Source organism: Spirosoma flavus (genome assembly GCF_054778555.1).
Genome location: NZ_BAAGZL010000002.1, coordinates 1,672,473 through 1,787,815 on the forward strand (window position 1 = coordinate 1,672,473; position 115,343 = coordinate 1,787,815).

Annotated in this window: 71 protein-coding genes and 2 pseudogenes (2 of these 73 cut by a window edge); 31 read left to right on the top strand and 42 right to left on the bottom strand. The window is 48.6% G+C overall.

Going from position 1 to position 115,343, the window contains the following annotated elements:
* The 3 genes from ACYVF1_RS15805 to ACYVF1_RS15815 form a co-directional block, all read left to right on the top strand.
* Positions 1-95, top strand: partial view of a hypothetical protein gene (locus ACYVF1_RS15805; RefSeq protein WP_461080395.1) — the end only. It extends 172 nt beyond the left edge of the window; only the last 95 of its 267 coding nucleotides appear in the window; its start codon lies beyond the left edge, outside the window; it ends in the stop codon at positions 93-95.
* Between the two features lie 148 nt (positions 96-243).
* Positions 244-525, top strand: a complete 282-nt coding sequence (locus ACYVF1_RS15810; RefSeq protein ID WP_461080397.1) for a hypothetical protein — start codon at positions 244-246, stop codon at positions 523-525.
* A gap of 24 nt (positions 526-549) precedes the next feature.
* Positions 550-1,020, top strand: a complete 471-nt coding sequence (locus ACYVF1_RS15815; RefSeq protein ID WP_461080399.1) for a hypothetical protein — start codon at positions 550-552, stop codon at positions 1,018-1,020.
* Positions 1,021-1,237: 217 nt separating this feature from the next.
* Here ACYVF1_RS15815 and ACYVF1_RS15820 read toward each other — a convergent pair whose 3' ends face one another.
* From ACYVF1_RS15820 to ACYVF1_RS15835, 4 genes are all read right to left on the bottom strand, one after another.
* Positions 1,238-1,726, bottom strand: a complete 489-nt coding sequence (locus ACYVF1_RS15820; RefSeq protein ID WP_461080401.1) for a hypothetical protein — start codon at positions 1,724-1,726, stop codon at positions 1,238-1,240.
* Positions 1,727-1,777: 51 nt separating this feature from the next.
* The gene (locus ACYVF1_RS15825; RefSeq protein WP_461080403.1) at positions 1,778-1,990 is read right to left on the bottom strand and encodes a hypothetical protein; all 213 of its coding nucleotides are present in this window, start codon (positions 1,988-1,990) and stop codon (positions 1,778-1,780) included.
* A gap of 116 nt (positions 1,991-2,106) precedes the next feature.
* Complete coding sequence (locus ACYVF1_RS15830; protein WP_461080405.1) at positions 2,107-2,313, bottom strand: hypothetical protein; 207 nt, start codon at positions 2,311-2,313, stop codon at positions 2,107-2,109.
* Between the two features lie 170 nt (positions 2,314-2,483).
* Positions 2,484-2,633 carry a hypothetical protein gene (locus ACYVF1_RS15835; protein ID WP_461080407.1) on the bottom strand — a complete coding sequence of 50 codons (150 nt, stop codon included), beginning with the start codon at positions 2,631-2,633 and terminating at the stop codon, positions 2,484-2,486.
* Between the two features lie 230 nt (positions 2,634-2,863).
* Here ACYVF1_RS15835 and ACYVF1_RS15840 point away from each other — a divergent pair, with 230 nt between their 5' ends.
* The 4 genes from ACYVF1_RS15840 (at position 2,864) to ACYVF1_RS15855 (ending at position 7,940) form a co-directional block, all read left to right on the top strand.
* A complete protein-coding gene (locus ACYVF1_RS15840) occupies positions 2,864-3,388 on the top strand; it encodes a hypothetical protein (RefSeq protein WP_461080409.1) in 525 nt (174 codons plus the stop codon).
* A 557-nt stretch (positions 3,389-3,945) separates the two neighbouring features.
* On the top strand, positions 3,946-4,179 hold the full coding sequence (locus tag ACYVF1_RS15845) for a hypothetical protein (RefSeq protein ID WP_461080411.1): 234 nt from the start codon (positions 3,946-3,948) through the stop codon (positions 4,177-4,179).
* Positions 4,180-4,266: 87 nt separating this feature from the next.
* The gene (locus ACYVF1_RS15850; RefSeq protein WP_461080413.1) at positions 4,267-5,163 is read left to right on the top strand and encodes a bestrophin family protein; all 897 of its coding nucleotides are present in this window, start codon (positions 4,267-4,269) and stop codon (positions 5,161-5,163) included.
* A 242-nt stretch (positions 5,164-5,405) separates the two neighbouring features.
* Positions 5,406-7,940 (top strand): PAS domain-containing protein, encoded by a 2,535-nt coding sequence (locus tag ACYVF1_RS15855; RefSeq protein ID WP_461080415.1) that lies wholly within the window; start codon positions 5,406-5,408, stop codon positions 7,938-7,940.
* Between the two features lie 112 nt (positions 7,941-8,052).
* Here ACYVF1_RS15855 and ACYVF1_RS15860 read toward each other — a convergent pair whose 3' ends face one another.
* Together ACYVF1_RS15860 and ACYVF1_RS15865 are read right to left on the bottom strand one after the other, a co-directional pair.
* Positions 8,053-8,487, bottom strand: a complete 435-nt coding sequence (locus ACYVF1_RS15860; protein WP_461080417.1) for a response regulator — start codon at positions 8,485-8,487, stop codon at positions 8,053-8,055.
* Positions 8,488-8,751: 264 nt separating this feature from the next.
* Positions 8,752-9,990: a sensor histidine kinase gene (locus tag ACYVF1_RS15865; RefSeq protein ID WP_461080419.1), complete on the bottom strand. Its 1,239-nt coding sequence runs from the start codon at positions 9,988-9,990 to the stop codon at positions 8,752-8,754.
* Positions 9,991-10,353: 363 nt separating this feature from the next.
* Here ACYVF1_RS15865 and ACYVF1_RS15870 point away from each other — a divergent pair, with 363 nt between their 5' ends.
* The 5 genes and pseudogenes from ACYVF1_RS15870 to ACYVF1_RS15890 all read left to right on the top strand — a co-directional run bounded on the left by ACYVF1_RS15870 (position 10,354) and on the right by ACYVF1_RS15890 (position 13,192).
* Entirely contained in the window at positions 10,354-11,010 is a 657-nt protein-coding gene (locus tag ACYVF1_RS15870; RefSeq protein ID WP_461080421.1) for a DUF2975 domain-containing protein, read from the top strand.
* A gap of 3 nt (positions 11,011-11,013) precedes the next feature.
* Entirely contained in the window at positions 11,014-11,262 is a 249-nt protein-coding gene (locus tag ACYVF1_RS15875) for a helix-turn-helix domain-containing protein (RefSeq protein WP_461080423.1), read from the top strand.
* 96 nt (positions 11,263-11,358) lie between these two features.
* Positions 11,359-12,408: pseudogene (locus ACYVF1_RS15880) on the top strand (serine hydrolase domain-containing protein).
* Positions 12,409-12,651: 243 nt separating this feature from the next.
* Positions 12,652-12,906, top strand: a complete 255-nt coding sequence (locus ACYVF1_RS15885; protein ID WP_461080425.1) for a recombinase family protein — start codon at positions 12,652-12,654, stop codon at positions 12,904-12,906.
* On the top strand, positions 12,839-13,192 hold the full coding sequence (locus tag ACYVF1_RS15890; protein ID WP_461080427.1) for a recombinase family protein: 354 nt from the start codon (positions 12,839-12,841) through the stop codon (positions 13,190-13,192). Before ACYVF1_RS15885 ends, ACYVF1_RS15890 begins: the two co-directional genes overlap by 68 nt.
* A gap of 1,345 nt (positions 13,193-14,537) precedes the next feature.
* On the opposite strand, the gene tnpA is transcribed toward ACYVF1_RS15890, so the two are convergent.
* Positions 14,538-14,969: an IS200/IS605 family transposase gene (gene tnpA, locus ACYVF1_RS15895; protein ID WP_461080429.1), complete on the bottom strand. Its 432-nt coding sequence runs from the start codon at positions 14,967-14,969 to the stop codon at positions 14,538-14,540.
* A gap of 629 nt (positions 14,970-15,598) precedes the next feature.
* On the opposite strand from tnpA, the pseudogene ACYVF1_RS15900 reads away from it, so the two are divergent.
* Positions 15,599-16,506 (top strand): annotated as a pseudogene (locus ACYVF1_RS15900) (IS982 family transposase).
* Between the two features lie 184 nt (positions 16,507-16,690).
* Here ACYVF1_RS15900 and ACYVF1_RS15905 read toward each other — a convergent pair.
* Both ACYVF1_RS15905 and ACYVF1_RS15910 read right to left on the bottom strand, forming a co-directional pair.
* A complete protein-coding gene (locus tag ACYVF1_RS15905) occupies positions 16,691-17,026 on the bottom strand; it encodes a LytTR family transcriptional regulator DNA-binding domain-containing protein (protein ID WP_461080431.1) in 336 nt (111 codons plus the stop codon).
* 128 nt (positions 17,027-17,154) lie between these two features.
* Positions 17,155-27,066 carry a putative Ig domain-containing protein gene (locus ACYVF1_RS15910; protein ID WP_461080433.1) on the bottom strand — a complete coding sequence of 3,304 codons (9,912 nt, stop codon included), beginning with the start codon at positions 27,064-27,066 and terminating at the stop codon, positions 17,155-17,157.
* A 716-nt stretch (positions 27,067-27,782) separates the two neighbouring features.
* Here ACYVF1_RS15910 and ACYVF1_RS15915 point away from each other — a divergent pair.
* The 4 genes from ACYVF1_RS15915 to ACYVF1_RS15930 all read left to right on the top strand — a co-directional run bounded on the left by ACYVF1_RS15915 (position 27,783) and on the right by ACYVF1_RS15930 (position 31,491).
* A complete protein-coding gene (locus ACYVF1_RS15915; RefSeq protein WP_461080435.1) occupies positions 27,783-28,655 on the top strand; it encodes a c-type cytochrome in 873 nt (290 codons plus the stop codon).
* 19 nt (positions 28,656-28,674) lie between these two features.
* Positions 28,675-29,808 carry a PLP-dependent cysteine synthase family protein gene (locus tag ACYVF1_RS15920; protein ID WP_461080437.1) on the top strand — a complete coding sequence of 378 codons (1,134 nt, stop codon included), beginning with the start codon at positions 28,675-28,677 and terminating at the stop codon, positions 29,806-29,808.
* A 323-nt stretch (positions 29,809-30,131) separates the two neighbouring features.
* The gene (locus ACYVF1_RS15925; protein ID WP_461080439.1) at positions 30,132-31,145 is read left to right on the top strand and encodes a ScyD/ScyE family protein; all 1,014 of its coding nucleotides are present in this window, start codon (positions 30,132-30,134) and stop codon (positions 31,143-31,145) included.
* A 106-nt stretch (positions 31,146-31,251) separates the two neighbouring features.
* Positions 31,252-31,491 (top strand): hypothetical protein, encoded by a 240-nt coding sequence (locus tag ACYVF1_RS15930; protein ID WP_461080441.1) that lies wholly within the window; start codon positions 31,252-31,254, stop codon positions 31,489-31,491.
* 141 nt (positions 31,492-31,632) lie between these two features.
* Here ACYVF1_RS15930 and ACYVF1_RS15935 read toward each other — a convergent pair whose 3' ends face one another.
* From ACYVF1_RS15935 to ACYVF1_RS15960, 6 genes are all read right to left on the bottom strand, one after another.
* Positions 31,633-37,227: an FG-GAP-like repeat-containing protein gene (locus ACYVF1_RS15935; protein ID WP_461080443.1), complete on the bottom strand. Its 5,595-nt coding sequence runs from the start codon at positions 37,225-37,227 to the stop codon at positions 31,633-31,635.
* A 211-nt stretch (positions 37,228-37,438) separates the two neighbouring features.
* A complete protein-coding gene (locus ACYVF1_RS15940; protein ID WP_461080445.1) occupies positions 37,439-41,521 on the bottom strand; it encodes a hybrid sensor histidine kinase/response regulator transcription factor in 4,083 nt (1,360 codons plus the stop codon).
* A 546-nt stretch (positions 41,522-42,067) separates the two neighbouring features.
* On the bottom strand, positions 42,068-43,480 hold the full coding sequence (locus tag ACYVF1_RS15945; RefSeq protein ID WP_461080447.1) for a hypothetical protein: 1,413 nt from the start codon (positions 43,478-43,480) through the stop codon (positions 42,068-42,070).
* A gap of 2 nt (positions 43,481-43,482) precedes the next feature.
* A complete protein-coding gene (locus tag ACYVF1_RS15950) occupies positions 43,483-43,845 on the bottom strand; it encodes a hypothetical protein (RefSeq protein WP_461080449.1) in 363 nt (120 codons plus the stop codon).
* A gap of 96 nt (positions 43,846-43,941) precedes the next feature.
* Complete coding sequence (locus ACYVF1_RS15955; RefSeq protein WP_461080451.1) at positions 43,942-44,943, bottom strand: hypothetical protein; 1,002 nt, start codon at positions 44,941-44,943, stop codon at positions 43,942-43,944.
* A gap of 14 nt (positions 44,944-44,957) precedes the next feature.
* Positions 44,958-46,364, bottom strand: coding sequence for a tyrosine-type recombinase/integrase (locus tag ACYVF1_RS15960; RefSeq protein ID WP_461080453.1), 1,407 nt, complete (start codon positions 46,362-46,364; stop codon positions 44,958-44,960).
* A 635-nt stretch (positions 46,365-46,999) separates the two neighbouring features.
* Between ACYVF1_RS15960 and ACYVF1_RS15965 the strand changes: the two genes are divergently transcribed.
* From ACYVF1_RS15965 to ACYVF1_RS15980, 4 genes are all read left to right on the top strand, one after another.
* On the top strand, positions 47,000-47,362 hold the full coding sequence (locus tag ACYVF1_RS15965) for a hypothetical protein (protein WP_461080455.1): 363 nt from the start codon (positions 47,000-47,002) through the stop codon (positions 47,360-47,362).
* Positions 47,359-48,363, top strand: a complete 1,005-nt coding sequence (locus tag ACYVF1_RS15970) for a type II toxin-antitoxin system antitoxin SocA domain-containing protein (RefSeq protein ID WP_461080457.1) — start codon at positions 47,359-47,361, stop codon at positions 48,361-48,363. The genes ACYVF1_RS15965 and ACYVF1_RS15970 overlap by 4 nt, the downstream gene beginning before the upstream one ends.
* A 308-nt stretch (positions 48,364-48,671) precedes the next feature.
* Entirely contained in the window at positions 48,672-49,433 is a 762-nt protein-coding gene (locus ACYVF1_RS15975; protein ID WP_461080459.1) for an SMODS-associated NUDIX domain-containing protein, read from the top strand.
* A 4-nt stretch (positions 49,434-49,437) separates the two neighbouring features.
* The gene (locus ACYVF1_RS15980) at positions 49,438-51,054 is read left to right on the top strand and encodes a nucleotidyltransferase domain-containing protein (RefSeq protein ID WP_461080461.1); all 1,617 of its coding nucleotides are present in this window, start codon (positions 49,438-49,440) and stop codon (positions 51,052-51,054) included.
* Positions 51,055-51,227: 173 nt separating this feature from the next.
* On the opposite strand, the gene ACYVF1_RS15985 is transcribed toward ACYVF1_RS15980, so the two are convergent.
* The 3 genes from ACYVF1_RS15985 to ACYVF1_RS15995 form a co-directional block, all read right to left on the bottom strand.
* Positions 51,228-51,527, bottom strand: a complete 300-nt coding sequence (locus ACYVF1_RS15985) for a hypothetical protein (protein ID WP_461080463.1) — start codon at positions 51,525-51,527, stop codon at positions 51,228-51,230.
* Positions 51,528-51,691: 164 nt separating this feature from the next.
* The gene (locus tag ACYVF1_RS15990) at positions 51,692-52,306 is read right to left on the bottom strand and encodes an outer membrane beta-barrel protein (protein ID WP_461080465.1); all 615 of its coding nucleotides are present in this window, start codon (positions 52,304-52,306) and stop codon (positions 51,692-51,694) included.
* A gap of 126 nt (positions 52,307-52,432) precedes the next feature.
* Positions 52,433-53,416, bottom strand: a complete 984-nt coding sequence (locus ACYVF1_RS15995; protein ID WP_461080467.1) for a DUF3871 family protein — start codon at positions 53,414-53,416, stop codon at positions 52,433-52,435.
* 795 nt (positions 53,417-54,211) lie between these two features.
* Between ACYVF1_RS15995 and ACYVF1_RS16000 the strand changes: the two genes are divergently transcribed.
* The gene (locus ACYVF1_RS16000; RefSeq protein ID WP_461080469.1) at positions 54,212-58,453 is read left to right on the top strand and encodes a DUF7619 domain-containing protein; all 4,242 of its coding nucleotides are present in this window, start codon (positions 54,212-54,214) and stop codon (positions 58,451-58,453) included.
* A 667-nt stretch (positions 58,454-59,120) separates the two neighbouring features.
* On the opposite strand, the gene ACYVF1_RS16005 is transcribed toward ACYVF1_RS16000, so the two are convergent.
* From ACYVF1_RS16005 to ACYVF1_RS16015, 3 genes are all read right to left on the bottom strand, one after another.
* Positions 59,121-62,714: an NHL domain-containing protein gene (locus ACYVF1_RS16005; RefSeq protein WP_461080471.1), complete on the bottom strand. Its 3,594-nt coding sequence runs from the start codon at positions 62,712-62,714 to the stop codon at positions 59,121-59,123.
* Between the two features lie 198 nt (positions 62,715-62,912).
* Positions 62,913-64,676: a hypothetical protein gene (locus ACYVF1_RS16010; RefSeq protein ID WP_461080473.1), complete on the bottom strand. Its 1,764-nt coding sequence runs from the start codon at positions 64,674-64,676 to the stop codon at positions 62,913-62,915.
* 2 nt (positions 64,677-64,678) lie between these two features.
* Complete coding sequence (locus ACYVF1_RS16015) at positions 64,679-66,163, bottom strand: S8 family peptidase (RefSeq protein ID WP_461080475.1); 1,485 nt, start codon at positions 66,161-66,163, stop codon at positions 64,679-64,681.
* Positions 66,164-66,524: 361 nt separating this feature from the next.
* On the opposite strand from ACYVF1_RS16015, the gene ACYVF1_RS16020 reads away from it, so the two are divergent.
* Positions 66,525-68,390, top strand: a complete 1,866-nt coding sequence (locus ACYVF1_RS16020; protein WP_461080477.1) for a sensor histidine kinase — start codon at positions 66,525-66,527, stop codon at positions 68,388-68,390.
* On the top strand, positions 68,383-69,021 hold the full coding sequence (locus ACYVF1_RS16025) for a response regulator (protein ID WP_461080479.1): 639 nt from the start codon (positions 68,383-68,385) through the stop codon (positions 69,019-69,021). Before ACYVF1_RS16020 ends, ACYVF1_RS16025 begins: the two co-directional genes overlap by 8 nt.
* Positions 69,022-69,168: 147 nt before the next feature.
* On the opposite strand, the gene ACYVF1_RS16030 is transcribed toward ACYVF1_RS16025, so the two are convergent.
* The 3 genes from ACYVF1_RS16030 to ACYVF1_RS16040 form a co-directional block, all read right to left on the bottom strand.
* Positions 69,169-69,675, bottom strand: a complete 507-nt coding sequence (locus ACYVF1_RS16030) for a hypothetical protein (protein WP_461080481.1) — start codon at positions 69,673-69,675, stop codon at positions 69,169-69,171.
* Positions 69,676-70,320: 645 nt separating this feature from the next.
* A complete protein-coding gene (locus ACYVF1_RS16035; protein ID WP_461080483.1) occupies positions 70,321-71,745 on the bottom strand; it encodes a hypothetical protein in 1,425 nt (474 codons plus the stop codon).
* Positions 71,746-71,747: 2 nt separating this feature from the next.
* Positions 71,748-73,274: a M12 family metallo-peptidase gene (locus ACYVF1_RS16040; RefSeq protein WP_461080485.1), complete on the bottom strand. Its 1,527-nt coding sequence runs from the start codon at positions 73,272-73,274 to the stop codon at positions 71,748-71,750.
* Between the two features lie 659 nt (positions 73,275-73,933).
* Here ACYVF1_RS16040 and ACYVF1_RS16045 point away from each other — a divergent pair.
* Genes ACYVF1_RS16045 through ACYVF1_RS16055 form a run of 3 tightly spaced genes read left to right on the top strand, consistent with a single transcriptional unit; the run spans position 73,934 to position 77,631 of the window.
* Complete coding sequence (locus tag ACYVF1_RS16045) at positions 73,934-74,743, top strand: hypothetical protein (protein ID WP_461080487.1); 810 nt, start codon at positions 73,934-73,936, stop codon at positions 74,741-74,743.
* A 17-nt stretch (positions 74,744-74,760) separates the two neighbouring features.
* Positions 74,761-76,347, top strand: a complete 1,587-nt coding sequence (locus ACYVF1_RS16050) for a PKD domain-containing protein (protein WP_461080489.1) — start codon at positions 74,761-74,763, stop codon at positions 76,345-76,347.
* Positions 76,348-76,386: 39 nt separating this feature from the next.
* Entirely contained in the window at positions 76,387-77,631 is a 1,245-nt protein-coding gene (locus tag ACYVF1_RS16055) for a caspase family protein (protein WP_461080491.1), read from the top strand.
* A 1,737-nt stretch (positions 77,632-79,368) separates the two neighbouring features.
* Here the strand turns inward: ACYVF1_RS16055 and ACYVF1_RS16060 are convergent.
* From ACYVF1_RS16060 to ACYVF1_RS16090, 7 genes are all read right to left on the bottom strand, one after another.
* Positions 79,369-79,629: a hypothetical protein gene (locus ACYVF1_RS16060; RefSeq protein ID WP_461080493.1), complete on the bottom strand. Its 261-nt coding sequence runs from the start codon at positions 79,627-79,629 to the stop codon at positions 79,369-79,371.
* Positions 79,630-79,974: 345 nt separating this feature from the next.
* Positions 79,975-81,093: an AAA family ATPase gene (locus ACYVF1_RS16065; RefSeq protein WP_461080495.1), complete on the bottom strand. Its 1,119-nt coding sequence runs from the start codon at positions 81,091-81,093 to the stop codon at positions 79,975-79,977.
* The gene (locus ACYVF1_RS16070) at positions 81,083-81,388 is read right to left on the bottom strand and encodes a helix-turn-helix domain-containing protein (protein WP_461080497.1); all 306 of its coding nucleotides are present in this window, start codon (positions 81,386-81,388) and stop codon (positions 81,083-81,085) included. The genes ACYVF1_RS16065 and ACYVF1_RS16070 overlap by 11 nt, the downstream gene beginning before the upstream one ends.
* A gap of 244 nt (positions 81,389-81,632) precedes the next feature.
* Complete coding sequence (locus tag ACYVF1_RS16075; protein WP_461080499.1) at positions 81,633-82,616, bottom strand: hypothetical protein; 984 nt, start codon at positions 82,614-82,616, stop codon at positions 81,633-81,635.
* 6 nt (positions 82,617-82,622) lie between these two features.
* Complete coding sequence (locus ACYVF1_RS16080) at positions 82,623-83,834, bottom strand: tyrosine-type recombinase/integrase (RefSeq protein WP_461080501.1); 1,212 nt, start codon at positions 83,832-83,834, stop codon at positions 82,623-82,625.
* Between the two features lie 280 nt (positions 83,835-84,114).
* Complete coding sequence (locus ACYVF1_RS16085) at positions 84,115-84,780, bottom strand: hypothetical protein (protein WP_461080503.1); 666 nt, start codon at positions 84,778-84,780, stop codon at positions 84,115-84,117.
* 177 nt (positions 84,781-84,957) lie between these two features.
* Entirely contained in the window at positions 84,958-85,242 is a 285-nt protein-coding gene (locus ACYVF1_RS16090) for a hypothetical protein (RefSeq protein ID WP_461080505.1), read from the bottom strand.
* A gap of 684 nt (positions 85,243-85,926) precedes the next feature.
* Here ACYVF1_RS16090 and ACYVF1_RS16095 point away from each other — a divergent pair.
* Positions 85,927-87,345: a hypothetical protein gene (locus ACYVF1_RS16095; RefSeq protein WP_461080507.1), complete on the top strand. Its 1,419-nt coding sequence runs from the start codon at positions 85,927-85,929 to the stop codon at positions 87,343-87,345.
* Between the two features lie 38 nt (positions 87,346-87,383).
* Here the strand turns inward: ACYVF1_RS16095 and ACYVF1_RS16100 are convergent, their stop codons facing one another.
* Together ACYVF1_RS16100 and ACYVF1_RS16105 are read right to left on the bottom strand one after the other, a co-directional pair.
* Entirely contained in the window at positions 87,384-87,614 is a 231-nt protein-coding gene (locus ACYVF1_RS16100; protein WP_461080509.1) for a hypothetical protein, read from the bottom strand.
* Between the two features lie 142 nt (positions 87,615-87,756).
* Complete coding sequence (locus ACYVF1_RS16105) at positions 87,757-88,383, bottom strand: hypothetical protein (RefSeq protein WP_461080511.1); 627 nt, start codon at positions 88,381-88,383, stop codon at positions 87,757-87,759.
* Positions 88,384-88,783: 400 nt separating this feature from the next.
* Between ACYVF1_RS16105 and ACYVF1_RS16110 the strand changes: the two genes are divergently transcribed.
* A complete protein-coding gene (locus tag ACYVF1_RS16110; protein WP_461080513.1) occupies positions 88,784-90,268 on the top strand; it encodes a hypothetical protein in 1,485 nt (494 codons plus the stop codon).
* Positions 90,269-90,418: 150 nt separating this feature from the next.
* Here the strand turns inward: ACYVF1_RS16110 and ACYVF1_RS16115 are convergent, their stop codons facing one another.
* The 4 genes from ACYVF1_RS16115 to ACYVF1_RS16130 all read right to left on the bottom strand — a co-directional run bounded on the left by ACYVF1_RS16115 (position 90,419) and on the right by ACYVF1_RS16130 (position 94,419).
* Positions 90,419-92,146, bottom strand: coding sequence for a TMF family protein (locus ACYVF1_RS16115; protein WP_461080515.1), 1,728 nt, complete (start codon positions 92,144-92,146; stop codon positions 90,419-90,421).
* A 229-nt stretch (positions 92,147-92,375) separates the two neighbouring features.
* A complete protein-coding gene (locus ACYVF1_RS16120; RefSeq protein WP_461080517.1) occupies positions 92,376-92,606 on the bottom strand; it encodes a hypothetical protein in 231 nt (76 codons plus the stop codon).
* 553 nt (positions 92,607-93,159) lie between these two features.
* Positions 93,160-93,720, bottom strand: coding sequence for a GAF domain-containing protein (locus ACYVF1_RS16125; protein WP_461080519.1), 561 nt, complete (start codon positions 93,718-93,720; stop codon positions 93,160-93,162).
* 213 nt (positions 93,721-93,933) lie between these two features.
* Positions 93,934-94,419 carry a response regulator gene (locus ACYVF1_RS16130; RefSeq protein WP_461080521.1) on the bottom strand — a complete coding sequence of 162 codons (486 nt, stop codon included), beginning with the start codon at positions 94,417-94,419 and terminating at the stop codon, positions 93,934-93,936.
* A gap of 629 nt (positions 94,420-95,048) precedes the next feature.
* Between ACYVF1_RS16130 and ACYVF1_RS16135 the strand changes: the two genes are divergently transcribed.
* Entirely contained in the window at positions 95,049-102,188 is a 7,140-nt protein-coding gene (locus ACYVF1_RS16135; RefSeq protein WP_461080523.1) for an FG-GAP-like repeat-containing protein, read from the top strand.
* Between the two features lie 349 nt (positions 102,189-102,537).
* Here ACYVF1_RS16135 and ACYVF1_RS16140 read toward each other — a convergent pair whose 3' ends face one another.
* Positions 102,538-103,470, bottom strand: coding sequence for an alpha/beta hydrolase family protein (locus ACYVF1_RS16140; protein WP_461080525.1), 933 nt, complete (start codon positions 103,468-103,470; stop codon positions 102,538-102,540).
* A gap of 173 nt (positions 103,471-103,643) precedes the next feature.
* Entirely contained in the window at positions 103,644-104,213 is a 570-nt protein-coding gene (locus tag ACYVF1_RS16145) for a Crp/Fnr family transcriptional regulator (protein ID WP_461080527.1), read from the bottom strand.
* Positions 104,214-104,994: 781 nt separating this feature from the next.
* Here ACYVF1_RS16145 and ACYVF1_RS16150 point away from each other — a divergent pair.
* A complete protein-coding gene (locus ACYVF1_RS16150; RefSeq protein ID WP_461080529.1) occupies positions 104,995-105,663 on the top strand; it encodes a DinB family protein in 669 nt (222 codons plus the stop codon).
* A 132-nt stretch (positions 105,664-105,795) separates the two neighbouring features.
* On the opposite strand, the gene ACYVF1_RS16155 is transcribed toward ACYVF1_RS16150, so the two are convergent.
* The 3 genes from ACYVF1_RS16155 to ACYVF1_RS16165 form a co-directional block, all read right to left on the bottom strand.
* Positions 105,796-107,559, bottom strand: a complete 1,764-nt coding sequence (locus ACYVF1_RS16155; RefSeq protein WP_461080531.1) for an arylsulfatase — start codon at positions 107,557-107,559, stop codon at positions 105,796-105,798.
* A gap of 397 nt (positions 107,560-107,956) precedes the next feature.
* Positions 107,957-113,401, bottom strand: coding sequence for a beta strand repeat-containing protein (locus tag ACYVF1_RS16160; RefSeq protein WP_461080533.1), 5,445 nt, complete (start codon positions 113,399-113,401; stop codon positions 107,957-107,959).
* A 138-nt stretch (positions 113,402-113,539) separates the two neighbouring features.
* On the bottom strand, positions 113,540-115,343 hold the 3' end of the coding sequence (locus ACYVF1_RS16165) for an ATP-binding protein (protein WP_461080535.1). Its footprint extends 2,207 nt past the window's final position; 1,804 of the gene's 4,011 nt are visible here — the last part of the coding sequence; its start codon lies off the right edge, out of view — the gene reads right to left on this strand; the stop codon is at positions 113,540-113,542.

The following is a 115,343-nucleotide window of genomic DNA, read 5'->3' on the forward strand; positions in this document are numbered from 1 at the left end:
CGGTTAGCCAACCCCTTTTTTATCCCAACTGTTATCCTTTCCGCCATCCGGCGGGCGCTAGCTTCTTACTGGTCTGTGCTCATCCGCTGGATTAACCCGTGAATAGTACTGGTTCCGCCCGGTACCTAATACGGGATATGCCCCGTACGGTGCTGTATCTGACGGCTGAGTAGGCAGCCAAACGGCAGGACCTGATTCCCAAGTTTGGCCGATAAAGGCTACTCGTTATTTAAAAGCCTACTGATGCGTACCGATCTCAGAATTATCTTATTTGTTGGTTTTAATGAAGTAGCCTTACCTAGAGAAGCTCAAATAGGTGCTATTGATCTGGAAGGTTATGAGGTGAGCTTACTGGTCAAATCGGGTGCGGAAACCGAACTAACGTATCGTCAGTTCTACGTAGCTTTCGACCAGGCTCCAATCGACTACACGCAGGGAATCCTTCGATTACTGAAAACACTTCAGTGCCCTGACGGGGCTTCATTGGCGATGGTCTACGAAGTTTATCCTTATGACCCATCCTAAGTAGATGCTAAAACTCCCTCACGAATGCAGGTTAACGATAATCAACTGACTAATTACATAACGCAGATACATACGGCGCTAGACTCCCCCGCCTTCGACCTAAACACGTCCGAAGACGATTCCTGGAAACCGGAATTCGCTCAACTGATCACGCTGGTTCACCGTCTATTGACGCTTGCTGATCAGGCTGGTAAGCGGGTTGATTTTTGGGAAGGAGTAGGCGTAAACGGAAAGATACAGGACATTACTTCCCTGATCAATTGGCTGTATGACCGCTTACCGGCATTAACGGCGGATAAGCCCGGCCAACTGGCCAGCAACCGCCTGAATCGTTACGCTAATCGGGGTTGGGGTTATTTTGCCAACGGCTATTTTTTCACGGTTGAGTTTGATGATGAACTAGCTTTTTTCATTGATGATCAACGGGTATATCTGAACCACCATATTCGACGAGCTTTGTCTGAAGTAGAGAAGACATATCATCTTCAGCCCTAGGCAATTCTTTCACTACGTTCTTTTACAAATCAATTTAGTGGCGGGGAGCTCTACGTATTAGCGCCTAAAAGCCATTTATCCTTTGCTAAATCGGTAGTTGCCGAAAGTCGTATCACGGCTAAATGGGTCAGCTTATTGTAGCGCCTGCAGGATGAAGTCAGGTTAGTTTACGGGAAGTGGCCTGACTAGTAAGTCGGTGGCCCATTCTCAAGGTTCTTCACTCCGTGATTTCCATGTCTGCGCCATCCGCCTGTTGATAGCGTACTTCTGTTTCCACGTTTTCTATATCAATGGATTCTCCAGTTCGGATGGCCCTGTCAATCAGCTTATCTGTACGACCCACTTCATTGCCTGCCTCTGAATAATAGATAAACCGTACGGGTATCTTTGTGTAGGTATACCGCCTGGATGCATTAAAAACCGTGAACCAATGATGGGCTACTGTATCCACTTCGTTTTTTTGCCACCTGAATGTATTGATTACTAAATCTCGCTTGGCATTGGGTCTAGCGGCCAGGTTCTCGGCTGCTTTTTGCTGCGCCTGCTGAATCGTATTCTTGTTGAGATCATCTATCTGATTGACTCGCCAAATCCAGCCCAACACCGCTAAACTACCAACACCACATAAGGTTATCATAAGCCATTTTTTCATATAAGGAGTAATCAGGGAAATGTGTTGAACAAGGCTTCTCGCAGGCGTCAGCATGCAGAGGCTGTTTCCTGATTACGTCGATTAGCAAGGAGAATCAATACGGGATCAGCCGGCCACCCCCAGGATGGTATGGATGCCCGACTGAATGGTCACGTGCAGACTCTTTCCAACCCAGTCCTGAAGATCGACTCCCCCGGCTTCAGCGGTAGTTGGGCTGGTGCCTTTACCCAGCACAGGCCCCTCTAAAATGCGAAGCGGGACCCGGCAAATAAACCCGCTATTGGTCTGCGTAAACAGGTATTGGAAGATAATCGTCATGGCTGATCAGCGTAGTAGAGCCTTAGTTGCTTCTTACAGCAGGAAAGGTGTTCCAGTAAATGGTCCAATCAAAATCAGGCTTTTTGTGACAATAAAAAGCGAATTAGCTCTATGCTTCAATACGCCAGTATCTCTCTGTTGGAGCGGATGGTAAATTCATCGTCAAAGGAAACGAGCACCACACTAACATCGCGAATCCCTGGGTTTTGCTGAATGAATCGAAGTCGGGCCGTTTCCTCACTATTGTTTAGGTACGCCTTTCGAATAGGCTTCGGTGAGATCGAACTATATCCCGTAATAATGACCAGCGTGTTAGTATCCATACAAAAACGATTGGTTAAAGGAGTATACTTTTGATTGCAAAAACCCCTCACAAACGCTGTTTGGTGTGCATAAGCGAAGACAACAACCTGTGACATGGATGGAGTTATGACCGGCCATCTAAACGTGAAGATTACGAACAGGCCATAGGTAACGTATCAAATAGGCTCATTTAACTCTTTTTCGCTTTGGGCGATAAAGTTGGCGTCGTCATCTCCGATTCATTACGAGCGTATTTAGGCAGCACGGTTTGACCAGCTATTTTAGCGGGCTTGGTAGCCACTTTTTTAGTGTTTTTATTTTTCTTGTACTGATGTGCCATGAGATCGAGTTTAGGGTAGAACACGATTGATACCGAATCGCTTTATTTATTTTCAATCGCTAGTCATCAACGTAGAAGAAGCACTAGCAAACTAATTGTTCATAGGCCGCTTATTTTGACAAGTAAGAATATGGGTACTTCTAAATAACTACCTCGGCTTGCAATCATTTGTCGAATCGCGCTGTTACGTTGTTAACAGCCTTGCTGCGTGCGTGCTTACCGGCAGTCAAATGTCGTCACTGAATATGATTGACTCCTCAGACAGCATTTGGCCGAAGCCGCAATTAATGGAGCATCTGGAGCAGGTAGCCTTCCTGTTCGAATCTAAGATTTTTCTGCCTTCCATGCCCTTCACGCTTCAGAGCCAGCTTTACTGGATCGAGCTGATTAAAGGGGTCAGCGATTTGGTTCGGCAATCCGCTTTAGCGGGCAAGCGTATTTGTTTTACCGATGAGGTGAGCCAACAGAATCAACTCTGGGACATCACCGATCTGCTAGATGCGATGCGGCAGTCTGCCCATGTCGTTGGACCACTTTCACCGGCTCAACAGCACTTGACCTTTATCTCACCAGCTTTAAATCAGGTCAACGGAATTGGCTGGGGCCATTTTGCCAATGGCTTATTTTTCGCCTGTCCTCACCCAAACGAGCGTGCTTTTTACATTGGGCGGGACCGAGTTTATTTCTACCGGCATCTCATGCGCGCTTATCTGGAGGCCGGAAATCACCTGCTTTTACTAGCGGAGTTAGCCTAAGCCTGCCCATGAATTGATTATCCGTAAAGCGGGAAGGTCGATAGAGCTTAGTCATCGAATATTCATAATAGGCCTTTTAGTAAGCTGGAGGCTAAACATTGCCAGCATATAGGTGTTTAACTACTAATGGCATTACGGGATTACCTAACCCTGCCTGACTTACTGATTCATTCGTCGACGTAGCGCAATAAGCGTTTACGAATTCTCTACTCCGCTCAGTCACGTTTTGACTCCGTATTTTCCTGTACTTCCTGAGCGCATCATGCTCGACTTCCCAATCAGCCAGGATGCTTAGGCAATTAATTCTATCAGTCAGTTCATTTGACTTATACAGTGAAGAACACTAACCGCTCGAGTTGAACTATCCTATTTAGTTAGTACCATTTCTGTTCATGAGAGATTAGACACCGCAACCCGGCGTTCTCACGCTGAATGAACGCTACTGAAAAAATGCCTTTACCGTTGCCTCACAGCCACAAGCAGACGATCCTATCAGTATTCATTGATTAATCATGACCGAATCCCCTATTTCAATTCATCTTTAACTTCATAAAACGATGCGAATCAATTTCAATGAACTCTTCACGGTAACCGATGCCGTCGTCATACCCAAAGTCCTGATCAATATCATGAGTGTCATCCGGGGTGGGCCGGAATTACACCTAGAAAAAGGTACCTGGACCATCAATGGCGTTGATCCGGTTAGTTGGCAGGGTAAAGACTTACTCGTGGATATACGGACGAGTAACCAAGGAAAGGAATATTACATACGGGGCCTGGCCGTTGCCTAATCAAAAACGCGCCAACAGTTAACTAGGAAGAAGGGGAGCATAGCACGTTGTGTGGTATAAGCCGCCTGAAAACATCAATAAAATGCTATGCTGCTCAATAATAAGATTTCAATCACCTTCTTTATTCAGAATATACTTCGTCAGGCTCTGCTGATTTTCCTATATGCCAACTTAATTGTATTTCTCAAACTCTTCAGCCCCTGGGCGCCGGTTATCCCCATTTCCATAGCAGCCATACTGGGTACCTGCATTGCTTTATTGCTGGCATTCCGCACCAACCAAGCCTATGACCGATGGTGGGAAGCCCGGATTGCCTGGGGCGCAATCGTCAACGATAGCCGCAGCTTCATTCGCCAACTGCAAATGTTTCTGGCTAATGGACCTAATAAAGCGTCGCTGGTGCACACCTTTGTTGAACGCCAGTGTGCCTGGTGTTTTGTGCTGGGAGACACGCTACGGAGGCAGGACGTAACGGATCGGCTGCGTGAGTTCCTGCCATTGACTGACCAACAGCGGCTGGCAGACGCAACGAATAAGCCGAATGCGATCCTACTCGATCATGGTTTGGCCATTCGCCAGCTCTTTGAGAGTCATCAGTTAACGGATTATCAAATGGTCCAATTGAGCACCAACCTCAACAGCCTGACGGACTCAATGGGGCGATGTGAACGGATAAAGAGGACCGTTTTCCCTCGGACGTATGCCTTTAATATGCAAGTGTTTATTTACTTGTTTGCCACGATTCTTCCTTTTTGTTTAGATCCGGTTCATTATTTGCTGGACGTCCCCTTGGTAACGATCCTCTCTTCGGCCTTCATTCTGATTGAGAAAAGCGCTCTTCAACTGCAGGATCCTTTTGAGGGTAAACCCACCGACACGCCCATCACGACGATTGCCCAGACGATTGAAATTGATCTGAAGAGTATGACGGCTTATCCAAGCATTCCAGACAAACCAGTCACCAAAGACTTTTACGTCTTATAGACGTATTCTACAAAGGAGATGGTTTGTCTGTAAATTGGATTGACAAGGGATCTCTATATGGTCAGTTCAGGCAAGTTATTTTTATTCTCAAAATACCCTCGTGCTTGAGACGAGGAGCGATTTGCGTATCAATAATTCGGGCGTTTTGAGAAAACGTTATACTAGGTGTGGGATTACTTCACGATATAAATATGGAATCAATCTAACAGAAAGTAACTTTTTCTTCTTTCCAGAAGAAAGATTTGCTCAAATCGTGTTATTTCACCTGTATATCGTCCGTTACATTAGTCACTATGATTGCCGAGCCACAACCCAACGAGCAAACCAAACAACTGATTGAGCGTCTCGACGTCATCTTTGCTCTGCAAGCGGCTAACCTGGGGGTGTGGGAATACGACCCCATTACCAAACAAACCCGCTGGGATGAGCGCTGCCGAGCCCTGTATGGACTGCATCAAGCTAACACCCTCTCCTACGAACAAGCCTTTCCCTATATTCATCCCGATGATCAAAGCTTGGTCCGCGAGGCTATGGCTAGCGCATTGACTACGACTTCCGATGGGCACTACGATGTCACCTTTCGAACCGTAGGCGGGGATGACGGGCAGCTCCGCTGGGTGCGCTTTACGGGCAAAGCCGAATTTAACCCGGCGGACGAGCCATTCCGCTTGGCCGGTATCGCTCAGGATGTAACGGCTCAGCGGTTGCTAGAGCAAACCCAACAGGAAGTACTGAAACCCCTGTTTGAGCAGTCACCGGTGGCCATTGCCTTCGTGAGTGGCGATGAGTTTGTCTTTCGCTCAGCTAATCCTTTCTATTGTCAACTGGTCAACCGGTCGGCTGATCAACTCATCGGCCAGCCTCTGTTTAAAGCCCTACCCGAACTTCAGTCGCAAGGCTTCGAGGCTTTACTTCGGCAAGTAATGGCAACGGGTACCCCTTTTGTCGCCCCCGAAGTACCCGTTGACTTACTGAGGGAAGGCAAGCTCGAAACAATCTACGTCGGTCTGACTTACCAACCGCAACGCAATACCAAGGGGTATGTGAACGGTATACTGGTAGTGGCCACCGATGTCACCCCGCAGGTGCAGGCCCGCCAGCGTTTAGAGGAAACACTGGGCCAAATGCAAAGCCTGGTCGAAAGCGCTCCTTTTCCGATTGGCGTCTACACGGGCCGCCAGATGCGGATTCGTTTAGCCAACCAAGCCATTATCGACATCTATGGCAAAGGGCCGGATGTGATTGGTAAATCCTACCTTGACCTACTCCCCGAGCTTGCGGATCAGCACATATTTGAGCAGTTACTGCATGTCTATGATACGGGAATCCCCTTTGCGAGTGGTACCCAGCGGGTCAATATTGACCATCAGGGAAAGCTGGTACCTTATTACTTTAATTATAACTTTACGCCTTTGTTTAATGCCCAGGGGCACGTGTATGGTGTGATGAACACGGCGGCTGATGTAACCGAACTAGAGCTAGCTCGTCAACGCACTGAAGACACGGCTTCGGCACTGCAAAACGCGATCCAACTGGCTCAACTGGGCACTTTCAGCGTGGACCTGGCCATGAATACGGTGACGGTCTCCCCACGGGTAACCGACTGGTTTGGTCTTGACAGCTTGACCGCGGACGTAGAAACCTTCATCGCCATCATTGATGAGAGCGAACGGGACTATGTCCGAACTAACCTCTATAATACGTTATTACCGGGCTCCGATGGACGCTATGAGGTGATCAATTCGGTTACCCATGCCAAAACCGGTCAGCGACGTATCTTGCAGTCGATGGGTCGGGTCTATTTGGATGCGACTGGCCAGCCCAGCAAAATAGAAGGTACTGCCCAGGACATCACCGCCCAGCAGGAGTTGCAACAGGTTCTGGAGCAACAGGTAAGCCAGCGCACTCAAGAACTAGCTGCTGCCAGTGAAGCCTTGGCCCTGCTCAATCAAGAGCTGATGGCGAACAACCAGAAGTTAGCGACCACCAATGAAGACTTTGCGGACGCGAACCAGACCTTAGAAGTGGCTAATGTCGATCTACTTCGTTCGAATCAAAATCTGGAGCAGTTTGCCTACATTGCCTCCCACGATCTACAAGAACCGCTTCGTAAGATTCAGCAGTTTGGCGATCTGCTCCAAGGTCAGTATGGTGATGCGCTGGGGGAGGGAGCGGTCTATTTAAAGCGGATGCAGGCAGCCGCTAGTCGCATGTCGGTCCTCATCAAGGACTTACTGGCTTTTTCCCGGATTGCGACCAGCCAAGCGATTACCCACCCGGTATCGCTCCCTGAAGTTGTCCAACAAGTGTTGGAGGATTTATCAGTAGTGGTGCAAGAAAGCGGAGCCCAGATTGAGCTGGGTAAGCTGCCGACGGTTCAAGGGGATCGTTTGCAGCTGGGTCAACTCTTTCAAAACCTATTATCGAATGCTCTCAAGTTTCGGCGCACGAATGCAACCGGGCAACTCATGAGTCCTCAAATCGCCGTCCGCGCCCATCAAGTAGCCAAAGGAGAGTTACCAATTTCGGTGAAGCCCACACGAGATGTTGAGACCTATCACTTGATTGAGGTGGAAGACAACGGAATTGGCTTTGAGGCGAAGTATGTGGATCGCATTTTCCAGGTTTTCCAGCGGCTTCACGGCAAGAACGAGTTTGCGGGTACAGGCGTGGGGCTGGCGATTGTGCAAAAGGTAGTGACCAATCATGGCGGAGCGGTCACGGCCAGTGGGCAACCGAATCAGGGGGCTAGGTTCTGCATTTACTTACCTGTCTAGTTAGTTGATAACCGGCACAACTGGACTTGCAACCTTTAGCTGGACAAAGCCTGAAGGAATAGTTGCCCTCAACAGGTAAGAAGCTCCCAACCCGCATACAAGGTTGTTGACTTTATGACGCTTTGGGGGGCAATAGAGTTGTGTGGTACCAGTACTGTTTTAACGCATGAACATACGTTTTCCACTCCAGAAGTTCTTCGGGTTTGCGCGTGTAAGCCGCAGCACCCGCTTGGTAGGAGCGCTGAACGTATTGGTTTTGTAAACAATGCGATAACATGATAATTGGCACCTTCTTATTGACCCGTGCCTGTAAAAGGGGTAGCAATTCAATCCCATCAAGAGCATCCCCCAAATCAATATCGAGTAGGATCAAACTAGGCTGACCATTGCGGGGATCATCCAGAAAATAAAGGGCAGCTAAAGCCGTTGAAACGCTGAAAAACGTCGCTTCCACAAACTCTTTCCGACCAATTAAACGCAACAGATCACTGACCGATGAATCGTCATCAACCACTAATACATCAAAAGGTACATCCTGAGTTTGCATTAGTTTAGATGGTAGGATTTTAAGTTGGCTGTCACCAAATGTAACAAATTTGGTCTAGGTTATTACTAGTTCCGGTCCGGATCAGCCGTTTTTTAACAACTCATATTACCTGTGATGATTGAGGAATTAACCATTCCTCGGACATCTGGCTAATCCATGTTGATCTGGTTTGTCGCCTTCCTGCTGGTTTGTCTAACTAGATGTGAACCGGTATTGGTTACTCATTCCTGTTTTCAAGCTGTATTAATCTCATTTAATGCTTATTTAGCTGAGAGGCAGAATGACTGAAACGGTTGTCCCTACGTCTACTTCCGAGTGGATACTAATTTGCCCCGAATGATTGCGAAGCACTTTTCGGCAAATACTTAAGCCAATACCCGCCCCTCGTTGAATTTCACCTGTGGGAAGTTGAGAAAACAGATCGAATATTTTTTCGAGTTGGGATGGATTTATCCCAATACCGTCATCCCTTAACTTAATTTCAACATACTGTTTGTCAGGCGATAAATTGGGTATCAACTCTGTAGAAATCAACTCGTTGCTATCAATCGATAGCGCCAGCACCTGGTCTGGCTTTGAAAACTTAATGGCGTTTTCCACTAAATGATAAAAAAGTAGTTCTAATTGAGCGGGTATCCCTGGCACAGTAGGCATAGGCCCTAGTCGAACATCTGCCTCTTTAATATCTAACTGGGTGCGGAGCTCCGTAATGACAAGACCAAGCGTATAATCCAGGTCGGTTGGCTGAAAGGTGGTCTGATTCTTCTCTAAGTCCGAGAAACTGGTTAAATCTTTTAACAGGGCTGAAAATCGCTCGGCGCCCTGGTTAATCTTTACCGCTAATTGCCCCGCCTTTTCACGTTCATTTATCCGAATAGCCTCGACGAGCATACCACTAAAGAGCCTCAGTTTACGCAGGGGTTCTTGCAGGGTATGACTGGAAATGTGGCGATATTGTCGGTTTTCATCTTGGGAGTTGGTAAGCTGTCGGCTCAGGTTCTTCCTGGCATAATCACTCTCCTCCAGCAGGTCACTTTGTTGTAGATGCAACGAGATTAGTTCGGTGAAGGCGGCAAACAGGCCCCTAATCTTTGTACTCTCTAGCTGAGCCGGTCTAGGGTCGATGGCGCAAAGGGTGCCAAAAAATTCACCTGATTTTAGGATAATGGGGAAGGAAATATAACTCTGAAATCCATACATGGCCGGTGTGTGGTGGTTACAGAAGCGCTCATTCTGCTGGACATGCTCAATAACAACGGGTTGATGCGAATCTCGAATTTCATTGCAAATCGTGGTTTGTATTGTCAATTCAGAACCCGGCTGGAGACCAAATTGGATGTCATCGCGCACACTACAGGTAATCCAACGGTCTTCAGTGACGCGGGCCACGGCGGCAAAGCCCATACCCGTTGTTTCGCAGATGACATTTAAGAGGGTGGGAATAATGGGAATTCGCTGAATTCGCTCAATATCACGCGCTAGCTCTACTTCAGAATAAGACACCTGGACTACAGATCGACTAAGGTGAAACGAACAAATATACTAGTTGAAATTTGTTTAACGAATAAGCTGACAAGGCTACACATTGTCTATTATAAACGGACGGATAGAACCGAATCTCAATAAATGCTCCTCAAAAAGAGACGAACCATGTTTGTAGTACATATCCTTAGAGACCGGCCTCCAGCGAACATTTTGCAGGAGGTCGGTCTCTAAGGATATGTAATCAATTGTTAAAGAGTGATATTTTTTCTCAGCGGAGAATATCTATGCGTACTCAATAAATATTTCTTAATATTCGATTAATATTTATTGAATATCAATAAATATACATTCCTTTGTATCATCAATATAAGTTCGATACATATGGAAACTAACTCACCCTATTGGGTATTCCCAACCGTCAAGCGGCTGGTTACCTTGTTTTATTACCTGGTGTTGGCTGTTCTAGTCCTATTCACGGCCATAAATTGCCTAAAGTTTCTAAACGCACAAACCGGTCCATTTCTACTGGGGCAGGAGCAACCCAACTATGTATCGGTTCCGGTAGCCTGGGCACCCGCCAGCGATAAAACCATTGCCACTACTGGCCAGCCTCAATTGCGTTTAACCCCGCAAAAACAGGCAGGGCAACTCCAGGTTCCAATTCGGTCAGTACCAGGTCTGTTAATGAGCCTGATGGGACTCGTCGGCTTGGTAACAGCAGCCTGGATGTTCTTTTTACTCCGCCAAATTTTTCGCTCGGTTCAGATTCAATCCCCTTTTCAGGCGGCTATTGCCCGACGCATTACAATCATGGGTTTCCTGTTTTTAGGCCAAACCGCCGTTGAATTGCTCCTTAAACTGGCGCTGTGGTATCAGACCAGACCTTATTTCGGACAAATTCGACTTACCAACCAAGCCTCTTTGAGCGTAGATATCCAGTTGGATGGCCCCTGGTTACTGGGTTTGATTTTATTAGCCCTAGCCCAAGTTTACCGACGTGGCATCGAACTCCAACTTGAAAACGAATTAACTGTCTAACCCATGCCCATTATTGTTAACCTGGATGTGATGATAGCCAAACGCAAGATATCGCTCTCCGAATTGGCTCAGAAAGTAGACCTCACCCTGGCCAACCTTTCGATTTTGAAGACAGGCAAAGCCAAGGCGATTCGCTTTAGCACGCTGGAAGCCATTTGTCAGGCGCTGGACTGTAAGCCGGGAGACATCCTCGATTTTGAATCCGACAGCCACACCCTCTCAAAGCCGCTCGACGAACACGCGCTGCGCTGACTCCTCCAACAGTTTCCCTAGACATCCTACTTTATGGTCCATACACTGATTAACCGATGGACACCAAGTCTGTCGCTAGCCGCTTCGCTGGCAATGATGAGCTTACCTGTGGTGGCTCAATCGCCTCGTCACCCTTTACAGACAACTCTTCCGACCATCATGGATAGTGCGGCTATTCCGGCTTTATCCATTGCCCTCATTGACAATGGACAGATTAGTTGGTGTGCGGGATTTGGCGTAAAAGATAGCATCACCAAGCAGCCTGTTTCAACGACTACCATTTTTCGAGCCGCATCCTTAGGTAAGCCAGTATTCGCTTTCGCCGTCCTACAATTAAGCCAACAAGGCAAAATAGCGTTGGATACGCCCTTAGTGAAGTACGTGCCAACGGGCTATATACAGACTCAGTTTTTAAAAGGACCCATGCTGGATGATTAAATCGCCTTAATTACGGCTCGTATGATATTAAATCACACCAGCGGTTTGCCCAATTGGCGACCCGAGAAGAAGGCCATAGTTACCCTGTTTACACCCGGTAGTCGCTACAGCTATTCAGGCGAAGGCTATTATCTGCTCCAGCTAGTAGTTGAACACCTGGTCAAGTAACCCATTGAGGCCTTCATGCAACAGACGGTCTTCAAACCCTTAGTGATGAACCATTCCAGCTACGTATATCAACCAGTTGACTCGCTTTCCTATGCCCGCTCGTATGATGGGACGGGAAGGCTAGTGTCCGATGAGGTTGAAGCAGCTAATGTGGCCCATACGCTACGAACGACTGCTGGGGATTATGCCCGTTTTGTGCTAGCTGCCCTGATGCCGACAGGAGTAAATCCAACCCCGTCTACCACTTTACTAAGTTCGCCCGTGAGGACCGATATTTGTCAGCCTGGTCAAGTCTCCTGGGGGCTAGGCATTGCCGTTCAACACACCACTCATGGCGATCTCTTTTGTCAGTGGGCTAAAAGTTCCTCAGCGAGTGGGTATGTGGTCGGCTCCCCAAGCCAAAAGAAGGCAATGGTCTATTTAGTCAATATCGCTAATCAAGGCTTACGAATTGGCGAGCGTGTGGTGGCGTTAGGGATGGAGTATGCCGATCCATTATTTAGTTGTTTTGGGGTTCATCCGCACAACACCCGCCCATAAAATGGCAATGGGCTATTCGTATTGTCTGATTGCACATGCTAAAATTTATGGTTTTGTTCTTGTCGACTCAGCCCTTTCTTCTAGGTAATCTGGAGATATGCATGGGCCAAGTCAGAAGATTAGACTGATTAACTACCTATTGCTGCTAATTTTCTTCCTGAAATACTACCATGCTATTCGGATATGCACGCATATCTACCGCACCGGCGGACCGGCAAGATCAAAATCTAGCTCTTCAGCTGGATGACCTTAAAAAAGCGGGTTGTCACAAAATCTTTCAGGACCGGGGTGGCGTCCCACAAGGTATCCTCGGCCAAAATACGACCGCAACTTCAAAGGCTGCTGGAGGTACTGCGCCAAGGAGATATGATCATGGTTTGGAAATTGGATCGGCTGGGCAGGTCTTTACAAGAGCTTTTCACGCTGATCAATGACTTTCAAAGTAAAGGGCCGGGTCGCCGGTGCGATTGGTTTCCGAAGTTTGAACGATGCCAGTGATACAACCACTGCTCAAGGTCGCTTAGTTTTTAACCTATTCGCGTCACTGGCCGAGTTCGAACGAGACCTTATTCGTGAACGAACTAAAGCGGGTTTAGCTGCAGCTCGTGCCAGGGGCCGCATAGGCGGACGCCCGAAGGGTCTCACTGTTGAAGCCCAAGAGAAGGCACGAGCCGTTAAATCGATATATGCCATCAAGACCCATACGATTTTAGAGATTGGTCGTCTGTTTCATTTAAGCCGAGCAACGGTGTATCGGTATTTAGCCTGGCAAGAAGAAAAATAACTATTTGTTGATGAATGGAACTGCTTCAAAAAATGGGCGTTTGGTGAAATGGACTTGCTACCTTTTATTGGACAAAAAGCTAAGTAACACTTGAATAGAAATGTAACAAATCTAATCTCACAAATCGCTCGTGGCTGTTGCACAACTCCAAACGGACAGTATAACGATGAATTTGGTACTCGATTATCGTCGTTTTATCTTCCAAAGTATCCGAAATATTGAATGTCTACGGCCTTATTAGCCATAGACTTATTTTTTCTGGAGTTGTGCAACAGCCACGCTCCCACTTGAGACGAACAAATCATCATACATATTTAAAAAATACCTTGTTTGCTGTCGTTTCGTATTTTAGGAAGTAAAAGACGAAATATATAGATGGCCAGTTAGCTGTTAGCGGCAATTGACTTAGTCTCCGTCAACCCTCTTTATATGTATATCATAAAGTCTCACAACGCTCAATAATGCGATTTAAGATTATTTTTTTGATCAAGGTAAAGTTCTTAGAACTTAAGTAGATCGCGTCTCTTTGGGGCTGTTTCGCGCTTAAAATAGGCATAAGACCGCATGCTTATAGGAGCTTACGAAAGCGTCGTAGCTATGCCAAACAAAATAACATTTAGCTTCCTCTTGTCAGTAATCCACAAACATCGAAGTTACATCTTTCCGGAAAGCGGGTAAAAACAATCCTTTTCATCCTCAAGATTCTTAAGGGTGGGGGTAGCTAAAAAAATACAGCCAATCAGACCAGCTACAGGGGACTGTCTGGCTATACTAACCGCTGTAATAGAATAGTATTATAACCAATAATTATATATTTCTCAATACAAAGCCATTTATATTGCAAAAATCACAATAATACTTTAACTATTTTATTAAAATCATTTGATATATAACACTCTTATTTAAAATATGGCAATAGATTATGTTCCTATATTATATATACTCTCAACGCGCGCACGTAGAAAACCAACATATCATTTGATTCTGGCCGAAATCAGCCTCTTTACAGAGATTACATGCTCAGATTAGCCAAATCAGAATGTATCTTCAAGCACTTCGTATATCAAAAACTAGGGTCAAAATAAGGCCATAGAGAGGTAGTTTTTGTACTTTTTAAATATTGCATCCAGCTTGTTGACTCACTTATAGCCTGACATAGCTAGCTGGTAAACTACGGCAAAAGAACCCCTCAATCTCTTCTTCAGCAATTGATGAAGTTTCGTGACTTTGTAATTAGCTAGGCGATTTCCAGCTTGTTCTAAGGGACTGAATTGCCAGTACCCAATAATTAAACTACTATCGGCTCGAAGCCGATAGATTTATCTTCGGCTGAAGCCGACTTAAGCTACTCACTGATGGTAAACTCGTCCTCACTTTCAGCCGCATCCTGGTTCTTGATGTATTCCATAATCATTTCATCCGTGATGTTACCCGAAGTGGCTACAAAATACCCGCGCGCCCATAGATGCCGACCCCAGAACGCCTTCGACAGTTGCTGATTCTCCCCCAGCAGTTTGTAGGAACTCTTCCCCTTTAAGTACTGTGCCAACTTACTGATGGCTAAATGAGGAGGCACCGAAACAAACAGGTGGATATGATCTTTGGAGACATGGCCTCGTAATATTTCCACCTCGTGTTCCTTACAAATCCCCCGCAACAACTCGCGAACCCGTTCAGCGACCAGCCCCACTAAGACCGGTTTGCGGTATTTGGTGATCCAGACCAGATGATATTTACAATCATAGGTAGTGTGGCTGGTTTTTCGGTAGTGTTGCATACGCCTGAAGATTGGTATGCAAAACTATCAAACTAAAGTCTTCGCCTAAAGGCGAGGGATTTTCCCCCAGAGTGATACATTAAGGCAAGATTGGTCCGAAATTGTCATCTGTTTCAAGGTCATGATGAACCAACATCATTTAGGAAAACAACCAAAATATGAATGGTAGATTTCCGACAAAAGGATTTATTCGTCAATATTTAGTTAAGTATTTAGTATAGTGCAGCCGCACGAATCGTCTTTTGAATGGAGTGCTGTACATGCTCTTTCTCGTCGCTTACTCATATTAGATTAAATGACCTCACCGATGCTGCGTTAACAACGAGATGAGAGAGTTTGAGACTGTTTAGAAAAACCACGTTCGAACCAAACATGGTGAACAATTACTGAACGGTTGTATAGAACGAGAAAAAGCCCATTTTCGCGTTTTCCTTGACTATCGTCCGGAAAAGCGTCCAATTCCATTCAGGACAAGACATTCTAAAGTGACCCCAATATTATATGCTACGCCCTAATTAGTTAACGTGAATAATGGATTGAACATTCTGACTGACAAGTCTTTATAGCGCAAAAGGGCGAGAAATTGTGGATATTGTGGTGTCGAATCACTTTCCTACAACTTTCGCCCTATGCTCTCCCAAGATACGAAAGATAAGCTTATCGAGCTATTCATCTCAATTGATGATTTTTGTCTGGCCCTCAACGCCTGGCAAGCCAAGCGCCAACCTGGGCTGACTAATAATCTACCTAAACTAACCCCAGAACTGAGCCACAGCGAGCAAATGAGCATCCTGGTTTTCTATCACTACTCGGGCTACAAGTGTTTTGAATACTACTATCGCCAAGTGGTTCAAACTGAATTGGCGTCGTATTTTCCCCAGCTCATCAGCGACGAACGCTTTGTGGTCACCATCACCCGCGTGCTGCCGGTCTGTTTGTCTATCTGCAGTACTGCTGCCGCTGCCAGAGCCAGTTAACAGGCACCTATTTCATTGACTCCAAAAAGCTACCCGTTTGTGACAACCGCCGGATTCACTCGCATCGGGTCTTTGATGGGGTGGCCACTCGGGGCAAAAGCTCGACGGGCTGGTTCTTTGGGCTTAAACTGCATTTAGTAATCAATCAGTTAGGCCAACCTGTCAGTTTTTTATTGACACCAAGCAATATCGCCGATAATAATCATCAGGTCTTGCACTATCTCTTAGACCATTTACAAGGCCACTGCATTGGCGACAAAGGCTACCTGAGCGCACTCTTCGAGGAGTTTTACGAGCGAGGCTTACACCTGATCACCAAAATCAGGACTAAGATGAAGAATCAGTTACTGCCCTTGAGTCATAAACTCAAGCTGCGCAAACGGGCGTTGATTGAGTCGGTCAATGACCTGTTGATGAGTGTGTTTGACATTGACCACACGCGTCATCGTAATCCCTACTATGCCATTGCTCATGTGTTGTCGGGTTTAATTGCCTACTGTTTTTATCCTAACAAGCCCTCGGTATTTATTCCAGCAACGGGCAGCCGTTTAACGGCTTAACCCATTATTCACGTTAGTTACAGAATTAATCTTTCTGGCGTTGTGCGACAGCCACGAACATTTTATGGGAATTGAGAACCAGGGGCCCCTGGGCTTATAGGAATCGCACGCCAGGAAAATGTGGTGACTCGCCCCGCTATACCGCTGTTGGCACAGGCTGGTAAACTACCCAGTTAATCCCATATTAGACCTGTAGCTGGCGTAAGAGTTGCTTTACCTCTCGAACTCGCCGACGCGGAATAACTACCTCCTGCTGATTACCACCCACTGCCAACACTACCACCAATTGGTTAGCCTCGTTCCGGTGCCGGCCCACAATCAACTCAGGATCAGCCGCTAGCTGCTTGCTCAGTCGCACCAAATAAGGAAAGCGCTGGCAGATGGTCCCCAGCGTAATAGACGATAGGTAGTAGCCCCCGTTGTGAAAATACACATGGGTGTAGTTGCCTTCGGCCTGCGTCCAGCTCACCTGGGGCTGACTATGGGGCTGGTGGGGTTTTAAGTAGGGTGTTGGTTTCATAAACAATTGTCGCTTGTGGCGATGAATTAAGAATTTAGGAGCGAGGTTGGTTGGCTCTGTGGTGTATCCAGAGAATAGTGCTGATTTACCGGCTCTGTTCTCTGGATACACCACACATTGGCCGGGAGTTAATTGCCCCCCAGCCGTAGCCTACTGCCAGTGCCAAACAGCAACCGACCACTTGTACTATAGATCACCCGCAAGGCCTGTCCGACATAACTGGCGGGTAAATTCACCGCATGATTCAGCGTCACCGCATCACTCACCACCGGTACCCGACCACATGACCACACACTAGGATCACTCCAATCCCCCGCCTTCACACTGTACATGCTCACACAACCACTTGGCGTGACCACGCTCAGCGGAAACAGCGTCGAGACCGAACCTTCTGCTGGATCGGTGGCAATCACCGTCACACTGTAAAAAGCGCTGGCGCTGGCCGATACACTGCCCGCAATCGTAGCCGGAGCCACCAGACTCAGACCAGGGGGCAAGCCCACCGCCGACAGACTCAGGCTATTGGGTGTTTCGGCATCGGTGAAGGTGTTGGCCGGGATGGTGTAAGTAAACGCCTGACCCACCGTAGCCGACTGAGGGGGAATGGCATTATCCACCCTCGGGTTGCCATTCGCACAATCCCTCAGCCAGTTGTAGGCAAAGGTGGCCTCACCGGGCGTGCCCTGCTGACGAGCCCGAAGCTCAATGACCGGTTTGTCGGTGAACAGATTCAACTGATAAGGACCTGTATAGTCGGTAGCCCTCAGTTCATCTACTACCGACAGGCTGATGGGCTGGCCATTGGTGCCGCTGTAACTGACCATAAAGTTGATGCGTCGTTCGAAGTAGCTGATATGATTGCAGTCCAGCATGGTTACCCCGGCGATGCCAAAGCCAAAGGGCTGCACCGTCAGATCAAAGCGGGTAGCGGTTGACAAACCTTCTGGATCAGTAGCGATTACCGTGACGCTAAAAGGAGAGCCCACGGTGGTAGAGAGTGTACCGGTAATGGTGTTCGGCGAAACGAAGCTCAAGCCCGCTGGCAGCCCCAGCACCGACAGGGTAAGACCACCCGGCGTTTCGGCATCGGTGAACGTAGTAGCCGGAATGAGATAATTAAAGGGCTGACCTACCGTAGCACTCTGATTGGGAATGGCGTTAGCCAAAGCAGGCGCGCAGTTTTGATACGTTATGTTGACGCTGGCCGAAGCGGTGCATCCGTTGGCACTTGTTAACGTCACCGCGTAAGTACCAGCTAACGTAACACTGATAGAGGACGTAGTGGCTCCGGTGTTCCATCGATACGTGCCATTGCCGAGCGCGCTTACACTCACCGAAGGAGTAGTACAACTCAACGTTGCAGAGCCTGGCAAAACGCTCACAGTAGGCACCAGGATATCAGCAAAGACCGCGATCGACGTAGTGGCACTACAACCGGTTGCACCCGTCAACGTAACCGAATACGTACCGGCCGACGTAGCACTAATGACTGACGTAGTGGCCCCCGTATTCCAGCGTAGCGAACCAACGCCCACCGCACTCAGGCTCACCACCGGATTGGCGCAGGTTAACGTAACACCGGCTGGCGTTCCGATAGATGGCTCGATACGTATCGTAGGCACATTGCTGTCCTGATACACCGTCAGGCTGGTGGTGCTCGTGCAACCCGATGCGCTCACACTCACCGAATACACCCCACTCGCATTGACCACCGCCGTCCCCGAATTCGCATCCTGACTCACAATTCCCAGGTTAGATTCACCCGGTCCCCTAAATGCATACGTAACACCTCCGCCTGCCGTCAGCATCAGCGAGGTTTGGGCACAGGTGAGCGTACCACCAAAGTTGGCCGTGAGCGTAGCAGTCGGCGGAATGACCACTGCTACGTTGGTGACAGCCTTAGCTGTCTGCCCATTGCTGCTCACGGTCAACGTAAAGCTTTGCGTGCCGGAGCCCGCTGCTGTCAGATTCTGGCTGATGGCCGTAGTAGACGTAGCGCCGGTGGTCGTACTGACACCGTTAGTCAGAGTGTAGGTATAGCTGCCCGTTACGTTGCCCACTGTAGCGCTGAAGCCTAGCGAATTACCCGCGCAAATTGTGCTGACGCTGGCCGCAAAACCGGTGATGATAGGCGTGCCATCCACAATCGTTAGCGGATACGTAGTGCTATTCCCGGCACATCCATTGGCATCGGTAGCCCGTAGCGTAATGGGGAAGTTCCCCGCCTGACCGGGTGTACCGGCTAAAACGCCCGCTGGCGATAGAGTTAGCCCCGTCGGTAACGTACCACTGACCAGACTGAAGCTGTAGGGAGAACCGCCCCCCGACGCGGTGAATGTCTGGCTGAAAGGCGCATTCATGAGTCCAGTCGAGGTGGCCGGATTGGTCACCGTAATCAGGCCCGTGCTACTGGTGATGGTGGTCGTAGCCGTGGCCGGGCAGCCGTTGCTGGACGTAGCGGTCACCGAATACGTACCGGCCACACTGACCGTTCGCAGGGCTGCTGTGGAATTGTCCTCCCAACGATACGTATTGCCACCGGTGGCTGTCAGGCTCAGACTGGGCTGCGAGCAGGTCAATCTGCCCCCGTTGGGCACCTGGATAGCGGCACTGGGAAGCGCATTTACGGTTAAGCTGAAAGCCGTCGAGGTCAGACTGGTGGGAGCTGCGGGGTTGCAGCCGTCAATTACCACCAGGGCATAAAGGCCCGCATCCGTGGTTTGGAGACCCGTCAAGCTCAGCGTAGGGCTGGTCTGAGTGGCTAGTGGAGCGCCGTCTTTATACCACTGGTAGCTGGTGGACGTACCACTGAGACTACCCGTTACCTGCACATTACTACCCACGCAGACGGCCGAACCCGACGCCAGGGGCGACGTGAAGGCTAGTGGTGTGCAGGGAGTCTGATCTCCCGTCTCGTAGGCACCCATATCGATGGTGTTCTGCTGAATCCGGACATTTCCCCCCAAATCAGTAGCTGGTCCCCCTGCTGTCTGGTAGGCTCCGTTGTCGCCCGCATTGATGGCCGGCGAGCCTGCTTCTAAACGCAGGCTGGTGGGGCTGACAAAGGGCGAAGTGACCGTAGTTCGGTTATTGCCACCGTCGGTGTATCCCGTAACCGAAGCCTCCAGCAGACTGTAACGGGACGATAGGGCTACATCCCCCGTGTTACTGATGGTGCTGGCACCCCCATTGTCAAACAGCACACTGTTGGCCAGCGTTAAGCCGATAGGGCCGCCAGCCGGAGATCCACCCGGTATGGAGGTCGCATTGTAGAGAGCGCCACCCTCCCCCGCCCGGTTGCCCGAAAACGAACAGTTGGTAATAAGGGCATTGAGGACACTCGCCAATGCTGTGGCTTGCCAGATCGCAGCACCTTGCGTAGCGCTATTACTCAGAAAAGCGCAGTTGGTAATTACCAAACTCAGATTGCCTCCCTGCGAAACGTTAACGATGGCTCCGCCCCATTGAGTAGCGCTATTGCCCACAAAGAAACTATTGGTGATCACCAGACGGTTATTGAGGCTGGAGTTGGCGATGGCACCCCCGTTACCCGCCGTGTTCTGCTCGAACCGACAATTACTGATGGTCGGACTGGCCGCGCCATTCCCATTACTATAATTCAAGATGGCTCCGCCCAGGCTAGTCGAATAGTTGTTGATAAAAAACAGGTTGGTCAGGATGGGGCTACTGTTGCCTGAATTGGCCACGTTCGTCAGCCCCCCCCCGGCAGGTCCTGCGGAAGCCTCGGCCCGCCCACCGATAATGACAAAACCATCCAGTACAGTGGTGGGGGCCAGGTCTATCCCGGCAACGACCACTAAGCTATTATCCAGATTGTTACCTGGTTGGCCAATATCCCCACTCAGGGTGCTGCTGCTGGGCTGCGATGCCCCGCCGGGCCCCGGATTGGGATTGACCGAAGGACGCTGGGAGAGCGTTGTTTCGTTGCCCACAAACCCCCCGTAGAGAGCCACTCCGGAGAGCATACGAAAGGTGATGGTGCGGTCACCGGTGGGAGTAGGTTTGTAAACGCCCCCGGCCACCCAGATCTCCCTGAGATTATTCGCGCAGGCGCTGTTGACCTGAAGAGCTGACTGCAGATCGGTAAAGGCATTGGCCCAGTCCAAACCTGTGTTAGCACCCGTGGCCTGGGCGTTGACGTAAAAACGGGTGGGCACAATGGGCTGAACCGTCAGACTAACAGCGGTACTGGTCAGACTGAGTCCTCCCCCCGTGATTACTACTACGTAGCTACCCGCATCGGAGGGGTTGGCCGACGTCAGTGAGAGGGTAGCTGAGATCTGTCCCAAAACGGGGACATTGTCCTTGTACCACTGGTAAGCGGTGGGTGTACCCGAAACGCCAACGCTCACACTAACGGGGTTGCCCGCACAGGCCAACAGGCTGGCTGGAGGCTGGCTGGTGATGCTAAAGGAAGTCACATTGATTACGTAAGGAGTTCCAAAGCCTATGCAACCATTGGCATCTTTGGCCTGAATGACAGCCGTAAAACTGCCGGTCTGGGTGGGGCTTCCCGACAACTGGCCATCTGCCGATAGACTCAGACCCGGCGGCAGACTCCCGCTGGCGAAACTAAAGCTGTAAGGACGGTCCGGCGATCCGGAAACGCCCCCCGAAGCCGTGAAAGTTTGACTCACCGCCTGATTCACCACTAAAGATGTCATGGCCGGATTAACAACGACGACGGCGGAACTGGTCACCGTTGTGGTGGCCGATCTGGTGCAACCGTTCAGGGAGCCCACCACCAAATAGGTGCCCGGACTGGTAATAACCCGAGTGTTGCTGGTCGGATCACCAGCCAGAATTAGGTTCCCCGTCGTAAAGGTATAGTTGGTCGCTCCCGATGCTGTCAGGGTGACACTAGACTGGGCGCAGGTAAGCGGACCGTTATTGATTAAACTCGTACTAGGCCTCGGGTTGATTGTAACACTAACCTGACCACTCAGGTTACTGAGCGGGGCATAGCCCTGGTCATCAAGCAGCGATTCAATGGTCAAGTACAAGTAAGAGCGGGAAATATCTACCGTGTTGACCGGAATCGAGAAGGTTGACCCGCTGCCTCTACCCACTGTACCATTGCTGAGCACGATCGTCCAGTTGCCTTTGGCGTTAACGGTGCCCTCTATATTCGATTCCGCGCCATCGCAGAGCACCAGACTGGTGGTTGTAATGGCAGCGGTAGCCGTATTTTGGCTAAAGTCAATGGTGGCTATGCCATCCCGGTCCCGACTGGTTCCGGCGATACCCGGCGTTACGTTGCTGTTACTGCCAGCGGGATTCACATACGAATAGCCTCCCGTGGCTCCTCCATTAGCCGGAACCACATTATTTCCGCCATGACCACCACCATAACCTCCGCCCCCACCACCGATCGGTCTCGACGGGGATGTGTCACGTCCGCCCAAGGCCCCACCACCACCAAAACCACTACCGCCAGCCCCATCAACAATACCGTTTCTATATGTCCCGCCGGCACTTAGGGCCGTTAAGCTGGCAGCTCCACCGCCCGTGCCGCCCGGAAAGTAGCCGCTGATCCCATTACCCCCGGGCGCATCCAGGCCACCGCCACCACCCCCACCACTGAAATTACCGTCAGCGGCAATACCATTTTGTCCCCCCTCTCCACCGGTACTGGGACCAAGACCCTGGCCACCACCACCCGGCGTTATATATCTTCGCCCGCCACCGCCACCACCGCCAGCAGCCACCAGGAGTGTTTTGGTACCGCTATGGGTCAGCACCACCGCCGATCCGCCACCGCCACCACCGCCGGTACCGTTACCATCGTTCCCGCTGCCGTACTTACCACGCTGGCCAACCATCACCGTTAAGAGATCGCCACTCTCAACCGTATAAGAACCTTCAACACGGGCTCCCGTGCCGCCGATCGAATAATACCCCCCGTCTCCGCCCCGGGCCGTCAACCAGACTCGGTAAGGACCACCCGCCGGGACCGTGTAGGTGTAGAGACCAGGGGTAGTGTACGTGGCGGTCAAACTCATGTCGATCGGCTGCGTTACATTCGCTTCGTAAGGAGCACTAAGGCCCGGGCAGCCATTGGCATCTTTGGCCTGAATGATGGCTGTAAAACTGCCGATCTGAGTTGGGATTCCCGACAACTGCCCACTGGCCGATAGACTCAGACCCGGCGGCAGACTCCCGCTGGCGATACTAAAGCTACGAGGAGAAACGCCCCCCGAAGCCGTGAAAGTTTGACTCACCGCCTGACCCACCACAAAAAGCCCCGTGGCCGGATTGACAACGGTAACCGTAGCAACACTGGTCACCGTCGTGCTGGCCGAGTTCGTGCAACCGTTCGGGGAGACGCCCACCACTGAGTAAGTGCCCGGATTGGTCACGATCCGGATGTTGCTGGCTGGTGATCCAGCCAGAGGTAGGCCCCCCGTCGTAAAGGTATAAGCGGTCGCTCCCGATGCCGTCAGGGTGACACTGGGCTGGGTGCAGGTAAGCGGACCGTTATTGATCAAACTCACCGTGGGCCTCGGTTTGATTGTAGTAACAATAGCCTGACCACTCAGGTTACTGACCGGGGCAAAGCCCTGGTCATCAAGCAGCGATTCAATGGTGTACGTAGTGGGACTGGTCGGGCTGACAGGGATCGAGAAACTGGTCCCGCTGCCCGTGGTCGTTATGCCGTTAGTCAGCACCAGGGTCCAGTTGCCTGTGGCGCTAACGGTACCCTCTATGGGCGAAGGCGTGCCCAGGCAGATCTCCAGGTTGGTGGTTGTGATGGCTGCAGTAGCCGTATTTTGGCCAAAGCCAATGGTGGCTACGCCCTCCCGGCCCCGACTGGTTCCGCCGATACCTGGCGTTACGCTGGTGTTACTACCAGCGGGACTCACATACGAATAGCCTCCCGTGGCTCCACCAACCGGAGCTCCATTATCTCCGCCATGACCACCACCATAACCTCCCCCGCCACCACCGACCGGTTGCCCCGGGAGTGAGTCACCTCCACCCACGCCACCACCACCGCCAAAACCACTACCGCCAGACCCATCAGTACCACTACCATACGGCCCGCCGGAACTTGGGGCCGTTAAGCTGGCGGCTCCACCGCCCGTGCCGCCCGGATCGAAACCGCTACCCCCATTGCCACCTGGCGCATCCAGACCACCACCACCGCCACCACCACTGTAATTATAAGTCGATCGGCCACCTACGCCACCAGTACTGGGACCAAGGCCCTGGCCACCACCACCCGGCGTTATGTCTACTCGCCCGCCACCGCCACCACCGCCAGCAGCCACCAGGAGCGTTTGGGTGCCGTTATGGGTCAACACGATCGCTGATCCACCACCGCCACCGCCACCGCCCCTACTGTAGAGCCTGCCACTCTGGCCAACAATCACCGTTAAGAGATCGCCACTCTGAACAAAATAAGCCCCCTCAACACGGGACCCAGTGCCACCGTTCGACTCCCCGCCCCCGTCTCCGCCCCGGGCCGTCAACCAGACTCGGTAAGGACCACCCGCTGGGACAGTATAGGTGTAAAGACCGGGGGTAGTGTACGTGGCGGCCGGACCCGTGACGGCAGAGAGCGACACAACCGGTGCGTAGGGAACGCCAACTCCTGTACAGCCATTGGCATCTTTGGCCTGAATGACGGCCATAAAACTGCCGGTCTGAGTTGGGCTTCCCGACAACTGGCCATCAACTGACAAACTCAGACCCGGCGGCAGACTCCCACTGGCGACACTAAAGGTGTAGGGACGGCCGGGTGATCCGGCAACGCCCCCCGAAGCCGTGAAAGCTTGACTCACCGCCTGATTCACCACTAAAGATGTCATGGCCGGATTAACAACAGCGATGGAGGAACTGGTCCTGATAACGGTCGTGGTCGCCGAACCGGTGCAACTATTGGCGTTTGACACGACCACCGTAAACGTCCCCGGATCACTGACGACGCGCGTCTTGCTGGCGGGGTCACCGGCCAGCGTGGAACCACCGCCGATGAAGCTATAAGATGTAGCAGCACTACTGACTGCCGTCAGCGTCACACTGGATTGGGCACAGGTAAGTGGGCCGTTGTTGGTTAAATTCACCGCGGGCGGAGTCAACGGTAACTGGACCACCGTAGTGGTTGCTGAATTGGTACATCTATTAGACCCCATTACCACTACGGTATACTCCCCCGGAGTGCTGACGATGCGCGTGTTTCTAGACCCCAGTTCATCCAGGGTAGTACTTCCACTTATGAATGTAAAGGAGCTCGATTGATCACTGGTTGCCGTCAGCGTCACACTGGATTGGGCACAGGTAAGCGGTCCATTATTGGCTAAACTCACTGCTGGCAGGGCCTCATTCGCTTTGGTAAACGTCTGGGTGGCTGAAGCCGTGCAATTATTAATACCCGTTACCAGTACGGTATACTCCCCTGGACTTGTAACGTATCGATATGGGTCGGTTGGGTCTCCAGGAATGATTGTGTTCCCGTACATGAATGTATAGGACTTAATAGCTGGTCCGCCCCCCAAATTAGCTACTCCTAGCCGCCTGCTGGGACTGGAACAGTAAAGGATGCTACCCTCGGGAGTGAACGTATAGGGCTGTGGCGGTGCTGTCGATTGGCCGACAGTAGTAGTGGCCGAACTCACGCAGCCATTACTATCAATTCCCCGAACTGAATAGTTCCCTGGATCATGTATAACCCGAATGTTGCTGGCGGGATCGCCCGGCAAGATCGTATTCCCATTAGTGAACGTATAGGAGGTCGCCCCCGACGCAGTCAGCGTTACATCATATGGAGCACAACCAATGAGGCCATTATTGGTTAAACTAACTGTAGTACCTGGATTCGACGTGACAATAGCCTGCCCCGTCAGGTTGCTGGTCGGGGCAAAGAAGAACTGATCAGTCAGGGACGCAATAGTGTACGTGGTTGACATGACCGGGCTGACCGGAATCGAGAAGGTTGACCCACTGCCCGTACTGACTGTGCCATCGCTGAGTACCAGTGTCCAGCTTCCCGTAGCGCTAACCGTGCCCTGCAGTGTACGAAAAAGGCCCGGGCAAGTACTCATGTCGGGGCTCAGGTTTGCCCTAGCGGTGTTTTGGGGAAACGAAAGGGTCACTAAACCGTCCCTGTTCGTACCGGTACCACTGGAGCCGGGGCTTAGCGTGGTGGCACTGCCGAGGGAACTTACATAGGAGTAGCCCCCCGTGGCCGTCTCCAGTCCCGCTCCCGCTGCATTCCCTCCACCATAACCTCCGCCCCCACCACCGAAACCATGAGGAGTTAACGTATAGCCACCCACACCTCCACCTCCACCAAAACCACTACCTCCATAGCCATTTATATCAGCATAACGCTGAAACGTTCCACCGGGGCTAACAGCCGTCAAACTGGCCGCTCCCCCGCCACCGCCACCACCACCGCCTTCATAATCTGGACCACCATTACCACCTGGCCCCGTCAAACCGCCCCCGCCACCACTGCCACTTAAATAATTCGAAGTGGGCCTACCCGCCCCACCCGTACTAGCACCCAGTCCTTGCCCACCCCCGCCAGGAAGTATAACAATACTACTCTCGAATATGGGATCCTCGCGATATGACGTGGCACCGCCCCCGCCACCAGCGGCTATCAATAGCGTTCGAACCCCATTACGGGTCAACACCACCGCTGTTCCACCGCCCCCACCACCATTCGTGGGAATGACTGATCGGATGAAAGCCGATCCTCCGCTTTGGCCAACGATCATCGTTAAGATATCGCCACTTTGAACCGTGAACGTCTCGCCAGCACTCGCCCCACTGCCTCCTCCACCAGGAGGATTAATGCTCCCCCCATCGCCCCCCCGGGCGGTTACACGAATCTGGTAAGGGCCACCCGCCGGAACGGTATAGGTGTAGAGCCCAGGCGTTGAATAGATGCCGCCGGACTGGGCCAGCATGGAATGACTGACCAGCGTAAAAACCAGCCCTACGAACAGGGAGGTGGCCGAATAGACAAGTTGCTGAAGAGTGGGGCGCGTGAACTGGAAAGGTATTTTCATAAGCGTATACAATGAAAGGAGCTAGGACAAACTCAAGTCTATTGGATGCCGCACCCACGGCTTTTAGGCTGCGGGTGGAGACATCGGCCGGGCGGGGTTTCTCCTGTAAGCAAAGCAGATAACTTGGGCCGAAGACCATGTCAAAGGTAGCGGGCGGGTTCCCCTACCGACTATAACAAATGATTCATTTTCAATAAGGAATGATTCATTTTTGGCCGAAAGGAGGCACTGATGGCCGTTTCTTCACCTTTGGACGCCAACCTCACTGGGACCCACCTGGTAGTATTCCCGAAAACATTTGCTGAAATAGGCCGCCCTCTCGAATCCCACCTGACAGGCCGTCTCACTCACCGGGACACCGGCTCACCGGCCTGTTTGAGCCGGTAATTACGTAGCAGTTGGTGGGTCGTTATTTCCCTCAGCCCTTTGATTTTGCGAAACAGGATAGCCAGGCTTCGCCACCGCCATTTGTCAACTCAATCGATACGTTACTGGTCCGACGGTACGTCCTGTTCGCAATCAACCTGGGCGAGGTCGGTTTTGGCAGCGAGGCTGTCCCGCAAGGCTATGAAATCGGTCATCAATACTTGGTTTAAGCCCAAATTGAACCAATCCTTATTGCATTTGAATCATTTGTTATTGTCGGCAGGGGAACCCGCCCTCTACCTTTGACCTAGTCTTCGATCATCATTTTTTCGCATTGACACCCTCGTAACATGGTCAAAAAAATCCTAAAATGGACCGGCGTTGTGCTGGGAAGCCTGGTCCTCCTGATTCTCGTTTTTTATGGCATTGTGTACGCCAAAACCGAAGCCAGTATCAACAAAGTATATAACGTAAAGCTTCAGTCGCTAACCATCCCCGACGACTCAGCCTCGTATATCGCGGGGCGACATGTGGCCGAAATCAGGGGTTGTCTGGGCTGTCATGGCACCAATCTGGCTACCGGTGAAGTATTTGCCGATGAAAATTCGCCCATCGGCATTCTTCATGCGTCGAATATTACGAGTGGGAAAGGCGGTATTCAGTATACAGATGAGGACTGGATTCGCGCGCTACGTCATGGATTGGGGAAAGACAACAAACCGCTTTGGTTTATGCCCTCGCACGAAATCTGTGGCTTGTCGAACCAGGATATGGCCAACCTGATCTGCTACGTCAAAAAGCAGCCCCCGGCCGATAAAACGACTCCGCAAAAATCGCTGAAGCCGCTGGGACGCATTCTTACGTTTGTGGGCGAGTTCCCCTTATTGCCCGCCGAAGAAATCGATCATACTGCTACGTATGTGGACGACGTAAAACTGGCCGTCAATTCGGATTACGGAAAATACCTTGCCGTTACGTGTACGGGCTGTCACACAGAGACGTACAAAGGTGCGCCTGCCCGCTCGCCCGGACAGCCGCCCATCCCCGACATCTCCTCGACCGGAAATCTGGGCAAATGGACGCAGGAGGGCTTTGTCAAATTGTTTCACACCGGCAAAACGCCCGAAGGCCGGGAGTTGAGCAAGTACATGCCGGTCAAACTCTTTACCTATTCCGACGACGAATTAAGAGCTATTTACCTGTTTCTGCATGAGTTGAAATGAGTTAAACCGCACGACTGTCATGATAGACCTAACCTTACCGAAAACACAAGCCATGAATTCCTTTTTGCTTTATCCCCAACGATTAACGCATTTTGTGGGCAGTTTTCCATTCGCAGCAACGGCCCTGACACCCGCTGTGCAGAAAAAGTTTGAACGGCTCTGGCACTTGGTCGGCAACACGCCCATGCTCGAATTAGTCTATACGTATCAGGGACAACCCCGTTCGCTCTACGTCAAGTGTGAGCAGTATAATCTGACCGGCAGCATGAAAGACCGAATGGCGCTTCACATCTTGCATCAGGCGTATCGGCAAGGCAAGATCAGTCCGGGCGACCGAATTGTGGAAGCCACCAGTGGCAGTTCGGGGATTGCTTTTTCGGCGATAGGCCGGTCGCTGGGCCACCCCGTTACCATTATCATGCCCGCCGGGGTTAGCCAGGAACGTATCGATATCATCCGCAGCCTGGGTGCCGACGTAGTACTTTTCTCGAAAGAAGAAGGTGGTTTTCTGGGCGCGATACGTCGGGCCGAAGAGATGGCGGCCATTGATCCGAACGTTTTTCTGCCCCGTCAGTTCGCCAATAACGATAATGCCGAAGCCCACCGACTCACAACGGGTAAAGAAATCTGGCAACAGCTTCGGAGTGTGGATGTTACACTGGATGCGTTTGTGGCCGGCGTGGGTACGGGTGGTACGGTGATGGGCGTAGGGCGTTACCTTAAATCCCAGAAATCGACGATTCGGGTTCATCCACTCGAAGCGGCCGAATCACCTACGTTATCAGTGGGCTATAAAACCGGAGCGCACCGGATTCAGGGCTTTTTTGATGAATTTATTCCTGATACGTTAAAGTTGGCCGAACTGGATGACGTAGTGCAGGCCAGCGATGGCGACGCGATTCTGATGGCGCAGCAATTGGCCCACCAACTGGGGATTGCGGTGGGAATTTCGTCGGGTGCGAACCTGATCGGCGCCATCAAGTTACAACAGGAAATGGGGCCGCAAGCCCGCGTAGTAACGGTTCTTTGCGACTGCAATAAAAAATACCTGAGCACCGACCTGGTTCGCCAGGAGCCGCTCAAACCGAACTACATCTCCCCTCGAATTGAGTTTACGGATTATCGCCCAATTAGCCGTTTAGCCGTCAGCTGATCAGGTGGCTTTCAATGATTGGCCAACGTCTGGGTTTCCGGTGCTACGTATCCGGTCTATTCAATACGTCCTGGCGAACTTGTCGCTCGTTCCTGATAGAAAAGCCTTTCAACGTAGCGTTTCGGCCTGATTTGAATCATTTGTTATCGCATTTGAATCATTTGTTATTGTCTCTAGGCTCGTCTGCCCGCTACTTTTGAAACAGTCTTAGGTAGTCTGATTATCTGACTGATCAGCTCTATTCTGAGCTGGCAATAGCCAGATTATTCACGTAAGTAACGGTTTCAATAAAGCATTTTTATTTCTCCTAAATAGCTCAAGTCATGTCCTACAAATGGTCTATTTTAAGTTTTTGCCTGGTTGGCAGCCTGCTTTCAGGATGCCTGGATCACCGGATTCCCGTAACGGTTCAACTCTCAACGACTACGCTGGCCACCGGTTTAGTCGGCGTCATTGGCGTAGAGACCGATGCCAGTGGACGCGTCTTTGTCACCGAACAGGGCGCTGGCAACAACGACGGCCGTGTGTCGGAAATCACCCCCGATGGGGTAAAACATCCTGTCATTACGGGTTTATATTCCTTTAAACGCCCCGATAATGAACTGGACGCTACCGACCATCTACTGATCGTCGATGGAATCCTGTATTTTCTGAATCCCAAAGGACTTTACACGTTCAATCTCGCTTCGTACAAAACCGGCAATTCGCCAATTCCAGCGTCGAGTCTGACTCCAGAAAACATTCAGAAGTTCGTCCTTGATTATACGTTTGCCGAAGATACCGGCGAATCCCATCTCTATAACATGATTCTGGGGCCAGACGGAGCGCTTTACTTCACCGATGCAGCCGCCAACGCCATAATCCGTCGGTCAAAAACCGGCCAGTTGAGTGTGGTGACGGCCGTTCCGGGCACGGCCAATCCTAACCCGGCTGGTCCTCCTCCAGGCCCACCGTTTGTGCAGTCGGTACCCACGGGCATTATATATGATGGCAAACAGTTCGCCATCAGTACGTTGCTGGGCTTTCCGTTTCCGGCGGGTAAAGCGATGATTTACCGAATGGATTTGAATGGCAATCTCAGCCTGTTTCAGCAGACGTTCAACAGTCTGGTCGACATTGAAAACGATGGAAGCGGCAACTATCTAGTGCTTGAATTCGCTGTGTTTGGCCCAACAGGTTTTACCCCCAAAACCGGTCGCCTGTTACGGGCAAAAGGAAGCAGCAGCGACGTATTGCTCAGCAACCTCAACATGCCAACGGACTTGAAAATTGTGGATAGCCACACGGCTTACCTGACCAGCATGGGCGACGGAACCTTGTCGAAAATCACGTTCTAGCCTTTTCTACAGTGCGGATTCGTTAGCAACACTAACGAATCCGCACTGTTTCTCTCCGCTTCTATCCCTATGTTTTTACTGGATTGTCAACTCTAACCTTGCTGCCATGACTCTTCATTTTTCTGTTGCGGATTCCGATAGTCCCTGCGTTTGTTGTGCGGAACTGGAAATACTAATGGACGTACTGAATAGCTTCGTTGCTATGGGTAACGTAATTCTATCGGCTTACCTAATCGATGATGATGGTTTTCGGATGGACTTACCAGTAGCCGCTTTTGATGGTTTGCCGATAGCTAATAGCGTGCAGGGTTTGGTACAGCAATACCAGCAATTGGTATCTGTCTAAAAACGTCCAGCTTTGTAAGCGGCACAGCAGCTAGATTTGGCTGGTTAATGACCTTCCACTACGGTATGGATTAACTATAATGGGTAGCTGTACAAACCATCAAGGGGTTTTTGTACAGCTACCCATTATTGTGTTCAGGCGCTAGTTGCCACCCAATCGCAACCGACTATCCGCGCCCATCAATAAGCGCCCCCCCTGAGCATAGATCACCCGCAAGGCCTGTCCGACATAACTGGCGGGTAAATTCACCGCATGATTCAGCGTCACCGCATCGCTCACCACCGGTACCCGACCACACGACCATACGCTCCCATCACTCCAATCCCCTACTTTGACCGTATACATACTTATGCAACCACTTGGCGTGATCACGCTCAGCGGCAGCAGCGTGGATACTGAACCGCCCGCTGGATCGGTAGCAATCACCGTCACACTGTAAAAAGCACTGGCACTGGCCGATACACTGCCCGCAACCGTGGCCGGAGCCACCAGACTCAGACCAGGGGGCAAGCCCACCGCCGATAGGGTCAGACTATTGGGTGTTTCAGCATCGGTGAAGGTGTTGGCCGGAATGGTGTAGCTAAACGCCTGACCAATGGTAGCCGACTGAGGGGGGATGGCATTATCCACCCTGGGGTTGCCGTTGGCGCAATCTCTCAGCCAGTTGTAGCTGAAGGTAGCCTCACCCGGTGTGCCTTGCTGACGAGCCTTGAAGACAATCACTGGATTATCCGTGAACACGTTCAATTGATACGGCTCATTGATGGCAATGGTCCTGGCTTCATTCACCACCGAGAGGCTGATAGGCTGGCCGTTGGTGGCCTCAAAGCTGACGGTGAAGTTGATACGTCGTTCGAAGTAGCCCACATGGTTGCAGTCCAGCATCGTTATTCCCGTGATGGCGAAACTACGCTGCTGCACACTCAGCACAAAACTGGTGCTGGCCGACAAGCCCCCCGGGTCGGTGGCTACGACCGTGACACTGAAAGGTGAGCCAACGGTGGTAGAAGGCACACCGGTGATGGTGTTGGGCGCCACGAAACTCAGCCCCGCTGGCAAGCCTACCACCGACAAGCTCAAGCTGTTAGGGGTTTCGGCATCGGTAAACGTAGTGGCGGGAATGGTATAACTAAATGAATCACCGACCGTAGCGATTTGAGCAGGTATAGCGGCAGCCACTGTCGGCGCGCAGTTCTGATAGCTCACGGAGGCACTGGTAGTAGCCGAACAGCCGTTGGCACCCGTCAGGGTCAGCGAATACGAACCGGCTACACTTACCGAGATAGCGGACGTAGTGGCCCCTGTGCTCCAGCGATACGTACCATTGCCAACCGCTGACAAACTCACCGAGGACGTAGTACAGCTTAACGTAGCGCTGGCGGGACTGATGCTAACTGAAGGTGACGTTTGATCGGCACTCACGCTGGCCATCGCTGTACTGGAGCAGCCGTTAGCACCCGTCAGCGTCACCGAATACGTTCCAGCGACCGTCGCACTGATGATTTGTGTAGTAGCCCCTGTACTCCACCGATACGTTCCCGCGCCCACGGCGGATAAACTCACCGAGGACGTAGCACAGCTTAACGTAGCGCTGGCGGGCGAAATACTGACAGAAGGTGGCGTTTGGTCGGCGGTTACACTGGCCGTGGCTGTGCTAGAGCAGCCATTAGTGCCCGTCAACGTAACGGAATACGTAGCCGCCGTGCTCACTGAGATAGCGGACGTAGTGGCCCCCGTACTCCACCGATACGTGCCCACGCCCACGGCGGATAAACTCACCACTGGATTAGCGCAGCTTAACGTAGCGCTGGTGGGCGAAATGCTGACGGTGGGTGGCGTCTGATCAGCGGTTACGCTGGCCGTGGCCGTGCTGGAGCAGCCGTTGGCTCCCGTCAGTGTCACCGAATAGAGACCGCCAGCCGTCGCACTGATGGCGGACGTAGTGGCTCCTGTGCTCCACCGATACGTGCCCGTGCCCACCGCCGACAAACTCACCACTGGATTGGTGCAGGTTAACGTAGCACTGGACGGGCTGATGCTGACGGTAGGTGGATTCTGGTTGGCACTCACGCTGGTTGTGGCCGTGCTGGAGCAACCGCTGGAACTGGTTAGCGTAACGGAATAGGTAGCCGCCGAACTCACCGAGATGGCGGACGTAGTGGCCCCCGTACTCCAGCGGTATGTGCCCGTGCCCACTGCCGACAAACTTATCACCGGATTGGTGCAGGTTAACGTAGTGGCGGTCGGCGTTCCGATGCTCAGAGCGGGGCGCGCGTTGACCGTTACCGAGGTGGTAGCAGTGGCGATCTGCCCCTCGCTGCTGACCGTCAGGGTGAAGGTCTGTACCCCTGAGCCAATGGCCGTCAGGCTCTGACTAAAAGTGGAGGTAGTGGCCGTGCCGCTAGTGGGGTTACTCCCGTTCGAGAGCGTATAGCTGTAGGTGCCGCTGAGGTTGCCCACGCTGGCCACAACCGAGAAAGATTGGCCAACACAAACGGGGTTGGGACTGGCTGACAGGCCAGTGAGTGTAGGAGGAAGTGGCCTGTTGAGCCGTACACTCACATTGTCACTGCTAGTATTGGCGGTTAAGAAATCCAGATCCCCGTCCCCATCCACATCCCCAACGACCACGCTGTTAGGGGAGTCTCCCACCACAATCTCGGGGTTGATGGCCGGGGGGATGAAGTTGCCCGACCCATTGTTGAGCCGTACACTTGCCGTGTTGCCAGCACTGTTTGCCGTTATCAAGTCCAGATCCCCATCCCCGTCTACATCGCCCAACGCAACACTTAAGGGATACTCCCCCACGGCGGGATTGGGGTTGGTAGCTGGGGGGGTGAAGTTACCCGCCCCATTGTTGAGTCGCACACTCACCGTATTGCTATAATAATTGGCTGTTAACAAGTCCAGGTCGCCGTCCCCATCCACATCCCCCACCGCCACGCCCCAGGGAGAATTGTCCACGGCAGGGTTAGGGTTGGTAGCGGGGGGGGTGAAGTTGCCCGACCCATCGTTGAGCCGCACACTCGCCGTGTTGTCAGTATAATTAGCTATAAGCATATCCAGATCACCGTCTCCATCCACATCCCCTAACACCATGCTGGTGGCATTACTCCCTATCCCGGGATTAGGATTGGTGGCGGGGGGGGTAAAGTTACCCGACCCATCGTTGAACCGTACACTCACTGTGTTTCCAGCACCGTTTGCCGTTACCACGTCCAGATCCCCATCCCCATCCACATCGCCCAATGCCACACTAAAGGGACCACCCCCTACTCCAGGATTAGGGTTGGTAGTTGGTGGGGTAAAGTTGCCCGACCCATTGTTGAGCCGCACACTCACCGTATTGCTACCGGCATTCGCCGTCACAAAGTCCAGGTCACCGTCTCCATCCACATCCCCTACCGCCACGCTTAAGGGATGATCCCCTACGGCGGGATTAGGGTTGGTAGCCGGGGCGGTGTAGTTGCCTAGCCCATTGTTGAGCCGTACACTCACCGTATTGCCATAATAATTGGCCGTTAATAAGTCCAGGTCGCCGTCCCCATCTACATCTCCTACCGCCACGCTTTGGGGGCCATTGTCTACCCCAGGCTCTGGGTTGATGGCCGGAGCAGTGAAGTTGCCCCGTCCGCTGCCCCCCACTCCGGTGGTGAACCCGTACACCTGACCCCGGTTCAGCCGGGCTCCACCCGTACTCTGGATAGCCGTTGTACTGGTGACAAACACCGTCTCCCCCGGTTTAAAGTCGGTTGTTGCATTAAAGGTGAGCGTATTGCCGCTCACACTGGCGCTGCCTCCCTGCCCGTTGAGTAGCAGGCCCCCCCGCTGGGCGCTGAACACCCGCAGGCCGCTCAGGCTGGTGAGGCTCGAACTAACGGGCTGGTTAAAGATCAGGGCCACGTTGGTGGTCCGGGGCGCTGAGCGGGCATTGCGGACCGGATTGAGCCCCGTCAGGGTAATGCATTGGGTAACCGTTACCGAGGTGGTGACGGTGGTTACTTGTCCGCCACTGCTGACCGTCAGGGTGAAGGTCTGTACCCCCGAGCCACCCGCCGTCAGGCTCTGGCTAAAGGCGGAGGTGGTAGCGGAGCCGCTGATGGGGTTGCTGCCGTTCGAGAGCGTATAGCTGTAGCTGCCGCTGAGGTTGCCCACGCTGGCCACCACCGTGAGGGGTTGACCCACACAAACGGGGTTGGGGCTGGCCGACAGGTCAGTAAGGGAGGGAGGGAGGGGGCCGTTGAGCCGCACCCCCACGAAAGCGGGGTTATTATAGCTAGGTGCCACAAAGTCCAGATCCCCATCCCCATCTAAATCCCCAACGGCCACGTTCGAGAAGTCAAACCCCAAATTGGGATTAGGGTTGGTGGCGGGCGCCGTGAAAGCACCTGACCCGTCGTTGAGCCGCACACTCGCATATAAGCTGCCAGAACTAGCCGCTACAAAGTCCAGATCCCCATCCCCATCCACATCCCCTAACACCAGGCCGTAAGGAGTACTACCCACGCCCACCTCGGGGCTGGTAGGATGTGGAGCAAAGCTTGCCGACCCGTTGTTGAGCCGTACACTCACGGTGCGGCTGTTAAAATTAGTGAAGAGCATGTCCAGATCCCCATCCCCATCTATATCCCCGAACGCTATTTTGGAGGGATCCTCCCCCGCCCCAATCTCGGGGTTGATGGTGGGCGGAGTAAAACTACCCGCCCCATTATTGAGCCGTATACTTACGTTATTACTGTTACTATTAGCGGTCGCCAGGTCCAGATCGCCATCCCCATCCAAATCGCCCAGCGTTACGCCGTATGGATTAGTGCCCACGCTCACTTCGGGGCTAGTAGGGTGTGGGGTGAAGATACCTGACCCATTGTTGAGCCGCACACTCACCGTAGCGCGGTTAGTATTAGCGGTGAGCAGGTCCAGATCCCCGTCCCCATCCACATCCCCAAGCGTTACGCTCCAGGCACCACCGCCCACACTCACCTCGGGGTTGGTAGGGTGTGGGATAAAGCTTGCTGACCCGTTGTTGAGTCGTATACCCACGCTTTCGCTGTACTGATTAGCGGTGAGCAGGTCCAGATCGCCATCCCCATCCACATCGCCCAACACCACATTACGAGGAGTAGCTCCCACTTCAAAGTTGGGGTTGACGGCCGGGGCAGTGAAGCGGCCCGTTCCGTCGTTAAGCCGCACATTCACGATGGAACGGAGAGAACTAGCACAGACCAGGTCCAGATCGCCATCCCCATCCAAATCCCCAACTGCCACGTCGAAAGCACCAACCTCCACGCCCACCTCGGAGTTAGTGGCGGGTGCCGTGAAGTTGCCCTTGCCTGTGCCGCCCACCCCGGTGGTGAACCCGTACACCTGACCCCGGTTCAGCCGGGCTCCACCCGTACTCTGGATAGCCGTCGTGCTGGTAACAAACACCGTCTCCCCCGGTTTGAAGTTGGTAGCCGGATTGAAGGTGAGCGTATTGCCGCTCACACTAGCGCTGCCTCCCTGCCCATTACGCAGCAAACCGTCTCCCTGGGCGCTGAACACCCGCACTCCCCCCAGCGTGGAGGCATTGGTGCTCAGTGATTGGTTGAAGGTCAGGCCCACGTTGGTCGTTCGGGGGGCGTTCCGGGCATTGCGAACCGGATTTAGTCCAGTCAGGGTAAGAGGCTGGCCAGCGACTAGCTGAACTAATGGCCATAGGGCCAGCAATAGCCCCAGCCGGTAGTAGGTGTGTTTCATGGGAATAGACTAAATGATTGAGTAAGGCCCCGACGGAAGGCGTAACGGAGACCATCGGCCGCCAATAGAGAGACGGGGCAGAACCGGCATTTGTCCTTCCAGGACCAGGCCAAAAGTAGCGAGGACGCTCTCTGGCGACTATAACAAATGATTCAATTTTGATAACAAATGATTCAATTTCGCCCAAAAGCAGGGGTAGAAGCCGGCGTTATCAGCCTTGATCAACAAAATCGCTGGGGCTTACCTGATACAGCTCCCGAAAACATTTACTGAAGTAGGAAGGGCTCTCAAAGCCCACTTGAAAAGCAGCTTCACCCACCGAGGCCCCCGACCGAAGGAGTTGGGCAGCCTGTTTGAGCCGGTAGTTACGTAGCAGTTCGTGGGCCGTTAGCCCAGTCAGCGCTTTAACTTTACGGAACAGGGTGGCTCGGCTCATCCCCAGTTCGTCCATCAGCTGATCCAGGCCAAAACCGGTATCGCTCAGGTTGGCGTCGAACAGGCCGTACAGGCGGGCCAGAAACGGATCGGTAGTTTCTGGAATTGGCGGAGGTGAAGCCGGGTCAGGATTTCGCAGACTGGCCTGTACCCATTCGCGCTGCCGCTGTTTACCTACCAGTTGATTGCGCACCCGCAGTTGCAGTTCCGTAATCTGAAAGGGCTTGGTCAGGTAATCATCGGCGCCCAGCGAGAGCCCTGCCAGCCGATTCTCCACCGACGACTTGGCCGTCAGCAGGATGATAGGAATATGGCTGGTACGCTGGTCGGTCTTTAACTGGTTGCAGAGTGTAAAGCCGTCCATCAGGGGCATCATCACATCCGAGAGAATCAGATCGGGTAGCTGTTCCAGCGCTTTTTTAAGTCCATCCTGACCGTTAACGGCCCGCCGAACCCGGTAGTGATGAGGTAAACTGTCAATAATAAAGCGAGCCAGTTCATCATTATCTTCTACGACGAGTAAGTCGGCCGAAGGAACTGATTCGGAAGTATCCAACGGGTCGCTGTCCAGCGGATCGGCGGCAGGGACAGCCATACCCTCAGCCTTCCTGTAGGGCAGCCCGACCACGAACGTAGTGCCCTGGTTTAGCTGGCTCTCAACCGAAATCTGCCCGCCCTGCAACTGGACCAGTTCCTGCACCAGCGCTAGACCGATACCCGTTCCGGATGTAGCACCTGTATCATCGACTGAACCAGTGAGATGGAGCGACGGCCGGGATGTCCCGTCGGGGAACCGCGTATCACTGACCGACCGCGGCCGGGATGCCGTATCACCGACCTGATAAAAGCGGTTGAATATATGGGGCAGGTGCTCCGCCGGAATGCCAACGCCCGTATCGGCAACGGTGAGTCGGATACGCCCCGAAGTTTCCGTCAACGTTACGTTAATGGTACCCGCTTTGGTAAATTTCAGGGCATTGGCCGTCAGATTGTAAACGATACGTTCCAGCTTTTCGGCATCGAACCAGTAATCGCCCGTTACGTCGGAGCTAAACGTCAGGCTGAGACTTTGAGTGGTAGCTTGGTCGGTTAAGGGATTCAGCCAGTGACGAACAAATTCGGTCAGGTCCCCTCTCGACTCGTGAATGGGCATCACGCTGGCTTCCAGCTTAGACAGGTCCAGTAGTTGATTAATCAAGCTAAGGAGTTGATGGGCATTCTGTTCGATGATTTGTACTAAACGTAAACGGTTTTTGGGTTCGATACGTTGGCTCTTTAGCTGTTCAGCGGGCCCAAGGATTAGCGTGAGTGGCGTCCGAAACTCGTGGGTGATATTAGTAAAAAAGTTGTTTTTGAGCGTATCGACGGCTCGAAGCTGATCGGCTTCCTGCTGGCGGAGCTGAATGGTTTGGTTGAGTCGGATTCGATTCAGATAAATCTGGAGTAAACCCCAGGCCAGACTCAAGCCAATCAGAAAATAGAGCGCAATGGCCCACCAGGTAGCCCAGAAGGGCGGCCGGATGGTTATCGCCAGCTTACGAACGTAGCGGCTCCAACGACCTGAGGTGTTGGACGCATTGAGCATTAGTACGTAATCGCCCGGTGGCAGGTTGGTATAAATAGCCTCGGGCCGGGTCGTCTCCTTCCAGGTGTCTTCCAGACCTTGCAGGCGGTAGCGGTATCTATTTTTAGCCGGTCGATTGAATTGTAAGGCGGCAAACTGAACAGTTATATAATTCTGGTTATGGGCCAGGGTGAGTTGAGTGGTAGCCTGAATGGGTAACGTATCGAGTAATGATCGATTGGCGGACGTAGTGGTATCCGTGCCGTCGGGTGCTGGCAGATCGGGCTGAATGAATTGATTATTCACCTGGAGTTGAGTCAGTTCAACGCTGGGCTCAAAGGTATCCTGACCAATGTGCCGGGGATTGAACAGAGTGAATCCTTCCAGGCCGCCCATGAGGATGTTGCCTTCTGGAAACTGAACGTAGTGATTCCGGTTAAACTCGTCGGCCATAATGCCGTCATCCCGCGTAAAGGTCTGGGTGGTAAACGTCTTTCGGTTCATTCGGCATAACCCTTTGTTGGTACCCACCCACACATACCCGTAGCGGTCGGGCAGGGCCGAGTACACTACGTTGTTGGGCAGTCCATTGGCCTGCGTAAACCGGCGAAACCGGCCCGTTCGTTTATCAAACAGACACAAACCACTGCCAAACGTACCAATCCATAGCCGGTTGGCGTCGGCGGGATCGGCCGAGAGACAGTACAGGGTATTGCTGCTTAGGGAGGTAGTATCGCCGGGGCGGTTGACAAATTGCCGCACCTCGCCATTGTGGCGATCGAGCCGCCAGAGCCCCCCCAACTGACTGGCCAGCCAGAACGCCCCGTCATCGACCACCAGTTCCGTAATAGGACCTGTGGAAAGACTGATGGGAATCGGGTAGCGAAACCAGTTCCAGCGTTGCGTCGGCTCATCGAACCAGAACGCCGTTGTGTCATACACCGCCCAGACCCTGCCTTGGGGATCGGTGGTTATGGGGCTGGGATAGATTAAACTTCCTTCGGTGATAAGGCGAACGGGTAAGGGAAAAGGCTCGGTCCGGCCGGTTCTCCGATCCATCCGATACAAATCTGGAGTGCCTATACTGAACCAGAGACGACCAGCCCGATCGAAGGTTGAGCGAAAACTATAGTTGATTGATCCACGCAGGTTGGTCAGTACCGCCGGGGAGACAGAGGGTAGTCCCAGCGAATCGCGGGTGAGCAAATCCCGATAAAATTCATGCGCGTACCGGTATTTCTGAAAAGGGCTCGGCTGCAGGTCGTAGGTGCGGATACCCGCTCCGCTGGTGCCCATCCATAAGACATTGGTCCGATCGACGAGCAAACTCCGGCACTCCTCGTTGGGCTGGTCCCAGTAGGCTACGAGTTGGACACCCTGCTGGTCGGTAAACCGAAACAGACTACTCGCCCGACCGAAATAGAACGCTCCCTGCTGGCCGCTGGCCGTATTCCAGCCTGTTCCATTGCCTGTAGGGGGCAGTGGATAGACCCGCAACTGGCCCGTGTGGGGCTGGAGCAGCGTCAGGTAGTGATGCGAGAAGAGCATGAGCTCACCGTTCGGCCGGAGACGAACGGCGGTGATCATATCGTCCGGCAGTGACTGGGCCTGGCCGGGCTGGTGTCGGCGGTGGGTAAACCGGTGGGTGGCTTCGTCAAAGCGGTCCAGCCCCCTGTCCGTTGCCAACCAGATCGTCCCTTGGGCGTCTTCCTGCATATCAAATACGCCATTGCTGCTGATAGACGAAGCTTGCCGGGGTTGGTGATGAAACCAGTGTCCTTGCTTTTTGGCTACATCCCAGCAAAACAGGCCATAGCCAAACACCATTGACCAGAGCCGATCCTGTCGATCGATGTATATATTGCTATGCTTGGTACCGGGTTTGACCAGTCGGCGGAAAGCAGCCTGTTGCGAGACATTGGTAAAGGTTTCGGTGCGCGGATCGAAGACATCGATATCCCCCCGCTCGGAGTTGATCCAGATGCGCCCGTGCCGATCCAGTTTCAGTTGGTTGATTCCGGCAAACGAAAGAGAAGGGCGCCCGTCGGGGTCGGGTTGAAAGACCTTGAATCGCTGCCCATCGTAGCGACAGAGGCCATCGCGGGTGGCGGCCCAGATGAAGCCCTGCTTATCCTGAAGAATAGACGGCACAAAGGCTTGGGGTAATCCCTGGCGGTCGGTAATAACCTGGGGCTGGGGTAGCTGAAACGACTGCGCCCGCAGACCGCTTATTGAGGTCAGCAGGCTCAGCCAATAGACTAGAACACGTAAGAGTAACGGTATGGAGCTATTCATACCCGTTCGGCAAGCTCAGAGCACATCGTCTACCAGGACGAGTAACCCAAAAGCATCACCATTGATTGAGGAGTTGGTTGAGTAACGGATTGGAACAAAGCTACCTTTTTTTCGCTTCCCCAGGCATTTTCGTGCTTAAAAATGAGTGAGAGTACACATGTGTGTACAGCGTATATCACTATCCGTGACCCACAGGCCAAGAACCCATGATTTGCGAAGAACAGAACTTGTTCTCGATTTTAGCTATGTCACGACTCGACTCCTAGGGGGTTCTGATAAACGGATGAATCGTAAAATTTATCTTGATCAGCTCGATAGTCGTATTTCGCTTAGGCTTCTTGACTATACTTGCCATAGGCTTATTCTTTATTTTCAATGGATATTGCACAATCGGATGATTTTGAATGGGTATACAGGAAACTGTTTAGTTAAACAGGCAATTGTTGCAGTTTTCTAGCCTGGTTAATTGTAAACAAATAGACTAGTTATCAATTTGGCCAGCCAAGGAAATCGTTCACGAAAACGTCCGTTAACTGTTTTTTATTATTACTCTACAAACAATGGAAGTGACAACCGCAGGTTGCTTCCTGAATAAATCAAATCAGTGAGCGATTTTCCGTTATGGGTTAGTGCTAGCCGGGTTTTCACTGGAAGAAGGGTCTGTAAGTCGGCCAAAAAATAGTTTAGCCCACCCGCCACATTGAGTTCTTTTTTTACGCGTCGTAGATTATTCACCAACAGCAATTTGCTAGGAGTTCGCCGGTATTCTTTGTTTGGAATTATCTGCTCTTGATGAATTTTAGGCGTTCGAATTGGGTCTGCAAATAGCTCAAGGATTGGTTGCGACTTCTCCATCAGTTTATTAACAGAGGGTGGAGAGGTAAAGAAAAATCTTGTTGTATCCTTATACCGATACAAGCGGTAGATTTCCGAAATTTGCAACAATTTCAGGCGACTTGGTAGTCTTATTGTGTTCGGTAGACTTTCGATGTAGTGCCAGCGTTCTAGGCAGATTTCCAGCAAAGTTTGATAAAGGAGCGTATGCATTAGTTCCTGATAATAGTCCAATTGGTCAGCGATTCGCTGTTGGATATCCCTGGGTGATTCGGAGAGCCAGTGCCGCTGAACTAGCTCCTTGAATTCCCCTTTTTCTCGATCTTTTTGATACTCAGCTCGTTTAAACTCAGCTTGGTTGGTGTAAGCACTCCGCTTGACTTGCCAATAGTCGTAGCACCTACCTTTTAAATACAAATCGTATTCGTCGGCGCTCAAATTGGGAAGATCAATGGCTTGATATTTCCAGATGATTTTATCGAAGGCAGCTAACAACTTAGTAGCTAACATGGGGACATATTTGGGTTCTACCAAGTCTGCAAAAGTCTGAGGAGCTTGACTACCTAAATATTGCATCTTATCTGCTTTAATCTCAACCCGCAGCGCCCCCTTTATCGGCCCATAGACTTTCAATTTGTGCTGCCCGCCTATTACTTCTGCATAAGGCAATTTTTGGCTGAAACGCCGTATTGATCTGAGAGCGGGTGGGTTGTTAAGATAAGAAACAATATTGGTACATATTTTTTCTGCTTGACAGGTTGGCACCGTCGCCGAGAGTTCCAAACCATTTAGCTGAGTTAGAAAGGGATTAATTCGAAGATTTGTTACTAAATCATCTAAGGCGAATAATATCTCAAAAGGGTCCTTAGAATCCGCATTATGCCGACCGCCGTTGGCCAGTTTATTGATCGATCCTCTCACGTTAAACCAGAAAAACTCGCCATCCAGACCTCTTTGACTACGTGGCGTCCCCTGGATATGCATACCCTTATAATTAGAAGAAATTAAGGGTAGGTCTTCCCGCCAGTTGCCATGAGTCATCGAAACAGGCGCGTTGACATCGAGTTTTTGAATCAATGACTTCTCATCGAGAACAGCATTGATAGTTTCCAGGCCACAGTACATAATTAAGAGTTCTGTACTGCGTTTGGTGATAAATTATTCTTATTGGGCTTGGCTACACTGTCGCTACTAGGAGGCAAGTTGTCAGAGACTATCCCACTATCAATGTACGCTTTAATGTCACCAGGATACCAATAAAGCCTACCAAATCTTTTGGTATGTTTTATTTTTTTGGCGTTGGCATACAATGTCGGCATGGCAATCCCAAACCGGCAGGCTGCTTCCTTAGTGGTGATGGGCGTTTCTTCAAGGGGTGTACTGGCTTGCTTCGCGGCTAAACTACGGAGTATTTGTAAGGTTTCGGCCTGCTGTTCTTCAATTCTAGCGATCTTCTGCCAGATAACTAATAATGGATTTTCTTTAAACATAGCAACCTGTCGATTGATTGACAGGCCAAAGTTGATAAGAGAAGAACTGGCAATGGAGGCTGCCGATTCTTTGCCGGAAATATGCCGGTTATGGTGCTAGAACGCCTTCAAAAAAGACTCGATCTGTGTTCTATATCTATCAATTTTCAATCGCTTATTTAGGTCGGGACTTTTTTTGGCTGGGTCAGGATCGTAATCACTGAGCCCATCATTAAAGGCTGATCGGCTACCAATATTGCCGAATGTGATTTCTAAAGCTTTGTGTAAATAGGTAATTGTGCATTTGTCTACCTGCATCTTTAATATCTGTAGCTTCTCCAGTGCATAAAGCATGGGACATAAATCCTTGGATTTTTTGTTTGTGAAATGCTCTTTAAGATATGGCATTAATTTCTGTGCAAATTCATCTTTAATATATCTATCAAACCCTTCAGATTCTATTGGTTCACGATTACGTAAATTCTCATATTGCTTCAATCGTTTCTTAATTAAAACCTGACCATCGCTAATGATTTCCGTGACTTTAAAGAGGCACCTCAGGAGCTTAAGTATTTCTTCAGCACGATCTCTAAACTGAATCTGTTCTCTAATCTGTTCAGGGTTGGTTAGTGGCTTTAAAAGTTGCTCACGTTCCTCCTTAATAAATTCTTGGATTGATTTATAGCGGTCTAGATCGTTCACGAAACCGTTAAACATGTTTAATGCCAAGCCTAACTCCCACTCGGATAAAGTCTTGTTAACTTCCTGTTGAAAGCCCTGCCAAATGTATTCGTAAGCTCTTGCGATTTGTTCTGGTGGAGAGGCTATATCAAAATCATTGATGCGTTTATTATGGGGAACATCGTCAAGGTAGTATTGAATGGCTTTTCTATAATCCGGCACTTTATCATCTGTTTGCGGATAGAATGCGCCTGTTAAGTCAGGAAATAATGAATCCTTGGATTCTTGTTCATTAATATTTTCTTTGGGTTTAAAGACCCATTTTGCATTGATTAATTCGATCTTAGGCTTCGCACTGGCAGAGAATTTTACGCCGTAATACTCAGTACTTGGCCTGATGACATCAACTATCATTAAAAGGAATCTGGACAGGTTCATGAGTACCGTGATTTTTATAATGCGCTCAAGAATTCTTTTGCCTCTTCATCATCGAAGGAACCTAGATAACTCTCGGTTGTTTTCAGGTTGGTATGTCCTAAAGATTTACTTATAAAAGCTAATGGAACCATGCTTTTTAGCAGACTGGTTGCATAGCTGTGTCTGGCTGAATACGAGTTCAGGTCGCCTTCAACACCCAGCTGTTCACCAATCTTGTTCATCCATTTATTTGTAGTTTTAACCAGTTGCCGAACGACGCGCCTTTTCTGCTCTTCAGTCATGCTTACAGTGAGGAACGGGAAAATATATTCATTCCCAATTTTATTGGCTGTTCCCCAACGGTTGATAATGGCTAGAGTTTCAGGCCGTAAATGCACTACTACTGGTGTTTGGTTCTGTTTTTTACTGCGTAAGGTCTTTTGACGATTAAAGGTCAGTTTGCTTGATTTGGTATCGACACGGCTCCAGGTTATACGACAAATATCCGTTAAGTTGGCCCCATTGCAGAAATAGGAGAATAGCCATAGATCATGGCTCCGTTGCTCAGTTGTACCGGGTATGGGCTGATAGTTTTTGATCTGCTCAATAACGGCTTTAGGTAGCGCCTTCTTTATATTGGCTCCGGCTGGTATCATGTACCGGTTGCGACCAAATGGGTAAGCATCCCGACTAAGTAGTCCTGCTTCTATTGCATCATTCACAACAGCCCGAACGTGCCGCAGATAAATACCAGTGGTGGTTTGAGTGGCTCCTGTTGAGGGCTTGCCTTCTTTCTTAGCCAACTTACCATGATGTTGCATCCATTGCTCATAAGCAGCCAGGAAATTAGGCGTAAGGTGATCAAACGTCAAGATAACAGCCGGGCGAGGTTGGTTTATCCTGCGGGGAATTGGAATGTTCAGAAACTCTTTACGTTCCTCGTCCGTAAAAGAGTCTATAAATCGACGTAGGGACTTCCCAGCTAGTTCATAATTAAGTGCATTCCCAATTCGACTGACGCTACTCATGACGGCGGCTTTTGCCAGTAGCGCGGCTATCAAGTCGGTTTGTTCGACTGGTCTTTCTTGTTGTTTACCATAGTTACCGATGGCATCGGTGAAGGCATCAAACGTAAAGTGACCGCCTAACTTATCAACTACTGATTGAGCACGCTTTAAGTAACTAGTCTGTCTCTGACCTGATTCATCAATAAATTCATCTCCATAGATACGTTGCCACAACGTGCGTTTTTGTTCATCCTTTATCCGATTATCCAGCTTACTTTTATTAGCCTGTAAGAATATCCACTCGTCAGCGGTAGCTTTTTGGCCCGTTGTATATAACCTTTGTTTACGCTCATAGCAGATTAACCATTTGATCAAACCATTTCCTTCTTTAGTAGCTCGTTTGTCAAAATAAATGTTGACCGTTGCCTTACTCATACCAGTTTATGCGTTTGGTACTATATTATCGATAGACATCTACTTGCAATACAAGTTGCAATACAAATGTATATAATCAACGTATAAAACCAATAAACAGCAATAAAACCTCCCAAGGTAATTCCCTGTTTTACAGAGCATTTAACACATATTCACAACTAATTAAATAATACTCATTAAAATAATGATTACGACTACGGATCAGGAGGTTTGGGGTTCGAATCCCTACGAGTGCACAAATAATTTATTTAAGCCTCTAATTCACAACGAGTTAGAGGCTTTACTTTTTTCTCAGTAAAACATAGGTAAAACTTTTTGAATTACATTATGGAGACTAATGTATGGCCAATGCCTAGAAGTTTGTAAGTGAAATCAATGGATGATGCATTATGTTTAACTGCGCCCCATCTTAGCCTAATAGGCTCCAAAGTTTCAGGATATATCAATTCGATAAAGATCATTCCAGTCTAACAAACTCCCCATATACATCCATAACTCTTTCATAGTGCCATAACAACTTATTTTATCATATAATAGAAGAAAAAAACACTTTAAAGTTGAAAATTACCAAAAAACTTGTTATTCCAGACTACATGCCGTTAATTTGATACATACAACCAACCCATAATGATTGTATGTTAACTTATACAGCAGTAGCTCAGTTTCTTAGCCGAGTTAAAGTAAAAGCAGATCAATATGGTCTGGCTTATTTAGGTAATAACACTGAGCCAAATGAAGATCATTTTGAAAAGCTAATTCTGATCTATAAACGCGCTGTTATAATTCAGAATCTAGCTCCTGAGGACTTTACAGAGGGCCCGAAGATATGCTCTACTTTCTCTCAGTATCCTTCTCTAGTTTTTGGCAAATCAACCGTTGAAGGAGAAATCTCCATTGAGTTATCAGAAGGTATTGCAAAAGCTCCTGTATTCTGCCGAGCATTTCAATGGGCTCCTAAGCCCCTAATTTATCCATTAAAAAGAAACCTACTCGTATGAACAGCCCACTTACAGGTTCCCCGATGGTTTTACGAACCCGGCCCGAAATACGATCCTTTCGTCGCGAATCATTCGACATCATCTATCATTATTATGCTGATGCGGAAAATGATGTAGAATTTACCGATGAAGCGCTAGACCTAAAAAACCTCAATCAGGTACTGAATCAATACAGAGCTAGCCATAATATTCCCTTTCCGGACGAGATTTCCACCATTAGAACTAAATATGGATTATCAGCTAGCAAAATGGCCGAAATTTTAGGTTTAGGTATTAATAGTTATCGGCAGTACGAAGCAGGCGAAATTCCATCGGATGCTAATGCCAGATTAATTCAGTTAGCTAACGATCCTGACGAGTTTAGGAAGTTGGTTTGCATAAGTAGAGTTCTGGAGGAGCGGGAACAAACTAAATTACTGACCAAAATTGATCAATTAGTCTTTGAAGATAAGCGTGAAAAACCATCAACTTGGGTAACGGAATATCTCTTTGGTAGTTTATGGCCCAGTCAGTATACCGGCTATCGGCGACCTAATTTGGAGAAATTCGTTTATATGGCCATGTACTTTGCTGAACAAGTAAAGCCCTATAAAACGAAGATGAATAAGCTGATGTTTTATGCTGATTTCCTATGTTTTAAACGTCATCAAACATCAATTTCAGGAGCCACCTACCGAGCTATTCAATTTGGCCCTGTTCCTAACAACTATGATGCCTTGTACGCGCATGGAGTTAAGAAAAACCTTTACAAGGTTCGCTATGAAGAATCTGGGGATAAAATTGGCGAGCAATATTGCCTCGGAGACGATGTAATTTTCAACAAAGAACTATTTAGTAACGATGAGTTATCCGTCCTTGACGAAGTTGTCAAGCAGTTTAGCTCAACCTGCATCAGCGACATTGTTGAACTCAGTCATAAGGAACGTGCCTGGATTGAGAATGCAGGACAACACGGGAGGATCGATTACAAGTACGCCTTCAATTTAAACGCAATGGGATAAGTCAGATTAACAAAATAAAATAAAAAGTGCTCCCACGCTGGCCTAGGAAACCTGTGGAGCACTTTTCCACCGAAACGTTCAAAGCGAACAGAAAACCGCTTGAAGGGATTAATCTGCCCTCGACGTTCCAGAAAGTTGCCAGAGATTGGCGTTGCAAAGGTAATAGATAGTGTACTATTATTTTCAATTATTACAGCTTACCTCTATCTATTGATTCGAACTCCACTTCTCCTGCTACTTCGTCGTTTTCTGAGATTATCGTCATCTACATGAGAAGACGTATATGTTAAATTAAACGAAAAACGACTATGATTCTCGAATCAATTGGTAAGGATTTGGCCGTCAGCTTTACAGCAAACTGGCTGACAAAATTCACCGAACAAAACATACCCCCGCGCCAACTGCGCAAATTATGGGTAGCCAGCAAATTAGCCAGTAGTAAAGACATGTATCGGGTATCGATTGCGTATCTGTACCGTATCAAACTGGACGATCAATATCTTCTTATTCGTGGAAAACGTATTGATCAGTTCCAACCGGTTGGGGGTGTACGAAAATGGTATACTCCCGCCCTAGATGCACTGGAGAGCTTGGGTGTGCAGGATGATAAATGCATCCCAATTGATGATGCTAGCCGACATGATCTTCGAGTAAGAGTGCCAGCCAAAAACATGTTCAAGTTTTTAGAATGGTATAGTAAGCGAAAACATAGAGAAGTAGACCAAACCCGTGAATTTCAAGAAGAACTTGTAAAGCCCGGCCATCTGCCAGCGAATGAGTTTGCAACTCTTGATGTACGCTATCTCTATTCAGTGCCGACGTTTCATTATACTCAGTTCTATCAATGCCATGAACTGCTCTACCATGAGGTATATGAGTTGCAACCTACTCCAACCCAGGAAATAGCTCTACGCTTAATGCAACAACAAGTAAGCTCAGATTATGTGTGGGTAACGGAGGAGTTAATTCAACGTTTAGGTTATGATTCTCGGCTGAAAAGGAAACCGTTCGCCATTGGAGAACATGCTAAGCTACTAATCAACAGCACCACCAAAATCTTCACGGAATAGTATTATGGCACCAACATCAGAACAACCCAGACAGTACCAGATTAGCCAGCTTGATGATACGTTAAACCGTATTGCAGAAAGCTTGCAGTTAGACCCGACCCGGCGTCAACGTGTTGAAACTAGTTATAAGGCAGTCAGCCAATGGCTTGAAAGTGATTTACCTTTCTTCAAAAATGTCTTAATTGATATTTATCCTCAGGGATCTATGCGGATTGATACTACAGTTAAGCCTTACCAGAAAAGCGAATTCGATCTTGACTTTGTTTGCCATTTGGATTTTATAACCGGCAAACTTCATGAAGCTATTGAGGTTCTTGATGAGTTAGAGCGTAGACTACGCGAACACGAAACATATAAGACTATGGTCGAGCGTATGAACCGTTGTATTCGCCTTATATACGCCGATGATTTTTATATGGATATCCTTGTCGGATGTCAAGAGGAGGAAGCCGACAGTCAACGACTTATCGTACCAGATCGACAATTAAAAGACTGGACACCCAGTAATCCTATTGGCTATGCGAACTGGTTTGAACAGCAAGCTTGGGTTCCTCAACTAGAATGGAAATTGCTTAAGGACTCTTATGAACAACGTATGATGCTTAAGGCTGCTCAGAAATTACCTGACCCGGTACCTTATGCATTAAAACCTCCCTTGAAGCGAGCAGTACAAATCTTAAAGAGGATACGTGACGTTTATTTTTACGATAAACCTGATTTTGCCACATCAAGTATTGTATTAACTACATTAGCTGGTTACGCTTATCAAAAGCAGTTATCAATTTCTGATATAATTGACAGCTGGGCTGAATACACCTTAACCCGCATTAGGCATAATGAACGAGGCGAGCTTATTCCTTTTGAAGTACCTAACCCGGCAAATCGCGACGAGAATTTCGGTGATAAATGGGAGAAGAATCCAAAGTTGTTTTCGGAGTTTATTAAGTTCGTATCTGACATCCAACTTGCCTGGCGCACCATCATTTCAACAAATGATCAATATACTCGCGATGAACGCTTGCAGAAATTATTTGGAAGCAAACGAATAAAGCATATTCTAGCCGAGCAACACGAATGGAGTATAAAGTCTCACAAAGTTGAAACATTAAGCGGATTAATAACAGGTACATCGCTCTATACTACACCCGATGTTAAGTTAACTACCAATCCGACTTCTATTCAAAACCAGCCACACCGGTTCTACGGCGGTCAACGATACCCAGCGGGCAAAATACGTCAACGTACTTCGGTGAGTTTTTATCAAATACATTTTCTAAATCAAGCTTACGGGAAGACATTTCGGTGTCGTGTCGAAAACGGAAAACTCATTGCTGAAGGCTGGATTCAGCCCCATGAATTGTGTGGTCGTTACAAGATAAGATTGGAATATGTAGCCGGGGTAGCACCTTGGGTATACATCATTAGCCCAACTATAAAACCAAACAGTTCTATTCATATGCATTCAGATCAAAGCCTCTGTTTGCATTTTCCTAAGGATCACAATTGGACACATCGTACCCGCCTAGCAGAGATAACAATTCCCTGGATTGCGGAATGGATTGTTTGTTATGAAGTCTGGTTATTAATAGGACAGTGGATTGGCCAAGAAGCTCCTCATTGATTTAGAGATAATACTAGGTTGTTGACAATGCATTCGGTGTGCATAAATTAGCCAGTACGATCTTATGGAGCGGCTAAATATTCAAAGCAAATGACAGTCTTTTAGAAAACAGCTACAACTATATAGCGTAGCTGTTTTCTTTACGATTTTGGAATTCAAGACTCTATTCCGTATCACACCCCAGCGTTATAAACACCACTCTGTAAATCTTCCTCCAACTCCTGCTGCGTTTCTTCGATCCTTCGCTGAATGGCAGCTAGTGGTTCAGGATCTAATTCGGTATTGGCCAGCTTCTGCTTTACCTCTGGGCTTTGTTTGGTAGTTGATAATTCTAAGTTAGCCATGACTGATGCAAGAATCTGATAGCCTAGTTGAATCAGCAAGAGTAATGCTGCATACACCAGTCGGAGAAGCTGCTTCTCGGAAAGGTGGTTGTACTGTTCAATAGTACGTAAGTTGTCTAATTTTACCATAATGTGAATTTACGCATTAATCACCTGATTTCCAACTTTGTACTTGTACGGCAGTTAGTTTTGGAATTCACTAAAATTCAGGTACAAACTGTAGGATTTTAACTCAAGAAAAAGTGTAAATACCGCCGATAACTGACTACCGACGGTATATCCCTTTACCTTCACTAGAATCTTAGTGAAACTCCCACGCCAAAGCCGTACTGCCGCTTCTCGTAGAACTGATCAAGCTTGCCATTCTTTTTCACATCCGACGTTGTGTTGGCTAAGCCGATGTTATACTCCACAAAGGCTCCAATATGGTCGGTAATCAGGTAGCGAAAACCGATTGGTACGTACAGTGTTACCCCGTCATAGCTTCGATCTCCCTGAGTAACTGACGGACCAGAGCCGAAATTGCTCTCCTCTTTGCCACTGACCAAAATCTTGCCCACCGATAAGCCAATGTAAGGGTCAAATTGCTGGTAGTCTTCAGAAAGAAAATAATTCGCGTGGAAGTTGGCCCGTACCCCAATGAAAGTCGAAGTGTACTTACTGGAATAACCGTAGGTTTGGCCACTAAAGGTGTAGTAATCACTAGTCGTCTGCCAGGAATAGTAGCCCTGAAGCCCCACGCTAACAGCATCGGAAATAAAGTATTCTGCTGAAGCGGCTAAGGGTGTTCGTCCTTCATCGAAGGTGACACCGGCGTTGAAGCCAAAATGACCTTTTTGAGCGATTGAAACATGCTGAACTAAAACAAATCCAGTAAGTATTGCGAAAGAAATGATTGATTTGAACATGAGACTACGTTGTTTTAAAGGTGAAAAACAAAAACGCGTAGGTCGTCACTGGATCGCCGATTGAGCAAAACCAGGTAACGCCTACGCGCTGTAATCAAAGAATGGAATGAAGCTAGGTATCGGAGGTTACTGCAAATACCAGCTACTGCGGCCATCCTGCACAGCTGACAGTAGTGATTGGCTGAACTGAAAGGTATTTACATTTCGATCCAGAAACGTATCTACATAACTACTCTTAACGGCTCCAGTAAAGAGATTATATACGTTCCACAGGCTGATTGTACCATCTTCGCTTCGGCAGAATGATTGATCCCGGTAGTAATCCCGAGCGATAGTGTTGATCTGCGAATCACCCAGTAGTAGCGGCTCAATCTCTTTGCGCTGTGCAGGAGGCAGATATTGATACAGACGACACCGGCCAATGAGTTGAGCAAACTGGTGTTCAGTCAGGTAGTAGCGGGTCAACTCTTGCATAGCTCGTAGGTGCTGGCTGGCTCGATACTGCTGAATCAGTCGCTGTATGGCTTCGACTAACTGTCCTACTGACTTTACGCGAACATCAGCCATAAAGCCATCGGTCCATATACACAGATTCGTACATACCTTGTTCTGAAACCCAATGAAGATTTTGAAATGCTCGTCAGATCCTTTGCGGTTATGCAGGCTATCTAAGTTGTAAGCCTTCACCCCGCCAATGGTCAGAGACAGCGTGTTATCTCCAACTTGTTCTTGGATAGTTGGCACTTCGATGGCAAAAGCAGCCCGTTCGTAGTAGAGGGTTTTCTCCCACTCTGCGAGGTCCTTAGCGGCCTTATTACGGGCTGATGGTATTCTGCCTTTAATGGGGTGAGAAACGCGCACGGAAGGTTGTAAAATGGCCTCCTGAGGGAAGTAATTAAACACGGTCTGATAGGCTGCTTCGATAAAGTCAGCGTGAGAAATCAGGGGCTCGTTGTCCTTGCTATAGACGGGAATGATGTGCTGTTCGCGGATCTCATGAAGCGAAGTCGGCAAGGTGTTAGCCAGGATGAAGGCGTTTTCAGACGAGGTTTCCAGAACCGGGTTCGTGTCGAGTTCTGGCGATGGCAAATAAAGCATGGAGGTTTGCATGATTGTGATTGATTTAACTGGTTTGAGAATTGATTGAAATGAACGAGGTTGGCTGATAGTCAAAGCAGTAGCTGAGCCCATCAAGGGCTACGGATTTTGGTTTGCATGAAACGAGTTGGTTAAGTGAAACAAAAGGGCAATAGAGAAGCTGTTATCTGCGGGTGGCGCATGAAACGAATAGAGCAGAAAACAGGCAGAATGAGCCTACGGGGCTTGTAGGCTAAGTGAAGAAAATGCTACGAAAAGCCGTAGTGGTCCAGCACGATTTATTGCTAGATTTATTCGGAGCGAAAGGCAGATTTTCAGGTGGGAGGAGAAATTGTTTCTATTCGACCCCCGGGGGGGACGTCAACTGCAAAATCTGGAGTAGGGAGTCGTCATAAACGATCTACTGTCTCATCACGCATGTAATAGTTCAGAAGTATAGGGGATAATATACGGACAAAAGCTCAAGGATTAGGTGCGCTATGATGGTTCATTGTATGAATAAAGACTGGTTCGTTGAGCGAAATCCAGTATTGGTTAAGGGAAAACGGCAGTTGGTCAAGACATAACTCACCCCTTATTTATTCTAACTAACTTCCCACTCTTTATGACTTTTTTGGCTCTATGCGATTCCTTTTACTTATTTACTTAGTGACATGTCGTTTGAAAACCTGTTCTAGCTTTGTCCGACCAAATGCGATCACTCCACCTTTTTTGTTTATACTGCTCTCGTTTATAGCTGGTAACACATTTTGCTTAGCACAGACAGTTGATCGAGTTACCTACACTCCATTAGGTAATGTTAGCGATATGGCTTACAGTGATCGATATGGCCTTTTTGTTGTTGGTGAATTTGGGCAATGGGGTATTAACGCCGGAGCAGCAGCTTTATTAACTCAAACCAATGATACACCTGATAAGGACTTTCCTCGCATTTATGAAAATGTAGTCGATGCCGTTGAGGATGGTGCCAATGGATGGTATATCGCAGGGTCAACATTTACCTCCATCAATGAATACGATAGTGTGACTTATTCCTATACGGGCCTGATTCACATTCGAGCTGATAAGAGAATTGATCCCAACTTCCGGATTCGAAGTACTAGTGTAGATTGGCAGCGGAGCAGTATTCGAAAGATCGCACGCTGGCGAAATACAATCTTTGTTACAGGCTATCTAAGTTTTTTCAGTGGTCCAGCAACCGCACTGCTGGCCTTTAACGCCACAACGGGCGAACAAATCCCCATACCGATTGTCAAGACAAGTCTATCTGATAACTATTTAACCAATTGCCTGGTGTATGGTAACAGCCTGTACTTGGCAGGTACCATAACAGGCTTTAATGGCACAGCTATTGAGCGTAGTGTGCTGGCTATTGATTTGACGACCAACACGCTCAAAAATTGGGGTAGTTTTCAAAATAACTCAACGCAAAGCTGGGGAGGAAGTCAGAATATGGTAGCTAGTAATGGAAAAATGTTGATTGGCACTACTTTAAACGGGTATCGAGGAATTGCCGCTTTTGACACCCTCACGGCCACAGCCCCTATTTGGCAGGCATTTGTGAATGCAAGCATATTCTGTGCAAATGCTCAGTATATATTCTTTCCTACGTCTAATCCACCTTATGACGGTAGTTTTATTATTCGCTCCCTAGATATCAATACTGGGCAGGATAACCCAAACTGGTCATCTTCTGCCTATTCGTTCAGGCGTACCACCTGCACCCAATGCGCCACGAATGCCTTTAATATCGCCTGTACAGCTAATACGGTATATGTACAGGGAAATTTTGATAAGATCAACAATACCATTTCCCAAAAACTGGTTGCAGCTATTACGATTAGCACGAACACGTTGTCAACCTGGCATCCCAAGCCCTCTGAAGGGCTCCCTGGCTTTTATCGAATTTCGGAAAATAGCATTTTGTCGTTAGGCACTAATGGGGTGTATTATAAAACACAATCTCGCAATAAAGCCGCCCTACTTAATCCGGTTTCCGGTGAGTTGGTTCATCGTACGTTTGACTACCTACCCGTTGATAGCGATCTAACTACGGAAAATAGAGCTATCATTCGAGCGGCTGCTTTTCAAGGTGACACTGTCTGGATCGGTGGTCAGCTAGCCAACCTGTGGGGACTTTCTGCCCATTCAATACAACGTGGCGATACGCTTCTGAAAAAGCCCATGCAATTTTACTCGTTTAATTATGTGGGTTCAGTTCGGCAAGAGTTATTGACGAATCTGGTTAATAAATTAATTCCCATTGATTCAGTGGTCTACGTCGCTGGACAATTTGATAAAATAAATACAACCTATCGGCAGGCCTTGGCCGCAATCTCCCTAAAGGGGAATGTGCAATCCTTTTCGCTAACGGTAAATTCAAATCAAATCAACGACTTTAAAATAGTAGGGGATCTGATTTATCTATGCGGAGGTTTCACAACCGTAAATGGTGTTGCCCGTAAGTATTTGGCTTGCGTGAATCGGTTCACCGGTCAATTAACGAACTGGAACCCGGATCCGGATCAACCAATTACTAATATTGAGGTATCGGATCGCCATATTATCTTCTCCGCAGCCGTTTCCCGAGTGGGTTCATTTACCAACACACAAGGGGGGCGGCTGCGTAACTTTGCCATTGATATGGTTACTGGCCAGGTGGTCCGGGCCTGGGGGAATCAAGAGAGCATTTTTACGTCCGTCGTTAACGCTCAATATTTATTTACCAGTTTCAATGCCAATGCTCCCTGCGGCACAGGCACGATCGGTCTATCGTACTATGATTTGCAGTACGATAAATATGCCAGAAACTGTATCATTCGAGATCGGTTTACCGCGAGTAAGATGATCTTCGCTGGCCAGCGACTCTTCTTTCTGCCTAAAAAGATTTACTATAATGCGGCTATTGATAGCGATCAGAAATTGATGCAGGTTCGCTTTCCCGCTGGCTTTTTCAACGATGAGCTCTCCTATTTTCCGAAGCAGGGAAGCAATGGAGGAGCTACAACTACCAACTTTTATGGTTATAAACTAGGTTACGGCACAAAGGTCAGATTAACCCGTGTCGGTGAGGTTCCTATATCAGTGCCTGACTCTGCTGTTAAGTACCCGGAATCCTTTCAAGTTGAGGCACGTATCAACCTACGTGGTAAAGCAGTTGGCGATTGGAATATAGAGATTACTACGCCCTCAGGCGAACGCACTATTGTAGCAAATGGATTTAGGATAAATCAGGCTACACCACCCAAAATTCGCGTACGAATTATCTCCCCCAGAGCAATTCGTAGAGGAGCCCCCACTGCACTTCCTATAGCTATTACGAATGAAGGGGAAGAAGACGCCGAATTGGTGCCCGTTTATTTAGTTTTTCAAAACGATGTTTCTGTAAAATTACCAATTGACGTACATATAGATTCGAGTTTTGTTCGTACCGATACGTTAAATCGAATTCCAATTTCGATGCTAGGTGGAAAACCCTTCAACGGTTGGGCTAGTTGGATAGGGATTCCCCGGCTGGGTGGTGGGGAAACAGCGGAACTTCCTGTTGTTATTCGCACTGCAACTGATAATCCGGTTATAGTACAGGCATATTCGAGTCAGCCGCTAATGGGTTATGATCCAAACGATCCCTGCCGGCCCAAATCCAGAACGGAGCAATGTCAAGAGGGATTGATAGGCGGTGCTTTTGATCTGCTTGGTCTAATACCTGTTGTTGGTGAGATTACGGGATGTGCACAAGGCGTTTATGACATTTTTAAGAAAAAGTGTGGGGACAAAGATGCGTTTGATATTTATGGCTCGACGGCCGGAGCCATTTGGTCGTGTTCGGGGAAACTTCTTACCCGTAAAGCTGAAACATATGGAAAGGTGGCGGAGATAATAAGCGATTTTTTGGGGTGGGGCAGTGGCTTGAGCAATGCAGGGAAAATATACGACAATTGTTTCGAACCAGATGAAAAACATCCTGCAGAAGCTCGTATACCTGGTGTGAGTTCACAAGACCCTAATGATAAACTTGGCCCAGCTGGTGCAGGGAAAGCGCGTTACGTTGCAGCCGAAAATACCCTAAACTACACTATTCGCTTCGAAAATTATGCGTCAGCTTCGGCCGCAGCTCAATACGTTGAAGTGTTAGATACCCTTGATCAAACAAAGTTTGATTTATCCACCTTTCAGTTTGGTCATTTCAACGTAGCTGATACGAATTTTTACGCTCCACCTGGCCGAAAATACTATTTGCGTGATTGGGACTTGCGGCCTACCAAGAATTTGATCCTACGCATGGAAGCAAAGTTTAATAGCATAACGGGAATTCTTAAAGCCACTTACACAGCCCTTGATCCACAAACAATGGAGTGGACAACCGACCCTATACTAGGTTTTCTCCCTCCAAATCGCCAGGCTCCGGAAGGAGAAGGTAGCGTATTTTTCAGTATATTAACCAAAAGTAGTTTGCCACACAATACAACGATCACCAACCGTGCGGCTATTATTTTCGACTATAACGCAGCTATAAAAACTCCCTCTTGGAATAATGTAGTAGATAAAATAACACCTGTCAGTCAGGTTGCAACATTGCCAACCTCGATCCAAAGTTCCACCTTTACTGTGCAGTGGAGTGGACATGATGAAGGGGCAGGTGTTCGACTATATAATCTTTATGTAGCCACAAATAATGGTGCCTATAAACTGGCGGCCCAAAACACGATGCTATCCAGTATAACCTTTACAGGGCAACCAGATTCAACGTACCGATTTTATACGATTGCTGTTGATAGTGTTGGAAATGAAGAAGCGACTCCAGTAGTATTCGATACGCAAACCACGGTACGTTTGCCAGGCTTGATTGAATCAATTCAAAATGGGGATTGGGATTCAACAACTACTTGGTCATGTGGTTGTATTCCTGAAAGTATGTCAACCGTTACAATTGGCCATTTAGTTACAATACCATCCAACAAACAGGTTCGTATCGGAAAAGTAAAATATAAGGCTAATGGCCGAGTGAAATTTAGTGGAGGAGCTAGTTTGCGATTTAGCAGTAATTAAGAGACCCATTGTTATCAAGTGTCTGTCTGTTCACACACCCTTAATAGTTCAGGTGGACGGCCAACGGGGATCGTCAATTAACCCTACTGAATATGGCCTTTCATGGGCTGGGGAATGAGCAGATTACTGGGTATGCTATAGTTACTATTAGGGGGTATTCCGTCATCTTTACAGCCAACACGTTAACATTGTTAAGGGTAATACTTTGTGATTGTAAAATCTCCAGCACAGCAGAAACCCACCGTTATTCGAGTAATAAATGGCTACTTTTACTTGTGCTGGAGGCCCCTAGTACTACTGCTGTTTCCATAACGAAAGAAACCCGAAGGAGCTTAATTAGGTACAGGATTAGTAGATGTTTCTGTAGTGGAAAGCCTATAACTCACTCTCAATACCCAGTCACTTATCTGTCCGTCCGCTAGTTCTACTAAGGGTAATGAACGGATGGACAAGACTATAACTCATGCATTAGAACATTTCCCAGTGTTTAAATTAATGCCTAGTCAGCCACCAGGGGACATCAACTTCCAAATGAGAGGGTCGGGGTCGTTTATAAACGCCTTACTGTCTCATCACACATGTAATAGTTTGGGGAGACAGCCTCCCTATATAAATGAACAAAGCCGAATCAGAAGACTCGGCTTTGCTACTCTGTCATAGAACGACATTAATTTCCTCCTAGCCTTAACCGACTACTGTTACCAAACACCAAGCTTCCTGTTGCACCGTAGATCACCCGCAAGGCTTGTCCCTGATAGGTAGTTGGCAAGCTTACCGCATGATTGAGCGTCACTACATCAGTTATCACCGGGATACGGCCACAGGACCAAGTAGTGGGATCATTCCAGTTTCCAACCTTAACCGTAACTAATAGCCCAGTGGTGTTCGCTTGAATGGTAATAGATTGACTAGCTATACAGCCGTTAGAACTAGTCACCGTCACTGAATAAATGCCCGCCTGACTAACTACAGCCTGATTGCCCGATTGACTCACCAACCCTGGGCCGCTAAATTGATAGGTACTACCTCCCCCAGCTGTTAATGTAATGTTGGTTTGGGAGCAGGTTAATGTACCGCTAGCAGCTAGGGTAGCTATGGGGGATATTGTATTGGATTGCACCGTCGTTGAGATACTGGCCGTGCAGCCATTGGTGCCCGTAGCCGTCACTGAATACGCACCACCTACATTCACCACAGCAATGTTCCCTGACTGACTTACGATTTCCGGTCCGCTAAACTGATAACTCGTACCTCCTCCAGCTGTGAGGGTAGCACTGGTTTGGGAACAAGTTATAGTGCCACTAGCCGCCATGGTAGCTGATGGGGCAACCGTGTTAGCGATAACCGTAGTCGTAGCCACTGCAGTACACCCATTAGCGGCTGGGACGGTGACGGTGTAGGTACCTGGCTGATCGACGAGGGCTGTATTCCCTAACGTACCTATTACACCCGGTCCGGCGAAGAAGTACGTACTACCCCCACCGGCAGTGAGTATGACACGGTTCTGGGTACAGGTTATGGTACCACTGGCAGCCAGGGTGGCCGTTGGAGCCGCTGTATCCGAGAAAACAGTGATGGATTGGCTAGCCGTGCAGCCATTGGCCGCCGTAACGGTCACTGAATACGTACCGGCTGCATTAACAAGGGCGGCATTGCCTGATTGACTCACCACACCTGGACCGCTGAATAGATACGTACTACCCCCACCGGCTGTGAGGGTAACGCTAGTGCGGGCGCAGGTTAATGTACCACTGGACGCCAGCGTAGCGGTTGGGGAAATGGTGTTCGTCTCAACTGTAATAGTCTGGCTGAGAGGGCAGTCAAAGGGGGACGATGTGTATGCATTTACTGAATAGACGCCCCCTACGTTTACCACTGCCTGATTACCTGATACATTAACAATACCTGGACCTGCAAACTGGAACTGATACGAATAGCCTCCCCCCTGCCCAGCCACTAAGGTAACACTGGTCTGGGAGCAAGTGAGCGTACCACTGGCCGACAGGGCGATCGTGCCTAAAGGACGGACAAATACTTGGGCGCTAGCGGTTAGGGTATTAGTCCCATCGCTGGCCGTGACAGTGATGGTATAGGTTGTTTGCACACTTACCGTGGGAGCAAACAAGGTCGGGGTTGCTCCAGTCGCCGAAAAACCCGCAGGCTGACTGCTCCAGCTATAAGAATTGGGAGTAAAGTTAGCAGTCATGGCCGTTGGCCTAAAACTAGCACCCGAGCAGATATAAGGATAATTAATACTAATACCTAATCTGGGGAGGATTACCTTTCGGATACGATCGTTACCCTGATCGGCGATGTAGAGATTGCCCTCTCCATCCACTGCTACGCCCGTAGGATAATTTAACTGGGCAGAGATAGGCTGGCCGCCATCGCCACTATAACCCTGAGTGCCATTACCGGCCACGGTGGTAATAATACCAGCTGTGCTTACCTTGCGGATGCGGTGGTTATAATTTTCCGCAATATAGAGATTGCCATCTCCATCCACTGCTACACCCGAAGGTGACCCCAATTGGGCGGAGGTGGCTAGAACTCCGTCCCCATTATAGCCTTTAGTGCCATTACCAGCCACAGTAGTGATGACTCCCTCCGGGCTCACCTTTCGGATGCGGTGGTTAAACTCATCAGCAATGAAGAGGTTCCCACTGCCATCTACCACTACGCCTGAAGGGTGATACAACTTAGCTGAGGTGGCCGGCCCACCATCCCCACTATTACCATAAGTATTAGGAATACCGGCCACGGTGCTGATTAAACCTGATGTGTTTACCTTGAGTATGCGGTTGTTAGATTGATCGGCAATGTAAAAATCCCCACTCCTACTCAACGCCACACTCGTAGGAAAATTCAACGGAGCGTCGATAGCCTGTCCCCCCTCTCCACCATAGCCTAGAGTGCCATCACCCGCCACGGTTGCGATTACACCTGACGTGTTCACCTTTCGGATGCGCTGGTTAATCAAATCAGCGATGTATATGCTATCTCCTCCTACCGCTACGCCCGTAGGAAAATGCAACTGCGCATAGATTGCCTGACCTCCATCCCCACTATAGTCACCAGTATCCGGTCCACTACCTGTGCCGGCAATGGTAGTGATTACACCTGCTTGATTCACTTTGCGAATGCGACTGTTATATGTATCAGCGATGTAAAGATCACCACTGCCACTCACTGCCACGCCATACGGGTGACTCAAATAAGCGGAGGTAGCCGGCCCTTTATCCCCATTATAGCCAGCAGTACCATTGCCAGCCATGGTGGTAATTATACCTGCCGTATTTACCTTGCGTATGACCTGGTTATTTCGATCAGCGATATAGAGATTCCCTCCCCCATCCACCGCTACACCATGAGGATAATTCAACCGGGCAGAGGTAGCTGGTCCTCCATCCCCACCATAAGCCCCGCAAAAAAAACTAACACAGCCACTACCGGCCACGGTGGTGACCTCCCCCGACGTACTCACCTTGCGAATGCGGTGATTATCTCTGTCCGCAATATAGAGATTTCCTCCTCCATCCACCGCTACACCAATCGGTTCACCTACAAGGGCTACGGTAGTGATCTCCCCCCCCGTATTCACCTTGCGGATACAGGCGCTAAACGGATCGGCGATATAAAGATTCCCTCCTCCATCTACCGCTACGCCCGTAGGGATACGCAGTTGGGCGGAGGTAGCCAGTCCTCCGTCTCCACTGTAACCATAGGAGCCATTACCCGCCACGGTGGTGATTACACCTGCTGCATTTACTTTACGAATGCGGAAATTAGATTGATCAGCGACGTATAGGTTGCCACTCCCATCCACCGCTACGCCCCAAGGGGCACTTAACTGAGCGGAAGTAGCCATCCCCCCATCCCCACTATAGCCAGATGTGCCATTACCAGCCACAGTAGTGATTACACCTGCTGTGTTTACTTTACGAATGCGGTTGTTAGAAGCAATATAGAGATTGCCTCCCCCGTCCACCGCTACACTAATAGGGTTACCTAACTGAGCTTCGATAGCCGTTCCCCCATCCCCGCTATAGCCCGGTGTGCCATTACCCGCCACGGTGGTTATGACTCCCGACAGACCCACCTTACGAATGCGGTGGTTTTCATAGTCCGCGATATAGAGATTACCACTCCCATCCATCGCCACGCTCATAGGAGAATTCAACTGAGCAGAGGTGGCCGTGACGTTTTCGCTGCCGTTGCCTGCTACGGTGCTAATTATCTGTGCTAGGCTAATTGGAGTCATTACAGGCAACAGCAATAAACTAAGAATGATGAGTAGATACGCCGCATGTGGTCGCAGCAGTAGTTGTATATGCATACGTAAGGTGGATAGCTATCGAGCCGTAAATGATTGATCACAACTGTCATATTTAAGCTTTTCCATGTATGCATTGCATATGGAAATGCCCAATACAAGGAGAGGCTTCTTAAGAAATGCTTGTTATTTCTTCTCCAGTAGCTGCTTCATAAGGACTTTGAGTTCATCGATTTGCGCCTGCTGCTGCTGAAGTTGTTGCTGTTGCTGCTTGATGGTCTTATCTTGATCGATGCTGTACAGGGTCAGTTCTTCAATCTTCTCCAAGAGTTTCGCATCCATCTTCGCTACGTCGATGCCTTGTTTCACTACGTCTCTGGCTGAAGGTACTCCAGGCAGGTGTCGGTTCACTTTAACGTAGTGCGCTACGTCAGATAAACTCGTCAACTGATACGTATCCTCAAAGACATGATCACTCCAATCCGCGCTGTTTTTGACAGCTACTTTCACTTTCTCAGTCAAAATACCCTCCTCTACAAACAGCTTGTAACCTAGCGGGGTACGTGCTACGTTACTGCCAATGATGACTGCATCGTTTTTGGTGCTTTGCAGATACGAGCCGTTACGTTGCCATAGCGATTCAGTTATTCCTTCCCGAGCTGAGGAGTTCATGCTGGCCATTACTACGTCTCCCTGCTCATTAACCGACAGGAACTTAGTTTGATTGAGGGACGTAGCGGGCGAGGAATTGTTAAGATTGGTGAAGCGCAAACCTGATTGATTGGCTACTCCTTTCGTGATTTCAAGACTGTTGTTAGGAGCGTTGTTACCAATACCCACTTTGGAGCCGGGTGCACCTATGACCACCGCATTACTGACCGTTACGATGGTATTAACTCCAATGGCGGTAGAATTATTAACATTGGGTCCACCAGTGCCAGCACCGAAGCCGATGAACGTGTTATAATTACCCGACCCGTTTCCGGCATAGTTGGCCGCCCTTCCAATGTAGGTATTGTTCTGTCCAGTAGCGTTGCCATAGCCAGAGCCATCCCCGATGAATGTATTGCCTAAACCTGATGTAGTATTGTAGCCTGAACCATTGCCAATAAATAGATTGTATGAGCCGTTACTGCTGTATCCAGCCAACTGCCCCATAAATAGGTTGCCAATGCCAGTGGTATTACTATAACCTGTTTGGTATCCAATGAAAACATTGGCATTGGCCGTCGTGTTTTTGTAACCAGCCTCAAAGCCTTGGAATACGTTGTTACTACCTGTCGTATTTGACGCACCACTGGCTGAACCTAAAAATACGTTTTTACTACCGGTTGTATTGGTGTAGCCAGCAATTACTCCAAAAAAGGCATTCGAATTACCCTCTGAATTGAAGGCGCCTGATAAACGGCCCACGAAGGCGTTGTTGAATCCTGTCGTGTTGCTATAACCAGCACGCTGACCAAAAAATAAGTTGTTATATCCTTCGGTATTACTGTAACCTGAGTTATGGCCGACAAAGGTATTTTCAATTCCGTTCGTGTTGTTTAGACCTGAATTGACCCCTACAAATACATTTTTCTCACCGACTTTATTTTTATAACCCGCGGCAAAGCCAACGTAGGTATTTTCTGCCCCCGTTGTGTTGCCTTCTCCTGCCAAACTGCCCAAAAAGGTATTGTTGGAGGCCGTATTAAGGTAGCCAGCATTCGCCCCAAAAAAAGCGTTAAAACTACCTGTCGTGTTGGTAACACCTGCTGAAAATCCTGCAAACGTATTATACTGTGCAGTAGTATTGGTGGAGTAGCCCGCATTCACACCCATATACAAATTCTGGGCTCCGGTTGTGTGCATAACACGGTTACCGCCAAAGCTCAGCGATTGGGCTCTTGATAACAACGTAGTGGTTACGACGAAAAATAGTGTAGCGAGAGGAAGTAAAGTTGCTTTCATGGTTAGTTGTTAATGTTAAGGTTTGACGAGGTGGTGGATAGATTAAGATTACCCTGAATGTCTACGTTGTTTCTCACCTGATACGTAGCACTCGGCACCGTGATGGTATGACCTGGCATAATTACGGGATTGGTATAGATGGATGGCGCTTGGAAAGTCCAGTTGCTACCGGTCCAAGAGCCACTAGCTGTAGAGTTGACAGTGGTCGCCCATTTAACCGCTTTAAAGGCATTGATGCGCCCGGCACCTAATTGACCCACATAAGATGGGTTTTGGGCATCGATATTATCTGCTGTCGCTTTTAAGCCTGTTTGTACTTGGACAGCTGACATAGTTGGATTTGCTGATAGCATTAGTGCAGCAAGTCCTGCTACTAAAGGCGAGGCCATCGAAGTGCCGGTATAAAATTCATAATTTCCATACGGAATTGTGCTGCGGATCGTAGTTCCGGGCGCTGAAATATCAACCCAACTACCATAATTTGAATCCGTATATTTTATATCATCACGAGTTGTATTCGCAACACCCATTACATTCGTTAGAGAGGCTGGATAGCGTAGAATACTACTACCCTCATTGCCAGCAGAGGCAATGAGTATACACCCTTTAGTAACCGCGTCATTAATAGCCAATCGTTCCATTGGATCAATCGCCGGCCCTCCCCAAGACATATTGATTACTCTTGCGCCGTGCTCTGCCGCCCATGTCACTCCATCATACCCATCAGTGATCTTTAGCCCTCCATCTGGGAATGTACTCCCATTTGCAGCTTTAATAGGCATAATCTTTACATTATAGCCAATTGAAGCAATACCAGCTCTAAACCCGTTATCAGTCCTGGCTGATACGATACCGGCAACGTGTGTACCATGAGAATAAGCGGTACTGGGTGGGTTGGGATCATTATCATTGCTTCCTACGTCAAAGCCTGCTACTATATTCTCGGCTAGATCTTCATGAGACGTTTCAACGGCGTCATCCACCACCGCTACGACAATGTTGGAACTCCCCTTGGTAATATCCCAGGCCTTTGGCGCTTCTATCTTTTCTAACCAATACGGGCTATAGTAATAGCCCGTATTACCAACAGTGTAATAATAATCATTGGGCGTATGATCTAAACGCAAAATTGGAACGCGCCCTACATGTTCAACACGGGGATCCTGATTAAGCTGCTGAAGCACCTGTCCAATCTGATCCGGATCTGTTAACTGTATTTTATAAACTTTTTGGAGCTTTTTTGAGGACGGCAACGAACTGGTGGAGAAAAAGGGTTTTGTTATTTTCCGAATTTCCTTAGCACTTAGAATAGAAGTAATAAACGGTAGTTCACCAGCTGCGTTGACATTCGCAGCCGTTGCGTTCGGAATGCTGATATCATCCTTAAACTTTACATAAATCCTGTCTTTATGATACCAGGATGCGGTATCCTTTTGCGCCCACCCCACAAAGGGCAGCAGGATTAGGTACATAAACAGTAGTCTCATATAGATGCATTAAATTGGTTAGAAAAGAAGTATAAATAACTGATTTATAGAAGCTAATCCTGCAAAATTATATCTACCAAACTAGATCAACTAGGCTCATATAAAGATATTGTATCAATCCTCCAGCCAAATGAGTTAACGGTAGCTTTTTACTGTGTCAGCAGGATCATTCATCTTGATATACTTTTATCGGGAAGAGACAAGATGAATGATCTACTATCTTAATGCTTTTCGGCAAACGCCTTTTAATCAGCACAAAATTGGCACCGCACTGCCTACCTGCGCTATACCTGAAATCCGGTATTTTTCACTAGTTCAGATGCTTGTATCTTCGTGAATTACTCCAGAACGATCCGACCCGTTGAAATCCCGCTATTGCTTAGTACTACTCTTCCTAAACCTTTCGGTAAATGCCCAGACCTTGCTGTTGCCCAACCAGTTCAACTCGGCTCCGCTGGGAAACTACCTTTACGTCTACCGAGATTCTACCCGCGCCCTCACGATCAACGACATGATCAAGCGGAAGTACCCCTTTCAGAAAATCAATCAGGATATACCCACCTTTGGTTGGGATGCTGCGGGAGCGTACTGGCTGACCTTCCGCGTCATGAATACCTCAAATCAGCAACAGACTTTTTTGCTGGACGTGTATGACGGCAGACTTGAGGAATTAAGCTGTTTTATCCTGACTGATGATTCGCTGGTGTCTGCCAAAAAGCAGGATTGGTACAAACCCTTTGCCCAACGGGATTATCCGCATCGACACCATGTGTTTGAGCTTAACCTAGCCACCAATAGAACCTATCAGTATTACCTACGAATAGCTGGGAAAACCTACGAACTGCGGTTTCCGGCCTACTTTCGAAGTCAACCAGACATGCATCGTACGACATCAGCCGCCAATTTGTATCATGGAGGGGTGATTGGAGTTTTATCCCTGTTATGGCTAGCTTCCTGTTTAGTCAGTGTGTATGCCTTCAACTGGCTTTATGTGTATTACCTACTCTATATTAGTAGTCTGTTGCTGAATCACTCGTTGAATGAAGAGTTACTGTTTCAATTTTTCCCTTCGCTAATCGGCACTCAATTTGGGAAGTTAGGCTTCGTCAATGGCCCTTTGCTGATTGCTACCACTTCCTTACTTTTCGTAAAGCGATTGCTTAGTGTGGACCAGCAGTTGGCAAAATGGGTTCAACTACTGACTAGCCTTGCGGTGTCTACCAATATTGCACTGATTGTCATTCAGTTCCTGGTTCCGGTTCACTTACTTGGGGTTCCCTTCCTAAGATTGTTAGCAACCCTGGCGCTTGGCGGCTCCATTATAGCCTCTGGTACGATGCTAGTCAATGGGCTTCTCCGGAATAATGTATATGCCAAGTTTTACTTTTTCTCCCTGTTGCCATTCATCGCCATTACGGTAAATAAACTGCTCATCGAATTTGGGGTTGCCTCTTACAGTTGGGTATTTGATGATGGAATTACACGGGCCAATCTGGTTGAAGCAATGGTACTGGCTGTAGCCATTGGCTACCAGTTTCTGAGTCAGAAGAAACAAAATGAAGCGCTAGGGGCTAAAGTGGTAAAACATCAGCAGGAGTTGCTCGAGGAACAAATTAGAGCTCAGGAGTCCGAACGCCAACGTATTGCCGCCGATCTGCACGATGACGTGGGTAATACCTTAGCAGCCGCAAAAGGTAGCCTGAGTATCATCAGCAAAAAGCTCCTTATTCAGGCTGAATTTCCGGAAGTAGCCAAAGCGCAGTCGTTGATTGAAAAGGCCGGTCAGGATCTGCGTACTATTAGCCATAATCTGATGCCGATCGAGTTTGATAAGTACAAGCTCAGCGATGTAGTCAGCCAGTTGGTGGCGCGGGCTAACCAGCCGACGGCAGGCATTTCGTTTGACTTTATTCTGGCCGGTTCAGAGCACCAACTTGTTCCCGAACGCTCGCTGGTTGTGTATCGGATTATTAACGAGTTAATTAACAACATTCTTAGACATTCTGGGGCTAAAAAAGCGGTTGTACAACTGATATTTCAACCCGAAAGCCTCGTCGTTACGGTTGAAGACGATGGCCGGGGGTTTCAATGGGTAAATTCGGCCAGCGGCTCATCGGGAATTGGCCTGAAAAACGTATCTTCCCGGTCTGATTACATAGGCGCTACGCTTGATATATCCTCGGATGCATCCGGCACCTGTGTCATTGTGGAAGTACCGTATGCCTGAGCTATCCTCACCCATCCGCGTGTTGATTGTGGATGACCATAAGTTGTTTAATGATGGGCTAAAGTCGATGCTGATCCAGGAACCTGCCGTTGAGGTGATCGGCCAAGTCTACGCCAGTAAAGACACGCCCCACGCTTTAACCCGGCTGGTACCCGATATTCTGCTGATGGATTTTAATATGCCCGGTGTCAACGGGTTAGACATGACCCGGCAGTTATTACTGAGCTTTCCAAATTTGAACATTCTGATTATCAGCATGTACAATGAGCAACGTTATATTGATGAGTTTCGGCAGTATGGCGCTAAAGGATACCTCCTAAAAACGGCTGACGTCGATGAGTTAGTGGTGGCGATTCAAACGGTTGTATCCGGTAAGACCTATTTTTCCAGCAAAATCAATCGCCCAAAAGAATCGGCTCATCATGCCGATGACATCTTCCTGAAAAACCTTCGCTTAACAGCTCGCGAAATTGAAATAATCAACTATATCCGACAGGGTATGTCCAGCCAGCAAATTGCTGATACGATGCATGTAAGTTTTTATACCGTTGAAACGCATCGGCGGAATATTCATGTGAAATTAGGCGTAAAAAACGCAGTAGAACTAATTCGATTAATAGAACAAATTTGAGCCATTGCGCCTTCTGATTCTATAAGGGTGAGAAGGCAGTTTGGAAGCCCTGCGCTTTCTGATATGACTAATCAATTACCAGAAAGTTTATAGGTTGACGTCTTATCCAAGCCACTTGAATTATGTTTTATGCTGATTCACCATCCATTATTTAACAAAGGGCACCACTGCCAAATTGACGGTTTTGCCTACCTGAAGTTTTGCCAGCCGACGACGATCTAAATAATCATTATACCGCAGGGCGGCTAGTACTCCTCCTGATAACAATAAACTTGAGGTGAAGGTCGAGTTGCGTCGATTTAACCACACATCCAACACACCAACAATGACTCCAGCCCCGATGGATGGCAGGATATATTTGCCGATTCGAATCCGATTGATGGTCTGGATGGCACTCAAGGGAATCTCTTGACTGGCTTTAGCATAGCTGATCCGATAAGTAATCGTAGAATCGGTAATGGTCAGCAGCCTGCCTCGTATCAGGCGTGTATACTGGTTAGGAAGCTGATAAGAACAAATAATGCGTTGCCCTTCTCGAATATCGGCTACAGGTTGACCCGTTAAGTCGGTTAGTCTCAGTATTGGTTGAGCCTGGGCACTCACGGCTAGTAGCAGTGCCAATAGAAACCAAGCCCTTCTAATAATCCAGCGCACTAGCATAGGTTCTATTAAGTATATATTGAGATATGAAGAAGATTGTAAACGTTAAAAACTAATGGAAAGGGGCGGGGTGCGTCACTGGCTTTTTGAATAGCGGGGATGTTTCTAACTGGGTTCCATCCGTTACGCATATGCAGTCAATACGCACGGCACCGTTTGTCGTGATGCCTATTTAGTGAACCGGGATCTTCGGTAGTTCCTGAACCATCTGATATACTGAATTTCAAAGTGTCCGTCTGTCCACTATCCCTAGTATTTCTGGTGGACGGACAGTAGATAGCGTCGAATAACCTTACTCAGTGTAAGCTTTCATCGGTTATAGAATGAGCAGATTGCTCAGTATGCTATAGTTACAATGATTCAAAAATAAGGGTTTTCCGCCATCGTATGAATGCGCAATTATCACCCTCATAGGCTCCACCACAGAAGAAACCCGAGTAGCTTATTCTGGTGTATTTAGCAGCTGGTTTTACCTGTGCCGGAGATCACTAAATTCCACAGAGAGTCCATAACCTCCCTCAGTACCCATCCTCTAGCTGTCCGTCCACTTTTTTTACTAAGAGTAATAAAAGACGGACAAGGCTAAAAAGTAAGCCCAGTGGTTAGCTGGGCCGTGAAGTGTTGATTAGAAAGCGCTAACTATTTCTTCTCGATTAGCTGTTTAACCAACGCTTTAAGTTCGTCAATTTCTTTTTTGTGCTTTTCAATTTCCTGTTGTTGCTGCTGACTGATAGTCTCTTGCTTACTAGCTTTCTTTTCCTGCTCAATGCTGTACAGCGTCAACTCCTCAATCTTTTCCAGCAATTTGGCATCCATTTTGGCTGGGTCTATACCGTCCTTGGCGACCTGCTTGGCTGACGGCACGTTTGGTAAATGGCCATGCTGCTGAATATGTTGTTCGACCTGCGAAAGTGGCTTTAACTGATACGTCGGGGAGAAAACCTTATCACTCCACTCGCTAGCATGGTTGATCCGTAATCGATATTTAGCCAGTACCGTTTCTCCCTGCTCGTTTACTGTTAGGAACTGATCGGTAGTGCCCTGAAACAGGGGATTACTCAGATGGGCAAACTTAATCTTACCATTGTTGCGTAGGTTGATTGTACCTCGTACGTCAAGGGGAAATTGGGGGGAATCTGTTCCTATACCCACTGCGATACTGGTATTGGTAGGATCGCCCAGCACAATAGCATGACTAATGGCTACTTTAGCACTTGTTCCAATAGCAACTGCATTCGTTAAATTAGCTGTTTTAACGTCGGCATTGTAACCCAGTAATAAGTTATTATTACCCGTGGTATTGGTATAACCTGCTAAATAACCCAATGCAACATTCCCATTTCCAGTCGTATTGGCGTAGCCTGCTGTTTTACCCAGGAATGTGTTCTGGGAGCCTGTTGTATTGAGATGCCCTGCCTCAAAGCCAGAGTACGTATTATTAGCGCCAACGGTATTGGTGAAACCAGCTCCTGCTCCTAAAAAGGCATTATTGTTGCCCGTGGTCGTACTGCCTCCCGAAAAGTAACCCACAAATACATTATCCGATGCGGTGGTACTGGCATAGCCTGTTTTATGCCCAACGAAAACATTATTGTTACCGGTTGTATTCGTATACCCAGAGGCATTGCCAATAAAACTGTTTAAAATACCCGTCGTATTATTATAGCCAGAAGCTGTACCCATAAAGGTGTTTCCACCACCACTCGTGTTGCTGTAGCCTGCTTCGTTGCCCACAAAGGAATTTCCAGTACCATCGATATTTAACCTTCCCGCAAAATTACCCAAGAACGTATTGTTAAAACCGCTTGTGTTTTTCTCACCTGCATTCACCCCGACATACGTATTTTGAAAGCCTGTGTTAGTAGCATTTCCGGCTCCAATCCCCATAAATGTATTAAAACCACCTGACGTAATGGAGGCCCCAGCGTTCACACCCAAAAAGGTATTGGCTGTTCCAGTAAGGTGCAGGACCCTGGTTCCTGAAAAGCTTAATTGTTGGGAAAAAGCCTGAGATATTACTGAATATGCAATTACAGTAGTAAGTGTAAGTAAAGTCTTCTTCATAGTTAGTTATTGATATTAAGGTTGGAATTGGCCGTAGATAAGTTAAGAATACCGTTAATGTTGACCCCTTTTATGCTTTCGCTCGCGTTTAAGTGTATGGCATGTCCACTTCCTACAGTAACGTTTCGCATGACATTCGGTGTTAGCCCACAGGCCCAGGTTGAAGTTGTAGACCAGTTGCCAGAGGTGATGGACTCTACGATTCCGTCAGAGGTGGTAATAGGCAAACTGGCATTATCGACCAAGTTTCGAATGGCATTATGCGGTAATGTCCCAAACCCCTTGGTTAAATCAATATTGTCACAATAACTCATAATTGTTCCACCGTCTACTGGATAGGGACCGGGGTTACATGACCCTTCCACTCCAGCACAGTTGTCAATTGCTCCCCCCGGCCAACCGCACCAGTGGGTGTGATGTGAGCCGAAATTATGGCCTAGCTCATGAGCCACTGTCTGGACTTCATAGCTATAGACAGGATAGGGCCGAGCGACGTACGGGTAGATATTAACGGATACGCCGTAAGCATACGATCTGGAAGCAAGCCCCTCTACGTAGGCAACCCCGCCTGCGTCAGTGAAAAAGCGGCTCGATAATAAGTGGGCAACCTGTCCAGGAAAATTATTACCTGTGCTGTTCCAGCGGTTTCGAAACTGATTAAGTAAATTTTCCGCACTACTAGCGCTAACGTAAGGATCGGCCGTATTCCAAAGATACAACTGGTTCAACTGGGTATAAATACCCTCATTCCTGAATACGGTGCTAACCTGTTCAAAAAGAAACAAAATATCGGTAGTCAATTGATTCACATCTCCACTATAAAGTTGATACGTAGCGTAATCCGCTTCCAGATAGATGCCTATGTACTTTACACAGGTCGTGGAATTAGTGATTGGCCCGGTGAGATTTTTACCAGACGTTGGTGAAACAGCTGGCTCATCGCCAGTACCACAGTTCAGTTTGCGCTTCTGGGTTGTGACTGCATTTTCATTATAAATTGCATACTCTGTGCCAAGTGCGGATTGACGATTCCGCTTCGTTAATACCCAGCTACCGGTCGTATCAACAATTGTCCCAACAATACTGCCCTCTGTGATGGCCATGTGGACGAGCGAATTAGGACTGTTTTTAACTATTCCGTGGTAAAACTGAAGTTTGTTAACTACTTGGATAAGTGTGGAATCATTTACCGATGTGGCGATTTTAAAGTCAGGCGCTAAAAAAGAATATGGCACCAACTCGACTTCGACAAAGCCTTCAGCCGTTGGTATAGCTATTTCTAAAACCTTGGGCTTTGCTTGGAAAAGTCGTTTTAGTTCAGCTTGATTGAGCACCAGGTACTGGATACGTTTAGTCATATCCAGTGCTTTAGGGATGGCTGAAGTTGATCCGTCGGCGGTGAACAGCTTGATGTAAGTGTCTGCTTTACCAGAAGCTTTGGCCGTATTGATTATTTTGGCAAGGGGTTTGTTCTGGGCCCATCCAATAGCAGATAACAATAGGAAAAGAGAAGTAAACAGTATTCTCATAAGCGACAATTAGTTTTTACAAGTAGATATTCTTACTTAAAAGCAAGTAAGAAGTGCGTTAAGTATAGAGCCAAGAAATTAGGTAATCCTACAAATTTAAAGAGCAGATATATTATTTGACAATAACCACATAGGGGTATTTTTTCATTTTTTGATGAGGATATTATTCCCAAGCTTTCTCATGTAGCTGCTCGACTTCCAAAAGAGCGATACGTTTACCGCTTAACCAAGCCGTTTGAATTATGTATCTTCTAAATTGAGCAGCTTTTCTACAAGGGTGGCGTCATTTACTTTACGATCGGCGGGAGAATTGCCGCATTGGTTCTATCTGGCAAACAGGCAGTAAATTCATTGAGATGGTTCATGACATGGGCATCACTCAATTAGTTTGCTGGAGTTAAATGATTATTTACAGAACCAGCAAAAACACTAGAAGGCTTGGGTACCAACAAATCCCGGCATAGTTGAATTTATGGGAGAATTCAATACAAGCTGCCCGGGGGCAGACTATCAGACCCTACAGAAGAATTAGTGTTAAACCAATGAACAAAAATACTTATATTTCGGACTAATATCACCTGTGCAATAGACTGTCATACAGCACAGTCCTTACAGGATTTGAATACCATTACAATCCACATCATCCGTATAAGTACTCTATGAATAAAGGTGTACAATATCTTTTAGCTTCCGTATTTACTTTCTGGTTAAGTTTTACCGCTCAAGCGCAGGACATAATTATTCGCAAAGACGGCAGTAGCATCAAGGCTAAAGTTCTGGGGACCGACAAAACCTACATTCGCTACAAACGCTTTGACAACCCCGCTGGCCCTGATTACTTTCTGTATCAGACCGACGTACAGACTATTGAGTACGAAAAGAAGGCCGAGCCAGTACTTCCCAGCGTTATCCCCGAAACCCAGAAACAGATAGCCTCCCCAGCGACTCCCCCTGTCACTAAGCCCGAGGTACCGCCACCTGCATCGATAGCTGTACAATCAGCTACCAAACCGAGTAGCCCCGTTGCCACCGAGCTATTGGCCCTAGAAAAGAAAGCCGCTCAGTATAAAACGAAAAGCACTCTTGGTACGGTGCTCGGGGCGGGAGCCATTGTAGGCGGTATTGTTACAATTGCATTAGTGAAGAGTGCACATAACGACTACATCAGTCAGTTAGGCAATACCAATACCGCTTATACCGATTGGTACAGATCAAATTACGGCAAAGAACCGAATGGTGGTGATCTAGCCCAACCTAAAGGCTTACTGGAGTTTGGCTCACCAGGCATCTACGTAGCAGCGGCTGCTGGGGTGACAGGGGCCATTCTGGTTGTTCTGGGTCGTATCAATGCGGGTAAATACAAACAAGCGAAACGCGAACTGGAGCAACGACGCAAACAGGTTTCCATGACTCCGTTTGTATATAGCACAGCTCAATTCGCGGGTATTCAAGTAAAAATGACGTTTTAATTAGACTATCCACCGTAATGAATCGACTTCTATCCTTTTTCTTATTAATATTTCTCTTGGCCGACTGCCACATGGAAGTACCGTTGTCTCCTACGGCTGCTTTTTCTATTGCTGGGGGTAACTGTAACGCACCTTGCGAGGTGACATTCACTAGTTCCGCTCAGAATGGTACCAGTTACCTATGGGATTTTGGCGATGGACAGACGGCCTCAGGAGCAACCATCAAACATACCTTTACGACAGCGAAAACATATTCAGTCAAATTGATTGTAAAAGGAGATGGAGGCAGCAGTGGTACTACGGAAAGTGTAATCATTCAACAGCCCGCAATTCCCTCGACTGTCTGGGACAAAACCTTCGGCGGTACGAACGAAGATCGTCTCTATTGTATGTTCCCAACCCCAGATGGCGGTTTTCTAATGGGAGGCACTTCTGCTTCAACTGATGGCAACAAAACTACGCCTAATTACGGGGCAAATGACTATTGGTTAGTAAAAGTAAAAGCCAATGGCGAAATCGAATGGCAAAAAACGTATGGAGGTAACAAAAACGACCAATTGTTAACGATAATAGCAACCCCAGATGGTGGTTATCTACTGGGGGGCTACTCCTCATCTGTTGCGGGAACAGGTAATAAGGTTGCGGCTAACTATGGAGAAAGCGATTACTGGATGGTGAAAATTAATGGCTCCGGAAACTACGTCTGGGACAAATCCTTTGGGGGAAGTGGAGCCGATAATCTGACATCTGTAGCAGTGACCTCAGATGGCGGTTTTCTGCTGGCAGGCTATTCTGTCTCGAGTGAGTCAGGTAATAAATCGGCCAGTAGTTATGGGAACACTGACTATTGGATTGTAAAAGTTAATGGAAGTGGGGATAAAGCTTGGGATAAAGCCTTTGGCGGCAGTGGTGCTGACTTTGTGACGTCGATGGTGGGGACTTCAGATGGCGGTTTTCTAGTAGGTGGTCACTCTACGTCAAATGCTGGCACAGGCAATAAAACCGCAATTAATTATGGCAATACCGATTATTGGGCGCTGAAAATCAACAGCAGTGGCGATAAAATTTGGGACAAATCCTTTGGGGGAGAAAGTTATGATGAAATGGCAGCGGTGCTGGCCACTTCGGATGGTGGGGTTCTGTTGGGTGGCTATTCTATGTCAGCCACTGGTTCGGGTAATAAAGGCGATGCCAACTATGGGGGCTATGATTGTTGGGTGGTGAAAATCAACAGCGGTGGGGATAAACTATGGGATAAAACATTTGGGGGGCGTGGTCCGGACTACCTAACTTCCCTAGTCGCGACTTTGGATGGTGGTTTTATCCTAGGCTGCAACTCTTCATCGGCAGCTGGGACAGGACTTAAGACGGCTCCGTTTTACGGTGTCTCTGATTACTGGGCGGTAAAAATTAATAGCGCTGGGGGATACCTCTGGGATGAGACCTTTGGGGGGACTGACGGTGACAATATGTTTTCTATCGTGGCCACTTCGGATGGTGGTTTCCTACTGGGGGGCGAGTCTTTATCACCAGATGGTTCGGGTAATAAGACTGCCGCTTACCTAGGTGGAACATCTGACTCCTGGATAGTGAAAATTAAATGATATTCTCGAATCCTGGCATCATATAATTTTATGGCGCACATGAAAATACTTTTATCTACAACTTTATTGGCAAGTCTACTAAGCGTTTCCTGCGCTCACGCAACGTCTGTACCCGCCGACACCATCTACCTCCGCACCCGCGAGAAACAGGCTGTGCAAATCAAAGAAGTCTACCCCAACCAAATACGTTATCAACGGGTTGGTGGGAAGGCTGCAACGTTACAGACCTTGTCCCTGAAGGACGTAGCGTACATTGTGTACACCAATGGCACCAAAGACGTATTCAATGAGTTTGTAGCCCTCAAGCCGCAGATAAGTTGGGTAACGCCCTCTGAGCACCGCAATGACGAAAACCTACTGCTGAAAGCCTGCGTCCTGAACAAAGCCACGCAAATTAAGCTGGAACTCAATGGCAACGTAGTGACTGCCGAGAGCCGGGGATTTGCTCCTGTTGAGTCGTTTTGTGCGGGTGGTACGTCGTTTGTGCAACAGGTTCGGCTGCGGGAAGGCCAGAATCAGGCGGTGCTCATTGCTAGCAATGAAGCCGGTGAAATCCGCTCGGCTCCACTCTCGCTCTGGTATGAGAAAGGCGAAAAACGTCTGGCGCTGGTGATCGGTAATTCAGCCTATCCATTGGGGAATAAATTAGTGAATCCCGTCAACGATGCCACGGATATGGCAAACTCGCTCAAGAAACTGGGCTTCGACGTAATGACCTTCACCGATCTCAACCGGCAGGGACTGGTTAACGCCATCAACGAGTTTGGGCAAAAGTTACAGACAGCCAAGTATCAGGTGGGAATGTTCTATTATGCAGGCCACGGTGTGCAGTTTGAAGGCAACAACTACCTGGTACCCGTCGATGCCAAGCCTGGTAGTGCAGGTGATATTGATTTTGTCTGCGAACGAGTTGATCGGGTGCTTCGCAAGATGGATGAAGCACAAGTAGCCACCAACATTGTCGTACTGGATGCCTGTCGTAACAACCCCTTCGACCGTAGTTTCAGCCGGGGTGGTGATGATAAGGGCCTCTCTAACATGAAAGCTCCTACGGGTACGTTTATTGCCTTTGCTACTGCCCCCGGCAAAACATCGGCGGATGGTAGTGGCCGCAATGGCATCTTTACCGAATCCTTACTACGCAGAATGATTGAGCCTAATGTTACCATTGAGTCAGTCTTCAAGCGCGTCCGTAATGACGTAATGACCAAGACCAACAGCCAGCAGACTCCCTGGGATCAAAGCTCATTGACAGGCGAGGATTTTTTCTTTCTCAAGAAATAGAGCAAGTATTACCCGTTGTTTTTCTTCTGCCAGAAAGATGCAGATAGTGAGACCGGAGATTTTATTACGTATATTCTGCTATTCACGTTGCAGTCACTATAGCTCGTTTGTTAATTCCTGAACCAGATAAACACTACTACTTAATCTGGTGTCCGCTGTCCACCGTCCACCACTCCTTAGTGTATGTGGACGGACGGACAGTATTTAATGCCTGTTTTGGTACCGAAACAATAGCTGCTACCAATAATATAAGGAGTTAGAAGTGCTGTACGTGTCCCGTCACCAAATGAATAGCCTCAGTTCATGATCCAGTACTCATTAGGAATAAATACTGAGCTAAAGCTTATCGGTCTTTCACCGTAACGGCAGAAACTCATACTATTTATTTGAAGTAAAGCCAGTACGAGTTTAGCTGGTTATTCCGTGACGGATGAAGCTATAGGCTACCTCATTACCCTTCACATCAACTGTCCGTCCACTGAGTTTCCTAAGGTGATCTGGACGGACGGACAGCACAAAGTGGTATTACTTCGTCTTGGATAAGTTTATTCAGCTTCTTATTGGTCAGTACTGGTTATGGATTACTCGAGGCTAGTGAGTCTGAGTATGCTATGAATTGTAGTATAGTAAGAGCGTAATAGGTTGTTTGAAGTGATCCAGAACCGATAGTAGTACCTGAGTAGATTAGTGCAAACGTAGCTCGTATAAGCTCTGATTCACTTAACAGAGACGAATCCACTAAGTCCCATAAACCAAACTGATACATGCTGAACTAGGTTCCTGGACAAATATAATCCTAAGATAATAGGTGTAATAGGTGAATCCATAACCCTTGATAGTAGCTGGGAAAATCAATGTAGCGTAGCTCATCCGACTCTATTCCTGCGTCCAAACTATTCAGCTTATAGTAGAATTGCAAAAAAGGTCCACAGCTCGGTTTTAGGTGTCATAGCTGGTTCCTGAACCGATTATACCCCTAAAGTATCGTTATATCACAGGGTTTTACTTAATTCCTTATGTAACTCAAAACCCTATAAATATCACTAAAAACTAGCTAGGTTAATGTATAATAGCGTGTAGCACGTAACATGATCTAAGGTGTGTACTGCCTTCGTTCTGGAACAACGTGTTCAGAATCAGGTTAGCTAGTCGTGTATCTGGTAAACTACTATGCCCAGAGCCCTATACATTCACGTGTTATCGTTTCTACTTAGCTATCCACGTAACCCGAAGTCTTACCAATAGAGAGTATATATGGTTTTGAAGCCCAGTAAATACTCTTTTAACTTAGCGCAGGAGTAATCGACACAACCTATGAGTTAGGCACGTAATGGTGCTACAGATGGTTCTGGATTTTACTGGGTTTAGCTCAATTTCATGTTTCATAGTCAGCGGTTTTCTAGGCGATCTGCTAATTTTCGTATCAAGTACGCATGAAAGCAACTGTTGAGTTCTTTGAGGAATTGGTGAGCCTATGTACTCTCATAACGGAGGCCACTATACGCTATCCTAGGCGATAAAGGATATAAACGCACTGACACCTCATACCCATAACTGTAGGCCCAAGTTTTACGAAGCGAATCGTTACCCAACCAAGTCAAGAGCCTTAAGTAAGAACAGGATGATGCAGATTGGGTTCTGGATCAAAAGTTAATCAAGTTGAACTACCTTGTTCCTTTTCTGGTGATTAGTAGCCAGAATTATTCAGCATTGGGCATCAACGAAGCCTCAATATACTTATCGCTTGATATATTCTAGCCCGCTAAATAGTGGATGAGATGGGAGTTCGCCCTCAGGTGTTCGATGATAGCCACATCGAGTGCAATACCCCGCTCCTGCGCCAACGGTAAACCCTGTATGACCATTGATATAGAGTACCAGCGACTTTTTGTCACATCTAGGGCACACCCCCTTTGTCTTACTCCGTGAGGACAAATAATACGGTATTTTTGGCTTCCCTTCCATTGTTTTATGGGTTTGATCCTCGCTCTTTCTCATCACTCATTTTGGGCAAGAGTACAAAGCAAGGTTGAGTCGTGAATTGTTATTGATTTGCTAAAGCTGGTTGCTACTTTATAGAGCAAGCCCAGGTACGTCACTGCTGTTGATCGCCAAATAGCATCAGAACAATACTTGATTTTAGGCCAAAACTGTCTGTCTGTCCACACGTATAAGGTGGTTGGACAGACAGACAAGGACTTTTACCAATGAGACTTGCTCAATCATGAGGCCATACCAAAGCTGACACTGACCTAAAGAACTGACTGTTATATGCATCAGCCAATCCAATATGATAATAGGCCAAATATTTCGGTTTAGCCTATTATCCACCTTGTTTGAGGGCTAATCATCGGAGGGTCGGACCTTTACCATATCTGGGTCCGCTTCTGCGATTCTTAGCGATTTAGGCGTTAGGGGCGTTTCAACGGCAACGGATTCAGCTAATTCGGCTTGGGAACTCTCTGCTACTAAATCGGCTTCATTCACCCATTTGGCAACCGTCGATCTGCCCCCTGGTAGGCCTTCTTCAACAAGTTTGGCTACAATTTCTCGAATGCTGCTGCCTTGTTGATGTAATTCAAGTGCTAATTCTTTCGCCCGCATCCATTCAGCATTTTCCTTCCCATCCGGCTTTACCAGCTTTTTGAAGTCCACTTGTTTACCCGTGGGGCTGAACGTAAGCGTCTGACTATCGAAGTGAAGCTCAAAACTTCGCTCTTTTTCCACATCACTAGTATAATTGCCTTTGACGATACAAAAATGGCGAATGGCTGAAGCTGTTGGATCTCTTCTAAATTCTACGACCGTTCGCATTTTGCCTTCAATGCCCTGACTACCAATCAGATTATCTTTGGATGGAGGTAAGCTTTCCGTACGCTTTCCAGTATGATGCAGAAATATCACCAGGCAGTCATAGCTTTGGGCAATATTGGAATAAATTTGAAGAAATGACCGCACTCGATTCACCGCATTCATTTCACCATCATAGATGTCTGCTAATGCGTCAATAATCACGCAGTCTACCCGCTTTTTGCTCAGTTGTTTTTCAATTTTCGATTGCAAGTGTGACACATCAAAAATGAACTTAAGCTCACGATACGCACTATCTTCTATTCCCGCTACTTTTTGTTTGCCAAGGAGTGTGCTCATGGCCTTATGATTATCTTCGGTACTAATGTAGAGTACACTGCCATGGCGTACATTGAGCTCAAAACCAATAAACTCACTACGTCTAAGTACGATTGCACAGGCGAGTTGCCGAAGTAAAGCACTCTTACCGGTATCCGAACTTCCGGCTAAGGCAACTACACCCGTTTGGGGAAACACCCCTTTGAGTAGCCTAGGTACATCATTAGCTTTTAAACTTAACAATTGCTCGCCCGTATAGATGTAGTCATCAGTGTCGTTAGCTGATGAACTTGGGCTGAGAATTTCCTCTGCTGCTATTTGCTTACTTTCCATGGCTGTGCCGTTTTGCTTTTTTGGCGAAGGCTTGCTTTTGGTTCTCGTTAAGCATTTGCTGAATTGCTTCACGGGTGTAGTACACTATGCTACCAATCTGAGTGAATGGAATCACTCCTTCGTTGCGCCAATTTTGTAATGTGCGCTTGCTCACTCCAAGCAGTATAGCTGCGGTCTTATTCGTATATACAGTCCAGTCCTTATCTCGCATCAGGGCTGTATACATCTGAGCTAGTTGCTCCAGCTTCTCCTCCACAGGTATCAAATCTTCCCGTGTCAAAATATTTGTGATCATTGAATTTATATTGTTTATCCTCAACTGAGTTGTTAAGGCATCACAAATATTACAAGGAACATGAGGGCAGTAACGGAGCTACATTGTAGTGTAGATTAGTCTGTATATTCGAGTGTAGAGTGATGAGTTTAGAAAAGCACATCAAATTCTATAAATCCCCTTCTTTTACGGGATATAATGAAAAAATTAATGAGAAAGAAAAAATAGTGTGTAGATTAAACTGTAGAGTTAATGTATATTTTCGTCAAAGAGGACCTATCACAGAATCGATATGGGCTATTTTTTCAGGATTTACGGAAGTGCGAAATGAATTATAATTTATATTTTCATCTTCTATTTTGAAACAAGCAGTTCCTATCTTCCATTTATTCCAATCTTTAATTATCCCGGCTGATGACAGTAAATGGATTAATGCGTGCAGTTCTTCTAACTCTCCATACCAAGAGACAATGGATTTTTTCTTTATCAGGCCAAATATACTTTTGAACTCATAAAGATTACATTTGATATACGAGGAAGCTCCGTTGCCTCCTTTTAGTTTATAAAATATATCCTCAAGTTGTACAATTTTGAGATGCACTTCTTTAGTAGAAGCTGTTTTGAGTTTATATGTTAGTAGGCTACTGTCAACTGGTTTCTTTCGGACTCTTGTCTTTTTAGATGGTTCGGGCTGAGTATTCTTCAATAAGTATATATCCGCATTTAACTTTTCTTCAGCTCCATTTTGCTGTTTATCGTAAAAAGCATTATAAAAATGATGGTATTCCTCTGTGGTGAAATCTGCTTTATGCAATCTCAAAAAATCGACTCCAACCTCTACTAATGCTGATTTCATATAAGCAACGTATTCGGCCGTAAAACGGCTATCCTTGCATGCGATTACTAAAGCATAAATTTCACGTACTTTTGAATTTAAGTAATCTTTATTCGAGCTTATTGAATTTTCAACTGAATTAAATATGGTTTGAGTTCTTAACTCTCTTTTATATTGATCAACCAGTTCACGAAAATAAACTCTAAACCTATCGCCTTTAACTTCCTCTCTCATAAGGGCGTGAAATGCATCATTGGCTTTATAAAAAATAGTGGTTTGCTCATCCTTTTCTAAACCTATATTATATTGGGGAGGGTTTAAGTAAAGATAAAATTGATAATATCCAGTGATGGCATGAGCATCTAAGAGAATTATGTGTTTGAAGAAATCAATAGGATCAGGTTCATTTTTCATATATTATTAATTAAAAACCTGCATGGCTTTATCTAATTCCTCATCCACAATTTTCGCGTACACCTGAGTCGTTTTCAGCGAAGCATGCCCCATTAACTTTGAAACATATTCCATCCGTATTCCCTTACGAAGCGCACGAGTGGCAAAGGTGTGCCTGGACGTGTGAAAACTAATTTCTTTATTGATATCAGCCATTGTTGCTAACTTCTTTAAATTCTTATTTGCATAAGCGGTATTAGAAGATATAGCATTAAATAAAATGCGTTTATCTGTATAATCTACTAATTTATCGAGAAATGGGAAGATAAAGGCATCAGGCTCTGTGCCTGTTATTGGCTTGTAGAATTCCAAAATTTCAAGTGCACGATTAGGCAAGTTAATGGAGATCTGATCCTTGGTTTTATGAATAGTGATGACAATGTGAGTCCCTGTAAAATTCCTCCATCGCAGTTGGAGCAAATCAGATATGCGCAAACCACCCGCGTAACAAGCAAACACATACATCCAGCGATGGTGATTCATGACATAGCTTTCATTAATAACTAGGTCTTCGATTCGCTTGAGTTCATCTTCAGTGATATAATCCCTGGATGTCTTTTCGAGTTTGAGCCGGTACCGCAGGAATGGATTTTGATCAGCTGTGATGATTCCCTCTCGGAAGGCAAGATTAAACAGCATTCGGAACAACTTCAAATTAGAATGTACTGTATTTGTTCCATTACCTAACTCAGTCTTCAGATAGCGTTCGTAGGCCTTTAAAAAGTCTACATCAATATCCGTAAATAATACGTCCTTATTCTGTAGATAATGCTTCAACTTTGAAAGTGTGGTAGATGACCGCTTATAAGAGCCTATATTTTGTGAAAGAACTAATTGCTCAATATATGCTTCAAAGTATGCTATAAAGCTTCTGCTTGACTGTTTAGCTAATGATTTTTTGATACGCTTAGCACTGATTTCAACATTGGCAGCCACCATATCCAGCGCATTCCCTTGGACCACTGCCAATTCATGAGCAAGGAAATTATTGACTCTTGCTGAGTTTGGGTATTTTGATTTAACCCGCTGTTTTGGCCCGTCCCACAGCTCAGGGCTCACAAGTACCCCAAGGGCCTTGTAGCTTGATTTTCGATTTTCTGTAATCCGGAGGTACAAAGGACATTCTCCTTTGTCATTTATCTTCTCATTTTTTAGAACGATGTTATAACTAGTCGCCATATTTTTATGCTTTATCTATGTGGAGCTACCGTTAGCGTCTCAATTATGGTAAAACATAAGTAAAACATTTATTTCATTTTCGTGCTTTTTCCTGCTTTACTTTGCTTAATCCTCTATAATAAATATCTATTGATCAATTATTTACAAAGAAAACAAAAGAATCTTAAAGAAAAGTACGTGATCCCTACGAGTGCACCCAGATTATTAGCCACTTACGCGCATAAATGCAGTAAGTGGCTTTTTGTTTACATACAAGGCGATTTATATTTTCCCAATGCACTTATTCCTGTTTATTGAATAAAGAAGCTGTGGGGATTACTTCAATAGACTGTAATTTACCGTCCTTTATATATTTTTGGCTTAAGTTTAAAGAAGATGGTTCTATAGGCAAAGCTGCATTTGGGTTATGATATAAGACAAGAGTTGATCCGGCTACGCTAGAATGATAAGCTTTTGCAAAGAGCACACCACTAACTCTCGAGTGGGTCTGCCCGTGTTTATTAATGAAGAATCCTACTGAATTGCTAGCCGATAAATAAACCCTATTGGTTGCATCAAACATAATACTATCGCTTCCAAATAAAGAGATAGTAAAATCCTCTTCGTACGTAGCCCAAGGACTCAGAGCGTTTATGGCCAGTATAAATGGCTTGTCTGGTAATCCATACCGCTTTGCCTTATCATTTAAAGCTTTTGTAAGTGCTTCCGCAGGATTTACCATTTGCGCTTTACCCTCATCGGCATATATTCCAATTAATTGCCCTGGGCACGGAACGGCTTTGGGAAATAATGAAATAACCAATCTCACTTCATTATTTTCAAATGTATGATGTGGCCCTATTGAACGGTTCTGGCGTATTGTAACCAAGTCTGATTCGTAATTAGCCTTTTCCAAAACATCCAAGATAAAAGTATTGATCTGCTTTGTTGAAGGGGAATTAGACATATCCAAGATTTCCAGCTCATGGATTGTAATGACGTAATAGCTAGACTTTAACTCATTAATCTTATCATAGATGCGCTTCTTAAGGTTTCTGATGTTTGTTTCACCAGATGAAATTTCGTGAACAACCCTAGCCTCCAGATAAAACTCAAGTTCTCTTCGCTTAATCAGAAAGTCAGGTCACCTAGTTGAATTAGCCATTTGGGGATGTAATTCAACAGCAAAACCATTTTTAACAAATAAGGTGAATAAGAATAATTCAAAGTAAGCGGCATCAAAGTCTTTCTCCAGGTTTCGTTTGAACTCAGCCTTGGCAACATCGGGATAAACGGTAAACCACGCTTCTAGCCTCGCTCTTACTTCAACAAATTCTGGTAGAGCAGCCCGATTGTAAAAAATGTAGGTTGTTTCTGAGTGACTTGAGTAAGTTAAGTCAGTTCTTTCGAAATCGTCAAAAAGTTTCATTAGGATATGCTACGGATAGAGAGTCGATATAAAGATAACCTACATCCCTAGACACTCTCTGAATAGTTTATCATCGCTCGAACCTAAAAAAGCAGACTGGTTATTATCTGCTTTCCAATGCACCTCAGAGTGTGCAGCAGGTAGTGGAGTCAAGAGTCGATCAGACGACTATTCAGTAAGGTCTTTCTGCACACATTATGGTACTAATAGTACCCCGCTTTTGCTTAAAAGGCGATTCCAATCTCCGTCTAACTCTTCACTCATCAGAAAAGGCCCCTATACACCCCTTTTTAGCTTGACTGATGTTCGCCTAGAAAAGGGTGTGTATAAAATTTACAAAAAGGACGAATCTCAAGCATTTGTAATGATACCTAGGACTTCCTTTTTCTGCGTGATCAAATGTTACTAATATGACTCCGCATTGGGCATAAAAGAGCCTTGAGCGCTATAATGCTACTCTTCTAGACGTCTGGTTTTTGAGGCAAAAAATACAAAGATGTTTATTAGCCTGCATTTCCTACACTTCCTACATGCTGATCGATAGGGTAGCATTGACTATTGTTGAGGAATAAATTTTTTACGAAAAAACGTAACTCTCGCTTACCTTTTTTACACTTCGCAGATACATAGCCTAAGTCGGACTGGAGTCCCTGACAATTTTCACACAAACAAAACGGTACGCTCATGAAAAAGCTTCTTTACCTGCTCCCGCTATTGACCGTGCATTCACTGCTGGCTCAAACCAATTACGTTGCTAACACGGCGAATTCAGCCAGCCCGGCTACCAACAATACGCTTGTTGGTACACAGGCAGGAGCTAATACCACGTCGGGTAGTTATAATGCAGGCACTGGCAACACATTTCTAGGTCATCAGGCGGGCTATGCCAATAAATTGGGCTTTAATAACATATGCATTGGTTTAAAAGCGGGGTATCAGAGTGATTGGGGCGCTCATAACGTCATGATTGGTGATTCGGCTGGATATTATAATAGCGAATCTGGTAACTTATTTGTGGGTTCTAAAGCCGGTTACCGTAATAGTATTGGTATCCGCAATTCTTTTATTGGTACTAATGCAGGATTCAGTAACCAAAGTTATAAAGCGACGGATAATACGTTTGTTGGTTATAATGCGGGATATGCGAATGGGGAGGGTCGGTCTAACACGTTCTTGGGAAGTGGAACTGGAGTTTCCAATACAACGGGTGGCTATAATACGTTTATTGGCAGTGCTGCAGGCAGCGCTAATTTGACAGGTGAATTTAATACCTTTTTGGGAGGCAAATCAGGTACCAGTAATACGACTGGATGGTTTAACACGTTCTTTGGCTTTAATTCAGGTAGTGTTAATACAACGGGAGGGGGCAACACCTTCATCGGATATGAATCTGGTATGCATAATACTACGGGTAACAATAATGTATTTACTGGGTATTATGCAGGCGAGAATAACACAACTGGCAATTATAATATCTTTATGGGCTTTCAGTCGGGCTACTATAACACCACCGGCAGTAACAATACGATGCTAAGTTTTAACAGTGGCCCCACCAGCGGTACGTTGCAGAACGCTGTCGCCATTGGCACCAACGCCCGAGTTGCACTAAGCAATGCCATCGTGCTGGGAGATCCTACTAACACCAGCATTGCGGTAGGTATTGGCACTGATTCCCCCCAATATCCCCTCGATGTACGGGGTACGATCAACCTGCGTAACAACGGTCGCATCAAATTTGCCCACCTCAGCAATCCTTTACGTAACGGAACAACCGACCGCTTTCTAACCGTGAATGGGCAGGGTGAAACCGAGCTAGCCCGTTACCGGATTAGTATCGATAGCGTAAATCAATGGAGTGATAAAGTATTCTCACCTACGTATCAGTTGAAGCCACTGGCTCAGGTAGAGCAGCATATTCAGCAACATGGCCATTTGCCGGATGTACCGTCAGCAGAGCAGGTAGTAAAGGAAGGCATTGATCCGGCTAAAATGGACGCCAAACTACTGGAAAAGATTGAAGAATTGACTTTGTACAGCATTCAACAGCAGAAAAGGATCGACCAGTTAGAGAAACTGGTCAAACAGCTTCTGGAGAAGAAATAATACCAAGCCCCTACCAATTTGGCAGGGGCTCTCTATTGCTAGTTCAAATGGCTCGGATAATCTGTAAACGTATCGTCCTCCCGGTAATCAATTAGCCACATCTGAAAGCGAAGGCCGTTTTGCGATGTGATGGAAAGCCCAAGGCCGTCAAAATGAAAAGCATTCACTTCTGAATTGAGCCAGCCGGTAACACCTTTATAGGAGTAGGCTTGCAAACGGTTAGGAACTGGATCAATGCCTAGCTCAAGCAGTAGGCCGGGTGTAATCATAGCTCAGCATCTACAGTTTGTGACATAAGTTCGTAGTTATTCTGGATTAATGCCTGATTGCAGGGGCTCAATCTGCTCTTTGATAGACTCCTGAGAGCGTTTGTCGGTTAGGGTATTAATTTCACCAATAAGTGTTGCGAAATCAGTATAGCTTAATAATACTTAAATGAGATCCCGCAGTATTAGGGGAGGGCAGAGACGTAGGATAATTATGAGCAATTTTCATCTGTATCACATCGCCAGCGCTAAACTTAATCGTTTCATTTAAGCGTGCTGTTGCATTGGTTGCGGATGAAAGATTGCTCTGAACATTCATCCTGACATTACTCCCATTTTTGTAAATATAGATTGTTAAAAAGAAATTAACTGGATTTGCGTCAGCAGTTGAAGTGGTAAACGAAGCAGAAACAGAATAGACGCCATCAGATGGGACAGTATAGGAATCATTAGCCGCTGAAAAGCCACCGGTTCCATAGGTGAACTCAGCATTACCTAAATCAACGACACTTGGATAGTTGGGATAAGAAGTTACACAGCAATTAGCGGGTGCCGAAAAGCCTTCCTGCTGAACTGTAGCTAAAGGCTTCCAACTTATTCCATCACAGGAATAGAACCTGTTTTCGGGTGTTTTGTAGACGATCCTGCCAGCAGTGCATTCGGGCAGCTCTGAAACAGAGGGAATCTTGATGTAGTTAGAGGTAATCTCCCAATTCTGGCCGTGGCTAATAAAACTGAATAGTAGGAAGACAAGCGTACAGATTAATTTCATATATACAGTGGTCTAAGGATTCGTCTCGAAAGTATAGGAAAGTCGGAGAAACGAATGACTTACTAATGAATCTATAAAAACTTTAACTCGCTCTTTCAAGTCAACCTTCTAAGGGTAAAGATGCACTTCTAAAGTTTGCTTCTTATGCCAATTATTTTTCTAAAATGCTTAATCGACTACCTTACAAAACCTACAAAAGGCCCGTCAGATACAAGTAGAAAGAAATACTTTTTCTCACTACCACTTTTATCACTTTCACCACTGCTGAAACATTATAAATAGATACCAAGAGCGTACATCATCACACTAGCAGCATATTATTATTGCGAGCATATTTGGCAATATTATAAATCGACTTTAAATTAATCGTCCATAAATCTATCTGTTGTTATAGTCAACTATGTTCCTCCGCCGTTCCGTATACCTTTTCTACTTACTCTGCTTATTTACCCTCAAGTTTTCGTTAGCCCAGCCCGTTTGTCAGATTGGCAATTCTTTGTCAGGGGATACAGTCACAGTTCCCTCGGTTGGTTTATTTGGCTACGATGGCTACAAGTTGAACTTATTGGCGACAGGCACCAAAGAAGTGGTTACTGTAAAAAGTTTTTATCCTGCGCCGAGTAATGCCTGCATTGAAACCATAAACGGCAAAGTTTATTTTAATGCGTGCGAGAGCGGAAATGACTGCTATATGTGGGAAAGTGATGGTACTCCCGCCAATACAAAAAAGATTTTTCCGGTAGGTTATATCTATCAGATGAAAGCTGTCTACAATCGACTGTATTATGATGTGTATAGGACACCTGATGCCTATCTATATATGTCGGATGGAACTTCTGCCGGATATCCAATTGCTTCCATTAATACTTTGTTTAATAAGCCCAGGGCTAACGCCGGAGATTTTTTCATGGCTTCAACTGGCGCCTACTATAAAAATGAGTATTATTTTACCTGTACTTCCGCTAATGATGGGGCTATTCTGCGAATTCCTGCTGCCAAGCCGGATACGGTAAAGATAGTTCATAAAGCAGGTGGTCTCATCCAGAATTACGTGGTTTTCAAGGATAGAATATTTTTTCGTCAGGCTTATTACTCAGACGGGCATATTTGGTCTACCGATGGAACTACGGCGGGTACCACTCCTTTGTGGGCACCTTTTAATGGGGGAGCCAATCCCCCCTTTATTCATAAAGACAAGCTTTACTTTTCTGCCTTTCGGTCAGATGAAGAAGGGACACAAATTATAGCCAGTGACGGTACGGTTGAAGGGACCATTTCTGTGGTAAGAAAAGGATTTATCAATATTTTCCGGGGTATATCTGCAGGCAAGTATTTTTATTTCTCCAATGCGACTGTAAATCTGAATTGGGAATTATGGCGTTCCGATGGGACCCAAGACGGCACCCAAGTGGTTAAAGATATTAGGCCAGATGGGAGCGGTTACCAAGATAATTTTAACTTCAGTATCATTGCTCAGGATTCTATTGTCTACTTCACAGGTACGGACACAGGAATAACTCAGGATGTGTGGCGCTCAGATGGTACAGAGCTAGGAACTTATAAAATTGTTGATTTCGGTTCGCCAAATTCATACAACTATCCCAATTTTTATTTTCTATTCGAGAACAACCTGTACTTTATCTCCAATTATTCAACAAAAGTGTTTTACCCGCATGTAGCCAACCAATATACAGTCAGGAGCGGGCCTTGGAATACGGGCTCGACCTGGTCTAGCTGCCGGGTACCTCTACCCAACGAACCGGTTGAAGTGAATCATACAGTTCCCTTACCCAATAGCTATAAGGCTTACAATTTGAAAACGAATATTAATCCAGCGGGCAAAATCTCATTTGGTTCAAATTCGCTAATGAAAATAGGGAATTAGTATCGGTCTGTAACGATGGGCTATTTCCTAGCATTTATTTTCTAAAAACGCTTAATCGACTACCCTACAAAACGACAAAAGGTCAATCGGCTAGAGGTAGAAAAAAAATACTTTTTCCCACCGTCAATTTCATCACTTTCACCACTCCAGCTACTTCTGTTTCAAGAGCTGGTTAACCAACCGTTCTAAATCAGCCTGTTTTTGCTTAACCGCCTGTAGCTCCTGCTGATGTTGTTGCTTAGAAGCTTCTAGCTCTTTCTCTAATTGAATGCTGTACAGCGTCAACTCTTCAATCTTTTCTAGCAGTTTGGCATCGGTCTGGTGCAGGTCATTGCCCTGCTCGACCATCTCACTAGCTGAAGGTACCCCTGGCAGGTGTTTATTGGTTTTGATGTACTTCTCCACCTCTGACAATCCCTTTAACTGATACGAATCATCAAACACTTTATCACTCCACTCACTCGTATTTTTCACCGCCACCTTCACTTTCTCGGTCAGAATACCCTCCTCGACAAACAGCTTATAGCCTGTCGGGGTACGTGTTACATTGGTGCCAATAATGACCGCATTGCCTTTGCTGTTTTGTAGGAAATCGCCTTTTTGCTGCCATAGTGATTCAGACACCTCTTCCCGACTTGAACCGTTCAAACTACCTAAGATCACATCGCCTGCTGAATTGACGGTGAGAAACTTGTATTGATTGGTCACCGAGGCTGGGGAGTTGCTGGTTAGGTTGGTTAGTCTCAAGCCTGACTGATTGGCAAGCCCCTGGGTGATCTCCAAACTGTTATTGGGCGCCGAGTTGCCGATGCCCACTTTGGTCCCAGGGGCTCCCAGAACCACCGCGTTACTAACGGTGACGATGGCGTTGACGCCGATGGCGGTGGCGTTGTTGACGGTGGGTCCATTGGTACCCGCCCCGAAGCCGATGAAGGTGTTATAATTACCGCCCCCATTGCCCGAGTAGTTAGCCGCCCGACCGATGTAGGTGTTGTTCTGGCCGGTAGCGTTACCGTAGCCTGAACCATCGCCAATAAAGGTGTTACCCAGACCGGTAGTGGTGTTCCCACCCGATCCATTGCCAATGAAGAGGTTGTAGGAGCTAGTGCTGTTCTGTCCGGCGAAGGAGCCCAAGAATAGGTTAGCTATGCCCGTGTTATTGTTGGAGCCAGCGTTATAACCGATAAACACATTATTGCTGGCGGTAGTGTTTCTATAGCCTGCCTGGTAGCCTACAAACACATTATTATCGCCAGTGGTGTTACTCAGGCCCGCATACGTGCCCAAAAAGCTGTTAGCTCTGCCGATGGTGTTACTGAGACCCGTATCATATCCCATGAACACATTTTCGGAGCCAGCGGTATTTAAGACGCCCGCAGCAGTGCCCACAAAGCTGTTATAATTGCCGGTGGTGTTGTGAAGGCCCGTTCCAGTACCCACAAAGCTGTTATTCCTACCGGTAGTGTTGTTGAGGCCTGCCTGATAGCCCACAAAGCAATTATTGTATCCAGTGGTGTTGGTTCGACCCGCCACCTTCCCCACAAACACATTGCCGCCACCCGATGTATTGCTCAGGCCAGATTCATAACCCACGAACACATTTTCCTTCCCTGTGGTGGTCTGTTGACCGGCATCCACCCCAAAAAAGCTGTTATCTCCCCCTGTGGTCAGGGAGCGGCCTGCCCCATAGCCTACTAAGGCGTTGCGGATACCGGTCAGGCTGCCACTGGTGCCTGCCGTTGGGCCTACGATGGTGTTAAAGCCCCCATAGACACTCGTGTTGCCGTTGTTGGCTGAGTTAACTACGTAATTGCTCTGAGCGAGTAGAAAGCCAGGAAAGAATAGGAGAAGAACAGCGGAAATGAAGAGCTTAGTCATAAGAGACAGTTTGAAGTGAGGAGATTTATTACCAATTAGCTCAATATCAGGTGTTAATTTAGTACACGGATTGGACTTGAATCAATCTTTTGAGTTAGTGGTAAATCAAAAACGCCAGCCCCAGTAGAGCCAGCTTTTCATATGGTGAAGACGTTGAGAAGCAAAAAGAAAAGGTGCAACAATCGCTACACCCTTTGTCTCATGAACCCACTCTATTGAAAATCTATACTCACCGCTTCGGCTTTGGCAGGCTCATATAATTCTCCAGCCAGATACGATGCTTCTCTTTTTCGCGTAGCTCCCGGCAGCCTTTATCATCCCAATGCATTTCCTGAACGGGTCGACTGTCCAGAGCCTCAATAAATGCCTGCACCAGTTGAACTTTGCTCATTCCGGCATGGATAATTAGAGCTGTGTACATATCAGGAGCGTCGGTGGTTACCTTGAAGAACTCGGACAAGGAGCGGCTGGCTATGGCGGCAATTCCTATCGCGGATAACGTCGAAATTAACGCAACCAATAGGCAAGCCTGCTAACCCAAACTCAGCAAATATTTCCAGACCGCTTGTGCAGTATTGAGTAGCTCGTTGAATTTTGCCTGGTGCTTGTCTGCTACAGCCTTATTTATTTTCAATTCCCGGCTTTTCTGCGCGTATTTCTATTCAATTTTGGCTTTTGCACCCACTACTTCAATCTCATGCTGATTGTCTCCTCCTAATCGTTCAGCTTCTGCCGTTGTACGCGGATACAATGTAGTTGAGCCGTTCAACTCTGAATTTCAGTTCAGGAAGTGTGCAAGAGAACTGAAGTAATTGCTTATTGATGGCGCTCAGTTGAAATATCACATTGATTGATCATTAGCCTGCAGTTCAATCGAACAGGCGTATTAAAACTTGATGTGGCCTCCAAAATTCACTACGTCTTCTGATCCAGAACGCTTGCCGACTCGTTTTCATCAAAGGCCAAAATATGAGACCAAGCATTATTCCTGTATACAACTACTGGGTAGGACTTTATCTGGCGCTTTCCAGTTCCGCATTACGTACCTCCAATACCTTTTTTAGGACTTCAAGTGCTTTGTTTTTTCGGCGAAGTTCCAATAAATGGACAACCTGCCTGCCTAAGATTTTTAACAATGCAAGTTGACGTTGAGTCAGTTCTTTTGGTTCATTGTCGATCACGCAGAGTGAGCCCAGGGGATATCCATCTTCATTGACCAAAGGCACGCCCGCATAAAAGATCACATGGGGTTCTCCTTCCACCAATGGGTTGCCCGTAAAGCGTTCATCTTCCCGGGAATCAGGAACAATCAGAATTTCATACGGATTCAGAATTCCATGAGTACAAAATGCAAATTCACGGGGGGTTTCTCGAATGTCAAGCCCACGGTTCGATTTAAACCATTGTCTTTTGTCGTCAATCAGACTAATGAGTGAAATCGGGGTTTGACAGATTTCAGAGGCCAGCATAGTCAAGTCGTCGTAATCCTGTTCGGGTAAGGAGTCAAGAATATCGTAGCTTCTTAGGGCCACCAGTCGATTAGATTCTTCTGGATAAGAAGGAGGGATTTGCATGTTTGAAAATTGCTAATCAATAAACATACAAAAAGTTTTGATTCACTTACTGTACTGGTGGGTAAATAATACCTAGAGTTAATGTCAAAATATGCCGTTTAGATTGAGGATTATTCAAAGTAATCTCTTCGTTATCCCCTATAATTTTTGAGTCCGTTTCTTTGTAACTAAGCTAACGATTATGAATCGTCTTACTGTAAAGCTTAGTCTTACTCATAGCCTAAATTTCTGTTGTTTATCTTCCAGCTTCTCAAAATAAGTTAGGGGTAGGCTTACGGTCTCATACCAATAGGTACGTAAATTACTTATAAATTCTTTCCAGTCCTGTAATGTGAATGGCTTGATAAAATAGGATGCAGCCCCTAAATGATAGGCTTGTTTCACAATGGCCTGCTCTTCTCGAGACGATAAAACAATTGCAGGTACCAATTTTCCTAGAGGATGCTCCCGCAGCAAAGCCAAGAAATCTAATCCAGTATGCGAGCCACCCAAGGAAATATCCATTATAACTAAGCGTGGGCCTTTCCCGGCCAGATTATATAAATAGGCCTCTGCATCCGCAAAATTGGTAACCGGTATAAATTCGGCCTCTGGAAAACAGGCTACGGCTGTCCGCTGTAATACGTCGAAAATCGCTAATTCGTCTTCCAGAAGTAAAATCGGAAACCTATTTTTCTTGGGAATGTGAAACAGAGCCATAACTATTGGTTTTAACCAAACTACCATCTCTTTGGTAAAATGTTTTATGCATTGTGTGGACCACGAATTACCCCGGTCTGAAAAACAATCCCACTTGCGACGATGGCGCTTTCATGTATCTGCTTTAATTATAGGCGATTAATGAGACGGTATTAGCCAGAACCGAGCGCAGAAAGTGTTACGTTAATTGAATGGCAGAGTGGATCATTACCCTTCTTTTAGGCTGCAAAGCCCCAGAAACGGCAGACCGGCCCGCAACAAGCCAAGCCGGACTAAACCTCTACGCTAAGACTCCCTTATAACCTATAACCTCAAGTCCAACAAGACACTCCTCAGCTCCTCCAGGAGCCTATAGACTACTTTTTTGATTTTTTTCCGCCAACACTCCTTAGTTTGAGCGAAAAATGCACCTTTTTGGGCGAAATATGCACATGCTTTTAGTACATATGGGCTAAACTTGCATGCGTATTCGGCAGCCTAATGTCAGTCTGTTTTACCATAACTAACGTAGTGACAATCACTACGTTTTCCCATGGACTGTTTCTGTTCAATGTGCCGCTCTCCACTATAATTCCGCCCCTTCTCGGTTTCTTACGTTCTTACTAACCATCTAGTAACTTATCGGTTCTATGAGGATTTCTTTACCTGTTTTCACTTGTTTCCTGCAGCGCTTTGCCAACCTACTCCTACTCCTAGGTGCCCTGCTGACCTTAGCACCACAGGCACCCGGCCAGAACCTGACCATTACAGGACTTAGCCCCGCCCGCAACGCTCGCAACGCGCCCGCCAACAGCAATGTGGGCGTTACGTTTAGCCAGCCTCTTTCCAGCAACGCAGCCAATCTGACCGGCTTGCGGGTGTTCAGTGCTCAGCGGGGTGGGCTCCTGCAAAATGGACAGGGTGGCACAACCAGCGTGAGCGGCAGCACGATCAGCTTCGATCCGGGCACCAACTTCAAGCCGGGGGAGACGGTACGTATCACCAGCACAACGGCCATTCAGAGCACGGCCGGAAATCGGCTCAGCCGGGGGCAGGTCTTCCAGTTTACCACGGGGGTAGGCGGCAGTGGCCGGGGTAATTTTAATGTTCCGCTACCGGCGGCCACCCCCGACCCCACTGTGGGAAATGACCCCCGCAGCGTAGCCGTGGGCGATCTAGATGGGGATGGCGATTTAGATATGGTCACCGCCCATTTTAATTCATCCAATAATACAGTGAGTGTACGGCTTAACAATGGGACGGGCTATTTCACACCTCACCCCACTAACCCTGCTCCCGCCGTGGGGAACGGTTCTGCCAGCGTGCTGCTGGGCGATTTAGATGGGGATGGCGACCTGGACCTGGTTACCCTCAACCTCTTTGACAATACGGTGAGTGTTCGGCTTAATAATGGGTCGGGAAGTTTTACGGCTCCTGCCACTAACCCTGATCCCGCCATAGGGTCTACAGGGTCTAATGCAAGCAGCGTAGCACTGGGGGATATAGACGGCGATGGCGATCTGGACCTGGTCACCGCTAGTTTGAAATTCGACCCCAATAGTTTTAACGGCAGTACGGTAAGTGTGCGGCTTAACAATGGAGCAGGTAACTTCACCCCCCCTGCCACAAACGCTGAAATCTCCCTGCAGAGCTATCCGCTGGGCGTGGCGCTCGGGGATATGAACGGGGATGGCTATCTGGACCTCGTGGTCACGAATATGGTTAGTGGTACGGTCAGCAGGGTGAGTGTTCGGCTCAACAATGGTTCAGGGAGTTTCACCGCCCCGGCTACTAACCCTGATTCTGAAGTGGAAATGCTTCCCCAGAATTTGGTATTGGGCGATCTAGATGGGGATAGCGATCTGGATGTAATCGTCGCTAATTATAACAGCGGTACGGTAAGTGTGCGGTTTAACAACGGATCGGGGGGGCTGACGCCACCGGTCAATAACCCAGATTTCACAACCGGGACTAGCCCGGGCGTTATGGCTTTGGGGGACGTAGATGCGGATGGCGATCTGGACCTGGTGGTCGCTAATGGCTACGATACGGTGAGTATGCGACTTAACAACGGGTTGGGCAACTTCACCTCCCCTGCCAGCAACGCTGAACTCGCGTTAGGATCTAATCCCCTCAGCGTGGCTTTTGGCGATGTGGATGGAGATAGCGATCTGGACCTTCTGGCCGTGGACAATAACTACAGTACTAGTACGGTGCGTGTGCGACTCAATCGGTCTCTGCTCGCCCCTACCATCACTGGGCTAGCTACCAGTCCCAACATTGTCTGCCCAGGCAGCCCGGTTACCTTTACGGCCAGTCTGGGAAATATTACCGATAGCTACAGCTACACCCTCTCTGGCAGCAGTGGAACCCCTCTCAGCGGCACGGGCACTGCGGCTGCTTTCAGTCAGAATCTAACGAATACAGGCACAGGTGTACAGTCCTTTACGCTCGTCGTGGAGAGCAACGGCCTGCGTACCACGGCTACCACCGATCTAACTCCCGTCGCTCCGCCCACGGCTACACTCGTAAGCAGTGGGCCGCTGAGCTGCACCTCAACCAATGCGACGCTGACAGCCGGTGGGGGCAGTACCGGAGGACCGTTCACGTACGCCTTCTCCGGGCCGGGGCTCAGTTATACGGGCTCAGCCAACCAGCAGACCGTATCGCAGGCGGGGAATTATTCGGTGCTGGTCACGAATACCAATGGCTGTACGGCCCTGGCTACTACGACGGTCGAGAACCGTGTCGCAACTATCACCGTTGGCAAACCGGCTACCACGAACGGTACGTCGGGGCAAGCCTTTAGCCAATCTTTTGTGGCTTCGGGGGGGAGCGGCCCCTATAGCTACAGTCTGGCTAGTGGCAGCCCGCCCTCGGGCCTAAATCTGTCTACTACGGGCGTACTATCGGGCACACCCACCCAGAATGGCAGCTTCACGCTCACGGTGCGGGCCACCGACGCCTACGGCTGTTCGGCTCTAAGCCAGCCCTATACCGTGCAGATAAGTGACCCCAATTCACCCATTCGCTACGTGAAAGCGGGAGGGTCTGGTACCGGACTGGGCGACAGTTGGGCCAATGCCAGTGGTGACCTGCAAAGCCAGGTCGACCTGATAGGTGCGGAGCAGGTTTGGGTGGCGCAAGGGACCTATAAACCCGGCCCGACTGGTAGCACCAACCGTGCCCTCAGCTTCGCGATGAAGAACGGAGTAACTATCTACGGAGGCTTTGCCCCTATGGGTAACCCTGCTCTGAACGAGCGTAACCCCGCTAGCTTCACCACCGTTCTCAGTGGCGACATTGGTACGCTCAATAACTCCGCCGATAACAGCTATCACGTCATCAGCAACCCCGCCGGGCTCAATAACTCGGCCATTCTGGATGGATTTGTCATCAATGGCGGCAACGCCTACGGTTTCAACGCTGCCGACAACAATGGCGGGGGCATGCTCAATAATGGCAACGGATCAGGCAACACTTGTAGCCCCCTGATTCGCAACTGCATCTTTCAGAATAACAGTGCCATCAACAATGGCGGGGCTATTTACAATAGTGGGTATACGGGCGGGGCCAGCAGTCCCAGCCTGATCAATTGCGTCTTCCAGGACAACAGGGCGTTCGCCGATGGCGGGGCTATCTACAATGCTGGGTATTCGAGCGGTAACAGTAGCCCCAGACTGGTCAATTGCGTTTTTCAGCGCAACAGGGCGAGCAACAATGGCGGGGCTACCTACAACGCCGGGTTTACGAGCGGCAACAGCAGCCTTACTCTGGTCAACTGTTCGTTTGTGGCCAATTCGGCAACCAACTCGGGCGGGGCTCTTTTCAACGATGGCAGAGATCAGGGCACTAGCCGACAAACGCTAATCAACTGTGTGGTGTGGGACAACGGCGGAGCCAGCACCTTTAATAACCTGGGAGCTTCGATTTCGGCCAGCTATAGTCTTTTTGAGCCCTCGGTGACGGGCTATAATGCCGGAACGGGTAATCTCACTACGTCAGTCCTGCCCTTTGTAAGCGGCAGTGATGCGCGGCTCAACGGATGCAGTTTGGCCCTGAATGCGGGCGACAATGCGGCCAACACCACCGCCACTGATCTGGCCGGTAACGCCCGCGTGTTTGGCAGCCGCATCGACATGGGTGCTTACGAGTTCCAGGCCGCTCCTTCGTCTATCACGCTTACTATCCCCAGCGTGAATACGGTTACGGCAGGTACTACGTTTAGTCAGTCTTTTTTGGCCTCGGGCGGTAGCAGCCCCTATAGTTACAGTCTGGTTAGCGGTAGTTTGCCTGCAGGGCTAAGTCTGGCCACAACGGGTGTCTTAAGCGGCACACCTAGCCAGTCGGGCAGCTTTACCCTTACCGTGCGGACAACTGACGCTACCGGTTGCTCGGTATTGAGTGCCGCCTACGTACTGACGGTGGCACCCGCTTCGCCCATCCGCTACGTTCGGGCGGGCGCATCCGGATCGGGTAGCAGTTGGGCCGATGCCAGTGGTGATCTGCAAAGCCAGATCAACGTAGCAGGCGCCCAGCAGGTATGGGTAGCCCAGGGTATCTACAAGCCCACCACCACAACGGGGCCTGCCAGCCGCACCATAAGCTTCTCGATGAAGAGCGGGGTAGCCATCTATGGAGGTTTTGCGCCTACCGGTAGCCCCGCTAGCCTCAGCGAACGTAAACCCACCAGTTTTACCACCGTTCTCAGTGGCGATATCGGCACGGCGGGCAACTCGGCCGACAACAGCTACCACGTCATTCATAATGTCATAGCCTTGACCAGCACAGCGGTGCTCGACGGATTTATCATTAGGGATGGTAACGCGAATAATTTTGGTGTTTCGTTTGGGCTATACGGCGGAGGCATTCTCAATGTCGCAGTCAATCCGGATGGTTCAATCCCTCCGCAAGCAAATAGCCCCACGTTGCGCAATTGCATCTTCCAGAATAACTCGGCAAGTTATGGAGGAGGCATATACAACTATAAAAGCAATTCGACATTGACCAACTGTTCGTTTCAGAACAATTCCGGTACTTATGGGGGGGGGATTTACAACGAAAGCAGTAATGTGACGTTGACCAACTGCTCGTTTCAGAACAATTCAGCTACTACTGGGAGTGGAGTTATGAATGCTAACGGCACTACGTCGGTGATCAACTGTGTACTGTTTGGCAATGGTGGGCCTACTACCCTGAAGCGTGACGGAGGAACGATTACGCTCCGCTACAGTTTGGTAGACCCATCGTTAACGGACTTTACCGACGAAGGCAACAACTTCACTACGTTCGACTCACCCTTTATCTCGAACTCCTCCACCCAACTTAAAGAGACTTCTTTAGCCATCAACACCGGGCTCAACTCGGCTTCTGGCCTGTCGGGAATCACCACTGATCTGGCTGGTAACCCTCGATTCTTCAATAGTGGTACCGTCGACATGGGAGCCTACGAATACCAGGCCGATCCACCGGCTAGCCAACCGATTCGTTACGTGAAGGTGGGAGGAGCCGGCACAGGCTCGGGCGACAGTTGGGCCAATGCCAGTGGCGATTTGCAAAGCCAGATCAACGTAGCAGGCGCCCAACAAGTATGGGTAGCTCAGGGCACTTACAAACCCGGCCTGGCAGTTGGCAATAACCGTACCCTCAGCTTCTCGATGAAGAACGGGGTAGCCATCTATGGAGGCTTTGCGCCTACGGGTAGCCCCGCCAGCCTCAGCGAACGGAAGCCGACCAGCTTTACCACCGTTCTCAGTGGCGACATTGGCACGGCGGGCAACTCCGCCGACAACAGCTACCACGTCATCAACAACCCCTCTGGGCTTACCAACTCGGCCGTACTCGACGGCTTTGTCATCAGTGGCGGCAACGCCAACGGCAGTTCTTCTCCTGACGACGCAGGTGGCGCCATACTTAACAAGGGCAACGGATCAGGCGGTACCTGTAGTCCCCTGATTCGCAATTGCATCTTTCAGAATAACAGTGCCGCCAACCTGGGTGGAGCCATCTACAACGCGGGCTATACGAGTGGTGTCAGCAGCCCCACCCTGATCAACTGCGTCTTTGTGAATAACAGCTCGGCCAACCAGGGCGGGGCCATCTACAATGACGGCAGTGTGGGCGGCACCAGCAGCCCCATCCTGACCAACTGTTCCTTTCTGAGTAATTCAGCTACCAATTCGGGCGGGGCAATGGGCAGTGTAGGGTATCAGGGCAATAGCCGCCCCGTGCTGACTAACTGCATAGTGTGGGGCAACGGCGGGAGCAGAACCTTCACCAACGGGCCGGGAGCGGTCATAATCACCAGTTACAGTTTGTTCGAGTCTTCGGTGACGGGCTACAACGCTGGTACAGACAATCTGACCACGACCGTTTCGCCCTTTGTGAGTGGAAGTGATGCACAACTCAACGGGTGTAGTTCCGCCATCAACGCGGGCGATAACTCGGCCAACAGCACCGCCAACGATCTGTCCGGCAACACCCGTGTGTTTGGCAACCGCATCGATCTGGGGGCCTACGAGCTCCAGACCACTGGGGGGCTCATCCTGTCTGTCCCTGAGTTGAGCACGGCTACGGTGGGGGTAGGCTTCAGTCAAAGTTTCGTCGCTTCAGCGGGTGCTGCCCCTTTTAGCTACAGTTTAGCCAGCGGTAGTTTCCCCCCAGGACTGAGTCTGAGCTCTACGGGCGTGCTATCCGGCACCCCTACCCAAGCGGGTAGCTTTACTCTTAGCGCCAAGGCCACCGATGCTACAAGTTGTTCGGGAGTGAGTGCCCCCTACGTTTTGACGGTGAATACGATATTGGGCTTGTCAGCCAGTCCTGGCGCAGTTTGCGTGGGCAGTGTGACCACTTTCACGGCCACAGTGGGTAGCGCTACCGGCAGCTACAGCTACACCCTCAACAACGGTCTGACACCACCCCTTACGGGCACGGCCAGTAGCAGCGCCTTTAGCCTGTCGCTCACAGCCAGCGGTTCGGGCACCCAGACCTACACCCTGACCGTGGCGGCAAATGGCCAGCGCGCATCCAGCCAAACGGTCCTGATGGTAAATCCTTTGCCAGTGGCTAGCTTAAGCCATAGCGGCACGCTGAGTTGTGCCCAGACCAGCGTAACCCTGACAGCTGGTGGTGGGACCTCCTACACCTTTGCCAATAGCAATGGCATAGTGGGTACACCCGGACCCACCAACACGCTGGTAGTGACTACGCCCGGTACGTATTCAGTCCTGGTAACTTCGGCCAGCGGCTGCCTGAGCACCACCACAACTACGGTAGCTTATCAGAACTGTGCGCCTGTAGTAGCTAATCCCATCCCCCCACAGTCATTGACAGTAGGGCAGTACTTTTACTATACTATCCCGGCCAATACGTTCTCCGATGCCGAAACGCCAGATAACCTGAGCTTGTCGGTAGCAGGCTTGCCGGCGGGGCTGACCTGGCTCCCTCCCAATGCAATCAGCGGTACGTTGTGGGCTTTATCCAGCTCGGTCTACAGTGTGACGGTGACAGCCAGTGATCCTTCGGGCGGGTCCGTCTCAACGCTGCTGTCGCTGAGCGCGGTCAATCCGGGCGGGAGTTGCCCGAACATGTATAGTGTAAAAGCGGGCAGTTGGAATGATGCGAGCGTCTGGTCGTGTGGACGGGTACCACTACTCACGGACGTAGTAACGCTCAATCATGCGGTGAGCTTACCGGCCAGTTATCAAGGGCAGGCTCAGCGGGTGATCTACAGCACCACGGGCCGGATGTTGTTGGGTACCGGTAGCCGCTTAAGACTGGGTGGAAATTAGCACCTAAAGTAAGGGGCAGTGGTCATCAGAGCAATTTACGACCACTGCTCCAACGAACCCGTAGGTTCGTTAACGTTCAGTCTCTCTTCACCTAGATCCTTGCTACGTCATGAAACCAACACCTTACTTAAATCTCATAGTCCGCCCCAGGAGAGCTGGACGTTGAAGACAACTACACCCATATGTATTTTCACAACGGGAAGCACTATTAGTCGGCCACCAACCTGGGTACCATTCTTAGAAAAGGCTTCCACTTGAGACGAAGAATAGTTCATATATCTTCTCTAAAAAGGTGTATAGCAGCTAGCAAAACGAGTTCAGGTTTTTGCGCATCAATACACGTCTGTACTTAGTACTTAACTAGCTTTTTTCGAAAAAATTGACCAGATAAATGAACAACTTTAGCATGAACATGGTGACGATCGACATTATCACTATCTGAAAAGTAAATAGGATCCGATTTTTTGACTTCAGCGATCGCTTCATTCAGCATCACATAATGACCCGTTTTACCTCCAAATTCATAATAGTCAGATCCTGAAATGAGCGAATGATAATGGCGAGCGTTTGTTTGCACCGGCGCCATACTATCGCTTTGAGAGCCAATTATATAGAGTGGCTTATTAATAGCTTCCATTTGGTCTTTCCTTTGAAAGCCCTGACCAAGGGCAGGACAAATTGCCAAATAAGCCCTAATTCGATTATCTTGTAGCACAGGTAGCTTCTCAATTGCCGCTTTCAGGGAAGGGTCGTCCAGGTAGTTCGCTACGCCAGGAAGTTCGGGGATATTGATCTCCTGATGACCCTTGGTTTTATAGTAGCTAAGCAACGCTTTGTAATCCAGCTTTGCCCCGGCCAGGGCAATAACGGTATAGCCTCCGAACGAAAAACCAGCAGCGCCTATTCGTCGTGCATCAATCACAGCCTTAAAAGGAGTGTTCTTCAGCAAAGCGGTCAAGGCAAAACTAATATCGAGAGGACGCTGCCAGGGCTTCAGAAATTCCAGGGGTACTTTGTTATCGTATGTATTTCCCCAATGGTCAACAGCCGCCACGATAAAGCCTTCACGAACCAGCCCTTGGGCTAACCACTCTAGCGTCAAACGGCCTCCTCCGGTACCGTGCGATACCATAATCAGCGGCATTTTGTGAGTGGGTAGCTGGCCATTGCGCACTGTATGCTGCCGGAGGAAAGGAGAAAAAACCTTATCACTTTCTGTCAAGGTGTCCTGGGTTGGATACCATACTTCCGTTACTACTGGACGATGACGGCTTTCGTCCATGAACGAAAAGGTTTGTTGACCGATCTGAGTATTGGGTTGATAGCAGGCCCGGGTTAGTTGTGGCACTAACAGGCAATAAAGGATAATAAACCCTAATTTGTACATGGCTGTGTCGAGTTGTTGTTACAAAACAAGCAGCAGCGTAGCGGGAAAAAATTGACAAAAGTCAATAACTATCGTTTTGCTTTCAATCGGCTCAAAGTCTCTTGTGAAATACCCAGATAATCGGCGATGATTTTAGCGGGCAATCGTTGAATGAGCGTTGGATTGGTCTGTAGTAACGTATCGTAGCGAGCCTTGGCATCAAACGAAATAAAGCTTTCAATACGTTGAATGGCTTCAATGTAATCAAGTTCGAGCCCCATTCGATCCATGGTTTCCCAAGCCGGTATACGCTGATAAAGCGCCTGTCGATCCTCGTAGCTAAGCATCAGTAGTTCGGAGGGCTCCGGACTTTGCACCCAGGCTAGAGAAGGCTGACGGAGAATGAAACTGGGGAAAGCGGTTCCAAACCGACCTTCTAAGACTAAGAATCGGGTCGATTCGTTACCTTGCTCGTCGGTTAAAAACACGCGCAGACAGCCTTTTACAACAAAAAAAACGTAGCGGGCCACATTACCTTTAGCGACCAGGATTTCGTTTCGTTTTGTCACTTTGTATTTGAAGTACCCCTCAACGACTGCTTCTTGCTCGGCGGAGAGGGTTATCTTTCCAGAAAGAAAAGTTTGCAAGGCAGGATGCATGATAGTTGATCGAGGAGAGTCCGTTTAAAGCTTCCCAATTTGAGCGCAATTGTTTGTAATCAGTAAGCGGTATTGTAAAACTATATCAAAGTGGGTTAAAGATAACTTGATCTGAGAGTTGATGTTTTCCTGGTTAGTAATCACCACTCCCCTTTTCTCACCAAACCCTTCAAAAATTGAGACGAAAGAATAGGTGCCGTGAATATGCTCCATTAATGGGGTGCTTAATGGAACAATAGTTAGCCTGATACGCCAACATATTGTTCGCTTGTACAACAAAAAGGCAGCTCTTTCATGGATTATTTGGTAAGCAGGCATCTTTGGAATGCCAACCTTCGTAGCTGAGATAATTAAATGGATATATAGCGTGTTACGTAGTAATAGTAAAATTGGGCTTCGCTCAATGTGATAAAATACAGCAAAAAATAAATGCAAGTACGTCAGTCGATTTCGCCCCTGTCGTTTCTACGACTGATCGAACTAAAGTAATCAAAAAAGGCTCCTCCAAGTGAGACGCATAACAAACGCTCATTGGTGATTCGTGGTAATCAATCAACGATTATAATTCTGCTTGAATAGCGATCGATTCAGAATTTTCTTGAACTCCTCGAAAGAGCGTCCTGCCAGTTATATAGTCAATTCGACCTGCAGTCTTTCCAATTCCTCTTCTTATTCGGTATGGGTGGTAGCTCCGCACCAGCCCTTTTACTTTTGCTACTGTCTTTCTGAGAAACGTGTTTTCAGACAGCTTTTCCAGCACTTTCTGCCATCCTTTACGTACATGCAAACCTTTCTAAAATTGACTAGTAAACGACTCCTTCTTTATCGCTTATACCTATGTACGGCATTTCTACTCATTAGCGCTCTGCGACCAAGCCTAGCCCAGGTTACCCAAAAGCGCTGGTCTCAAAAAGAACGACAACTGCTGGTAGCCGGCTTGCAATCGTCCCAAAACGATTTTATGAATGAACTAATGGGCTTAACCGAGAAACAGATCCATTTCAAGCCCGACACCACCCAATGGTCCATTGCAGAAGTGGCAGAACATCTAGGCATTTATGATGAGTTACTATATTGGGATTTACTAAATAACCAATACACCCCTGAAATGCCTGAATGGGTGGAGAAAGTTAAAGGCGTTGATTCGGTTATGCTTGCTTACACCAACGACCCAGTACAGTTGAAGGCTCCCTTTGTGGCCCAGCCCTTAGGACGCTTTGAAAAAAAAGAAGCCCTGCTAGCCTATTTTAATCGCTTTCGAGGTGAAGTAATCCAGTTAGTGAACCAAACCAAAGCTGATTTTCGATTGCATTTTATATTTCGATCCGAAGATGCCGGTGTGTGGCGAGTTAGAGATCTTCACCAATATACCTTACTGTGGATTGCCCATACCCAACGGCATACCAATCAGATAAAACGGATAAAGGCTTATGCCAACTACCCAAACTAGAACTGCTGCTATCCCAGGGAGAAGAATGACGACAACAATTAACGCAAATTAGGACGAGTCATTAGTAAAACTGTTCAGAAAATCGTCGGTATCACCGGGATAAGGACCCCGCTAAATCACATTTCAGGTAGACTATTCTGTAGCGGTAAGCAATAACCCTTTTACTTCAGCCACCTGCCCATTCGGTACCGATCTGGCCTGTAGCAGCATCCGGTAAGTACCCCTAGGTAACTTAAGCTTTCCTAGCCCCAGCCAGGCCCAGCTTTTCTCGTACACCTCTTTACGGGGAATCCGGTCGGGGCTGGGCTTCAGAGGTGGGTCGAAACTGGTTTTTAGGGTTTTCTGTAGCGTCTGATTATCGGCCTTAATGGTCAGTAGCGTTCCCAAAGCGGCTTGCCCAGCAGTATACTGCAGGCTCACCTGATACACCCCCGGCCGCTCGACGGCCACATCCCACCAAATTGAATCAGCGGGTGATTGCCAGTTGATGAGCCAGTCGTTAGCCCAGCCATTGCCCTGTTTGTAGCGTACCTTACCCGAAAAATGGGCTTCTGGCGCCTGCAACAGTACCCGTCGGCCTGCCACCGGTACAGGCCGGGTAGGACTTATGGTCTGGGAGACTTCCCGAAACCAGCGGTCGTAGGCGACTTGCAATGTTTGTAGTTGATGGGGCTGCTCACCGGACACATCAGTTGATTGCGAAGGATCACGTAGCATATCATATAGCTGGGTCTGGCCCTTTTGTCGAACCAGGCGGTACTGAGTTGTACGAACACCTCCCGGCTCGGCCGGAAGGCCGCTGTTGCTCATACTGGCAACATGGGTGAACAGCATTCGGTCCGGTAACGTATCCACCTTACCCATCAACAGCCCCGCCAGACTGCGGCCATCAAGCGGGTGGACCGGCTTAAAACGAAGACTACATAAGTCGACCAGTGTGGGCAGCAGGTCGATGTGGGCCGCATTGGGCCGAATCTGGGTTTGTGAATGGATTTTGCCCGGCCAGCGTATAAATAAAGGCACGCGTACCCCCCCTTCGTCGACGGAGCCTTTGATGCCTTTCATTTCACCATTGAAGCGGTGGCCATTTGGCCCGTTATCAGTAGCAAACACGACAATTGTGTTTTGCGTTAAGCCCAGCTGGTCTAACCTGGCCAGGAGCCGCCCCACATTATCGTCTATGTTTTCGACCATGCCGTAGATGCTGGCTTCCTCGTCGCCAAGCCCTTTGGCCTTGTACTTGTCAAAATACCGATCGGGTACCTGGTGAGGACTGTGGGGGGCGTTAAAGGGTACGTAGCAGAAGAAGGGGCGGGACTTATTTTTCCCCATAAAGCTCAGAGCGGCATCCGTCAATACGTCTGTGATGAACCCTTTGGTGGCTACCATCCGGTCATTGTGTTGCAGCTCAGTATCAAAATAATTATTCCAGTGGCCCGCACAGAAGCCCAGAAACTCGTCGAATCCCTGTCCGTTAGGGTCTTCGGGTACGTGTTCGCCGTTATGCCATTTACCAAAACAGCCGGTGGCATAGCCGTTCTGGTGGAATACTTCCGCCAGAGTGAGTTCATCACTACGCATGCGTTCCCAGCCTTGGGTAACCGAAACCGTGCCTGTGCGGAGGTGGTATCGGCCCGTGAGCAGGCTGGCGCGGGTGGGCGCGCAAAGCGGGCTTACAAAAAAACGCTCAAACTGCGCTCCACTACGTGCCATTCGGTCAAGATTAGGTGTTTCGATAAACCGATTACCGTGTAGGCTCAGATCTCCCCAGCCCTGGTCGTCGGTCAGAATGAACAGTACATTGGGGCTGGCTGATCGTGGGCTGGCAGTCGGCTTCCGGGCGATCCACGCACCGACGACCAGGGCAGCCATGAGTATCCAAAGAGGAGGTTTCATGCGTATAAGGGAGCGATCCATGCCGGTTCAGAGTCTACATATTGACAGGTAAAAGAAAACAGACTCTTTCTCTACTGAGAATTATTCATTTAACCGGCCCATAACTTTCTGAACTTGCAACAAAATACCAGTCAAAATTTTAAGCACTATTTTGCAGTTGCCCATTATAAACTGATGGTACGTCCTCTTGTGACTAGCTGATTGACCCTTGAATATGCATGGTACATTTTACCTATTTCATGGTCCACTAGACCGTCCTTAACTTACTGTCCAATCAACTATAGCAGTCCACATTTAGAACGTAACGTATCATTGGAAAGCTTACTACATAATGGCATGTAGCGAAAACGCCCAACACAGTAAAGCGTTGGGCGTTTCCATCTGGAAATAAATTATCCTATTTAACTACTACTTTAAGCTGCTGGCGCTGAGTGTCTGTCTCAACATACAGTACTAGTAAACCACGACTATTGCCCACTGGTATGCTCACTTGCTCGATTGGTCCAGCCTGCGAGATACGCTGTTGAGCTACCCGTTTGCCTTGCTGATCTACCAGGTGTACCGTGACCGATTCACCTGCTACACCTTGAATCGCCAGTCTGATCTGCTCACTTTCGACGGGATTACCCAACACTTTCACCTGCAAACCCGTGCCAGCTTCGACTACTCCCTGACGGGCCGCACTACTACAGGCTGCCAGCCAGTTATAGGCAAAACTCGCCTGCGATGTACCCTGCTGAGCCCGCAGCTGCAATACCGGATTGTCCGTATAAAGTTGCAGCGTATACGGACCGGGATTCGTTGTGGGCAACATCTCGTTGACAACTGAGAAACTAATTGGCTCACTTGTGGTATTGCTGTACTGAGGCTGGAACGTCAGCGACCGCCGGTTGGCGCTAATGGTCACGCAACTCAGCGTCTGAACATCCGTGATAGCAAAGCCCACAGGCGCATTCGCCGGCAACACCGTCAGCGAGAAGGTCGTACTCACGCTCAAGCCGCTGGGGTCGGTGGCCGTCACCGTCACACTACTTACCCCGCTCACACTGGGTACGCCCCCAATTTGGGTCGGTGGACTGAAACTCAGCCCCGCCGGTAGGCCACTAACCGATAAAGTCAGCGTCGTTGGCGTTTCGTTATCAGTGAAGGTGAGCTGCGGAATCGTATAGCCAAACGCCTGACCGACCCGGGCAGTCTGGTTAGTTAGAGGCTGGTTCACCCGTGGCGGAGTGTTAGGCGCAGGACTCGAACAGGCCGCCAGCCAATCATACCGATAGCTTGTTTCACCCGGCGTGCCGTTCTGGCTAGCCTTCAGCACAATGCTGGGGTTGTCATTATAAAGTTGCAAGGAATATGGCCCCGGATCGGTGGTAGGGAACAATTCATTCACCACCGAGAAACTGATCGGTTGGCCATTGGTGCCACTGTAAACCGGCGTGAAGCTAATGGCGTAGCGATTGCTGGCAATCTGCTGGCAGTTATTGGTCGTCACCGACGTAATGGCGAAGCTGCCCCCCGAAGGCGTTGGCTGAACCGTCAGCCCAAAACTGGTGCTGGCTGATAAGCCACCGGGGTCAGTAGCCGTCAGCGTTACGTTGGTAGTGCCCGGCTGGGTGGGTGTGCCCGAAATCACCCCATTTACCAGCGAGAGGCCAGCGGGCAATTGGCTACTGGTCAGCGTGAGCGCATTGGGCGTCTGCGCATCAGTGAACGTAGCGCTCACATTCAGGCTGAACGGTTGTCCCTGACTAGCCGTTTGATTCGCTACTGGATTAGCCACCGTGGGCGGGGTATTGTCGGAAGCGGGCTGCACCACCGTCAGCATGAACGTAGTGGTCACCGTCAGACCACCGGGGTCGGTAGCCGTTACGCTGACACTGCTCACGCCTGCTACGTTAGGTACTCCGCCAATCTGATTGGGTTGGGTAAAGTTCAACCCAGCGGGCAAACCTCCGACAGAGAGCGTCAGGCTGGCTGGCGTTTCGTTGTCGGTGAAGGTGAGTTGCGGAATCGTGTAGCCAAAAGCGTCACCCACCTTAGCCGTCTGGTTAGGGATCGGTTGATTCAATCGAGGGGGTGTATTTGGCATAGGACTCGAGCAGGTTGCCAGCCAATTATAGGTATACGAGGCCTCCCCTGGATTACCCGGCTGGTTGGCCTTCAGCACAATCACCGGATTGTCGGTGTAGAGCTGCAGCGTGTAGGGGCCCGGTGCCGTGGTGGGGAAGATCTCATTAACCACCGAGAAGCTGATGGGCTGCCCGTTGGACCCAACGTAAACCGGCGTGAAGCTGATAACGTAGCGGTTAACGGCAATCTGCTGGCAGTTGTTGGTTGTTACGTCCGTAATGGCAAAATTCCCTGCTGGCACTACCGTTACTGTAGCCACACCCTGACAGGAGCCCGTGGTACCCGTCACCGAATACTGGCCTGGGGTGTTGACAACGATAGACGTAGTGCTGGCCCCGGTGCTCCAGGCGTAGGACGTAGCGCCACTAGCCGTGAGCATAGTGCTCTGGCCCTGAGCAATCGTCAGCGACGGATTGGCCGTAATGACCACCGTAGGCTGCGTATTGTCCTGAACCACCTGGGCGCTGGTGCTGCTGACGCAACCATTGCTGGCAGTCAGGGTAACCGAATACGTCCCGGCGGTCGTAACCGAGATCGTTGGGGAGGTAGCGCCGGTACTCCACTGATACGTACCGTTGCCGCTGGCTGTCAAGCTCACACTCGTATTGGTGCAACTCAACGTAGCACTGGCGGGGTTGATGCTCACCGAAGGCGCTACGTTATCCTGGAAGACCTGAGCCGTTGCGGTAGCCGTGCAGCCATTCGTAGCGGTCACTGTCACCGAATACATTCCCGCCGACGTAGCACTGATGACCGACGACGTAGCGCCGGTGCTCCATTGATACGTACCGTTGCTGCCCACTGCCGACAGGCTCACCGTTGGATTCGTACAACTCAACGTAGCACTGGCCGGACTGATGCTTATGGACGGAACTGCGTTATCCTGATAAATTTGTATAGATGTGGTCGATGAACAGCCCGATGCCGTTACGCTCACCGAGTAGGTGCCTGATGCATTCACCACCGCCGTGCCTGCCGTGGGGTTCTGACTCACCACGCCCGGGCCACTGAAGGCATACGTAGTGCCCCCCCCGGCCGTTAAGGTGAGCGAGTTTTGGCTACAGTTCAACGTCGTACCGGGCGTTGCCGACAAACTTGGCGTGGGGATGGGGTTAACATTGACCGATGCTGTAGCGCTGGCCGATTGGCCGTTACTGGTAACAACCAACGTAAAGGTTCGTAATCCAGTGTTGAGCACGGTGAGCGACTGGCTGAAGGCAGTGCCACTACCCGGCCCTGAAATAGCCGCGTTGCCATCCGAAAGCGTATAGGTGTACCCGCCGTTCACGCTGCCCAGATTAGCCGTGAAGCTCACCGGCTGGCCAACGCAGACGCTGGTGCTGGTGGCCGCGAAGCCCGTAACGGTGGGGGCCGAGGGCGTGTTGGTCAAATTGAAGCTGACAGTCGTACTGGCTCCCTGGGTACTGGCTGCTACGATGTAAGGACCGCCCGCCGTGGCGTTGGCCGTGACCGGGACCGAGGCCGTGGTGCCAGTGATGGTAGCCGTCACCGACACCGGGTTGATACTGGCCCCACTGGCAGGACCGGAGTAGGTGACTCTCCCCCCCGCTACCGGCTCGCCATTAGTGCTGCCCACTGTCACCACCAGCGGATTGGCAAAAGCCGTGCCCACCGTAGCCGTCTGGTTGTTGCCGCTGGTCAGCGCCAGGGTAAAGCCCTGGGATTCGAAGGCACCTACATCGGTTACTCCTACCCGGCCGATGCCACGCTGATCGGTGGTGGGCGCCCCTGAGCTGGTACCTGCATTGATGGCCGGGCTGCCCGGCAGCAAGGCATGGGTGAGCAAGGAGCCACCATAGTTAGCCAGCGGAGCCAGCAGCGCATCGACACCTACGATGTTGTTGTTAACCCCATTGGTAAGCCCACCCGAACCACCTGTGCCGATCACATTGTAGGACGAACTGGCGTCGACCGCACTGGGACCCGAAATATCCGGATTAGCAATGGCACTATTACCCGCCACAATACAATTTTTGAGTACCAAAGCGCCGGAGCTATTCGTAAAAATGGCTCCTTCATTGCCCATGTTCCCGGTTATGGTCGTGTTTATGAGTGTAGCGCTTGCGTCGGCGCCCAAACCGACTGCATTACCCTGAGCGGTTGCTCGGTTACCGCTAAACGTACAATTGGTGATGAGGCCAGTACTGCCGTTACGGAAAGAAATTCCTCCACCGTAGAATCCAGAATTGGCTGTGAATAAGCAATTCGTAATTGTAGCCGGCCCAAAAGCGGATGTAATTCCTGCTCCTCCCCCAACGTTCGTATTGCTCGAAAACAGGGTGTTTGTCACGTTGATGGAGCTTCCATTTTGAAAAATAGCTCCGCCTTCACTCCCAGCGCTCTCAGCTGAATTACCAATAAAGGAACAGCTATTAATAGTTAGTGGATGAGTAGTTATAATGGCACCTCCGTCATTCGTAGTGCGATTATTTCGGAATAGACAATCGGTGAGTGTTAACGATGAGCCATCATTATTAATGCCTCCGCCACTAGCCTGATCTGCAAAACCATCGGCTATCGTAAATCCGTTGAAACTGACGATGTTTTCACTGCCATCGTTGGTATCGGGGAGGATATTAAAAATTCGGTAGTTGCCCCCTGTGTTACGTTGCACGGTCAGATTGCTGGCCCCCGGCCCGATGAAGGCGATATCTTTGGTAATATCCGGCAGCACACTAGCCAGATTGATGGTACCGCTCACGCTGGCGGTGATGGTGAAAGGGCCTGGGCAGGAAGTAGCGGCAATACTGTTCATGGCCTCGCGCAGGGTGCCGGGACCACTATCAGCGGTGCTGGTGACCACATAACTGCTCGTACAGGGCAATGCATAGGTGATAATAACCTGCCCATTGCCTGAGTTGCCATCGGTGTTACCCGTCCGGGCAAATAGCCGGGTACCCGCTGTAAACGAGCCGCCCCCACCGCCCACGCCTGTGTAGCCCGCTCCGCCCCCCGAGTAGCCACCACCACCGCCCCCACTTGTAACTCCCTCATCCGAGCTACCGCCCCCGCCGTAGCTACCGTTCACAGCGGCTGAGCCGCCCGCTCCTCCGTTGGTAAACGAACGACCACCCGCATTCGGATACGTCGAATTGCCGCCCCCGTTTCCAGTAAAGCCCCCGCCCCCGCCCGCACCATTCGCCCCACTACCGCCACCGCTACCATTCGTGCCACCATCACCCGGATTGTTATTATTGCCACTAAAAGCAAACCCTCCTCTACCGCCACTGGTACCCGACTGGCCATGTTTGGCGTCGGTATTACCGTTTATAGTCGAGGCTCCCCCGCCACCACCCGCAATGACCAAGGGGGTGGGGGTAGCCCCCGTTGCAGGGCCGACTACAAAGGAGCCTCCGCCCCCGGCACTGCGACCATTCAACGACTGTCCTACCAGTACACTCAGCGTCTGACCGGGGGTGACGCTCACCAGGGCGGCCACAATGGCCCCTTTGCCGGCGGTCGCTCGTCTATCTTCAGTATCCCCGCCCTCTGCCCCCCGAGCCTCAATGGTGAGCGACGTAACGCCAGCAGGTACCGGCCAGGTTACAATCGAGCCGGTGTAGGAAAAACTCACTACCTGTGTTTGGGCCAATGAGCTATTGACTATACTGAAAAATAAAAGCAGCACTAGGGCTGGCCAGTGCCAATCCTTACGATGTCCCTTGCGGGATTGAGTAGTTGTTGAGGACATAATAAACGTAGCAGGGGGTTAGGTTTCCTGCGGGCTCAAAACTACATTAACGAAGCAGCGGGGGGTTAGGACAAATGTTACATGCCTATGGTAAAGATGTTACATTTGGCCAAAATCGGGCTTTTTTAGCCGAAAAGACTACGATTGCGGGGTATGATCAGCCTGCTGGTAAGCGGTCGGCGTCAGGCCATACTGTTCGCGGAAGCAGCGGGTAAAGTAGCCCGCATCATCGAAACCGACGGCTTGCGCTACGTCAGCTACAGAATGATTTTCCCGAAGCAGGTGCCGAGCCTGCCCCAGACGATAGTTACGTAGCAGCTCGACAGCTGTGAGGCCACTCAGGGCTTTCACTTTTCGGTAGAGATGCACCCGGCTTAACTCCATCGTTCGAGCCAGCTCCTCAACGCCAAACGTGGAATCATTCAGGTGCTGCTGCAAAACAGCTTGCACCTGATCTATAAACGGAACTTCCGCATTTAGTACTACCGATTCAGTACGTTCATTGACAGACTCGCTGGATTCTAGCAGCAGCTCCTCCGGACGTAGCAACTGCTGTTGCAGCCAGCTGCGTTGTCGCTGTTGCTGAGCCAATAAATTTTTGAGCTGTAGTTGCAGTTCACCCACGTGAAAGGGTTTGGCCAGATACGCATCGGCGCCCTCCGTCAGCCCGATTAGCCGGTCTTCGTGGGTTACTTTGGCTGTCAGCAGCAATACCGGAATATGGCTGGTACGTAAATCTGCTTTCAACCTACGGCACAACGTATAGCCATCCATACGGGGCATCAGTACGTCGCTGATAATTATGTCTGGACCATTCTCCAGCGCCTGCTCCCAACCCGCCTGACCATCGATTGCCTGTTGAACCCGATACAATGGTGTGATCGTTTGGGCAATAAACTCACGTAGTTCATCATTATCTTCAACTACCAGAACCAGAGGCCGTCCATCCGGTGATACGTCGGTTTCTGGACCGGAGAGAGTCGTTTCGGAAGTAGGTATAAACGTATTGCCCGGCGTCAGGTCATCGGCCGAAACGAGTTGGTAAGGAAGTTTAACAATAAATCGGGTACCGCTGTGAGCAGTCGTCCACGGACTTTCCACGCGCACGGTGCCTCCCTGCAACGTAACGAGCTCGCTAACCAACGCCAAGCCAATCCCCGAACCCGGTGAAGAGGCCGACGTGGGCGCAGCCTGATAAAATCGGTCAAATATCCGTTCCTGTTCAGCAGTCGTCAGTCCTGGCCCAGTGTCATCAATAAGTAATGTTACACCGGCACGTAGCGTCACATGAATACTTCCCTGCTGGGTAAATTTAATGGCGTTCGTAAGCAGGTTCAGCGTGATACGTTCCAGCTTTTCCGCGTCGAACCGATACGTAGCAGCGGGCAGTTCGTTGCTAAACGTAAGTTTCAGCCCTTTTTTATCAGCCTCGAAACGTACCGATTCGATCACTTGCGCGACGAACGTACTCAGGTCACCCGGCCGTTCGTCGATACGTACCACACCCGCTTCCAGCCGTGAGAGATCCAGTAGCTGATTCGTCAGGTTCAAAAGCTGATGCGCATTACGGTCGATGGTCGCCAGCCAGTTTTGTTCTTCGGGTTGATGAATTGCTTTTTTCAGTTGTTGCGTTGGACCCAGAATCAGGGTAAGTGGCGTGCGCAGTTCGTGTGTTACGTTGGTAAAAAAACGGGTTTTCAATTCATCGAGCCGACGGAGTTGATCGGCTTCCCGCTGCTGCGCCATACGTTCCTGCTGCTGAACGATGCGTTCCTGTTGCAGCCGAAACTGTCGATAGCGAAACCGGATGTAGGCTCCCACTAACCCCAGCGCCACCAACCCGTAAGCCAGATACGCCCATGCACTTCGCCACCAGGGAGTCTGAATGGTAAACGTGAGCTCCCGAACGTAGCGGCTCCACCTGCCGGTTGTGTTGGCGGCT

Excerpts from the sequence above, each read along its gene's own strand:
- ACYVF1_RS15810 (WP_461080397.1), top strand. The coding sequence starts at position 244 with ATGCGTACCGATCTCAGAATTATCTTATTTGTTGGTTTTAATGAAGTA.
- ACYVF1_RS15815 (WP_461080399.1), top strand. The coding sequence starts at position 550 with ATGCAGGTTAACGATAATCAACTGACTAATTACATAACGCAGATACAT.
- ACYVF1_RS15820 (WP_461080401.1), bottom strand. The coding sequence starts at position 1,726 with ATGCTGACGCCTGCGAGAAGCCTTGTTCAACACATTTCCCTGATTACT.
- ACYVF1_RS15825 (WP_461080403.1), bottom strand. The coding sequence starts at position 1,990 with ATGACGATTATCTTCCAATACCTGTTTACGCAGACCAATAGCGGGTTT.
- ACYVF1_RS15830 (WP_461080405.1), bottom strand. The coding sequence starts at position 2,313 with ATGGATACTAACACGCTGGTCATTATTACGGGATATAGTTCGATCTCA.
- ACYVF1_RS15835 (WP_461080407.1), bottom strand. The coding sequence starts at position 2,633 with ATGGCACATCAGTACAAGAAAAATAAAAACACTAAAAAAGTGGCTACC.
- ACYVF1_RS15840 (WP_461080409.1), top strand. The coding sequence starts at position 2,864 with ATGTCGTCACTGAATATGATTGACTCCTCAGACAGCATTTGGCCGAAG.
- ACYVF1_RS15845 (WP_461080411.1), top strand. The coding sequence starts at position 3,946 with ATGCGAATCAATTTCAATGAACTCTTCACGGTAACCGATGCCGTCGTC.
- ACYVF1_RS15850 (WP_461080413.1), top strand. The coding sequence starts at position 4,267 with ATGCTGCTCAATAATAAGATTTCAATCACCTTCTTTATTCAGAATATA.
- ACYVF1_RS15860 (WP_461080417.1), bottom strand. The coding sequence starts at position 8,487 with ATGCAAACTCAGGATGTACCTTTTGATGTATTAGTGGTTGATGACGAT.
- ACYVF1_RS15870 (WP_461080421.1), top strand. The coding sequence starts at position 10,354 with ATGGAAACTAACTCACCCTATTGGGTATTCCCAACCGTCAAGCGGCTG.
- ACYVF1_RS15875 (WP_461080423.1), top strand. The coding sequence starts at position 11,014 with ATGCCCATTATTGTTAACCTGGATGTGATGATAGCCAAACGCAAGATA.
- ACYVF1_RS15885 (WP_461080425.1), top strand. The coding sequence starts at position 12,652 with ATGACCTTAAAAAAGCGGGTTGTCACAAAATCTTTCAGGACCGGGGTG.
- ACYVF1_RS15890 (WP_461080427.1), top strand. The coding sequence starts at position 12,839 with ATGACTTTCAAAGTAAAGGGCCGGGTCGCCGGTGCGATTGGTTTCCGA.
- tnpA (WP_461080429.1), bottom strand. The coding sequence starts at position 14,969 with ATGCAACACTACCGAAAAACCAGCCACACTACCTATGATTGTAAATAT.
- ACYVF1_RS15905 (WP_461080431.1), bottom strand. The coding sequence starts at position 17,026 with ATGAAACCAACACCCTACTTAAAACCCCACCAGCCCCATAGTCAGCCC.
- ACYVF1_RS15910 (WP_461080433.1), bottom strand. The coding sequence starts at position 27,066 with ATGAAAATACCTTTCCAGTTCACGCGCCCCACTCTTCAGCAACTTGTC.
- ACYVF1_RS15915 (WP_461080435.1), top strand. The coding sequence starts at position 27,783 with ATGGTCAAAAAAATCCTAAAATGGACCGGCGTTGTGCTGGGAAGCCTG.
- ACYVF1_RS15920 (WP_461080437.1), top strand. The coding sequence starts at position 28,675 with ATGATAGACCTAACCTTACCGAAAACACAAGCCATGAATTCCTTTTTG.
- ACYVF1_RS15925 (WP_461080439.1), top strand. The coding sequence starts at position 30,132 with ATGTCCTACAAATGGTCTATTTTAAGTTTTTGCCTGGTTGGCAGCCTG.
- ACYVF1_RS15930 (WP_461080441.1), top strand. The coding sequence starts at position 31,252 with ATGACTCTTCATTTTTCTGTTGCGGATTCCGATAGTCCCTGCGTTTGT.
- ACYVF1_RS15935 (WP_461080443.1), bottom strand. The coding sequence starts at position 37,227 with ATGAAACACACCTACTACCGGCTGGGGCTATTGCTGGCCCTATGGCCA.
- ACYVF1_RS15940 (WP_461080445.1), bottom strand. The coding sequence starts at position 41,521 with ATGAATAGCTCCATACCGTTACTCTTACGTGTTCTAGTCTATTGGCTG.
- ACYVF1_RS15945 (WP_461080447.1), bottom strand. The coding sequence starts at position 43,480 with ATGTACTGTGGCCTGGAAACTATCAATGCTGTTCTCGATGAGAAGTCA.
- ACYVF1_RS15950 (WP_461080449.1), bottom strand. The coding sequence starts at position 43,845 with ATGTTTAAAGAAAATCCATTATTAGTTATCTGGCAGAAGATCGCTAGA.
- ACYVF1_RS15955 (WP_461080451.1), bottom strand. The coding sequence starts at position 44,943 with ATGAACCTGTCCAGATTCCTTTTAATGATAGTTGATGTCATCAGGCCA.
- ACYVF1_RS15960 (WP_461080453.1), bottom strand. The coding sequence starts at position 46,364 with ATGAGTAAGGCAACGGTCAACATTTATTTTGACAAACGAGCTACTAAA.
- ACYVF1_RS15965 (WP_461080455.1), top strand. The coding sequence starts at position 47,000 with ATGTTAACTTATACAGCAGTAGCTCAGTTTCTTAGCCGAGTTAAAGTA.
- ACYVF1_RS15970 (WP_461080457.1), top strand. The coding sequence starts at position 47,359 with ATGAACAGCCCACTTACAGGTTCCCCGATGGTTTTACGAACCCGGCCC.
- ACYVF1_RS15975 (WP_461080459.1), top strand. The coding sequence starts at position 48,672 with ATGATTCTCGAATCAATTGGTAAGGATTTGGCCGTCAGCTTTACAGCA.
- ACYVF1_RS15980 (WP_461080461.1), top strand. The coding sequence starts at position 49,438 with ATGGCACCAACATCAGAACAACCCAGACAGTACCAGATTAGCCAGCTT.
- ACYVF1_RS15985 (WP_461080463.1), bottom strand. The coding sequence starts at position 51,527 with ATGGTAAAATTAGACAACTTACGTACTATTGAACAGTACAACCACCTT.
- ACYVF1_RS15990 (WP_461080465.1), bottom strand. The coding sequence starts at position 52,306 with ATGTTCAAATCAATCATTTCTTTCGCAATACTTACTGGATTTGTTTTA.
- ACYVF1_RS15995 (WP_461080467.1), bottom strand. The coding sequence starts at position 53,416 with ATGCAAACCTCCATGCTTTATTTGCCATCGCCAGAACTCGACACGAAC.
- ACYVF1_RS16000 (WP_461080469.1), top strand. The coding sequence starts at position 54,212 with ATGGCTTACAGTGATCGATATGGCCTTTTTGTTGTTGGTGAATTTGGG.
- ACYVF1_RS16005 (WP_461080471.1), bottom strand. The coding sequence starts at position 62,714 with ATGACTCCAATTAGCCTAGCACAGATAATTAGCACCGTAGCAGGCAAC.
- ACYVF1_RS16010 (WP_461080473.1), bottom strand. The coding sequence starts at position 64,676 with ATGAAAGCAACTTTACTTCCTCTCGCTACACTATTTTTCGTCGTAACC.
- ACYVF1_RS16015 (WP_461080475.1), bottom strand. The coding sequence starts at position 66,163 with ATGAGACTACTGTTTATGTACCTAATCCTGCTGCCCTTTGTGGGGTGG.
- ACYVF1_RS16025 (WP_461080479.1), top strand. The coding sequence starts at position 68,383 with ATGCCTGAGCTATCCTCACCCATCCGCGTGTTGATTGTGGATGACCAT.
- ACYVF1_RS16035 (WP_461080483.1), bottom strand. The coding sequence starts at position 71,745 with ATGAAGAAGACTTTACTTACACTTACTACTGTAATTGCATATTCAGTA.
- ACYVF1_RS16040 (WP_461080485.1), bottom strand. The coding sequence starts at position 73,274 with ATGAGAATACTGTTTACTTCTCTTTTCCTATTGTTATCTGCTATTGGA.
- ACYVF1_RS16045 (WP_461080487.1), top strand. The coding sequence starts at position 73,934 with ATGAATAAAGGTGTACAATATCTTTTAGCTTCCGTATTTACTTTCTGG.
- ACYVF1_RS16050 (WP_461080489.1), top strand. The coding sequence starts at position 74,761 with ATGAATCGACTTCTATCCTTTTTCTTATTAATATTTCTCTTGGCCGAC.
- ACYVF1_RS16055 (WP_461080491.1), top strand. The coding sequence starts at position 76,387 with ATGAAAATACTTTTATCTACAACTTTATTGGCAAGTCTACTAAGCGTT.
- ACYVF1_RS16060 (WP_461080493.1), bottom strand. The coding sequence starts at position 79,629 with ATGAGAAAGAGCGAGGATCAAACCCATAAAACAATGGAAGGGAAGCCA.
- ACYVF1_RS16065 (WP_461080495.1), bottom strand. The coding sequence starts at position 81,093 with ATGGAAAGTAAGCAAATAGCAGCAGAGGAAATTCTCAGCCCAAGTTCA.
- ACYVF1_RS16070 (WP_461080497.1), bottom strand. The coding sequence starts at position 81,388 with ATGATCACAAATATTTTGACACGGGAAGATTTGATACCTGTGGAGGAG.
- ACYVF1_RS16075 (WP_461080499.1), bottom strand. The coding sequence starts at position 82,616 with ATGAAAAATGAACCTGATCCTATTGATTTCTTCAAACACATAATTCTC.
- ACYVF1_RS16080 (WP_461080501.1), bottom strand. The coding sequence starts at position 83,834 with ATGGCGACTAGTTATAACATCGTTCTAAAAAATGAGAAGATAAATGAC.
- ACYVF1_RS16085 (WP_461080503.1), bottom strand. The coding sequence starts at position 84,780 with ATGTCTAATTCCCCTTCAACAAAGCAGATCAATACTTTTATCTTGGAT.
- ACYVF1_RS16090 (WP_461080505.1), bottom strand. The coding sequence starts at position 85,242 with ATGAAACTTTTTGACGATTTCGAAAGAACTGACTTAACTTACTCAAGT.
- ACYVF1_RS16095 (WP_461080507.1), top strand. The coding sequence starts at position 85,927 with ATGAAAAAGCTTCTTTACCTGCTCCCGCTATTGACCGTGCATTCACTG.
- ACYVF1_RS16100 (WP_461080509.1), bottom strand. The coding sequence starts at position 87,614 with ATGATTACACCCGGCCTACTGCTTGAGCTAGGCATTGATCCAGTTCCT.
- ACYVF1_RS16105 (WP_461080511.1), bottom strand. The coding sequence starts at position 88,383 with ATGAAATTAATCTGTACGCTTGTCTTCCTACTATTCAGTTTTATTAGC.
- ACYVF1_RS16110 (WP_461080513.1), top strand. The coding sequence starts at position 88,784 with ATGTTCCTCCGCCGTTCCGTATACCTTTTCTACTTACTCTGCTTATTT.
- ACYVF1_RS16115 (WP_461080515.1), bottom strand. The coding sequence starts at position 92,146 with ATGACTAAGCTCTTCATTTCCGCTGTTCTTCTCCTATTCTTTCCTGGC.
- ACYVF1_RS16125 (WP_461080519.1), bottom strand. The coding sequence starts at position 93,720 with ATGCAAATCCCTCCTTCTTATCCAGAAGAATCTAATCGACTGGTGGCC.
- ACYVF1_RS16130 (WP_461080521.1), bottom strand. The coding sequence starts at position 94,419 with ATGGCTCTGTTTCACATTCCCAAGAAAAATAGGTTTCCGATTTTACTT.
- ACYVF1_RS16135 (WP_461080523.1), top strand. The coding sequence starts at position 95,049 with ATGAGGATTTCTTTACCTGTTTTCACTTGTTTCCTGCAGCGCTTTGCC.
- ACYVF1_RS16140 (WP_461080525.1), bottom strand. The coding sequence starts at position 103,470 with ATGGACGAAAGCCGTCATCGTCCAGTAGTAACGGAAGTATGGTATCCA.
- ACYVF1_RS16145 (WP_461080527.1), bottom strand. The coding sequence starts at position 104,213 with ATGCATCCTGCCTTGCAAACTTTTCTTTCTGGAAAGATAACCCTCTCC.
- ACYVF1_RS16150 (WP_461080529.1), top strand. The coding sequence starts at position 104,995 with ATGCAAACCTTTCTAAAATTGACTAGTAAACGACTCCTTCTTTATCGC.
- ACYVF1_RS16155 (WP_461080531.1), bottom strand. The coding sequence starts at position 107,559 with ATGAAACCTCCTCTTTGGATACTCATGGCTGCCCTGGTCGTCGGTGCG.
- ACYVF1_RS16160 (WP_461080533.1), bottom strand. The coding sequence starts at position 113,401 with ATGTCCTCAACAACTACTCAATCCCGCAAGGGACATCGTAAGGATTGG.